The organism is Candidatus Halobonum tyrrellensis G22, assembly GCF_000495475.1.
GTDB classification, from domain to species: domain Archaea; phylum Halobacteriota; class Halobacteria; order Halobacteriales; family Haloferacaceae; genus Halobonum; species Halobonum tyrrellense.
Window position 1 is genome coordinate 57,232 of record NZ_ASGZ01000005.1, and the last position, 115,343, is coordinate 172,574.

Genomic DNA, 115,343 nt, shown 5'->3' on the forward strand with positions numbered 1-115,343 from the left:
TGACCGCGAGAAAGGGGAGGCCGTCCGCGCCGAGTATCCATGATTCAGGTATCGCCGTTGATGATATCAGCGACCTCCTCGGCGTCGTCCTCGCTCCAGTCGTTGGCCAGGATGCCGAGCCAGTTGGGATCGATCAGGTGAACGTCACAGTCCAGTTCGTAGAGGATCTCCTTGTCGAACTCGCCGCCCTCGGCGATGGGCGTGACATCGTCGAACGAGACGTTCACACCCGGAAGCGCGTCGTAGAACGCCGTCGGCATGGTTTCCGGATCCCACAACCCCCTGAGGCCGCCGGCCTGACCCAGAGCGATGCCCATGTCGCCGTACGTGCTGAGGAAGGCCAGCCAGGTCTCCGGTGGCTCGCCGAACTCGACGGTTCCCATCGGCTCCATCGTCACCGAGTAACTGGTGTCCTCGGTCGGGGTCTCCGCCGAGGCTTGCGTCTCTGTCGCCGTCGAATCAGGTGTCGAGCCACCGTCTGAATCGCCCGTACACCCGGCGAGCAGTCCCCCGCCGACGACCGCGCCGCCGTATTTCACGTAGTCACGCCGCGTCGGTGTCTCACCCGTGTCAGTCGTCTCCTCGTTCATGGTTAGATGTCTCCTTTGACGATGTCCGCGACTCGCTGGCGGTCGAACAGCTCCTCGTCACCGGTCACCTCGCCGAAGATGTCGGGGTAGAGTTGCTTTGCGGCCCGTTCGGTCAGGAACAGGTTCTGGATCGGCCCCTGGTTGAGGTAGCCGCCGCGGTAGACGCGTTCGTTCCGAACCGCGGTGAGTTCGCTCCCGACGGAGTGGTCCTGCATGTACCCCAAGACGACGTCGCGGAACTCTTCGGCGCTCTTGCGCTCCTGACCGCGGACCAGGATCACGTCGGGGTCGACTTCCAGCAGGTTCTCGTAGTCGAGTTCCCCACGGTTGGTCGTGCTGAGGTTCTCGATATCGGTCCCCTCTAGAGCGTCCTTCGCGCCGAGGTCACGCCACTGTTTCTTGCTCGTACCCTTGTCTTTGAGCCGGTACGGCGAGAACGTCGATGGTTCGTCGGTCCCCTCGTACGTGAGGAACACGCGCGGGCGTTCCTCCTCTAGGGGTAGTTCGGCCTGAACGCCCGCGATGAACTCGTCGTGTAGCGCGGTGAAGGCCTCGTAGCGGTCTCGGGTCCCGAACATCGCCGCGACCTTCTCGAATGCCTCGTACAGCGTGTAGTAGCGGTAGTCGTGCCACTCGTCGGACCGCCGGAAGATCAGGTTCGCGAAGAAGGGCGCGACGTTCTCGCTGATCTCCTCGACGTCGGACTGGGCCCAGTCGAACCAGTTCACCAGCATCTGCGGGTCGTAGAGGTGGACGTCACAATCGAGTTCGTAGAACTCCTCTTTGGTCCTAACCTCGGGGAACTTCTCCAGCGGTTCCTCCGGAACGTCTACGCCCGGGAGTTCGTCGTAGATGGACCGGTAGTACCGCTTCGCGTAACCGATGCCGGCGAGGCCGTCGGCCCGGCCCAGCGCCACGGCCATATCGGCGTAGCCGCCGTCGTAGGCGGCCCACGTCTCGGGCGGCGATTCGAAGGTCACCTCGCCGACCGGCGCCATCTCTACCGAATAGGAACTGTCCTCTGCCGTCGTTTCGGCCTCGGTGTCAGTCGCTGTGGCACTGTCGGTGGCCGTAGCGCTGTCGGTCGTCGGCCTCGACTCCGAGCCGCCGTCTCCGGCACATCCGGCGAAGAGTCCGCCACCGATGACCGCCCCTCCGTACTTCACGTAGTCGCGCCGCGTCGATGCCTCGTGTTCGCCGAGATCGTCCGCCATACGATTTAGGCCCGCCTAATCACGCAAAAGCGTTCCGAACTTTAGGCCAGCCAAATCAATCAGCGAGGCACACCGCAGCGTGGACACATCGGTGATCCGCTCGCGGAGAGATCGAGCCCGCAGTGGGGGCACTCGCCGTCGGCGGGCGCGTTCATCTCTTCGACCACGTCGTCGGTTCCATCTCGGATCGATTCGATGTGGCGACCCCGTCCGGGGACGCCCCGGACCCCTCGTCGGTCACTCGTCGCCGACAGAACTGTACTCGGTCGGATAGGAACGACGGCGAGTCGCCGTCTGTGATGTCGAGCGCAGCAAGCACAGATCGGACTTGACTCCCTCGTCCGTTCCCGCGAGCAGACCGAGGGCCTCGGCCGCCCGTCCCTGCACGTAGGGGTTCTCATCACCCAGCCGCTCCCGAAGCGCTTCCGGTGCGCTGGTCAGCTTCGCCGCATGCTCACAGCCGACGACTACCAGCGTCGTACAGAGGTGATAGCGGACGAGTTCGCTATCGTCGTCCAGGTGCTCGGCCAGCGACGACACCTGGTGGCGGAGTCGACTCGCGTCACCGAGTGCGACGTACGCCAGTGCTTTCGCCAGCTTCTCTTTGACCTCAGGTTCATCGAACTCCAGTCCGATGCGGAGGTCGGCTAGCGTGTCCGGATCGGTGACCGTTTCGGGCGCTTTGACAGCGACGTAACCGAGTGCTTCGGGGCATCGCGCCCGGACGTAGTAGAACTCGTCCTCGTCCGCCAGTCGGCCAGCAAGGTCGTCGACGGCAGGGAGGACGACCAGGGGTTCCGACTGCGCCAGCGTGACGAACAGTTTCGCGGTCATCAGCCTGACGGCCCGGTCCTCGTCGGAAGAACGTCAAAACCGGATCGATGAGTTTCTCGACGGAACGCGACCGCTCGGCAGCTACGTCCCGAACCGCCCGCAACGCACGCTTGCGAGTCTCAGTCTCAGCCGCATTGAGGCGGTCGAGACACGCCAGTGTCTCCTCGCGGGTACCCTCACGGAGGAGTTCGGCGAAACGGTCTGGCGGTAGCGGCTGGTCTGAGTCACTCATCGGCGCGATCGGTGTGTGACTGGCTTTCACGACTAGTCGCTTCAATCCGGTGGTTCGGCGCCGACCTCAAACCCTCTACTGAGCACCTCTATAGACGGCTGCTGATGGTATAGACGGTGGCCACTTCTAACCCGCCGATACACTCAGAATCGACGTCGGAGACGCTCTCGGACCGTGCCTGCCGGATAACCCACGCCTACAAGACCGGAATCGATCTCAGAGAGACGCTAGGAAATGGAGCGGGCCTCCGAGCCGCGGTTAGCGAGGTCATGCTCTACACGGATCAATTTGAGGACAGCTATCCGGAGTGGCACCCAGCACCCGATTTGTTCCCGGGAACGCTCCGGCTGTTCATCTATCGGGAGATTACGGGCGACAGTTAGGGCTCCAAAATTCGGTATCGCGGCATATAATTTATAGAAGAAGATTCTAGCCGTGTAGGGCTTGTGGTCTACGAAATCGTCGGGTTCGGAGATTGCATTGGCCACTGTGGATTATACCAGCTGTACACAGTGGATTTACGGAGGTCCACGCTGTCGGGTGAGCTTACTCGCTGCCGCCGTCTCACGTCTGCTCGATACAACGGATGGGAAGAGGAGACTCCTTTCCAGCAGTGGGTTTACCGCTCTCCACCCGGATACAGGGTTGCTGTCGCTAGCCGTTTTGGTTGGCCGAGTGATTCTCCCGTCGGCTCGAGTCGAGTCTCAGCCTCGGAGAACACGTGAATCGTCCCTTCCTCGCGTAGCAACACCTGCTCACTCCCGCTCTCACACAGATCGGCGTGCGCGGCGTGACCGTCTATCGGAAACGAGACCACGGGGTCGATCGACCCGTCGTAGAGAGCCGGGTTCGTCCCACCACCGCGTCGCCACGCGAGAAGGTGATCGCGCTCCCCCCTAGTCCACCCAGTCATCGGCTCGACAATAGTGAGCCACCCGCCCGGGTCCCGATTCTCCTCCGCGAAAAGTTCCCCGGTAGCGTTCACGAGGAAGATACCATCACGTCCATCATTCCGGCCCGACCCGCGAACGATGCGGTCGAGACCGGCGATATCGAGGCCCTCGCCGTCCTCGCGGTAGTCACCGGGCGCAACGTGTTGGACCTCCCTCGGTTTCTTGTTTCGCCACAGTTCCTCGCCCTCCGCGGTGTACGCGTAGAGTCCTCCCTCGCCGATCAGGATCTCGGACTGTCCGTCCCCGTTCACGTCGGCCACCCAGATACAGTCGGCGTGTTCCTCCTCGATGTCGGCGTGCCAACGCGGAGTGCCATCGGCGTCGAGGAAATCGTATCCCGCCATCACCTCGTCGCGGCCGTCGCCGTCGAAGTCGTGCGGCCAGGGGTAGTGGCCGACGTTCCCCTCGTGCGTCCAGTGTACCTCGAAGTCCGCATCTAGATCGATAGCCCACACGCGCCGGTACCGGTCCTTGAGCAGGACGTCACCTGCGTACTCGCGCCCACTCACGTTCGCCGGCACGATGCAGTCGTGCGCATCCGGGTCCGGGAGGTCGTAGGATCGGCTGATCTTACCGGTCTCGCCTGCGATCACGAGGAAGCGGTCGTCCATCACACAGCAGACTTCGTTCTCGCCGTCGCCGTCGACGTCCCAGACCTGAACCGGGTAGTCCGCGCCGTGGCTTCCGCCTCGAGGGTCGACGTCGCCAACCTGCCACAGCACCTCGCCGTCGAGGTCGATGGCGGTGAGCGCCGTCACCTCGTGGGGCGTGTGTCGGGCGTCGATGTCGTCACCCTGTGCCAGTAGCACGTCCATCCGCCCATCGCCGCTCAAGTCTCCGAGACGTAGCTGTGGTCGTCCACCAGCGGGTCCGATGTCGACGGTTCGTAGTTCGACGGGCTCGTCCGTACTCACGGGTTAGTTCGGTCCCGGGGGGAGAATTACTCTCGCGTTCACGCGAAGGCCGCCGGTTTCGAATGGCGGAGGCGATCCACTCTCGTCCAGCAATCCGACGAATTCGTCGTTGTACGGCGATTTCATACGGAAGAGGAGCGGGGAGATGGATCGATAGCGACCACCGCTACCCTCGGGAAATCGGGTTCGAACCCGAACTAACCGAGTGAGAGGGAGGGTTCCGAACGGGGACGGCGTGTCACGACCGAAGCGCTGTGAGTACGGCCAGACACCGCCCGAGGGGTGACACGCGGGCTGGTCGGGGTGAGCCGACGACTGTAGACAGTACGCAGACTGAAGGGGAGTTCCTTTCCGAGTCGGAGGCGGCAGCGACCAGCGACGTCAGCGACGCGGTCCGTACCGTCGAACGTCATCACTAGGTTCGTATATTTCCATGAGTCTATCAAATATATTATATACGGTGGCTACGTGCGAGCGGATGCAGTCGAGGATCCCCCCGCGGCTTCGAGTAGAAGTCCCGTGTGGATCACGGGTCGTCAGGGGGGCGAGACGTCGTCAGTCCCACGAGGACGACCCCGTCGAGGGCGGCGTCACTCACGTCCCCGTCGTCTCGTGCAGTCGCCCGCCCGTAGGCGGACGGCGTCGAGGTGGACGCCGACGCTGGAAACACGTCGTGGAACTGGCCGATCGGTAGGACCCGTCACTCGGCGTCGAAGTCGTCGCAAGCGTGTTCGAACGGGCCGTCGACCGGGTCCTGAGCCGTGCCCAACCGGCACGGATCCGCGGGGAAGATCGAAGCGTGCCATCGTCTTCACGACTCGTTCACTCGTACGACACGTATAACTAGATATCGAACATTTCTGATCCGACGAGAGCGAAAACCGCATCGGCTCCGAAGTGGCCTCTGGCGGAGCCGGGGTTCTCATGACTCGGAACCCACGCGTACCGTGTCGGTCAGCGGATATAGTAGTATCGTTCGTGACGTTCGTACCGGTGAACGACCGGGAGACGGAGCGAAGACCGTCAACTCCTCCCGACCGTCGTATTTCCCCCTCGGCCCGGCAACCGAACGGCGGACGGGCCTTCGGCGCTCCGACTCTCCACTACAGCCGGTTCGTCGGACCTCGCTTTGCCGCTTGCGGGAGGAGAGGGCAATCGACGACGGACTCGTCTGTCGGGGCACGTCGAATCTCGTTCACCCGTCGGCGGCGACCCACTCCACCGCGTTCGCGAGCGCCCGCCGGACCTCGTCGTGGTCGCGGTAGATCGGGAACTCCTCGTGGCCCGGACGGAGGTAGAAGCCGGCGCCCGCCCCGAACCGGAACGCGACGCCCGAGCGGAACCACCCGCCCTCGGAGAACTCGCTCTCGAAGACCACCGTCTCCGGGTCGGGGATGTCGTACGGTTCGCCGAACATCTCCACCCCGTCGATCACGAAGTCGTCGACCCCGTCGGCGACCGGGTGGTCGGGCGCTTCGACGCCGACCCGTTCGCGCTCCCCGTCGACGAGTCGCACCTCGCCGAGGTCGCCCGAGGTTCCGATCAGTCGCTTGTAGGGCCGGGCGTAGTGCGCAGAGTGGAGGCTGACGAATCCGACGCCCTCCTCGGTGACGGCCTCCTCGATGCGGTCGACCGTCCGGTCGGTCACGTCGTCGTGGCGGAGGTGCCCCCACCAGACCACGGCGTCCGCCCAGTCGAGGTCGGCGGCGCTCGCGCCTTGCCCCTCGTCGTCGAGCGACCGCGTCCGAGTTTCGATGCCGCCGCGGTCGGCGAGCGCCGAGGCGACGGCTCCGCGGATCCCGTCGGGGTAGATCTCTTCCGGTTCGGTGCCCTCCGACCACACGAGGGCGTTGATATCACTGGTTACCACGCCCGTCACCACGGATCCCTCCACCTTGAATCCGATCGATTCTCCCTACGAGGGGAGTCCCGACCGCGTCACGCCCAACGCCGGTCGAACGGCACGGTGATAGGCGTCACTCGAAGTCGCCGAGGTCGATGTCGACGCGCCGTCCGGTCGTCGCTGACTCGTAGGCCGCCTCGGTGACCGCGGTCACCTTGAGCGCGTCCCGAGGTTTCGCCGGCGGTTCGGCGTCGTCGCGGACGACCCGGACGAACGCCGCCGCCTTGGTGGGCGCGTCGTACGCGTCGAGTGGGGGCTCGGACTCCTCGCCGTCGGCGTCGATGTACGTGAGGTCTCGCGTGGACCAGTCGTCACCCTCGACGTAGAACCCGCCCTCCGGCCCCCACACGTGGAAGTGCTCGCGGACCGTGGGTACGTCCCCGGAGACGGCGACGGTCGCGACCGCCCCGTTGTCGAACTGGATGTCGAGCGCCGCCTGTTTGTCGACGCGTCGCTCGTCGTCGGCGAACAGCATCTGCGCGTTGACCGACACGGGCACGAGGTTCGTGGTCCACAACACTACGTCGAGGAGGTGACTCCCGGTGTCGTACAGTTGCCCGCCTCCGGAGAGGTCGGGGTTCGACCGCCAACTCCCGCGCTGGTTGGCGATCCAGTCTTGGGTGACCTCGGCGGTGATGAACTGCGGGTCGCCGGTCTGGATTTCGAGTTCGTCGCGCGCGCGACGGTAGGCGGGCATGAGGTGGCGCTGGTACCCGACCATCAGGGTGGCGTCCGCCTCGTCGCTCCGCCGAACGAGGTCCCTCGCGCGGTCGAGATCGATACACAGCGGCTTCTCACACAGCGTGTCAACCCCGCGGTCGAGCGCCGCGACCGTCTGCTCGTAGTGGAGCGCGTGCGGCGTCGCGATCACCACCCCGTCGAGGTCCTCGGCGTCGAGCATCGCGACGTGGTCGTCGTAACAGTGGTCGTCGGCGACGCCGAACGTCTCGGCGGCGCGCGAGAGACTCTCGCGGCTGATGTCGGCCAGTGCGGCGATCTCGGCGCCGTCCACCTCGTCGAGTTCGCGCAGAACGTGCGTTCCGAGCCCACCGGTACCCGTCACACCGATCCGTACGGTTTCGACCATACGAGACGGCATGGCTCCGGTTACATATAACTTACCTCTCCTCCCACCGTCCACGTCGGCCGGTCGATTTCGTGCCACCACGCGACCTGGAACGACCTATTCCGTTGCTCGGTGGTGGCTCGTCTACAGCCACAGCGTCCCGAGCGATAGATATATCGTTCCGTTGGAAATCTGGACTGTATGGTCTCGACTGTGCGATGGCGTACCAGATGGAGCCTCGATTCGGCGCCACGACCGGGAGGCCGTCGATGACGAACGGCACGCCGGAGACCGCGGACCAGACGTCGTCGCGCCCGTCGACCGGTGGCCGCGAACGACCGAACGTCCTCCTCGTACTCGTCGACGACCTCGGCTACAGCGACCTCGGCTGTTACGGCGGCGAGATCGCGACGCCGAACGTGGACCGACTGGCCGAGTCGGGGGCTCGGTTCGACGAGTTCCACGTCCAGCCCCGGTGTTCACCCACGCGGGCCTCGTTACTGACGGGACACACGAACCACCGGCTGGGGTTCGATGTGCTGACGGGCGACGACGAACTGCGGCGGAACCACGTCTTCCTGCCCGAACTCCTCGGGGAGAACGGGTATCGAACCTATCTCTCCGGGAAGTGGCACCTGGGGAGTACGGCGAACTTCGGCGCGTCCGACGTACCGCGCGACCCGCGCGTCCGCGGGTTCGACCACGCGTACCGGTTCACGGGGTACGCCGAGTCGCCCTGGGACCCCGATACCCGGCTCCTGTCTCACACCCCGGACACCTACCGCCTCCTCTCGGACGCCGTCGAGGAACGGACGTACGAACGCGCCTCCGACCCGGGGGAGTACGAACCCGGCGAGACGTTCTACCAGACCGACGCCATCACCGACTACGCGCTGGACTTCCTCGAACACGACCGGAACCGCGACGAGGCGGAGGGGCGACGGCCGTTCTTCATGTACCTCGCCTACGGGGCGCCGCACTTCCCGCTGGCGGCGCCGCAGTCGCTGGTCGACGAGTACGTCTCGGAGTACGAGGCGGGGTGGGACGCGGTACGCTCGGAACGCCTCCGACGGATGATCGAACGAGGGATCGTTCCCTCGGACGTGGTGTTGCCCCCGCGGAGCGACGTTCCCGCCCGCGAGGGGTGGGAGTGGGAGAGCCACCGGATACGGGCGTGGGACTCCCTCTCCGAGGAGCGTCAGACCGACCTGGTTCGGCGCATGGCGGTGTTCGCGGCGATGGTCGAGATGGTCGACAGGAACGTGGGGCGCGTACTCGACGAGTTGGAGGAGCACGACCGGTTGGAGAACACCCTCGTGTTGTTCATGTCCGACAACGGCGCCTGCTACGAGTGGCACGAGTTCGGCCACTCCGCCGACGACGGGCCGCGGTCCGGCGACGCCCTGCGGAACATGGGAACCCCCGCGTCCGATCGGGGTCTCAAGTACGGTGCCGGGTGGGCCAACGTGGGCAGTACGCCGTACCGCCTCTACAAACACTTCGGCCACGAGGGCGGGATCCGGTCGCCGCTGGTCGTCCACTGGGAGGGGCTCGACGACGACCTCCGGGAGGGAACCGTCGGCGGGGTGGGGTGTTCCCGCGACGTCACGCCGACGATACTGGACCTGCTCGACGTCGACCTGCCCGACACGTGGACGGCCGAGAACGGCGAGACGTACGCCGTCGACGGGTTCGACGAGACGACCGAGAGCCTCCGCGACCTGCTGGTGGACGGCGACTCGCCCGGCGACCGCGACGTCGCCTGGGAACACGAGGGGAACGTCGCCTACCGAAGCGGGTCGTGGAAACTGGTCGGGAAGAACTTCGAGGGGACGGACGGGAAGCCCGCTCACGAGTGGGAACTGTACGATCTCTCGTCGGACCCGACCGAGTCGGACGACCTGGCGGACGCTCGCCCAGACAGGGTGCGCGAACTCGCCGGTCGGTGGACGGCCTGGGCCGACCGCAACGACGTTCCGGTCCCCGACGCGGTCACCGTTCCGTCGGGCTCCGACGACGGCGTGGAGTAGGGGAGCGCGTTCGCGCTCCCCGCGTGAGGGGTCCGGACGCGCCGCTCAGCGGGCGTCCGCGAACCGTCCGCTCGCGGTACTCTGCGACCGGATGCGCCAGTCGCGGAGGACGTCGAGGAGTTCGCGCTTCCGGTCGGCCACCTCGGGGTCGTCCCACCGGTTGTCGGTCTCGCCGGGGTCGGACGCCAGGTCGAACAGTTGCCCCTCGTCGCTGTCTACGAAGTGAACGAGTTTCCAGCGTTCGCCCCGCACCATGGTCATGAACGCCGTCTCGTCGAGGATACCGTCACGACGCTGCTCGGCGAACACGTGGTCACGCCCCTCCCACTCGCGGCCGGCTATCGCCGGGAGGAGCGACTCGGCTTGCATCCACTCCGGGCGTTCGACGCCCGCGAGTTCGAGTATCGTCGGCCCGAGGTCCATCAGCGAACAGAGCCCGTCGACCCGGCGTCCGGTGCCGAACCGTTCCCCGTCGGACGCCCAGACGAGTGCGGGAACCCGCGTCACCTCCTCGTACATCGTCCACTTCTGGCTGTGCCCGTGCTCGCAGAGCGCGTCGCCGTGGTCGGAGGTGAACACGACGATACAGTCGTCGAGGTAGCCGTTTCGGTCGAGCGCGTCGAGGAGCTTCCCTACCTGTTCGTCGATCATCGCCACGTTCGCCGTGTAGTACGCGCGCTGGCGGTGGAGCTGTTCGTCCGTCGGGTCCCGCTGGTGGACGACCGAGTCGTGGTCGACGTTCACGTGGTGTTGCCGGAGGGCGTCGAAGACGGACGGCTGGCCGGCGAGGTCCGCGTCGTCGATGTCGGGGAGGGGGAACTCCCGGTCCGCGTACTCCTCGGCGTATCGAGGAATTGGGTCGTACGGGGGGTGCGGCCCCGGAAACCCCACCTGGAGGAACAGCGGCTGGTCGGTGTTCGGCTTGTCGTCGAGCCACCACTCGGCGGTGTCGCCCACGAACACGTCGGAGTGAGTCCGTTCGGGTAGCTCCCACTCGAACGCCCCGAGTCGGTCCTCGTAGTCGTCGTACTGCCGGTAGAGCTCCCGCTGTTGTTTCGTGATCCCCTGCGCTTTCAGCGCCTTGTCCCACTCGTCGAAGTAGTAGCGGTCGGAGAGATAGCGGTCCTTGTTCTCGACGACGTACCGTTCGTCGAACCCCATCGGCGTCTCGTACGGTTGGGTGTGCATCTTTCCGACGTTGATACAGTCGTACCCGCTCTCGGAGAGGTCCTCCACCCACGAGTGGCGCCACTCGTCGCCGTTCCTGTAGATCCCAGTCGTGTGCGGATAGAGGCCGGTGAACAGACTCGCGCGCGCGGGGGCGCACGACGGTGCCGTGACGTGGCAGTTCGTGAACGCCGTTCCCTCGTTGGCGAGTCGGTCGAGGTTCGGCGTGTCCATATACGATGCCCCGAGGGCGTCGATCGTATCGAACCGCTGCTGGTCGGTCACGACGAAGACGATGTTCGGGCGGTCTGCTGGCATACGAACGATCGGCCGCTTCGAACGGGGAGAGTATAACTCATGGTGGGCGCGCCGACCATCTCTCGACGGTACCTCACCCGCTCCCCGCTGAGAGGGCTGCTCCCGCACTACCGACGAACCGAGACGCGGGTACCGATCTACGAAGCGCGTCTCGGACGCCTCACGCTCGGCGTCGGTCGCGGCCGACTCACTCGAGTGGGACCGTCACACGGACCATCGAGTAGGGGTCGAGGGAGAGTTCGATCCCCCCGTCTTCGACGGGTATCGACGACGACTCGGGGACGACCCGGGTGGGGTCGTCGCGCGTGTTCTCGTCGGCCATCGACTCGCCCGACAGCACGGTCACCGTCCCCTCGGACCCCGTGTCGAACGCGCCGAGGTCGACCGCGAGGTCGGTCGACTCCGTGCGGCTCGCGCGATTGACGACGACGACGGCGAGTTCGTCGTCGCCGACCGCGGCCATCGCGTCGAGCGCCGGGACGCTATCGACGGGGTCGATCTCGCGGAACGTCGTCTCGGTCCCGATCGTATCGCAGGTCACCTCGACACCGAGGGGGGTCTTGCCCGCGAGTTCCGACCCGATCGACCGCCCGTAGTGACACGGGTTCGCCCAGACGCGCTCCCCCTCCTTCCACAGCCCCCCACCGTGGTTGACCGTCGCGGAGTGGGTCAGCATCTCCACGAATCCGCCCATTCGAATGAAGGTGTGACGGACGACTGCGTCGTACAGCGCCTCGCTGATGGTCGTCGGCGTGGGCATCGTCTCGGGCGAGAGAGCGCCTCCTCGGCCGTCAGCTTCGGTATCGGAGGCGTGACGGCTCTCCCGTCCCGTTCCCTCGGCGTCCGGCTGGAAGCTGGCGAACAGTTGGAGTTCGGTCACGTCGAGTTTGGGGTCGTCGACGCCCGCGTCCTCCATCCGCCCGCGCAGGTCGTCGAACCGGGTGCGGAGTTGGTCGGGGAACCCCATGAACGCGTGGAACAGTTCGTCGGGGTCGGTGGTCGCGTCGACCTCGCCGCCCGCGAGGACGTGTTCGGAGACCGCGCGTACGTCCTCGCCGCACTCCTCGAGTAGCGTGTCGTTCCACCGCCCGTCGCCGTTCACCTCCAACCCACAGGCCGTGACCGCGATGTCGGGGTCGGCGTCGAGCATCGCCTCACGGAAGCGGGCGTAGCGGTCGGCGTTACCCGCCGGCGTGGTCCAGTTGACCTGCCACGGGCCGTAGAGTTCGTTGCCGATCTCCCAGTAGGTGACGTCGAACGGCTCCTCGTAACCGTGTTCGGCGCGGAGCGCGCCCATCTCCGTCTCCTCGGGGTCGCCGTTGCAGTACTCAACCCACGCCGCCGCCTCCGCGGGCATGCCGTCGCCGGCGTTGACGCAGATCGACGGTTCACAGCCGACGTTCTCGCAGAACTCGACGAACTCAGCGGTGCCGAACAGGTTGTACTCCAGTCCGCCCCACGCGGGGTTGATCCGCGTCGGTCGGTCGTCGACCGGCCCGACGCCGTCGCGCCAGTCGTACCCCGAGACGAAGTTGCCGCCCGGCCACCGGAGGAGGGGGAGGTCCGACTCGCGGAGGAGTCCGACCACGTCCGGGTCCGCGCCGTCGACGTGGTCGTCGGGGTAGAGGAGCACCCGGTCGACCACGACGTTCGCGGGGTCGGCCGCCGTCAGGCGCACCTCGTACACCCCGTCGGGGTCGGCGTCCGACGGGAGCGCGAGCGTCCCCTCCGCCGTCGTCCACGCGCCGTCGACATCGGTCGACGCCTCGGCGACGGCCGCGCCACCTGTAGGCCCCACCGACAGGTCGAGCGTCGTCTCGTCGGACGCGCGCGCCCTGATGCGGAACTCGTAGCCGTCCGTCCGGTGGAGCGGCAGACGCGTCTCTTGGAACACCCCCTCGTCGTACGTGTCAGTCTCGATCCGCTGTGCGCGGGTCCCCGACGGGCCCGTGTCGGGGCTGGCGGTCACCGCGTCCGCGTCGGTGGGCTGCCACCCGAACGCGAGGCCGTCGCGGTACGCCTCTAAGAGCGCGTCGGAGTCCGTCTCCTCGGGGTACGCCAGCGGCCGGCCGTGCGCCTCCACCGTCTCGCGGACCCGACCTGGGTCGGTCTCGGCGTCGTACCCACCACTCTGGCGAACCTCGGGCGCGCGGAAGTGCCACTCGCCGAGTACCGGGTTGAACAGCACCTGCGCGTCCATCCCGTGGTAGATGTTGTTACCCAGGTGCTCGCAGAACTTCCCGAACAGCATCGGCTCGACCGGGTCCCCACGCGAGTCCGGGTCGATCCGCACGCTGGCTTCGCTCGGGTCACCGCTATCGACGTGTCTGAACAGTCGGTCGTCGGCCATCGGCAGGTGTTCAGCGGCATCCGCATTAGGGTTTGCGTGGGCCGGCGTGGCCGGCGGACACGGATGCGACCGTCGGCTGTGTCCCGTTCCCAGCCGCGCGTGCCGGCGGCCGGTTACGCCGCTGTCCTTTCCGCCCGCTCCGTTCGGTCCGGGCGGTCACGCTCGTCGCGCGCGAGCATCCGGTCGACCAAGAGGACGTGAAGCGAGAACGCGACGGTGGGGAACAGCAGGACGAACCCGGCGGTCAGCGCCGCGGTGCCGACCAGGAGGACCAGCGTGACCAGCACCGCCATCAGCACCATCGTCACGTGGGTCACCGTCCAGAGGTACGCCGTCTTGAGGCTCTCGACGAGCGGCCGGTCCCGCGCGAGAAGCGCGAGCGTCAGGGCGGAGACGATGGCGAGGTGAGTCGCGAGATACCCGCCCACGAGGCCGAACACGAGCGGGAAGCCGACCGTCGACGACGCGGCCCGTTGGACGTAGAGGAACGCCCCGCCCCCGAAGAGCACCGGGAGGAACCCCACCAGCGTGGCCTCGATGCCGTGGCGGCGAAGCACCCCGAGGAGGTACCCGCGGTCGATCCGTCCCTCGTCGTACAGCGAGTAGATGGCGGCGTACGCGCCGAGCGTCGTCACGCCGAGCGTGACCACCGGGAGCGACGCGAAGAACCACGCGACGCTGATCACGACCAGCCGTAACAGGCGCTCGTAGACGAACGATTTCGCGTCGCGGAGCGTGACGCGGAACACCTCGACGTCGCCCGGTCGCGCCTCTCCGCTCTCGGTCGTCTCACCGGTCATACCCCTACTCGGACTGCCGGGTACTTGAACGTACCTCCGTACCCAGCGACCGTCCGCGTCCGCACCACGGACACCACAAGCACCACGACCGGCGCGCCCGCGGTTACGAATCTGCCCGCGGGGCGCAAAGCAGGGGGTGAGAGCGCCTGCTCCGCTACTTCACTCCACCGTCCCTTGCAGCTCGACCGCCCTGATCAGATGCTTCTGGAGCGCCAAGAACAGAACCAACAGCGGGATCGACGCGGTGAGCGCCGACGCCATCACTAGCCCGGGCTGGCTCGTCGTCGCGTAGGCGTCGCGCACGGTGACGAGTCCGATGGGGAGGGTGTACATCGACTCGCTCTGGAGCAAGACGAGCGGTAACACGAACTGGTTCCACGTGCTGATGAACGTGAACAGCGCCAGCGCGGTCATCGCGGGCTTCATCATCGGCAGGATGAGCTTGGCGTATATCTGCACCGTCGAGAACCCGTCGAGTTGGGCGGCCTCCTCGAGTTCCTTCGGGAAGTCCTTGAAGAACTGCACCAGGAGGAAGACGCCGAGCGCGCCGCCCGACAGCGGGAGGATGACCCCGATGTACGTGTTGAGCAGCCCCAAACTCGAGATGATGGTGTAGATGGGGATCAGGTTGACGACCGCCGGGATCATGAAGCTAGCGAGGATCGTCACGAACACCAGTCGGCGGCCTGGCCACTTTAGCCGCGTGAGCGCGAACGCGATCATCGAGTCGATGACGAGGACGACCACCGTCACCCCGCCCGCGAGGATGATCGTGTTGATGATCCACTGGACCATCGGGGCGGCGGCGAACAGTTGTTCGTACCAGGTCGTCGTCACCGCCGGCGGGATCAGGTGGGGGTTGCGGTCGAAGATCAGGTTCCGCGGGAGGATCGACTGGGTCGCCATGTACCAGTAGGGGAGGAAGAACAGGATGCCCGCGCCGTACATGGCGACGTACACCCCGAACTTCCGTAGCCGCGTCTCGTCGATGCCGATGGTCTCGTTGAGCGTCGAGCGGACGGTGCTCACGCGCTCGTCCCCCCGTCGTCCTGCAGGACGAAGTAGTTGACGAGCGAGACGGCCACCATCACCAAGAAGAGGACGTACCCGACCGCGGCGGCGTAACCGAACTCCCGGGCGGAGAACCCAGTGCGGTAGAGGTACATCACGATGGTCTCCGTCGCTCCGGCGGGACCGCCGTCGGTCATGATGTACGGTTGCCCGAACACCTGGAACGACGAGAGGAACGACGTGATGACCACGAACATCATCGGGTTACGCATCTGCGGGATGGTGATGTCGACCATCGCGCGCCAACTGGTCGCGCCGTCGAGACGCGCCGCCTCGTACAACTGTTCGCCGACGTTCTGTCGGGCGGCGAGCAGGATGATGAAGTTGAACGCGATGGTCCACCAGATGGTCGCGATGGCCACGGCGGGCATCGCCAAGAGGGGGTCGATCAACCAGTTGACCGGTTCGGCGACGAAGCCGGTGAAGTACGCGATGAGGCCGTTCGTCTCGAAGACGTCCTGCCAGAGCAGGCCGACAACCGAGACGGTGAGTACGTACGGACTGAAGAACAGCGTCCGCAGGACTCTCCGCCCCTTGATGCTCCGATTGACGCCCAACGCGAGCAGGAGCGAGAGGACGACCAAGAACGGGACCGTCAACACGACGAAGTAGACGGTGTTACCCAGCGCGTTCCAGAACTGCGGGTCGGCGAGCAACGTCTGGTAGTTCGCCAGCCCGACGAACTCGGTCCGGTCCGGGAACAGCGCGTTCCAGTCGTGGAGGCTCATCCAGAACCCGTACGCGAGCGGGTAGACGAGGAAGGCGGCGAAGACCAGGAGGTACGGCACTGAGAACCCGTACCCCTCCAGCGTCTCCCGGAGCGAGTACTCCTCGCGTACGGCTCGGATGCGCTGTTGGGGGGTAGAGATGCTCACGGGTTACTTCCAGACGGAATTGAGGTTCTGTTTGATCTTGTCGAGTGCCTGTTGCGGCTCCATGTTCCCCGTGCGGACGGCGGTGACCGGGTCGTAGATGGCCTGGTGGTACTGACCGTTCTTCCGCGTCCGGGGGACGTACATGAACTCGTCGTTTTCGAGCATCTCGAACCACGTCTCCATCGTCTTATTCCAGACGGGCGCCTCCCTGAGCTCCTGGCTCTCGCGCGCTTGAACCGCGTTGGGGATGTGACCCGCGCTCGTCCCCCACAGCAGCCCGTAGTCCTGCGTGATCGTCTTGGCGGCCTGCTTGGCCGCGTCCGTCTTCTCCTTACTCCGGTTTTTACTCGTCGGCACGGCGATCGAGTGGCTGTTACTCCACGTCTTGTTCTCGTCGAGACCCATCCCGGGGGCCGGCGGGGCTTTCATGAAGCCCCACTCCAAGTCGAGTTCCTTGTACGCGTTGTACGTCCACGTGCCGTTGTTGAGCGCCGCGGTGCCGTTGTTCTGGAACTGCTCGAACGCGACCGCGGTGTCTTTCGGGAACCACTCCCAGTTCGCGCGCATGTCGTTGACCGTCTGGAGCACCTTCAGGCCGTCCTCGTTGTCGAACCCCATCTCCCACCCGTTGTCGGTCTCTTCGAGGATCACGTTCCCCATCTGGCGGAGCCACGGGTAGTAGACGCGGTTGCCGTGGAGAGCCCCGCCGGGGTCGTACCCCATCTTGTCGGTCTCGGAGACGACGGTATCGATCTTCTCTTTGAACTCGCTCCACGACCCCATCGTCTGTTCGGGGTCGAGCCCCGCCTCCTCGAAGATCCCCTTGTTGTAGTACGTCCCCGTCCCGAGGATGTCGAGCGGCGCGCTCCGCAGGTCGCCCGCGACGACCCCCTCGCCGTACGACGTGCTGTAGTAACTGCTCTCGTCGAGCGTGTCGGTCAGTGGCTCGAACGCCTCGCCGAAGCGTTTGATCCGACTCAGGTGACAGATACACATGTCCGGCGGATTCCCGCCGCTGAGTGAGGTGTACAGTTTGGTGTAGTACTGGTCCCACGGGATGCGCTGTCGCCTGATCTGGATGTTGCTGTTCTCCTCGTTGAACGTGTCGACGATCTCTTTCATCGTCGCTCCGTCGCCGCCGGCGAACAGCGTCCAGTAGTCGAGCGTGATCTGGTCGGGTGCCGCGGTCGCGGTGGGGGTTCCGGTCGGCGTCGACGACCCGGTGCCGGTCTCCGAGTCGGTCGGGGCGTCGCCCCCGCCACCCCCGCCGCTGGCACACCCTGCGAGCGCGATAAACCCGGACCCGCCGAGCGCCGACAGCACCTGTCGCCTCCGCGCGGTACGGGCTCCCGTATCCGTGTCTGTGGCTATCTTTCGGGACACACCCCGGAGTTGATCGACCCGGTAATTAAGTGTTGTGCCGAGACGCGGCGCTCGGCAACGAGGTCGAGCCAGCCCTCAGAGCGCACAGTTACGGAGTCGAATCCCCGCACAACCGTTTCTTCGGAGGAAACGAATCCGTCGCCGATCTCCGCCTCGCCGCGTTCGACCACTCCGACCCACCGAATTTCGTCGTGGGATTACAGCGGTACTGTTGTAACTGCTATCGACGTTCATGGCGATTATTCGCCGTATCGAGCGTGAAGTCGAACGGGGATCCGACTGGATCGGGTATCGCGGGGGTTCGGCTCTCGGACCACAGCCGTTTCCCAGTGAGAAACATTCACACGCAGGGTGCGGCGTGGGACCGGCGTCACAACGGAGGTCGGCCTCGCTTCTGCGGACGAGCCCACCCGTACACGACCGTGTAACGATGGCCCCACGACGAGTCCGTACCGCGGAGCCCACCGACTCCGAACCGTTCGCGGTACCGCCGCGGTCGCTGTTCGTGAAGTTGGAGACGTCGGACGGCGCCGTCGGTTGGGGGGACCGGCCGTCGAGGGACGCGCGAACACGCCGTCGTAGTAGAGCGCGTTAGGAATCGACCGTAACCCGTTCGCCCGACTCGGCCGACCGGTGGATCGCTTCGAGCGCCCGCATATCCACGAGGCCGTGCCGCCCGTCGGGGCCCGGGTCGCGGTCGGTGAGGACGGCCTCCGCGAAGTAGTCGAACAGGTCGACCATCTGGTTCGCGTCGGGCGTCTCGACGTCGAGGCTCCGGTCGCCGACCGTCAGCCGGAGTCGAGTGTCCATGTGGTAGGCGGGGTCGAGTCGGAGGCTCCCCTCGGTCCCGACGACCTGGAGGTACGTCCGTTCGGCGGCGTTCTGACTCGCCACGCACGTCGAGTGAACGCCGCCCTCGAACTCAAGGAGGACCGACGCGAGTTCGTCGGGAACCCGGTCGAACGCCTCGTGGTCCGACCGCATCGACGCCTGAGCGGCGACGGGGTCGGCGTCGAGGAGGAACCGGGCCGTGTTGAGGTGGTAGATTCCCAGGTCCACGACCGAGGTTCCGTAGCCGGTCAGGTCGGGGTCGAGACGCCACTGGTCGTGGTCGGCGAACATGTCGAGCAGGCGCTGGCTGTTGACGCCGGTCACGAACCGGGGTTCGCCGATCACACCCTCGCGGACCAGTTCACGGGCGCGTCGGACGGCCGGAACGGTCTGCATCCGGTAGCCGACGATCAACTCGACGCCCGCCTCCTCGCATACGTCGACCAGCCGCTCCGCGCGGCCGACGGTGGCCTCCATCGGCTTTTCACACAGGACAGCCTTCCCCAGACCGGCCGCCGTCTCGGCGTAATCGAGGTGATAGGCGTTGGGCGTACAGACGTACACCGCGTCGTACCCCTCCCGTCCGACCCCGTCGTGGAACTCGTCGTAGTCGAGCACCCGTGACACCGTCTCGACGTCCGCGGCGACACGCTCGCCCTTCGCCCGCGACCCCGTCACGAGCGTCGTCGTCTCACACCGGTCCACCGCCTCGATGGCGGGCAGGACCCGCTCGGTCGTCCACCAGCCGAGACCGACGAGTGCCAATCGTACGGTGCCCTCGGCCCCCGTCCGCCAGTCGCGCTCGGCGAACTCGCCGAGACAGTTCGACAGTGACATCGAAGGGGGAATCGACGACCGAGTACAAAAATCGAGCGGGTGGGTGCCGGGGGTGACGAACCGACATGTAGTATCACGTACGGAAAGAACTATGAAAAACAGTGACAATTTCGGGGCGGAGATGAATCGGAGAAGCCTCCTTCAGCGGATAGCGCTCGGAGCGGGCGCGCTCTCGACTGCGGCCACCGGAACGGCCGAGACGCCCGCGGGCCCGGTCGACCGGTCGACGTATCGCAACCCGGTGTTCGAGCCGGTGTTCGCGGACCCGAGTACGGTCCGAACCGACGACGGGTGGTACTACGCGTACGGCACCATGGACAGGTGGGGCGACGGCGAGGGGTTCCGGATCGTCCCGATCGTCCGGTCGACCAACCTCGTGGACTGGGAGTACGTGGGCGACGTGTTCGAGTCGGTTCCCGAGTGGCTCGAACGCGGCGACGCGGACTTCGTGTGGGCGCCCGACGTCGCGCAGTACCGCGGGAAGTACCACCTCTACTACTCGCTGGTCGACGCCGCGCCCGAGTACAACGACGACGCACAGGGGGTCGGCCTCGCCGTCGCCGACTCGCCCGCGGGACCGTTCACGGACCGCGGGAAGGTGTTACAGGGGTTCGAGGTCGGGGTACTCAACTCGATCGACCCGATGTTCTACGTCGACGACGGCACCCCTCACTTGATCTGGGGGAGTTTCAACGGCATCTACCTGGTCGAGTTGACGCCCGACGGCACCGCACCCGCGGGCGACCCCGTCCAGATCGCCAGCGCCCGGTTCGAGGGGCCCTACGTGGAGGAGCGCGACGGAACGTACTACCTGTTCGTCTCGAGCGGGACGTGCTGTGACGGGCCGAGCAGTTCCTACCGGGTCGAGGTCGGTCGCGCCGACTCGCTCGACGGGCCGTACCTGAACCGGGACGGCGAGTCGCTCCTCGACGCACCGGGGTCGGTCGTGGTCGACGACAGCGAGCAGTTCGGCGCGCCCGGTCACAACGGGCTCGCGTACGACGACGCCGATCGGGCGTGGCTGGTGTACCACGGCTACGAGCGCGACGAACCGGGGTTCATCGCCGACGGCGCGGCGCCCCGCCGACCGCTGTTCGTCGACCCTCTCCAGTGGGAGAGCGGGTGGCCCGCCGTCGAGGGCCGCGTCCCCAGCGTCACCCAGCGCCGCCCGTCGATCGAGACGGGCGAGCAGCCGCGGGTCGCCGTCCCGAACGTGTCGGCGTCCGTGACGAGCGTCACGCCGGACGAGCGGTTCTCGGTCACCGCGACGATACGGAACGAGGGGGCCGACGGGACGGCGTACGTCAACCTCTACGACGGGTCGACCGTCGTCGACTCCGCGCCCGCGGTGCTGTCGGCGGGCGAGACCCAGGAGGTGTCGTTCGAGACCCGGCTGTACACCGGCGGCGACCACGCCCTCTCGGTCGGCACGTCGGTGGATCGGGCCTCCGAGCCCGTCACCGTCACCGTCGACCCGCGGCCGGCGGAACTCGCGTTCGACGACGTCGAGATGCCCGACGTGTTGAGCGCGGCCGAGGCCGGCGAGTTCTCGGCGACCGTCCGGAACGTCGGGAGCTACGAGGCGTCGGAGTCGGTCGACTTGGTCGTCGACGGGTCGGCCGTGATGTCGTCGCCGGTGGACCTCGACCCCGGCGAGTCGACCGCGCTCACCTTCCGGCGGGCGTTCACGGTCGCCGACGACGGCTACCAGGTGGACCTCGTCGCCGGGAACGTCGAGGAGCGCCTCGGCGAGAGCGACGACGACTTCTACGGCCGTCAGGACCGACTGATCCAGTACGCGCACACCGACGGCGACGAGGTGACCGACCGTGACACGTGGATCAACTCGCTCGCACCCGAGACGCGGGCGCACGTCGACGCGGACCCGGTCGAGGTGGGCGACGGCACCGCCTCGGTCGACGTCACCGTGACCGGCGAGACGGACCGCCCGCTCTCGCTGGCGGGGTACACGCTCCCCGGCGGGGAGTTCTCGTTCGACACCGCCGACGAGCAGGACCTAGTCGCGGCCACGAGCCGGACACTCGACCCCGGCGAGCACACACTCGAGATCCCGCTGCCGGGCGAGGGGTCGCTCTCGACGCCCGAGTCGTACGGCACCCACGAGGTGACGTTCGACGGCGACGACTCGACGGCCGCCACGCTCACCGTGCTCGCGCCGCCGCCGGCGTCGTTCTCCACGTTCGCCAACACGACCGCCGACTTCGGCCAACTCGACGGCGACTACGCGGTCAACGCCGCCGGGACGGACACGTGGACGTTCGCGGACGAGTACGGCACCCTCTACCGGTCCGACGCCGCGGGCGAGCGGGTCGACGTCGAAGTGCGGGTGACGGGCCAAGAGGAGACCGACGCGTACGCCAAGGCCGGGATCATGGTCCGCAACGACCTGGCCGCGCCGGGCGAGTCGCTGGGCTACGTCCTGCTGACCGCGCTCGCGGGCACGGGCTACCAACTGTCGTGGGACGCTACCGACGACGGCTTCATCGACAGCGGACCGGTCGCGGGGAGCGAACCCGACTACCCGGTCCGCCTCCGGCTGGAGAAGCGGGGGAGTACGTTCCGCGGCTACTACAGCCCCGACGACGGCGCGACGTGGGCGCAGGTCGGCTCCGCGGTGAGTGTCCCGTCAGCCGACGCCGTCCAGGACGCCGGGATGTTCGTCTGCGCGCTCGACGCCGACCCGTCGCTGGTCACGTTCGACGAGTTCGCGATCCGGCCGCGGTAAACCGAAGGGGGAGCCGCCGACCGGCACGGAACGGGCGCGGTGTCGTCGTCGACGACCGAACCGGGGGCCGGGCGGCTCAGGCGCGGGAAGGCTGTGAGTCGGCCGCGACCCGCGACCGACCCTCGACGAGGACGTTTTCCTCCGTCTGCCCGTCGAAGAGGTGGACGTCCTCCTCGTCGAACGTGATGGACAGATGCTCCGACTCGGTGGGCTTGACGTCGGCCGAAACCCGGACAGTACACTCCTCGTCGCCGACGAGCACGTAGAGGTAGTTGTCGCTCCCCACCGGTTCGACGACGTCGACCGTCGCTCGGACGCTCTGGTCGCCCTCCTCACCGATCCGCATGTTCTCCGGGCGGATCCCGAGCACGCCCGTCTCGCCCGTCATCCGCTCGCGGATGCGCTCGGCCAACTCCCGCGAGAGCGGGTAGTCGAACGCCCCGCCCGAGAGGACGGTTCCATCCAGTTGGACGTCGAAGAAGTTCATCGACGGCGAGCCGATGAAGTCGGCGACGAACTGGTTGGCGGGCCGGTGGTATATCTCGTCGGGCGCGCCGATCTGCTGGATCTCGCCGTGGTTGAGTATCACGACCCGGTCGGACATCGTGAGCGCCTCCTCCTGGTCGTGGGTGACGTACATCGTCGTCGTGTCGAGGTCCTCCTGGATCCGCTGGAGTTCCGTCCGCATGTGGAGGCGGAGTTTGGCGTCGAGGTTCGACAGCGGCTCGTCGAACAGGAACACCTCGGGCTCGCGGACGATCGCACGCCCCGTCGCCACCCGCTGCTGCTGGCCACCCGACAGCTGTGCGGGCTTCTGGTCGAGCAGGCCCTCGATCCCCATCATCTCCGCCGCTTCGACCACCCGGCCGTCTATCTCGTCGTCCGAGAGGCTCGTGGTCTGTTTGAGCCCGTAGGACATGTTCTGGCGGACGCTCATGTGGGGGTAGAGCGCGTAGTTCTGAAACACCATCGCCACGCCGCGGTCTTGGGGCTGGACGTCGTTTATCTCCCGTCGGCCGATCTCGACCGTCCCCTCGGTGATGTCTTCGAGTCCCGCGACCATCCGGAGGAGGGTCGACTTCCCCGACCCCGAGGGGCCGACGATCGTCGTGAACTCGCCGTCCTCGATCCGGAAGTCCACATCGTCCACCGCCAAGATTTCCTCGTCGTACACCTTCGAAACGTGGTCGAAGTTCACTTCGCTCATAATCGATTATCCAGTTACCGTTGGCCCACGTTACTACAAGAAGGTTTTGCCGCCCGGGTGACGCGAACGCGGCCGGCCGTTCGGGACCGCGTTGACCACCGGCGGTCGGTGGGATCGGGCGCCGTCAGTCGTTTCGCTCGACCGCCGCGGGCTGTCGCATGATATCGCGGAGTTCACGCTCGCGTTCGGGGTCGAACTTCGACTCGCGGTCGTAGGTGAACAGGCCGTTAGCCTCCTGCTCGATGTCGTACAGTTGGGTGTAACAGAGGAGCCCGATGGCCTCGTTGTCCAACAGCGCCTCGGTCAACCCGCGGTACCGGTCGACGAACTCGTCGACGCTCTCCGGGCGGTCGCCGTACCCCCACCCCTCCTCCGCACCGGGATTCCACCAGATGCCGCCGTACTCGCTGACGTAGCTGAGTTCGGGGCCGTACTCGCCGTCGCCGTAGTCGAGGGTGACCGACTCGCCGGCTTCGAGCGCGTCGTACCGCTCGCGGAACTCGTCGACGTCCTGCGTGTAGTCGTGAACGTCGAGGAGGTCGGTCTCGACGTGGACGTAGCCGCTGGTGTCGACGACCGGCCGGGTGGGGTCGAGCGCTTTCGTGGTCCGGTAGACCGTCCGGAGCAGGTTGTCGTCCTGGTCAGACGTGGTCTCGTTGAACGGCGTCCACCCGACGAGCGAGGGGTGGTTGTAGTCGCGTTCGACCACCTCGATCCACTCTTGGAGGAACGGGGCGAGGTTCGACGGGTCGGAGTGGTCGAGCCCCCAGTTGGCGTGTTCACCCCAGACGAGGTAGCCCAACCGATCGGCGTGATAGAGGTACCGCGGCTCGAACACCTTCTCGTGGAGGCGGGCACCGTCGAACCCCATCTCCATCCCGAGTTCGATGTCGCGTCTGAGCGCGTCGTCGGACGGGGCCGTGTACAGTCCCTCGGGGTAGTACCCCTGGTCGAGGATCAGCCGCTGGAACCGCGGCTCGCCGTTGAGGAGGACCACGCCGTCCTCGACGGACACCGACCGGAGCCCGGTGTAGCTCTCCACCTCGTCCACTACCTCCCCGTCCCGGCGGAGAGTGACCGCGAGGTCGTACAGGTCGGGCGACTCGGGGGTCCACGGGTGGACCTCGTCGACGTCGACGACGCACCTGGCCGTCTCCCCCGCGACGGGCGTCGACACTTCGCCGACGGTGTCGCCGTCGAACGTCGCGGTGACCGTCAGTTCGGTCCCGCGGGGGTCGCCGCGGAGCGACGCCGTGAGGTGAACCGTTCCGTCGGGGAGGTTCGGGTCGATACGGAGGTCCTCGACGGACGTTTCGGGAACCGGTTCGAGCCAGACGGGTTGCCAAATGCCGGTGATTCGGGTGTAGACCGCCCCGTGAGAGTCGTACCGCTTGCTCTGTTTGCCCGCGGGCTGTGTCTCGGTGCGGACCTCGTCGCGCGCACAGACCGTGAGGACGTTGCTCCCCGTCTCGACGTGGTCGGTCACGTCGAAGGTGAACGGTGTGTACCCGCCGCGGTGAGTGCCGACCGACTCCCCGTTCAGCCACACCTCGGCCTCGTAGTCGACCGCACCGAAGTGGAGGAGGAGACGTCCCGCCAGGTCCTCCTCGGTCACCTCTACCTCGCGTCGGTACCACACCGCGTCCATGAAGTCGCGATGGTCGACGCCCGACAGTTCGCTCTCGGGGGGAAACGGGACAGTGATCGTGCGTTCGAGGTCGGCGGCCGTCGGGAGCCCTCGCGCGCGTCCCGTCCTCCCGTGGTCGATCTCGAACTCCCACTCGCCGTTGAGCGATCGCCAGTCGTCGCGCCGTAGCTGCGGCCGTGGATACTCCTGTCGCGGAGCGTCGTCGGTCACCATGCTCGGTCGTACTACCCCTCCCCGCCACCTAAATCTACCTGACGGGGAGCGGAACCCCCTCCTCCGGAGTGCGCTCGCTGGATATCCGACCGTTTCGGTCGGCGGATCACGCTCCGGTGTTTCTCGTCGGGAAACACCGGGATCGAGTGTCGACGAAAAGGGGAACCGGACGGAGTGCGTCGTTCGGCCCTGTCGACTGGTACCAAGCGGGGAACCCCCTGTCAGTAACGCGCACGGGCAGAGAAATTACACTGGTACTTCTGTAACGATTCGCGGTCGAAGGGTGAAGTAGAGGGGGACGGCCCGAACCACGAACTGGCGTTCGTTTCCTGTGAAGAAACGTCGACAGTCGACCGACGGACACGTCTCGGCGCCGGCGCGGCTGCTGTCGAGTAGTGGAGGACGGAACGGACGAGAAACGCACGGAGGGGATCGGAGCCGAAGCCGGCGGCGGTCGGAGGCGGGCTCAGTCGGACAAGCGGAGCAGGTTCGTCTCGACGGACTTCCCCGTCTCGACGAGGAGTCCCGCGATCTCCTCTTGGAGGCGGCGGCCGTAGAGGCTCGACTCCGCCCCGCTGACTTCGATCGCGGCGACGGCGTAGTTGTTCGCGTCGCGAATGGGGACGGCCACGCCGTTGAGGTCGTGGTACGGTTCGCCGTGGCCGACGACGTGTCGGTGTCCCTCGAACGAGCCGGCGCTGAACACGCGCTCTTGGGGGTTCGAGCGCCCGACCACCAGCCGCTGGTCCCGGAGGGTGCGTAGCTCGGAGAGGAGTTTCTCCGTGTCGGTGTCGTCGTCGGTGTCGAGCGTCTCCAACAGCGCTCGTACCTCCTCGGTCGGTCTGTACGATAAGAGCGCCTTGCCACCGACCGAGATAGGCGCCGGGATGCGCTCGCCCTCCTCGACCGGGGACAACGCCGGTTCGCGCTCGCTGCTCTGGAGGATGTACACCGCGTCCCCCGCCTCCTCGACCACCAGCGATACCGTCTCACCGGTCCGCCGCGCGAGGCTCTCCACTTCGTCCTTGGCGGCCTGAAACACCGGTCGGCGCTCGCGCACCCGCCTGCCGGCACCGAGCCACCGCATCGACAGCGAGTACCGGGTCCCCTCTTTGCTCACGTATCCGAGTTCGAGGAGCGTGCTCAGGTGCTTGTGAACCGAACTCTTCACGATCCCCGTCTCCTGTGCGATCTCGGTGACGCCCATCTCTCCCCCCTGGTTCAACGCCTCGATGATCGTGAACGCGGTGACGTCGGACTTCACGCGGTGGGAGGTGGTTGCCATCGTCCCCGTGGGTAACCGGGCGATCAATAAAACTATTTTCCCGGATCGATACCGCCGGGACGAGCGCACAGAACAGTTAACACGCTGGAGACGAGGGGAGAGTCCGAAACCAGTATGACAGATCAGTCCCCGCGTTCGAGCAGTTCCGGTGTCCTCACCGGTAAGTACGCCCGTTCGACTGCCCGGTCGGAACTACCCGACCGAGCGCCGGCGAACGAGGCGCTCGGGAGTAGCGGACGTGAGTGAACGCGGATCGGACCACGTAGCCGGAGGGCCTGTCCCCGCCAGCGAGTCCCCTCGCCGGTCGGTCAGTCTCGACGGCCGGTGGTCGTTCGTTACCGACCCGGCCGGGGACGGCATCGACGCCGGGTGGTACGCCGCAGCCGCCGAGTGGCCGGTGAGATCCCGGATAGTGTCGGTTCCACACACATGGCAGAATATGGACTCGTGTCACAACTACGTCGGGACCGTCTGGTACCGCCGGACCGTCGACGTCGATGCAGCCGACCTCCGTGGACGCGACGCCCTCCTTCGGTTCGGGGCAGTCGACTACGAGACGACCGTGTGGGTCAACGGGGTGGAGGTGGGGTACAACCGGGACGGCTACCTCCCGTTCGAATTCGACGCAAGCGAGGCGATCGAACCGGGCGAGAACACCGTCGTCGTCCGGGTCACCGACCCCGAGAACCTCGAAGAGATACCGCACGGGAAGCAGGGCGACCCGTGGTACACGCGGGTGAGCGGGATCTGGCAGTCCGTCGCGTTGGCGTTCGTCCCGCCCACCCGGACCGAGTCGGTCCGGGTGACGCCCGACCTCGATCGCGACGAGGCCTCGGTCGAAGTGACGACGCGCCTCGGTCCGGCCGCCGAGGCGGATCTGACGTGCGTGGTTCGCGCGACGCCGCGGGAGTCGCGGTCGGACGCGGGCAGGAACGACGGTGACGGGAGCGCTGATCGAACCGCTGTGACGGCCGAAACGACCGTCTCGGCCGCCGAAACCACCGACGTCGTTCTCCCGTTCGACGATCCGGCGTACTGGCGGCCGGAGTCGCCCGCACTGTACGACGTGACGGTCGAACTGGTCGACGACGGGGACGTCGTCGACCGATACGCGGACTACTTCGGGATGCGGAGCTTCGGGTACGCGGACGGCCAGTTCCTGCTCAACGGCGAGGAGATCGAACTCCGGGGCGTCCTCGACCAGGGGTACTACCCGGAGACGCAGTACCGCCCTCCCACCGACGACGCGTTCGCCCGGGAGGTGACGGCCGCCAAGGGGTTGGGGTTCAACCTCATCAGGAAGCACGTCAAACCCGCACATCCCGAGTTCCTCCGGGAGGCCGACAAGCAGGGGATCTTAGTGTGGGAGGAACCGGCGAACCCGACCCGGTACACCGCACGCTCGCAGTCGGAGACCACCGCGCAGTTGGCTGGACTGGTCGAACGGGACTACAACCGACCGAGCGTCGTCGTCTGGTCGCTCTACAACGAGGAGTGGGGGGTCGGCCACCACGACGACGACGAGACGCTGTGGACTGACGCGGAGAAACAGCAGTTTCTCGCCGACGCGTACCGGTCGGTCCGGGAGCGCGACGCCACCCGCTTGGTGTGTGACAACTCCGGGTGGGCGCACGTCACCACCGACGTCAACGACTTTCACCGGTACTTCGCCAGTCCCGACCGTGCGGAGACGTGGGAGGACGAACTCGACCACATGCGGTACTACGCCGCCGACAACTACGCGACGACGCGGTTCGTCGACGGCGACGTCTGCGACGTCCCGGTCGTCGCCTCGGAGCTCGGGACGTGGGGGATGGGCGACCTCTCACGCCTGCGCGACCGGTACGGCGGCGACCCCGAGTGGTTCTCACACGAGTTCCTGACGGAACCGCTCAAGCGTCCGGAGGGCGTCGACGAGCGGTTCGAGACGACCGAACTGTCCGAAGTGTTCGACGACTTCGCCGACCTGGAAGCGGCGTGGCAGCGCCGCGAGTTCGTCTCGATCAAACACCTCGTCGAACAGATCCGCGTTCGCGACGGGGTCGCCGGATACGTTCTCACGCAACTGTCCGACATCGAGTGGGAGTTCAACGGGCTGTTCGACTACCTCCGCGAGGAGAAGTCGTTCTGCGACGAGTTCGCGCGGGTGAACGCCCCGCTGTCGGTCGTCGCCGAACCCGACGTACACGCCGTGTCGGCGGGTGACTCCCTGTCGTTCGACCTGACCGTCGTCAACAGCACACGCGAGCCGGTGACCGGGACGCTCGGCTGGTCGTTCCTCGGCGAGTCAGGTCGAGAGACGGTGACCGTCGGGCCGAACGCGACCCACCGGGTCGGGCGGCGCGTCCCCGAGGTTTCGGGGACGAATCGAACGGTCGGAACCGACGACCTCAGCGCGGTCTTCGAACACTCGGGTGACGACGCCACGACGACGGAGCCGGTGACCGTCGTGGACTGCGGGCGGGACATGTCGTCGACCGGCGTCGTCTACGCCGGTGGGGCGTTCGCGTCGCGGCTGGCGAGCGAGGGGGTCGACGTCACCCACGAACTCACGGACGGGACGGATCTCGCGTTCGTGACTCGGATCGACGCCGCCGTCGAGCGGTACGCGGCGGAGGGAGGTACCGTCGTCCACCTCCCGACGAGCGACGGAACCATGACCGGCGGCGGCCCGTTCGTCTACCGTTCGCTCCCCAAGGAGGCGAGTTGGCTGGGCGCGACATCCTTCTTCTATCAGAACTCGCCGCTGTTGGCGGGCGTCTGCGACGGCCCGCGTCTCGGGTGGGAGTTCGAGGGACTCTACCCGTACGCCGTCGCGACCGATCTCGACTCGGCAACCGACGACGTTCACGTCGGTTGCGTCGAAGGGTGGCTCGCGAACCCCGGGAGCCCGCTGGTCGTTCGGTCCCGCGACGGCGGCGGACCGTTCGTCGCACTGACGTTCCGTGTGCAGAACGCCTACGGCTCTCACCCGATCGCGACGCTCCTCTGCGACCGGCTGATCGAAGAGTTCACCGCCCAAACTCGACCGAGAGGCTGAGTGACGCCGGGTTTCTATTTCACTGATATCTACACTATCGTATAAATTTAATTATTATATCGTACCTGCGAGCGCGCCTTCCGCGACCGCACCGTCGTCTACCTCCTCGGCCTCTCCGGCGTCAGTGGCGCGGAAGTGTTCGCGGGCTACGCCGTCGAGGACTGTGGCGTGACCGGCATCGCCGTCGTCAACGAAGGCCCCGACGAAGAGCCGGTCGTCGTCCCCATCGCGCGCTTCTCGCTCGGCGAGGACGTCGAGACGCCCGACACCGACCTTGTGTGGGATCTAGTCGGCGAGTGCAATACAGGGACTGTTCGACGACGTGTTCGTGCGTCACTACGACATCCAATTCACGTTCGACGTTCGAAAATCGCAGAGTGATTTTCGAGCCAGTCAGAAACCTCTGATTTCTGACGGCGGCGACGAACTGTTCGAGGCCGAGGAGTACCGGCGCGTCCTGCTGACTGACGAGTTGGTCGACCGTTTCGCGACCGACGCTGGGTTCTCGCTCGCGGACCGCCGCGAGGCGGTCTTCGAGGCGGACGACATCGACGACGCGAGCGCGCCGGTCGCGTGGGGAGAGTGCCAAGGCTACAGTCGGACCGACGACGCGGCGATGGTGATGGGCGGGACGGCGGCCGCCGCCACAGCGAGTGTGGGCGCAGCCAGTTGTGCGGGTGCCGGGGCGGCGGCCGGAGGTGGCGGCGCCTGTTAGAGCACTCAAGTGGCGGCTAACTACATCAACTGATCTGCTGACGGACCCTCCTCTCGGAGGAGACCGATTTTCTGGCAGAGAACGTTGGAGTCACCCCTAAGTGAGAGACGCATCACGTATCGACACGAATGGCACAGCGAACATCCCGGCTCCGTGAGAACGAGGGATTCCGTACACTCCTCTTGGCGGCTGCTGGCATGGGGGCGATGGTGTGGCTGTTCGACTTTCCTCTCAGGGCGGCGGGGGCGATATTCGTGCTGGCTGGGACGAGCGCCTTCCACGACCTACTCGACGAGCGCTACGGGCTTCCCGAGGGGGCCAACTGGTTGTTCTACGGTGTCAGTATGATCGTCGTCGGCATCGGCGGTGTCGTCATCCATGGGTCGTGGTTCGTTCCGTTCGTGCTCGCTGGACTCTGGTTCGTCCTCGACGGCGCGGCGACAGTGCAGGCGGGTCCCGCCCAGAAGCCGCACAAGTACGTCGTAGGGCTGGATGACGAGGATAGCAGTGAGGTGATGCTCCGGATGCAGGTCCTCAGTTCGATTCACGAGGAACTGCGAGAGGCGGAGCAGCCGCGGACACCGGGCGAGGTAGCGGATGCAGTTGGACTGACAGAGGAGCGCACTCTGGACGCGCTGGACTATCTCGTCAGCCGCGATCAGGTCGAACGAGTCGACGGCGACCGCTATCGAGCGGTCCCCTCCCGGTGGGGGAAGGCAACGCCGGCCGTACGCTTCGCTCGATGGCTCCCGGGACGTCTCCTGCGGCCGTTCCAGGTACTGCTCAGCGGGGTCTAACAGAGGGGATGCGAGGATCCACTTATTTACTGCATTCGAGTGATCCCCGGGTTAGCCGAGACGTGACTGCTGGTTCTTCCAGAAGCGAGTAATGTACGTATTAGATCCCTCGCTCGAAACTGGCCTGAGAGGTTCTCCGGCGGCTCGCTATCGTTCTCCGATAATCGCTGGTGGATCTTTTTAATGTTCACGTTCGGTAGAGCCGATATGAGCTGCCGTCCGCTGAGCCAAAGACCGGATTTCCGCGCCCTCTTTGACCGTCTCGACGGTGTCGCGCTCTGGACGGCCTCGAGACCCGGTGAGTTCGACTACGTAAGTGACGGGGTGGAAGACATCTGGGGGGTCGACGCCGACGCCCTTCGGTCGGACGTCTCGCGGTTGATGGACGGGGTCCACTCCGAAGACCGTGACCGGGTTCTGCAAGCGATCGGAGGAGCCGCCGAGGATCGCACCGACGCGTCGGTCGAACACCGGGTCGTCCGGCCCGACGGCGCGATACGGTGGGTGCACGCGCGGATCGTCTCGATGAGCGACGACGGGGACCAGATCGACCTGGTTGGCGTCACCACCGACATCACCGATCAGAAGCGGCGCCAACAGGAGTGGGAGGTGCTCAACAGAATCGTTCGACACGATATCCGCAACGACATGGCGGTCATCTTGGGGTGGGCGGAGATGCTCGACGGGTACGTCACCCCGGAGGGCGAGGAGTACCTCCGGAAGATCCTAACCAGTGGGGAGCACGTCGTCGAACTCACTGCAATCGCCCGTGACTACGTCGAGACGCTGAGTACGGACGGTGCGGTCGCGGTCGAACCTACGTCGCTCCGTTCGGTCGTAGAGACCGAACTCTCGCTTCAGGAGGAGTCGTTCCCCAGAGCCGAGTTCCAGTGGGACGACCTCCCGGACGTCGCCGTCGCCGCGAATGGAATGCTGGGGTCGGTGTTTCGGAACCTCCTCGCCAACGCGGTCCGGCACAACGACCACGATACCCCTACCGTGAGGGTGAGATGCGACGTGAGCGACGATGACGTAGTGGTTCGTGTTGCCGACAACGGGCCTGGCGTCCCTGATAGCAGAACGGAGGAAGTATTCGGCCGGGGACAACACGGTCTCGATAGTTCGGGCACCGGCATCGGCCTGTACCTCGTCGAAACGCTGGTCGACCAGTACGGCGGCGAGGTTTGGATCGAGAACAACGACCTCGGGGGCGCGACGTTCGCCGTCCGCCTCCAGCGAGCGGACTGACCGCTCGCAGCAACTGCTCAGGCTGTCTCCGTAATTGTCGTACCCCTGTATCCCTTCGGCGACCACTCGAACTGGGAACGGAGAGTATCCGCCGTGGAGCAGTCGGTGGAGCGCCCGTGATTCCACGTGTACAACCTCCCGTCCGCTACCCGTGTTTGCTTCAACACTTGGTCCCCGTCTCCTCCGTACGCCCGCGCTCACCCGCATCTACGCTCGCATCTGTCGGACCGAACCCAGTATTATCGGTACGTACGTCAACGAGCCGAATATTTCGGGGCGGCGTGTGACCGCGTTCGGAAACCCGTATCGTCGGCGTGATCGAGAGGACCCGCGACCGATGCCCCTCACGAGACCTGTGGAGTGTTCGTCGGACCTCCTGGGGTTCGAACTCCTAGTCGAGTCGGAACTCGTCTTCTTCACGCACGTCAGCCGCGCTTCGAGCGGCTCATCCAACCGGACGGCAACGACCTGACCGTGGGAGTTCACGAATACGCTCAGTGGGCCAGTCCATCGAAATCGACGTCACTCGCAACCTCGATCTCCGAGTTCCCTTCATAGAGCGCGTAGACGGGAACGAGTAGCCCACGAGTTTCGTCGGATGCGCTCGATCGCCTCCGTATAGTGTCCGGGGTCCTCCTACGCACCGCGAGTCGAGGGTTGGACGATGTACAGTGAATAGCGGTACAACTGCTCGTTGTACCACAGTAGCTGACCGTTCTTCGCCTGTTCTACATCGTGTAGCCCGAGTGCTCCGAGTGTCGCTTCGTAGGCGTCCGAGAGTGGTGGTGTCTCGGCGTACATCTCCGCGGAGACTGCCTCCTCGATGATCGATCGAACGTCGGCCGAGAGGCTGTCTGCTGTCAGTTCTGCGTCGACCCGGGAGCCGAGGACGACTTCTCGGAAGACATCACGTGAGCCTGCTACCTCGGCCGCGAACGCCGTGTATGCGGGCTCGACGATCCGTTCGGTCGTCACAGTGACTCGGTAGGCCCACGCCCCACTCTCGGTCATCGTGACGACCCGGTTGTCGAGATCGCCCGTCCCGAGACGGCTCTCCAACTCGGCAGGTCGACGCAGTACGTACGCGTCGTCGCGAAGGAGATCCGCCGCCGAACTCTTGCCCTCCGACTGTGTGTAGGTGTGGAGGATCTTCAGAGTCCGCGCACTGGGTCGCTCGAGATTGTCGACGAGAAGGGCGCTATCGGGCACCTCGTCGTCGGCAACAGTGTCGACACGAACGAGTGAGCGTTCCGTTCGCTCGCGTCCCGTGACGATATGTTTCGTCTGATAGTACGCCCCCTCGTATCCGACGTAGGCATCGGTCGGGAGCGGTTTGTACCCGTACGTCGTGTACCGGCCCTCGGGGAGAATCGCATCGAGTGCGGTCCGTGCAGGCGCACCAAACAACGCCCCGTCGTCGGGTTCGTACAGCGCATGTTCGGTTAGTGATGTCTCGACCGGTTCGATACGGAGTCGATACTCGGGTTCTGACGACTCGGAGCCGAGGGAGTTCAACTCCGAACAGCCTGCTAATGCGGCGACGCTAGCCGTGCCAACTGTGTGGAGGAGACGCCGACGGGGAAGGACCATACGCTATCCTCGATAGTAGCCTGGCAAATATCTTGTCGTAGCGACCGCACCTCTCGCCGCCGGTCTCCGGGGCACAGAACAGGTATGACTCGATAGAGGGTCCTCGGGATGGTCGCGCGGACCGCACTCTATCAGTACGCGACCGACGACCGCCGTGTCGGCCCCTTCGCCGAGCGTAATCCGGAGACCGGTTTCCCGTCGGACTGAGCCGTTTCTCGTTCGAGAAACCTGCTTCTGCTCGAAATGGTCCCTGTCTCACCCGCTAAATACGGACGTTTTCTCTCCCCTTCAGCTGAACGTACGCGCGGGCCATGATCCCGATTACGACGACGGTGACGACGGTCGTTTCGAGAAGCGACACTACTTGAGCGGCGAGCGGCGGCAAGAGGGCGAACATCCCGTACGAGACTATCGCCTGCGGCACCATCGGAATCAAGACGAGCAGGAGCAACGGCAGTCGATTTCCACGCACCAAGCGCCAGCTCTCGGCGAACGCGCCGAGGAAACTCTTGTCTTGGACGGCGATCTCCTGGCCGGCGAATAGAAGATTGATCCCGAGGAACACGCTTGGGAGGAACAGTACGAGCCCGAGGACGCCCAACAGAACCCACCCGATCTGGCTACTTGCGAGAAAGGCGCTCGTCTCGGAATCGATCACGCGAAAGAGCCCCCAAAAGCCGGCTCCAACGAAGAGAAGTGAGACGAGGAGGAAGGAGAGACTCAGTACCCAACTTCCGACGAACGAGTTGAGACTCGCCCAGCCGAGTCGGTGGAAGACGAACTCGTCCGGAATACGCTCCGTCCGGTCGCTCACGAGGACTCGCTGGACGATGACTCGAACCGGGACCGTGAGAACCCCACCAGCGACGCTTGCGAGAAACGCTGCCTGTAACGACACGAGTGCCGGCAGTTGCGATCCGGGAGACGGCCCGGTCGCCGCAGGAGCTCCGGGCGTGGCGACGGGTCCGAGCGGAACGACCGTCGTCGTTACCGCGTAGACGAGACCTGCCTGAAAGACGGTCACGAGCAGGAAGACGCCCATCAACACGATCCCGTTACGCGTGAAAGCGCGTCGGGTTCCATCGCCGAGTGCCGTTCGTATCTGGAGGGTCATCGTCTACGGCCTGCCACTCGTGAAGCCGTCTTAATCGTCATGGTATCGATAAGATGAGTCATCTCGTCCTTTGAAGAAAGCGTGCCGGGAGTGGAGGGCCGCAGCCAGCGGGGGTGCTGACGGCACCCGAGGTGATGGGACCACTCACCGTATAGTGGGACGCCGTTTTTCCGACTCGGAAAGTCGAGCGTGTATTTTACCGGATAGAGAAGAGACGGATACCCGTGGGTGGGGATGAGTCTCCGACCGAACTGTTCGCGCTGCTCGACGACGCGTATGCGCGGGCGATCCTCACTGCAACGAGTTCCCAACCGATGTCCGCAAAAACACTCAGCGAGGAATGTGACGCCTCCCTCCCGACGGTCTACCGACGTGTCGACCGCCTCATCGACTGCGGACTCCTCGCCGAACAGACCGAGGTCGCCGAGGACGGCCACCACTACAGCGTCTACAGTGCTCGGCTCGAACGTCTCACCGTCGAACTCGAAGACGGCGACCTTCAGGTCACCCTCGAACAGGCTCCCGCCGACGACGTCGCGGACCGGTTCACCGACCTCTGGGAGGGGATCTGATCGATGGCTCCGCTTCAGTTCGCCGTCGAACAGGCGTACACCGACTATCTGATCCATCTCGCGGTCACGCTAGTCGCGATGGTCTTGGGACTGTACATCGTGTTTCAGGCGTTCCGCGGCTACCGGCGCAACGAGAGCCGACGGATGTTGTTCCTCGCGCTCGGCCTCGCGTTGGTCACGGTCGCCCCATTCGCGCTGTCGATCGCCGCAGCCTCACTCGGGAACGCGCTCGCTCTCGGCTCCCGCCTCTACTCGTTCTACCTGCCGGTGACGAGCCGGTTGATCGAGGTCTGTGGACTCCTCTGTATCCTCTACTCGCTGTTCACCCGCCGCTGACACCCACTCCAGACACACCATGACCGCAATCGAGACGACCGCGCTGACGAAACGCTACGGAGACACCCTGGCGGTAGACGACCTCGCCCTCTCGATTTCCGAGGGGGTCGTCTACGGCTTCCTCGGTCCCAACGGGGCCGGAAAGACGACGACGATGCGTATGTTGACCGGTCTCGTTCGCCCGACGAGCGGGTCGGGCACGGTCGTCGGTGCCGACATCACCGACCGCGATGGGCTTCGCCCGCACATCGGCTACCTGCCCGAGGAGCCGCCGCTGTACGATCACGCGACGGCCTACGAACAGTTGGAGTACGCCGCTGGGTTGCGTGACCTTCCGTCGGCGCCCGCTCGCGAGCGCATCGACTCCCTACTCGATCGGCTCGGTCTCTCGTCCGACGACGCCGCAACTCGGATCGAGGACTACTCGAAGGGGATGCGTCAGAAGGTCGCGTTCGTGCAAGCGGTCCTCCACGAACCGGACGTGATCTTCCTCGACGAGCCCACCTCCGGACTCGACCCGCGTGCCGCCCGGACGCTCCGGGAACTCGTCGTCGAACTCGCGACCGAGGGAACGACCGTCTTCCTCTCGACACATATCCTCCCAGTCGTCGAGGAGGTCGCCGATACGGTGGGCATCCTCTACGATGGGGAACTCGTCGCGGAAGGAACGCCCACTGACCTTCAACAGCGTGCGGAGACCGGCGAGACGCGCTCGCTGGAAGACGCGTTCCTCGAACTCACAACCGACACTGACGAGCAGTCGACGAATTCCACCGACTCCGCTATCGGTGAGGAGAAGACCGATGGCTGAGGCCGGGTGGCTTGGCCACGCCGCTCGGATGGGGTGGTTCGACTACCGACGGTCGGTCCGAGCGATTCGTGACGATACAGGTCGATTCCTCCTCTTGGCCGGCGGAGTGCTCGTCCCGACGCTACTCGTGACGGGATTCGCATTCCTGTTCGCCCCCGAGGTTCGGGGAGCTGACTTGGACGTCTCGATGAACGCAACGATACGCGGGTTCGTCGCGATGTTCTGGTTCTTCGCGGTGTTCATGCTCGCTCAGCGAACGACGGCGGCTCACAGCGAACCCGTCGCCGAATCGTTCGCGCTGACGACGGTGTCGGCTCGAACTGCCGTCGTCGGGGGCATCATCGCCGAGAGCCTGCGGGTGTTCTCCTACGCCCTTCCGATCGGACTCCTCGGTACGCTCGGTACTGCCTACGCGTTCAACTCGGTAGTGAGCCTCCTTCTGATACCTCTAATCGGGGGCCTGTACGTCGTCAGTGCAGTCGTCGCTGGCCGCGTGGTCGGGTACGTCGCCGCGTGGCTCGTCGCCCGAGTCCCGTTTTTCGCCCGTCACGAGACTGCCTTAGGGGTCATCATCGTCGCGTTGTTCTTCGGCGTCTACTTCCTGTTTCAGATGCCGATGCTCCCGATTTCGCTCAGTACCGCTCTACTCGGAGTCGTTCCACTCGGCTGGGTTGCGGACCTCCTCGTGATAGGGACGCCTATCGAGTGGTCGGTCACGTACGCTACCGGGGGCCTGATCGCGGCTGTCGCCGTGGTGGTCGGTGGAGGATGGTTCGCCGAGCGCATCGCTACCTCGCTGTGGTTCGACGAGCCGGTTGATGTCTCGACGGATAGTGACGAGCGGAAGTCGGTGCGCGCGGAAGGCCGAGGTGCGCTTGCGGGCGCTATCAGCCCCCTCGGGGTGCCAGTCGTAACCGGCCCGACACGAACCGTCGCGGAATGGGCCTTGCTTCGGGCGCGACGAGAGCCACAGCGGCTCAACTTCCTGCTGATCCCGGTCTTCGGGATCGGATCTGCAGTGGTGAATCTGGTGTTGCAGGGTGACGGGTCGGTAGCGGTGGTCGGTCCTGCTGTCGCTGTGGCCGGGGGCTGGATCGCCTCGGCAGCGTTCGGTCTCAACCCGCTCGGTGACGAGGGCTCCGTCTTGCCGATCACACTGACGACCGTTTCCGGCCGCGCGTTCGTCCGGGGCCTGATCACGCCGAGTCTGCTCTTCCTCCCGGTCGTCGCGACCGTGACACTCGGGGCAGCTATCGGCGGTGGATATGCCTGGCTTCCGGCGGTCGGGGTAGCGCTGGCTAGCTGTTTCCTCTCGATAGTTGGGGCGGTGGTAGCACCGCTGATAGGGATGCGATTTCCCCGGTTCAGTGCGATCCGAATCGGGAATAGTGACGAGGTACGACCGCCCGGACTACTCGCTGGAATTCTCCACGTCCTGTTGGTCTGGGTCCCCGGAGTCGCGTTGGTTGGACTCATCGCGGCACCACAACTGGTTCAGCTAGCCGTTTCGGGAGCGGGCTATGTCCCTGGGTTCGCGATCAGTCTCGTCGCGAGTGGCGGGGGGCTTGCGGATCTCGCCGAACTGCTGAGCGATGGGGGTGCCGCGATTCAAGCGATACCTCTCGCTACGTTCCGCCTCGGATTTGGGGGGCTACTGATCGGTGGCGGTGTCTTGGTTGCTTGGAGCGCCTATCGTCGTGCCGTTCACCAATTCGACGCCTACGAGCCCTATTGAGGGGGATGCCATCTGTGGACTGTACCGATCCGATACGCACGCACAGGGCATCGGAGGGGTTTTGTAGCCACAGCGGGGAGTAGGAGACGGACGGCACGGTCGGACAGTCACCTTTCAACTCACGTGGTTTCCACGTGTAGTTGCCGCTGCCCGACCTACCCCGTCACTCTACCACCGACGAGCGACGGCTACTGTCCGAGCGCCACGGTGACCACGACCGCCAACTCCGGTCGTTCGAGGCGCGCGAAGCGCTGTTCTCGTTCGTCGACAACCCCGCCCACGACGCGCTCTACGGGTCGACGAGGATGGCGATGCTTCACGGGCCTCTTTTCGGCCGCTAGGGGGAGACCAACATCCGAGTCGGCCACCACTCGCGTCGACACACGAACGGCCAGCGCCGACGAACAGGTACGGATGAGCGGCGCAGTGAAGACGAAACTCGACCGCCGTCGGCGTGAGCGAGAGTTACGACGCCATCCTCCGACGGGTTCTCGACGACGACCGCGACCCCCTCGCCGGGTTCGGCCGCTGGTCCGGCGACCACGCGGATCGCATTCGCGAGGCTCGTCAATCGGTGTAGTACTCGCCGTATCGCGTGGAGATGAGTGGCCTCGTCGAAACCCTCTGTCGATGATGGGTTTGTGTGAGTCTGCTGAAAAACACGGTGCGTATCGGCTACACCATTCGCTTTACTCTATCGATCCGTACAAGCGTCGTAGGTACTGTCAAGAGCAGGTATTTACGCGTATCGTGGAACAGTTATCCGCCTGATGGATAACGGAGGACTCAGCATCTGTACCTGTGGCAGTTTGCTGATACTCTCGAATCCAGCCGTTTCAGAGTCTGTAGCTACGGTTCAACTCCAGACAGTGGTACTGTTGATAGGTGGTTCACTATCCGTAGTTGGGTCTTCGATTATGCTTTCGGCCTATTTCGGCGACTGAGGCCGTCGATACTAGTGGCTGACTGCGGACGGTCGCACGCTGTGAGTACGCACATTCGTGAGAGCGTGCGAGATTCGTCGCGGACTCGAATCGCCACCCAGTCGGGACGACCCGACGCCGTCCCCTCGTCGACCGATCGCCGTTCGGTATGTTCCAACCGAGCGTTCATACCCGTTGGCGCCCGACGAGGAGGGAATGCGCGAGTTCGAGTTCGTCGTCACGTACGACGAGGGCGCGGACGACCTGATGGACGTCTACATCGACAACCCGAGTCTCTCGTCGCACACGCGTTCGTGTCACGTCACCGGGAACACGATGTGGCGAGTCGACGAGGTTACCGGACCCCGTGAGGCGCTCGGGGCGTACGACCGGGCGCTGGAGGGGCTCTCGCGGTGTTCGAGCCTCCGAGGGATGGGCGGCTGCGAGGTCGACTGGGAGTACGAGGTGCTCGGGTCGTACCCGACCGGCCGGGTAGTGTACTCGCGGCAGTCGGAGGGCCGGGGCTGTCGGTCCATCCCGTACCTCGCGGCGGAATACCTCGGCGACGGCCTGCTCCTCCGGGCGCGACAGCGGCACGGGGAGTACCGGTGGCAGATTCTCGCGGCCGACGACGCGGCGATGAGCGACGTGTACGACGAACTCGACCGCAACCTCCGCGAGGGGCTCACGCTGGAGTTCGACCGCGTCGAACACGCGTCCGACTGGCACGATCGCCGGCCGGCGGCGCCGGCGCTGTCGGTCGAACAGCGCGAGGCGATCGAACTCGCGGTCGCGTACGGCTACTACGAACGGCCCCGGCGCGCCTCGCTCCAAGAGATCGCGGACTCCGAGGGGCTCCCGACGTCGACACTCCAGTACCGGGTCACGCGGGCGGAAGCGGGGCTCGCACGGGCGTTTCTCGCCGACGAGGCGGGCGCCCCCGCCCGGTCGCCGGCGGCCACGGGATCCGACTGACGCCGCCGGTCGTAACCCGATCGTGCATCGCACGCTTCGTCCCCGCACTCGTGTTATTTCTACTATACGTCGGTTGGAACATTCCGAACGCGGATGTACCTCCGTCCACCCCCGAGGGCCGACTGCAATGACAGAGGACGAAGCCGCAGGCGGAACCGGATCGGACGTCTCCCGACGGGACTATGTCAAACTCGGCGGCGCTGCGCTCGCGGGCCTCTCGTTCGCGTCGCTCGGCGGCGCGGTGTCCGGCGACGACGGCGGCGCCGACGCGGGGGCCGGGGAGGGTGACGGCTCGGGGAACCCACTCCTGATCGAGGACGGCACTGTCGTCACGGTCGACCCCGACTACGGGATCCTCCACGACGCCGACGTGTTCGTTCGCGATGGCCGGATCGAACTGATCGGCGAGAGCGTCGACGCCCCGGCGGCGGACGTCGTTGACGCGAGCGACTCGATCGTCGTCCCGGGGTTCGTCAACGCCCACCTCCACACGTGGGAGTCGAGCGTCCGCGGGATCGCCGGTGACTGGACGTTCCAAGAGTACCTCGTGAAGATGCTCGGTGAGATCAGTAGCCACTACCGGCCCGAGGACGCGTACCTCGGCAACCTCTTCGGCGCCGTCCAGCAGCTCAATGCCGGCACGACGACGGTGCTCGACTGGTTCCACATCGCCAACACGCCCGAACACACCGACCGCGCCATCGACGGACTCCGCGATGCCGGCATCCGGTCGCTGTTCGCACACGGCCCGCCCGGCGACGATAGCGCGCGGTGGTGGGAGAACAGTAGCGTCACCCACCCCGACGACGTCCGGCGGCTCGCGACGGAGCGCTTCCCGAGCGACGACGGCCTGCGCACGCTCGCGATGGGGATCCGCGGGCCCGACTACTCGACCGACGAGGTGGTCGCGTCGGACATCGAACTCGCGCGCGAACTCGGCGTCCCGGCGTCGATGCACGTCGGCTCGCTAGGCTCCGGCGGCGTCGCGAAACTGGACGAACTCGGCCTGCTCGGTGACGACCTCAACTACGTCCACGGCAACCGGCTGACGGACGAGGAGTTCCGGCTCATCGGCGAGTCGGGCGGGTCGGTGTCGACGACCCCGGAGGTCGAACTCCAGATGGGGATGGGGATGCCGGCGCTCGGTGACGCACTCGAGGCGGGCGCGGTCCCGTCGGTCGGCGTCGACGTCGTTTCGAACGTGAGCGACGATATGTTCACGCAGACGCGGATGGCGCTGCAGGTCCAGCGCGGGCTCGCCAACCAGCCGGTCGTCGAGCGTGGCGAGCAGATCCAGTCGGTGTCACCGACCGTCCACCGCGCGCTGGAGTTCGCGACCATCGAAGGCGCGCGCGCGCTGGGGCTCGCGGACGAGATCGGGTCACTGACGCCCGGCAAGCGCGCCGACATCACCCTGATCGACACGGACGACCTCAACACCGCACCGGTCCACGACCCCGTCGAGACGGTCGTCCTCCAGTCCGGCATCGGCAACGTCGACACCGTCATCGTCGACGGGACCGTCGTCAAGCGGAACGGGCTGATCCACAACCCGACTGCGGCGAACCACCTCGACCGGCTGGAGGCGTCCGGCCGGCGGATCCTCCGCCGGAGCGACCTGTAGGGCGGCCCCGGGACGAGCCGGTCCACCGCTCCGCCCCGCCGATCCGAACGGCCGGTCGCCTCGAATCCGAACGGTCCGTTCACGACTCCACTACGAGGGCGGCAGGCAGGCCGCCGGGGCGAACACGAGCGGCAGGTACAACCCGGCGCCCGCGCTGTCGCTGCCGGCTACGGTCGGCAAGTGGGAGGAGAAGGAACGGCATCCGATCCCGGTTACCCGTCGACGACGACACCGTCACGTTCTGCCTCCTTGCTGATCTGCACACGCGTGTTTCGACGAAACGGCCCACTCGGCGGCGTACTTGCCGAGAGGAGTGTGGTGATGTCGTATCCCGAAATCGAATGAAGGACGGCGCCGACCGGGTCCCGGTCGTACAACACGTTCGCTTGTGCCCGAGTCGTGGCGTTTCGGCCTCTTCAAGTACACGTCACGAGTGCGTGATCGTCGTTACGAGAGATGCCGGCATAGCGCCTCACTAACCTCGTCACGTTCGTGATGTACCCAATGGGACGCGTCAGGGAACGTCCGTAGCCGGCCGTCTTCGCAGTAGTCGACGCTTCGTTCGGCCATCGAGGGACGGAGCGCTATGTCGTCTTCACCCCAACAGATCAGCGTCGGCCGAGTAACGGTGTCGCGCGGTGGACCGTCCGACCGACGGAATCCGCGATACCAGTTGATTCTCGGTGTGACTCCAGTGTGGCGCCAAGCGGCCTTGTAGCAGGCGATCGTCTCGTCGTCGAACGTTCCGGGGTTGGACGTTATCTCGAGCGAATCGACCAGATTGGCCATATCGTTCCGAGCCAACAGCCACTCGGGGAGCCTCGGCACCTGGTAGAACCAGACGTACCAACTCCGTGCGATCTGCTCGGGACTGAACCGTAACGTCTCCCGATACACGGTCGGATGTGGGACGTTGAGTATCCCGAGTCGATCGACCACGGAGGGGTGTCGGAGTGCGACGTTCCACGCGACGAACCCACCGAAGTCGTGGCCGACGACGTGAGCCGACTCGCGTCCCTCACTCCGGATCAGTTCGCGCACGTCAGCGACGAGTTCCGACTGTCGATAGGCGTCGATCCCGTCGGGTGCGTCGCTCAGGTTACAGCCCCGCTGGTCGGGGACGACCACGCGGAAATCGGCCTCGACGAGCGAACGGATCTGATCGCGCCAGCCGTACCAGAAATCGGGATGTCCGTGCAGGAGGACGACCAGTGGCGCGTCGGGGTCGCCGGCGGCGACGACGTGTAACTGCACGTCGTTGATGTCGCGATAGGTGGACTCGACGCCCTGGTCGGTGAGTAGCGATGCATCCGTGTCCGGAACCGTCTCCGTGGTCGTGGGTGGTTTCGTTGTCGACATCGTGGTAGCCGTGGGTGAAGATGCGAGACGGAGTTGAATACGAGAACTGCCACATCGGTGTGGCTCCTTTTGAATCCTCGATCGCAACCGCGGTCTGGTGGGGTCAGTGCGTCGCCACGGCAGGTGAGAAGCGGGAGTCAGTGAACGAGTTCGGTGAACACGCGTTCTTCGGCTTTCCGAAGGTGTTCCCCGACCGTTCCGGGGGAGATACCGATAGCCTCGCCGATCTCTTCGAGAGACGATTGGCGGGGGTCACTGTAGTACCCCAGATCGACTGCCGTCTCGAGCACCTCCTCTTGTCTCGATGTGATCACCCTGTTGACCGACGATGCGTCGGCTTCGTAATCACCCATCTTGAGAACGTCGAACGTGAGTTGGTCCATCTCGTCGGCGTACTCGTACAGTTTGCTGAACGTCTCGTCGGTTCCGATGTACGTGACTTTAAGCTGGTTATCGGACGTGAAGCGAATAGGAGTCTCGACCACCAGAAGCGTCTCCCGTTGTAGTTCGAGCGACCGGCGAACCGCGTCCGTCGGTTCGAACTGACTCACGGCCATCCACCGGGTATCGCCGGCGGTGAGATAGCTGACGACGTGCGGAGACCCCTCCATGATCTGTTCGTATCGGTCCTTACTGCCGCTCGCCTCGGCAAACAGGAGGACGGTGTCGTCATCGAGCAGTTCGATATGGTGAATGGCTCTTCGATTAATAGACGGGTCGTCCGCCAGTTCTCTCCCGAGCGGATGGAACGCCCTCCCTCCATCTGGTTTGACCAGCACTGTGAGATATCGCATACAGCGACCAGGTGTGCGCGGAGGTAAACAGCTACGGCTTCTACCACATAAACGACACCACGGATGAGGCAGCGTGCCTACTGAGCCACGCCGGAAACCGATACCCGTCGACAATGCAACGGCAGAGACGCTCGACCACCGACCAGTTCGTAAACGAGGTGGTCACAGCCCTCCCGGACGACGCCATCGTCAGCCGTGAGTCCCACGGGAACGCTCCCGCACTCGTGATTCGGGCCGACCACGTTCGGAAGGTCCTCTCGACAGTTCGCTCCGAGGCAGGACTCGACCACTGCTCGTGTGTGACCGCCCAGGAGTACGACGACCGCTTCGAGACGGTGTATCACCTCACCAGCTACGACGACCGGACGCGCGAGCTGTCGGTCGTCGTCCCGACGACAAACGACGATCCGGTCAGCGAGTCGGCCGCCCCGGTGTACCGGACGGCCGAGTGGCACGAACGGGAGGCGTACGACCTCGTGGGCATCGAGTACGAGGACCACCCCGACCTCCGGCGCATTCTGCTTCCGGAGACGTGGCAGGGCCACCCGCTCCGGACGGAGTACGACCAGGACCAGCCTCAGGTCGTGACGCTCCGCGAGCACGCCAACCCCGTCCGGAACGACAGTCGGCAAGGCGATACGATGTTCCTCAACATCGGGCCGCACCATCCGTCGACCCACGGTGTGCTCCACCTGGAGGCGGTCCTCGACGGCGAACGGGTGGCGGACGTCGAACCGGACATCGGCTACATCCACCGGTGTGAGGAACAGATGTGCCAGCGGGGCACCTACCGCCACCAGATCATGCCCTATCCCGACCGCTGGGATTGGGGTGGCGCGGGGCTGCTCAACGAGTGGGCCTACGCCCGCGTCATCGAGGACCTCGCGGATATCGACGTTCCGGAGTACGCCAAGGTCATCCGGACGATGAGCGCCGAACTGTCGCGCATCCTCTCGCACCTGCTAGCCACTGCCATGTACGCTCTGGACGTCAGCGGCGAGTTCACTGCCGCCTTCATGTACGGTTTCCGGGACCGGGAGGTCGTCCAAGACCTCCTAGAGGATCTGACCGGCCAGCGGATGATGTTTAACTACTTCCGGGTCGGCGGCGTCGTCTGGGACCTCCCCGAACCTCGCGAGGAGTTCTTCGAGGACGTGCGTGCGTTCACGGACGTCCTCCCACGGAAGCTAGAGGAGTATCACAACTTGCTTACGAGCAACGAAGTCTTCCAGGTTCGCTGTGTCGACACCGGTGAACTGCCGCCGGAAGTCGCCAAACAGTACGGCTGTACGGGGCCGGTCGCCCGCGGCTCCGGCATCGACTACGACCTCCGGCGGGACGACTCCTACGGCTACTACGACCGCTTGGAGTGGGATGTCGTCACCGAAGACGGATGTGACAACTTCGCCCGCGTACTCGTCCGCTTACGGGAGATCGAGGAGTCGGCAGCCATCGTGGAACAGTGCGTAGACCTGCTCGAAGACTGGCCGACCGAGGAGCGGGTCTGTCAGGCCAACGTCCCGCGGACGCTGAAGCCCTCGGGCGAGTGTTACAGAGCCGTCGAGGGTGCCAAGGGCGAACTCGGGATCTACATCCGTGCCGACGGCACCGAGACCCCCGCCCGGTTCAAGATCCGCGGGCCGTCGTTCTCGAATCTGTCGGCGCTGCCGGCGATGGCGGAGGGGGAGTACGTCCCCGACCTCGTCGCGACCCTCGGGAGCCTCGACACCATCATGGGGGAGGTGGACCGGTGACGACGCCCTCCTCGACGCTGCGGGGGAGCGACGCCGGCCAGCGGGTGACCTGCATCGCCTGCGGCGAGACGCTCGACCGCGGGGACGCCCGCGAGTACGACAAACACGGTGATCGCTGGGACCGCGAGGGCAAGCAGTTCGAGTACCTCTGTAAGCCCTGTCACCGCGAGTGCTGTCATCGGAACCGCGAGGGACTCGAGGAGGCGCTCGTGGCGGCCGGCGCCGGCCGAACCGACCGTAAGACGTTCCTCGAACGGTTCTGCGAGGTATCGACCGACGACGAGACCATCGACTGAGAAACCCGATCAGATGAACCCCAACCACGACCGAAACGATGCCGACGCGGCCGCGAACCGGCCGATGTCGGTTTCGGAGATCAAGGACTCGTACGCCGAATACGCGGACCGGATGCGCCGCTTCGAATGGATCGACCGTATCGTCGTAGGTCGCTATCGTCGGGATCGATTCGGAGACGTCGAAGGGAGAGTGTTGGACGTCGCCTGTGGGACGGGAACGAACTTTCGGTATCTCCCCGACACGGTCGACCTCGTCGGTATCGACGTCAGTCCGGAGATGCTGGCGAACGCCGAGGACCACCTCGCCGAGCTAGCGATCGAAGGGTCCCTCCGGGAGATGGACGCACAGGAACTCGAATTCGCCGACGACAGCTTCGACGCGGTGATATCCGCGCTGTCGACCTGTACGTTCCCCGATCCCGTCGCTGCGCTGCGTGAGATGGGCCGTGTCTGCAAGCCCGAGGGAACGATTCGCTTGGTCGAACACGGACACAGTGACGTGAGACCGATCGCGAGGTACCAGGAGTGGCGTGCCGACGCCCACTACGCCGAGACCGGCTGTCGGTGGACCCAAGAACCGCGCGAACTCGTCTCCGAGGCGGGCCTCGAAGTGCGGGACACCACCACCGCGCTGTTCGGCACGATCACCACGTTCGAGCTAGCCCCGAACCGGTGTGAGCGACGATGATCGAACCGACGTCGGGGTCGCTGGAGTGGCTGGCCGTCGGGTGCCTCCTGACGATCGCGGGAGCGCTGATCAGGTTCCGCGGGTGGACGTTCCTCCTCGCGGGCTACGACGAGACTGCGCCCGTTCCGGAGAGCGTGGTGCAGAACGTGGCGGGGAACACCGTCCTCCGTGTCGGCATCGCCGTCCTCGTGGTCGGCGTACTCGAAACCGTGACGACTCCGCCGTCGTCTCTCGGCGTCCTGGTCGGAGCCGCGATCGGACTGGACGTGCTGCGACTCATCTACCGACTGAACACGTGGTCGTCACGGACGACCTGAAGCGATGCTGACGACCGCACCGACGGCCAGGTCTCCGCGCTACCCGTCCGTCGAGGATCCCCCTCCCGAACTGCTTTCACAGTTCGACCGGTGTGCGTCGAACGATGACTGACCTCCTGATTCACGATGCGGTCGTCGTTACGCTGAATCGAGAGGATCAGATCCTGAAAGACGGCTCCGTTCGAGTCACGGATGGAACCATCTCGTCGGTCGCACCGACCGAGCCTGGTGACCGAGACTCGACCGCGGAGCACGTGATCGACGCCAGCGGCAAGGTCGTGATTCCCGGCCTCATCGACGCCCATCGCCACACGGATTTCACGCTCGTCCAAGGCCTCTTCAGCGAACTCGGCGGCGGTGAGTTGCTCGAAGAAGCCCTCGCGTTGTACCACACCGCCGAATCGACCCTGGGTGACTCGTTCTTCGAAGCGGCGTGGCAACTCGCCTGCCTGCGGCAACTCACGCACGGGGTCACGACCGTCAACGCGATGGATTTCACCCCGGCACTCGGGGCGGAAGCGATCGGCGAGTCCGGGTTACGCGGCGTGATCGGACCGGAGCTCGCGGACTTTCTCACGCCCGCATCCGCGGACGACCAACTCACGGCCGCCCGTCGATTCATCGAAACCCACCACGACACCTACGAGGGACGTGTCACCGCGAGTATCGCGCCGGGCGGTGAAGCCGGCTGTTCACGGCGACTCTGGGAGGGGGTGGCCGAGCTTCGAGCCGACTACCCCGAACTGCGGCTTCACACGCACCTGTACGACTCCGCCGAAGCCGATACGATGGCCGCGGGGAGCGGCGCTGACGACCCACTCGACTTGCTCGACCGGTACGGCCTCCTCGACGAGCGGACGCTGCTCACCCACCTGTTGCACGCGGACCGGGACGATGCGCGGCGGATCGCCGACGCGGGTGCACACGTGCTTCACTGCCCGACCGTCTACAGTTACTTCCAAGCCGGAGAGCGAACCTGGTTCCCGCTCCCGGCGCTCCAACGGTTCGGTGCGAACGTCGTTATCGGCCTCGACGACCCGTTCTGGTTCGACTCCTGGGACCTCGTGCAGGAAGCCAAACACGCCCGGCTGTTGTCGAACTTCGAGTACGGAGCCCAGCGATGGTCCTCGTACGATCTGCTCAGAATGCTCACCATCGACGCCGCACGCGCACTCGGACTCGACGACCGGGTCGGCAGCGTCGAACCCGGAAAACGCGCCGACCTCGTCGTTATCGACGTCGATACCCCACGCCACCAGCCGTACAGCAATCTTCCATCGGTACTGACGAACACGGTAACGGCGGGGGATATCGAGACGGTCGTCGTCGACGGTGAGGTCCTCGTGGAGGACCGCGCGGTCGAATCGATGGACGTAGAGCGCGTGCGCGAAGCCGCGACGCGACAGCGCGAACGACTCCAGGCGCACACCGGTTGGGAGACGTCACTCGGCGGCAGTACACCGCCGGACGGATCGATACTCCGGCGTGTCTCCGCACGACCCCTGCTGAGAGCGATGAAGCAGTACGGCCGCGGAGTCGTCACCCGACACACGTGGTGACCGGAACCGCGTACGAACGGAGGGGCTCACCCCGACGGCGAAACCCGCGGTCCGTCGAGAGCAGGTCCCCATTCCGACATCGCGGTAGGTACGGCGGAGGCGTCGCGACGCTCCCACTCCGGAGTTCGTGAGCGCGTAGAGGTGGGAACGATTTCCCGCTCATTCTATATTATACCGTAGTTGATACGATCGGTTCAGAGGCAAGCTCCAGGAGACTGTCGGGAACGCGGCCCGAACGAGACTCGTCGAAACGTAGCACGCGGGCGTCACCGTCCCGTGTGACCCGGATCGGGGTCTCTCTCCGCGACAGCGGGGACGGAGTAGACCCAGCCGATCGAGCGATCCCCGACGAAGCCGTGCCGATCGTAGAGCGCGTCGGTCACGTCGCCTTCCCCGTGTTCTCCCTAGACCGGGCGACGGTCGTGAGATCCACGAAACGCCTACTCGAGCGTACAGACCTATCTCGGACTACGTGAGAACGTGATCGGTAACGAGGGTGTTCGTAGAGTTATTCACAACTTGATACGAATCGAGATGTAACTATGTGTCCCGAGTTGGTCTACTAACTGGAACGGGTGTTCCGACCCATTCGGCGAGCGGGTCGAGTTCGGTCGGTCGGCCGAAATCGTCCGTCCCGGCGGCTCTCTAGCCCGTGTAGCCGTCCCTTACTCACGCCGACGACCGAGCCGCTCACGGCCTAGCGACGCGGAGGCGCCAGCGACCCGAACTCGCTCGTCCGGTTTCGGACCGCGGCCGCCGGACCGAAGCGGGACGGGTCCGCCCGTCACCGGTGGGTGAGACGGCGGGCGTGTCGACCGGTCACCGGTCTCTTTATCTCGGGCGCCGGCGACGGTTGGAAGAGATGGCAGAACGGTGGCCGAGCCCCATCGCGACGGCGACGACGGTACTCCGCATCACGTACGCGGAACTCGTCACGGTCGTCGTCACGAGCCTCCTGGCGACAGTCGCCTCGCTCCCGCTCGTGACCGTCGGCCCGGCGATACTGGCCGCCGTCGACGTGGTGACGACCGTCGTCACCCGTCGCGATACCGGCGCTCCACCGACGGAGCGCGAGCGCGCGCGCCTGTTCGCTCGGGCCTTCCGTCGGAACGTTCGGGCCGGCCTCCCGTTCGGCCTGCTCGTGGTTGCCGTCGGCGGGCTGACGGCGTTCTACTACGTCGTCGGTGTGACTCGCGAACGGGGCGGGGTCCTGCTGCTCTCGCTCGTCGGCGGGTACGGCGTGGTGTGTGCGCTCGCGGTGACGTACCGGGTCGGGAGCGTCCGGGCGCGCGTCTCCCCGCCGCCGTCGACGGTGGACGCGCTCCGGATGGCCGGGCGGTCGTTCACCGCGTACACGTCGTACACGATACTGTGGCTCTGTGCCGTCGCCGCGCTTCTCGTCACGGCGAGCGTCGTTCCGGTGGCGAGTCCCGCCTTGTTCGGCGTGCTCGCGGTCGGAGAGGTGGTGACGTTCGAGGCGGTGATGGGCGACGGCGCGGCGGCCGTCGCGCCGTCGACGGGGGTGGACGGGGAGCCGTAACGGCCTACCCCTTCATGCCGCTGAGGGTCATCCCCCGGATGAAGTACCGCTGAGCGGATATGAACACGACGATGACGGGCACGACGATGACCGCCGCCGCAGCCATCACCAGTCCCCACTCGGTGAAGTACTGGTTCCGAACGGCGAACAGCGCCACCGGAAGCGTGTACATCGACTTGTCGCTCGCGATGATCAGCGGCCACTCGAAGTTCTTCCACGTCATCACGAACGTGTAGATACCGAGCGTCGCAAGCGCCGGCTTGGCCAGCGGGAGGTACACCTTGTAGAACGTCTGGAACTCGTTGCAGCCGTCGATCTTCGCCGCGTCGCCGAGCGCCGACGGGAGGTTCCTGAAGTGCTGTCGGAGGAGGAAGATCCCGATGGGGTTCGCGATCATGGGTGCGATCAGCCCCTGGTACGTGTTCACCCACCCGAGGTTCGACAGGAGGATGTACACCGGGATCAGCGTCACCATCGCGGGGACCATGATCGTCGCGACGAACAGCAAGAACAGTTCGTCGCGACCGACGAACTCGATCTTGGCCAGCGCGTAGCCCGCGAGGCTGTCGAAGACGAGGTTGAACGCGGTGACGCTGCCCGCGAACACGAGGGTGTTGAAGAACCACCGCCCGACGGGCTGGGTCGCGAACAGTTCCTCGAAGTTGGCGAGCGTCACCTGCTGGGGGATGAGCGACACGCCGCCGGCCGTCGGGTCCGCGCTCAGCGCCGTCGAGAGCATCCACCAGAACGGGAGCGACCACAGCAGCGCGCCGAACGTGATGCCAGCGTACATGAGCGTGGTCTTCGACCAGTAGCGGGCGCCCGACCGTTCGTATCCGGGGTAGTCGTAGTTCGACTTGGGCATCAGTATCCGACCTCCTCCTGTTGTTCGATCCGGTAGCGGTAGTAACTGAACACGAACACGACGGCGAACAGGAGGAACGCCATCGCGGTGGCTCGACCGAAACTGCTCCGGGCGAACGCCGTCTCGTAGATGAGGACGACGATGGTGGTGGTGGCGCGGGCGGGACCGCCCTCGGCGAACGCGAGGGCGATCCCGAACACCTGGAAGGTGCCGATGATGGCGAGCACCGTGACGAAGAAGTGCGTGTTGCGCAGGTTCGGCCACGTCACGTGCCGGATGCGGTTCAGCCCGTCCGCGCCGTCGATCCGGGCCGCCTCGTACAGTTCGTCCGGGATGTTCTGGAGACCGGCGAGATAGAGGATCATGTTGAAGCCGATACCGCCCCACAGCCCGATGAGCATCAGCGCGCCGAGGGCGGTATCGGGGCTGTTGGCCCAGCCGTACGCCAGCCCAACCGGGCGGAGGAACTCGTTGAGGACGCCGTTCTTCGAGAGCACCCACCGCCAGATGACGCCGCTTGCGGCGGCCGACAGCATGACCGGGAGGAAGTAGGCGGCGCGGTACACCTTCTTGCCGCGGATGCGACCGTCGAGCGCGAGCGCGACGAGGAACCCGCCGACGATCTGAACCGGGACCACGACCGCCGTGTACAGGACCGTGTTCCGCACGGCGAACCACCAGAGGTTGAACGAGGGGCTCCGCAGCGACGCCCAGTTGTTCTCCCACGGCCACGGTTGGAGGATGTCGACGTAGTTGGCGACCGGGAGCGAGACCCCGAACAGCTCCGTCCAGGCCGGCTCGCCGGTTCCGAGGAACAGGTTCCACTCCTGAAACGAGAGGACGAACGCGTACAGTATCGGACCGAGCAGGAACACGGAGAACACGACGACGTTGGGGACGACGAAGAGGATTCCGGCGAGGTTGTTCTCCTCGCTGGGCCTGTCGACGACGCGGCTCGCCGTCGACCGGAGCGCCGACCCGGCTCGTCGGAACGACGCCCGGACGGATCCGTCCGGCGTGCTCACGGCCGATCACCGGGGTCCGACCCGCCGGCGAGCGTGTCGCCGTCCCGGCCGGCCGACGTCCCGACGACGCCCGTGGCCGGCTCGTCGGTCCGGGTCCGGTTGAACACCGCCTCGCCCGTCTCGCCGTCGAACGCGTGGACGTGGTCGGCCGGGAACCGCGCGCGGACGCGGTCGCCCTCGCGGACGCGCTGACCGCCCGCGACGGTCGCGACGACCTCACCCAACTCGTGGCGGAGGTGGAGGACGTTCTCGCCTCCCATCGGTTCGACGATGGTGGCGACGAACTCCGTGGTTCGCGGCCCGGGTTCGTCGGCGAGAACGACGTCCTCGGGGCGGATACCCACCGTCACCGAGTCGCCACCGAGGCCGTCGGCCAGCGCGTCACGCTGGGCGGCGGTCGGCTCGTAGGTGAACCCCGGGAACAGCACGTCGTCGCCGTCGAACGTCGCCGCGAGCGTGTTCATCGACGGGGAGCCGATGAACGTCGCCACGAACTCGTTGGCGGGCTCGTAGTACATCTCCATCGGCGTGCCGACCTGCTGGAGGCGGCCGTCGTCGAGCACGGCGATGCGGTCGCCCATCGTCATCGCCTCCGTCTGGTCGTGCGTGACGTAGACGGTGGTCGCCCCGAGTTCGTCGTGGAGCTGCTGCAACTCGGTCCGCATCTGCGTGCGGAGTTTGGCGTCGAGGTTACTCAGCGGCTCGTCCATCAGGAACACCGCCGGATCGCGAACGATGGCGCGGCCGAGCGCGACGCGCTGCTGTTGGCCGCCCGAGAGTGCCCGCGGCCGGCGGTCGAGCAGTTCGGTAATGTCGAGGAGTCGGGCCGCGTCCTCGACCCGACCGGCGATAGCCGACTCGTCGAGGTCGGTCGTCATCTCCAGCCCGAAGCGCATGTTCCCCGCGACCGTCTTCTGGGGGTACAGCGCGTAGTTCTGGAACACCATCGCGATGTCGCGGTCCTTCGGCTTCACGTCGGTGACGTCCCGGTCGCCGATGCGGATCGTCCCCTCGCTCACGGTTTCGAGTCCGGCGATGGCGCGGAGCGTCGTCGACTTCCCACAGCCCGACGGCCCGACGAGCACGAGGAACTCGCCGTCCCGGATGTCGAGCGAGAGGTCGTCGACCGCGAGGACGTCGCCGTCGTCGCTCTCGTAGCGCTTCGTCATCTCGTCGATGCTCATCCGTGCCATCGCTACAGTTCCGAGTTGATCTGGCGCTCGGCGTTGGTCATGGCGGTCTCCGGCGACTTGCTGCCGGTCAGGACGGCCTCCGCCTCGTTCATGATGATGTCGAGGATGGTCGACGTCTGCGGGCCGAACACCATCGGGTGGGCGACTTCCGCGAGATCACCCAGCCCGGAGAGCAGCGGGCGGTCGTCGTAGAAGTCGCGCTCCAACAGCGACTGCCGCGCGGGGAGCGCGGTCCCGGTGCTGACCCACTCCCACATCCCCTCGGCGTTCGTCAGCGACTGGATCAGTTCGACCGACGCGTCCGGGGCGTCCGTGTTCGCGGATGCGGCCCACGCCGTGGTGAACGAGATGGTCGCCTCCTCGCCGCCCTCCGGGATCGGCAACCCGACCTCGGTCGCCTCGTAGACGTCGGCGTAGTCCTGTTCGAGCGTGGAGACCGACCACGCACCCGTCATCGACATGCTGATCGTCCCCGGCCCCATCGCCGGCGGGGCCCACGTCGCGTCGATGTCGTTGCCGTAGATGCCCGCGAGGTCGTCCTCGACGAGTCCGTCGAGGAACTCCATCGCCTCGACCGCCTCGGGCGAGCCGATCACCGCCTCGCTCCCGTCCTCCGAGAGCACGTCGCCGCCGTTCTGCCAGACCAACGCCAGCAGCGTGTTCCGCGGCTGACTTCCGACGGCCATCGGGTAGTCGACGTCGGTCGACTCGGCTATCGCCTCGAGGACGCTCCGGAGTTCGCTCCACGTCGTGGGGGCGGAGACGCCGGCGGCGTCGAGGTGGTCGCTGTTGTAGAAGAGCCCGACCGGCGTGAAGTCCTTCGGGACGCCGTAGACGGTCCCCTCGTAGGTGAACGGTTCGACCAGGTTGTCGAGGAGGTCCTCGAAGTCGTACTCCTCGGCGTCCCGCAGGTCGGAGCCGATGCCGAGGAGCGCGCTGTTTCGCATGAACGTGGGCGCCTCGTCGGCGATCAGGTAGAAGACGTCCGGCTCCTCGCCGCCGGCGAACTGCGTCTGGAGGTTCTGCGAGTACTGCTCGTTGGGGGTGTTCTGATAGTCGACTTCGACGCCCTGCTTCGAACTCTCGTAGTTGGTCAGAATCTCCTCGACGATCTCCCGTTCGAGCCCCTCGCCCCAACTCGCGACGTTCAGCGTCGTCGTCTCCCCGGACCCGCTGTCGGTGCCGGACGAACCGTCGGCGGCGGTGGACTCGCCACCGGCGGTGGTGTCAGTGTCGGCTCCCTCGCTACTGCCGCCACCGCCGCCGCTACAGCCGGCGAGTCCGAGGGCGGTGCCGACGCCGAGTGACTTCACGAGCGCACGTCTGCTGGGACCGGACCGATTTGTGTCTACCATGGATCGAGCCTTGGTGTGGGATCGATCGTTCCCCATTTATAATTTACTCTACTGCGACGCGGACCGCGGGTCGACACGGGTTTTATTAGGAGTTCCGTCCGACAGGAGAGCGAATGGCGAAGATCACCTTCATCGGAGCGGGGAGTATGGTGTTTTCCGTGAAACTCGTCGGCGACATCCTGTCGTTCCCGGCGCTTGACGACAGCACCGTCGCGCTGATGGACATCGACGAGTCGCGGCTGGAGAAGACGACGCGGGTGGCCGAGGCGATGGTGGACAACGAGGGGCTCGACGCGACGATCCAGTCGACGACCGATCGGCGGGAGGCGCTCGACGGTGCCGACTACGTCCTGAACATGATCAACGTCGGCGGCACGGAGCCGTTCGAAAACGAGATCCGGATCCCCGAGCGGTACGGTGTCGAGCAGGCCATCGGCGACACCATCGGTCCGGGCGGCATCTTCCGGGGGCTCCGAACCATCCCGACGATGCTCGACATCGCGAGCGACATCGCGGAGGTCTGCTCCGACGCGCTCCTGCTCAACTACACCAACCCGATGTCCATCCTCTGTCAGACGATGTTCGAGGCGACGGACGTCGAGACGGTCGGACTCTGTCACAGCGTCCCCCACACCGCGGCGGCCATCGCCGACTACGTCGGCGTCCCCGAGGAGGAACTCGACTACTGGGTCGCCGGGATCAACCACGTCGCGTGGTTCCTCGAAGCCAGCCACGACGGCGAGAGCGTCTACCCGGCGCTCCACGACGCGATGGACGACCCCGAGACGTACGAACGCGACACGGTCCGGTTCGAGATGATGCGGCACTTCGGCTACTTCCCGACCGAGTCCTCCCACCACATGTCGGAGTACGTCCCGTACTTCCGGACCGACGAGGCGACTATCGAGGAGATGACGGGGACGGACTACGCCGAACGCATGCCCACGGCGACCTACCTCGAAGGCTGGCGGGAACGCTCCGACAGCCGCGACGACCCGGAACTCGACGTCGACCTCGGCGAGGTGACGGTCGACCGCTCCGAGGAGTACGCCTCCCGGCTCATCCACTCCGTCGAGACGGACACGCGCCGGCGACTCAACCTCAACGTCAGCAACGAGACGGACGCCATCACCAGCCTCCCGTCGGACGCGTGCGTCGAGGTTCCCGTCCTCGTCGACGGCGCGGGCCTACACCCGTGTTCGGTCGGCGAGTTGCCGTCGTCCATCGGCACGTTCCCACAGCAGCACGCCGCCGTCAACCGACTCGTCGTCGAGGGTGCCCTCGAGAACGACCGGGCGAAGGTCCACCGCGCGGTCAAGCAGGACCCGCTCACGGCCGCCGCGCTCGAACTCGACGAGATACACGAGATGACGGAGGAGTTGCTCGACGCGAACGCGGCGTACCTGCCGGATCTGAACTGACCCCGTCGGGACCGACGGGACCGCCGTTCGCCGCGAAGCGGTGGTGCCGTCCGGTCGTTCACGTATCGTGAACACTCTCGGCGCCACCCACCCGGTCGACTCCTCCTCGGCTAGCCTGCTCAGTCGACCGAACGGTCCCGCTCGATCGTACGACTCCCCATCGGTCGATAGGGGCCCCCGTCCGTCGGTCAGTCGGACGGACGCCGTCGCCGAAACGGTCCGCCGGTCTGTTCACGATGTATGAACGGTCGGCAGGTGCCCCACTACGACTACGAGAGGCGACGTCGTTTCGCTCCGACCGTATTGGAACCCGCGGTATCTGCGTATCGGTCAGTCCCCGTTGGTGATACTGGACACTGACCACCGTTCGCGTTCGTTCGTGAAATATTTGTACAGTTCATCCGCGGTTCGCCGCTCCCGGCGGAGTCGGTGGGACCGTTGCGGCCAGTTCGGAGTCGAGTCGGACGGGGGAGTCGTCGGATCCCGTTCACGATACGTGAACAGTTATGTGGATTGCCGGCACAGGAGGCGTATGGACGACCGCCCGCTCCCGCCGGCCGAGGCGTTCGACAGTCGCGTCGCGCGGACGACGGTGACGAGCTTCCGGATGATCGAGGCGCTCGAGGGCGGCGGATACGCGGGCGTCAGCCAACTCGCGGCGGACCTGTCGCTCAGCAAGGGGACGGTCCACAAACACCTCACCACGCTCCGCGAACTCGGCTACGTGGTTCGCGAGGACGGTCAGTACCGGCTGAGCCTCGCGTTCCTCGGACTCGGGACGAGCGTCCGGGGGCGGACCGAACTGTACGAGGTGTCGCGGGACCACCTCGCGAACCTCGCGGAGGCGACCGAGGAGGTGGCGAGCGTGATGGTTCCCGAACGACACTGGGGGGTGTACCTGTCCCACACCCGCAGCGCGGGGGTCGAGTCGGCCACTCGCCGCGAGGGCGAGCGGGTGCCGCTGACGGCCACCGCGGGCGGCAAAGTGATCCTCGCACACCTCCCGGACGACGAGCGCGACCGCATCCTCGACGAGCGAGGGCTGCCGGCGCTGACCGAGAACACGGTGACCGACCGCGACGAACTGCTGGCGGAGCTCCGTACCGCGCGCGACAACCGGTTCGCCCACGACCGGGGCGAACTCGAACCCGACCGGCACTGCGTGGCCGCACCGATCACCGGTCCGGACGGGACTGCCGTCGCGGCAGTGACGGTGTCCGGTCCGGCCGAGCGGATGACGGAGAAGGCGACTCGTCTCGACTTCCCGAGCATCGTCGGGAGCACGGCGACCGCCATCCAGAACCGACTCGGGCGCGAGCGGTCCGACGACGGCCCAGCCGACTCCGGCGAAGGACAGCTATAAACGAACCTACCGAGACGATCCCACTGTGACCCCGAACCCAACGTCGCCGAACGTGCTGGTCGTGACGACGGATCAGCAGCGGTGGGACACGGTCGGGGCGTACGGCAACCCGATGGGGCTCACGCCGACGCTCGACTCGCTGGCGCGCTGCGGGACCCGCGTCGACCGGGCGATCACACCGCAACCCGGCTGTGCGCCGTTCCGGGCCGCCTTCCAGACGGGCCGGTTCGCGACGGAGACGGGCGTGTGGCGCGAGTCGTTCGCGCTCGACGAGTCGACGACCACGCTCGCACACCGGTTCGCCGACGCCGGCTACGACGTCGGCTTCGTCGGGAACTGGCACGTCGGCGGGACGTTCGACGAACCGGTTCCCGAACGCTTGCGCGGCGGGTACGACGACTTCTGGCTCGCCGCGGACGTCCCGGAGTTCACCTCCAAACCCGACCACGGCCACCTGTTCGACGAGTCGGGCGCCGAAGTCGCCTTCGACGAGTACCGCGCGGACGCGTTCACCCGGTTCGGCGAACGGGCGCTCGACTCGCTCTCGGAGCCGTTCTTCCTGGTCGTCTCCTACCTCGAACCCCACCACCAGAACGACATGTGGACGTTCGTCGCCCCCGACGGGTACGCCGAACGGTACCGGACCGACCCGTACGTCCCGGCGGACCTGGTCGACGGGTTCGGCGACTGGTACGGCGAACTGCCCGACTACTACGGCATGGTCGAGCGACTCGACGAGTGCGTCGACGACCTGCTGTCGACTCTCACCCGGCGGGGCGTCCGCGACGACACCCTCGTCGCGTACACCGCCGACCACGGCTGTCACTTCCGGACCCGCCCCGGCGAGTACAAACGGACGCCACACGACGCCGCGGTCCGCGTGCCGCTGATCCTCGCCGGTCCGGGGTTCGACGACGGCCGGAACGTCGAACGCGTGACGAGCGTCATCGACCTGCCGCCGACGCTCCTCGACGTCGCCGGCATCGAGATCCCCGACGAGATGCACGGCGAGAGCCTGCTCCCGGTCGTCCGGGGAGAGCGCCCGGACGAGGACGGCGACGCGTTCATCCAGATCAGCGAGTCCCAGGTCGGGCGGGCGATCCGGACGGCGGACTGGAAGTACGCCGTCGCGGCGCCGAAACTCACCGGCTGGCGGGGCGGCAACGGCCAGCCTTCGAGCGACCGCTACCTCGAACGGTACCTCTACGACCTCCGGCGCGACCCGAACGAACGGGTGAACCTCGCCGGTCGCTCCAACTACCGGGACGTCGCGGACGACCTCCGCGACCGACTGCTGGAGTACATCTCCGCGGTCGAGGGTGAGACCCCGGACGTCAAGCCCATCGAGAAAGGGTACAAGGAGTACTGAGGTGGATCGCGGCGGAGGCCCAGTTCGGACTGTACTCGTCGGTTCCCTCCGGTGGACTACCGGAGTGAGACCCGTTCGAGACGCCTACCCGAACGGTGAGATCGGGGAGTGACCAGTACGAACGGTACGGATAGAACGCGTTCCTGCTCATGAGGTCATTACACCAGTACCGCTGTAATCCTCAGCGCCGACCGCTCTGGCTTCACTTCCGGCGTGGCCGGGAAGTACGGGGGGGACCGTGGCGGAACCGACAGTCGTCGACCCGTTCGATCGCTATCGGAGTGCCACCGGCCGGTAGCCTCAGGCGAAACCGTGGATAACTCGGGAGCGCTCCGCTCGCGGACTCGTGAGTTCCCCCGACAGACGTCACGGGCTAGCCCGTGCTGGTCCATCAGGTGCTCCCTGTCCGTCGACGGTCAGCACGTGCCCCACGTAGCCGGTTTACGGAGCGGTCATCTCTCCGATCGGTCTAATCTATCAAATGTGACTTTTCCTTCTTTGATTCTCTTTCCGCCTTTGGCCTCCTTAGTATATTTTCTGTCTTTGCCATCATTGCTCGATGATCCGCCTAACTGATCTAATTCGTATTTGACGGTCGGGACAGCAGTACCGCGTCTGATCGCTCGACGCTCGGGATTTCGTTGGCCCCCGCTTGTCGGTGCCGTCTACCGGACTATTCTCGCCAGCCTGACGGAGTCACACGGACGCGGTCGCAGGGTGGCGAACGCACCACGGCGACGATTCGAGACCACAGATAGTGGCCGAGACGGACACCATCGCTGCTGACGCAGGTATCGGTGAAGTCGGAGGAACAGTACACACAACCGGAAGTATCGACGGCCAGTACGGATCAATCCGGTTGGGATACTACTCGACGGTCCCTGTTCTCGGTAGACGCAGGACTGAATCTCTGGTGGTGGTACCGAGTGGACGTGACCCCTAGTGGCGAAGCGATGGTGGCTCATCGCGGTACTGGGCCGCTCGCACTCCTATGGACGATCCACGGCGCGCGGACGGGCACGACGGCACCATTCGTGGGCGAGCGTGAGGAGCAGACTCACTCGGGGAACGGGACGAAAGTCGCTACTAGGATGGCTCTACCTCCGACCTCACGGGGCATCGTCTACAAGGAGGGCGAGTGACGCCTCGTACTCTCGGTGCCGAATCGTACCCCGATGGGGCTGTCACATCTCGGAGGCGACCGTGGACTCCCGTTCGAGTTGGGAATAACAGCTGTGAGACATTACCGCAGTTCCCAGTTACTGTACCCGTAGTTTTCGATCCCGTCGAGTCGTTCGCGTTCCGCGTCGGTGAACGTCACCGCCGACGCCGCGAGGTTCGCCTCGAGTTGCTCGGGCGTACTACAGCCCACGATGGGGACCGTCGGGTACTCCCGGTCGAGCATCCACGCCAGGACGATCGCGTTCCCGTCGACGTCGTGCCGTTCGGCGAGTTCCTCGACCACCTCCATCTTGAGCCCGTTCTCCGTCCGAACGTAACTCTCGGGGATCGGCCGGTCGTCTCGACCGTAACACCCGCCGAGTGTCGGCGAGAACGGGAGTACCGTCAGGTCGGCTTCGGTGCAGTAGTCGACCAGTTCGTCGGTCATCGGCAACTGTGCAGCCGCGTCGAACTCCGGATTACGCTCCGGGATGAGATAGGAGAATCGCGGTTGGACGCACTCGAACCGGGACCAGTCGCGCTCTTCGGAGATGCGGTTCGCCCGGGCGACCCGCCACGCCGGCACGTTACTCGCACCGAGGTAGTCGACGTTTCCCGCCGTGACCACCTCGTCGAGGGCCCGCATCGTGTCGACCTGTGGCGTCTCCGGGTCGTCGACGTGGACGTACAGCAGGTCGACCGTGTCGATTCCGAGTCGGTCGAGGCTCCTGTCCACTTCCCGTGATATCACCTCGGGGTCGAGACTGCGGGGCACGTCGCCGTACCCGAAGCCGACTTTCGTCGCGATGGTCATCTCCTCCCGGACGCCCCGTTCTTCGAGCCACTCACCGAGCAGTGGCTCGCTCTCGGGCGTCTCGTGGCCGTCGACCCACGTCGCGTAGATGTTCGCGGTGTCGATGAACCGCCCCCCGGCGTCGTAGTAGCGGTCCAGCAGTTCGTACGACGTGTCTCGGTCGATCCGGCTTCCGAAGTACATCGCCCCGAGACAGAGTTCGCTCACGGATTCTCCCGTCGTGCCGAGAGTCGTCGTCTCCATGGCCGGGGCTAGTGGACCGTCGGCTTAACGATTCTGTCACCCCTACGCTCACCGCCGACCGACGCGTCGGTCGTGTTCGTGACGGGACTCCCCGCGGGTATCGCCCGCTCGACCGACACCCCCGAACTCGGCACGGATCTCCCTAGCTCTCCGGCATCGACTCCGGAGTGGGGGCTACTGAGCCGCCTCGATGGCGCGTTCCAGATCCGCGATGATGTTCGCGGGGTCTTCGATCCCGACGGACAGGCGGACCAGATCGTCGGTGACGCCGGACGCCTCCTTCTCCGCGTCAGTCAACTGCTGGTGTGTCGTGCTCGCGGGGTGGATGATGAGCGTCTTCGCGTCGCCGACGTTGGCGAGCATACTCGCGAGTTCGGTCGACTCGACGGTCTTCCTCGCCGCCTCGTAGCCGCCTTCGAGCCCGAACGTGATCATCCCGCCGTAGCCGCCGTCGAGATACTCACTGGCGGTCTCGTGGGTCGGGTGCGATTCGAGCCCGGGGTACGTGATCCACGAGACCGCCTCGTGGTCTTCGAGGTACTCCGCGACGGCCATCGCGTTCTCACAGTGGCGGTCCATCCGGAGCGGGAGCGTCTCGAGCCCCTGAATCGTCTGCCACGCGTCGAACGGCGACTGCTGGTTGCCGAGGTCGCGTAGACCGCGGGCGATCGCGGCGTACGTGAACGCCGCCTCGCCGAACGTCTCGGCGAAGTTCACGCCGTGATACGCCGGGTTGTCCCGTGCGATCTCGGAGTACTTCTCGGCGTGGTCCGCCCACGGGAACGACCCGCCGTCGACGACGACGCCGCCGACGGTCGTCCCCGAGCCGTGGAGCCACTTCGTCGTGGAGTTCCAGACCAAGTCCGCACCGTGTTCGAGGGGACGGCAGAGGTACGGCGTCGCGAACGTGTTGTCGACGAACAACGGCACCCCGTTGTCGTGGGCGATGTCCGCCACCCGCTGAATATCGGGCGTGTCGAGAGCCGGATTGCCGATCGTCTCGAGGTGGACGTACGCCGTGTCGTCGTCGATGGCCTCCTCGTACGCGTCGTAGTTCAGCGTCTCGACGAAACGCGTCGAGATGCCCCGGCGCTCGACCGAGTGCGTGAGATACGTGTAGGTTCCTCCGTAGAGCGAGGACGCCGAGACGATGTTGTCACCGGCCTCGGCGAGGACGAACGTCGTGAGGTCCAGCGCGGCCATTCCGGAGCCGGTAGCGACCGCACCGACGCCGCCTTCGAGCGTCGCCATGCGCTCTTGAAGCGTCTCTACCGTCGGGTTCATCAGTCGCGAGTAGATGTACCCCGGCTCCTCGAGTGCGAACTGTGCGGCCGCGTCCTCCGAATCCTCGAACACGTACGAGGTAGTCTGGTACAGGGGCGGCGCACGTGCGCCGGTAGCCGGGTCCGGCTCCTGTCCAGCGTGAAGCGAGTCGGTTGCGATCGAACGGTCGGTCGGATCGTCGCTCATAGTTGTCCGTACCAATTCCTCCGTATTACCGTATGGTTCGTGACTGAATCTTGCCTGTGGGGGAGACGTCGGGTACGGGGTGACGAACGCGGCGAACGAGCGTTCGAACCACGGCGCCAACCGACCGACCGCCGCGCCGACCCGGAACGGCCGCGCGCGGACGGACGCTCGTCAACGGGGGCACCTTCCGTCGTCGACCCAGACACGCACTACGCCGGAATGTGGGGTCGGGGTTCCGGGTGCGTGGACGGTCAGTTCCCGTTCGACGGCGGTGAAGAGTCGGTCTGGGACCGTGACGAGGTCGGAGGGAGCGAGCTCTTGTACACAGTAGATTTAGGTGCCCGCTCGCGGTCTGACGTACACGAGCCATGGGACCCGTCGACAACAACGCTCCGATCACGGTCGAGACAGCCATCGAACAGTATATCGACAGCGTCGAGGCCGGCAACTCCCGGAAGAACTTCCGGTCGGCGCTCGCGCGGTGGCGCGCCTGGCTCGAGGACGAACGCGGCGTGACCGCGCTCGACGACCTCGAGGTTCTCGACTGTCGGCGGTACGCCCGTCACCTCAAGCGACGCACTCGCGACGGCGAACTCAAAGCCGGCACCGCGACCACCTACTACGCGTACGTCCGCGCGTTCCTCACCTTCTGTGTCGCAGACGAGTTCCTCGACGCCAACCCCGCGAAGGCGAAGCGCGCGACCGACGAACTCCCCGAGGACCTCGGCGACGCCGACCGGCAGTTCTGGCGTGAAGAGGAGCGCCGGGCGATCCTCCGGTTCGTCGACGACCGCGCCGACCGAGCCCTCGATGGGGAGGCGGACGTCGACCGCGAGCGAGCGTTCCGCGACCGCGCCGTCGTCTACCTCCTCGGTCTCTCCGGCGTTCGCGGCGCGGAGGTGTTCGCGGCGCCGGCCGACGACAAGCGGACCGGCATCGCGTGGGGCGACGTTCGACTCGACGACGGCGCGGTCCGCGTCCTCGGGAAGTCCCGGGAGTACGAGTACGCCCAACTTCCAGCGCGTGCTGGGACGGCGCTCGAACGGTACAAGCGCGTCCTCGACCCGCCGACCGACGAGTGGCCTGTGTTCCCCAGCGCCCACGCGCCGTCGAAGTACCGCGCCGTCCGCGAGCAACTGGCGGAGCGAGACGTGCCGGACGACGAGGTCGAGGCTATACTCGACGGCCACGCGATCGACGCCGTGCTTCGCGAGTACGAGGTCGTTCCGCCGGCGCTCTCGACGAACGGCGCCCGCAACCTCATGAAGCGGCTGTGCGAGGAGGCCGACGTCGGCGTCGACGGGGACTACCTGAAGCCGCACGGCGCCCGTCGCGGCCTCGGGCACGAACTCTACGCGAACGGTCACGCCGAACTCGCTCAGTCGGCGCTCAGACACGCGAGCATCGAAACGACGCACAAGTCCTACTCGGACATCCAAGCGGCGGAGACGGCCAAGCAGGTCGACGATATACTCGACGAGTAGCCGACGTCACCGACCGGATGACTCCCGACGGTGGGTCGGACGGGTACGGAGCGCCGAGCAGTCTGAGCGACTCCAAGGACGGGTCACTCCTCGGACGCCGGGGCGACAGCCCGGAAAGTCGGGCTAGGTCGGCACCTCGGAGCGATACCCGCGGCTGACCTCCTTCCACTTGTCGGTGCTGAACCGATAGTAGTTGAGCACGGCCGGAACGGTGGTCTCGGCGAGGAACGCGAGGTACAGCCCGTAGAGGCCGAGACCGGTCGTCGCGCCGAGGTACGCCAGCGGGATCGCGACGCCGAAGACGCCGAGCGCCTGGCTGTAGAACGGCCACCGCGTGTCGCCGCTCGCGTCGAGCGGCCCGGTCGCACCGCCCGCGACGCCCTGGAGGACGATGGCGACGCACGCCGCCGAGACGAGCGACACCGCGACCGGGACAGTAGAGCCGGACGCGTCACCGACGAACGCGGCGACGATCGGGTCGGCGAACAGGAACACGATCCCCGCCGACACGACGTACACGGCGACGGCGAACCGGACGATCTCACGGCCGTACGCCTCGGCGGTCTCCTCGTCGCCGCTCCCCAACTCGCGACCCACGAGACTGCTCGACGCCAGTCCGAAGCCCCAGCCGGGGGTGTTCATCAGCCCCCAGATCCGACGGGCGATGACGTAGGCGGCGACGACCTCGCGGCCGAACAGCGCGACGATCGCGAGCATCGGGAACTCCGCGACCGTCCAGACGAGGTTGCGTCCGATCACGGGGACGCCGATACTGACGAGCTGTCGAACGTCGGAGTCGACGTACGCTCCACGCAGGTCGATCTGCACCGGAAGCGCGCCGAGTCCGGGGAGCCGACCGGCGACGAGTGCGACCGCGAAGACGCCCGTGACGAGCGCGTTCGAGAGGACGGTGCCGAGAGCGGCGCCGGCGACCCCCCAATCGAGACCGAAGACGAACACGGCGTTGAGGACCATGTTCCCGACCGCGCCGCCGCTCCGGAGGACCATCGGTGTCGACGCGTCGTCGACGCCGACGAACACGCGGCTCCCGATGAGGTTCAGCGCGGCGAAGGGAACGCCGAGGGCGACGACGCGGAGATACGACGCCCCGAGCGCGACCGCCTCGGCGTCGCTGCTGAGAACGGACACGAGCGGCGTCGCGAACAGCCAGAAGACGGCGACGAGCGGGAGCGTCCCGACGACCACGAGCGCTGCGCTCGACCGGACGGCCTGGTCGACGGCACCGAACCGCTCGGCGCCGTACCGCTGAGAGACGAGCGCGATCGTACCGGCGGCGATCCCGCCGCCGACGGAGAACGCGAGCCCCCAGTAGGGACTCGCGAAGCCGACGCCCGCGATCGCGGCGGGACCGACGGCGAGACCGACCATCGCGATGTCGACGGCGCTCTTGGACATGCGTGCGATGCCGGTGATGATACGGGGCCAGGCGAGATTCGTCGTCCGACGGGCGCGTTCAGAGTCGACGAGACCGACGCGAACCAGCGCGAGACCGATATACAGGACGAGTAACCGAACGGGGTTTGGAAGGCGAGTTGACAACGGAATGTGTTCGTCGTCGACGAGTAAATACTTTCTTTTCTGACTCTCAAGATTGATGCTAACGACCGTGAGGAACCGTTCGCTCGAACCACGCCGACGTACGGCGGGTTCACCGAAGGGGAGCGGAACGGCGCGTCGGTTCGCCGAGAGCGACTTCGAGTCCGCTCCCGATCTGTCGTCACATCCGTCCCCCTCTCGCGGGAGCGGTCCCCCGCCACCGTTTCGGGAACTCGTCCACCCGTCACGAGTTAGTCACGGGGCTCGGCGGGCGCGTACGATCTACGGGGACCGGCATCGCTTGCCTCCCCCCGGGCGGCCCGCAGTGCGGTAAAATCTAGTTCAGTCTTCTAACCGCTCCAATCTATCTTTGACCTCTTTGCTATCTAAGTCGTCCAACTGTTCTAAGCCGAGTTCGACGATCAGGGGGTAGTAGTGGCGCGTCTTCTTGATCGACAGCCCGTACTCCTCGTCGAGATCCAAGTCGAGACGCTTGTAGCTTCGACTCAGCGACGAGGCCAGGTCGTCGCTCAGGTACACCGAGTGGTTGGTCCAATCGTTCTTCGGGCTGATCTCCGTCCGATCCGTCTTTGAAGTGTTTTCCGTCTTTGAACTCTGATCTCGGTTCTCGGTCGTCTCCCGTTCGGCGCTCTGCTCCGTCTCGTCTTCGAACCGTTTCGCGAACCGGTCTTTGACGGAGTCGCCGGTTTCGTTCGCCATCAGGGCGTCACCTCGGCTGGTTCCTCGAGATCGGTGGCGAGTCGCAGGTAGTTCTCGGTCATGTCGGTCTCCTCGGCGTCTTCGCCGAAGATGGAGCCGCCGGCGCTGAGGCTGCGCTTGATAGCCGCTCGGTGTCGGATCTCGTGGACGGGACAGCGGCCGTCGAAGGTGTCGTGGAAGAACTGGATGTTCTCCTTCTGGTCGTTGTCGAGGGGGTAGTGAACGTTCGAGATCACGACCGCGGACTGTTCGATTTCGACGCCGTATCGCTCCTCTAGGGTCTCGATCTGGTTGAGGAGGATGTCGAGCGCGTGGATGCTGGAGTCCATCGGTTCGACCGGGATCACCATGTTCTGGCAGGCCAGCAGGACGTTGTCGTTGATGACGCCGAGCGACGGCGGGGCGTCGACGACGATGTAGTCGTACTCCCCCTCGAACTGTTCGAACAGCATCGAGAGCCGTTCGCGCGGCTTCCAGCCGGCGGCGATCAGGTCCTGTTGCAGCGAGAACATCGCCACGTTCGAGGGGAGGATATCGAACTCGGCGTGTCGCAGGATGATGTCGGCGAGGTCGTACTCCGTCGGTTCGTTGAACGCATCCGCGAGGTTCGGCGACTGGGTGTTGTACTGGTCGGTGAACCCGAGCGTCCGAGTGCTGTACCCCTGGGGGTCGGCATCCACCAACAGGACGTCGTAGCCTCTGGACGCGAACGCCCCCGCGAGGTTCACCGAGTTCGACGACTTCCCGACGCCGCCCTTCTGGTTCGTCGAAGCTATCTTGACTGTCATCTCTCTATTTGACGCAGTACTCTTCTTTTCATGTAAACCTGCGTCAGACATCTTTGCTCTCAAAGAGGACAAATATATTGGGCCGGTGTGCTGAGACGATAGCGAGTCGACGGTGACCACGAACACAACCCCCTCCGCGTCCCTCGACGGAGAAGCCTCCCCACCGGCGGAACGTTCGACCGGGGCCGACCGAACCATTCGCTCGGCCTCACGGGTGCTGTCGGCTTTTCGACGCACCAACAGACCGCTCTCCGGGCGAGGGGTCGTTTGGGGTCCGCGGTACGGAGCCGATTCGCGCTCTCACCGACACGGACTGTCCGACCACCGAATCACAACCGAACGCACACCTCGTAAATCCCATGACGCGATATACCACGTTTACACCAAGGGGGATGAGACGCCAGTAGGGGGGTAGATCGTGCTGCGTCGATTCGGGCGAGTCGACGAGTGGAACCCGCTTCGGATCGCTCTCCACACGGGCTAACTCGGTGTACTGTCGACGGTATAGCCGAATGTGGCGACGTCTAAGGACACGCTTTCAACCGACTCGTGCCGGCCGTCTCCGAGCCAGGTCCGCGGGCTTGAACTAAGTCTGCGAGACGGGCCGGATATCGGACACCGACCCTCGTGCGACTTCGGTCGTACGAGGGTGGTACGTACACACTGGTCAGTCAGCGTGTGGTCGGTGAGCTATCTCCCGAAAGACCGTTTGGCGATGTTCACGAGTCGAAACCACTCGGACGCCGAACTCGACAGGGCGAAGAACTCGGGGTCGTCGCGATACACGGACGATGTCGCCTCCCCGCGTCGGTGTTCGGACCGTCCCGCGTGGGTCGATTCGACACCCGTTATCGGGGCTTGGGGGCATTTTTGTATACACTGTGCATACCAGAGTCAATGGAAGACAGTGGGACTCCCGAGAGGGATGATAAAAGGGGAGCTGACTGGTATCGGACGCTCGTCGAGGGAGTCAACGATCTTGTAACGGTCATCGACGCCGACGGGACGATAACCTACGTTAGCCCGGCCGTCACGCGCGTTCTTGGCTACGACCCCGAGGAGTTGATTGGCCAGGAGGGATACGAGTTCGTCCACCCCGACGACCGACACCGAAACGCCGAGGCGGTGGAGGCCGTCCTCTCGAACCCCTCCGAATCCGAGACTGTCGCCGTCCGGTTCCGGCACGCTGACGGGTCGTGGTACTGGCTCGAGGCCACGATGCGGAATCGACTCGACGACGACATCGTCGACGGGATCCTCCTGAGCAGTCGAGACGTCACCGAGCGAAAGGAGTACGAGGTCGAAACGCGCAGACTCGCCGAGGAGTACGAAGCCCTTTTGAACAACGTGGAGGACGCGATCTTTCTCATCGACGTCGAAGGGGTGGACGACGACGCCAGATTCGAGTTCGAACGGCTCAGTCCGTCCTACGAGCGACAGACCGGCATCACGACCGAAGAAGTGCGGGGACGGACACCGCGAGACGTGTTCGGCGACGAGGAGGGCGCCGAACTCGACGCGAACTACCACCGCTGTCTCAACGCCGGTGAACCGATTTCGTATCAAGAGGAGTTGTGGGTCAGAGAGGACGCCTGGATCTGGGAGACCAAGCTAGCGCCGGTCGTCAGCGGCGGTGAGATAACTCGCCTCGTCGGGATCACCCGGAACGTGACTGAACGTGTCGAACAGGAGCGACGGTTACGTCAGCAGAACGAGCGCCTCGACGAGTTCGCGAGTGTCATCTCACACGACTTGCGCAACCCGCTCAACGTCGCACAGGGCCGTGCGGCACTCCTCGCCGAGCAAACAGAGAGCGAACACCTCGAGCCGCTCGTGCGAGCGCTCGACCGGATGGGAGCGATCGTCGAGGACACGTTGACGCTCGCTCGCCAGGGCGACATGATAAGCGAAACGGAGTCGATCAGTTTGACTGACCTCGTCGGGAACTGCTGGGCGACAGTAGACACCGGCGAGGCGACGATCGAAGTCGTCGACGAGATGAGCTTCCAAGGCGACCCCGACCGATTACGGCACGTCTTCGAGAACCTGTTCCGGAACGCGGTCGAACACGGCGGGTCCGACGTGACCGTCCGTGTCGGATGTCACGACGAACGAGGGATCTACGTCGAGGACGACGGACCGGGAATCCCGGCGGACGAGCGGGAAGCGGTGTTCGAACCGGGGCACTCGTCGGCGCGCGGCGGCACCGGCTTCGGGCTGACCATCGTAAAACGAATCGTGGAAGCCCACGGCTGGGAACTGTCTCTGACCGAGGGGACAGACGGTGGAGCACGGTTCGAGTTCGAGATGGGGGAATAGGGGGACCGACCACGAGTGCTCGGACACCGCTGTCGTCCACGTATCGAGTACACGGGTCTCGACTCGGGCGGCTCGCCACCGGATCGTGTCTTCCCAGTCCCCTCCACGTACGTCGCCGCCCGTCCAACCCCACTCCGGATCGCCGAGGAGAACGGCTCGGGGAAGACAGGCGGGGCACACATCCACCACACGCCGACAAGGACCTGGAGTACGGCACCATCGTCCAGTCCATCGTCGACCAGAGCGACGAGAAGCGCTACATCCTGAAAACACTCGCTCACCTGGACGACGCTCGACTCACGCCGGCGCGCACACGGACCACTCACGACACGTACGTGTGGGTGGTCCGCGCCTACGGAGCCGAGCGAGAGCGTGACCCGTTGACGGAGCGAGGCACGTTCAATCACCTCTCGAAGCTCGTGATGGTCGGGGTCGTGAACACGACCGACCACGACAGGGCGTCGCGGCGGGCAGTGGAACGAACACGAGTTCAGCGACGGCCGGTTCTCGTCGACCCGCGAGCGGCAGGCGTTCGACGGCCGCCGGACCACGCCGGCGACTGTCCCCCCGTCGCGGAGTTCCACCGGTCCACGTCGAACGTCCCCGACGCGCGGTTCGGAGCGACCCCGAACGGAGGAGTCACCGGCGGCGGTACCACCAGTACCCGAGTCCCGCCGCGATGGCGAGACCGAGCCCCCCGATCGCGACCAGCGCGGTCGTCCCCGTCGACTCGGGGTCCTCGACGACCCGGACCAGCAGCCGGTAGGACTCGCGCGTCGAAGCGCCGCCGTCGGCCGACTCCGACGTGACGTTCACCCCGAGCGCGTGGGTGCTCTCGACGGCGTCCTCGTCCACCGTCAGTTCGAACGCGACGGGCCGGGACTCGCCGGGAGCCAACTCCGGGACGTACGCCTCGGGCGCGGCGCTCGTGAACGGGGGCGCGGGCGCGAGCGAGACGGTGACGTTCCGCCGCGTCGTCTCGCCGGCGTTCGTCACGTCGACGACGACCCGACCCGACTCGTCGGGCGCGAGCGTGTCGTTCCGGAGTTCGAGCCGGAAGCGGTCGCGGTCGGGTTCGACGCGCACGCGGACCGGATCGGGGTCGCTCGCGCGCGTCTCCCCCCCGCGAGTCCGGTACTCGAAGCGGACGTCGAACTGGTGGGGGCCGGCCTCCGCCCGGTCGGTGACCCGTATCGGGAACTCGGCGCGCGCAGACGCACCCGGTTCGAGCGTTCCGACCGCGTACTCCGAGCGGAGGGGGACGACCGCCTCCTCCGCCGCATCGAGTCGAACGACCGCGTCCCGCGCCGTCTCCGGCCCGGTGTTGACGACCGTGACGGTCACGCGTCCCCGCTCGCCGACGTACAGCGAGTCGGCGGCGGCTTCCACCCGGAACCGCTGTTCGGGCGACGGAACGACGCCCGTTATCAGAGGGGCGGACCGAGACTGGGACTGGGACTGGCTCGTCGTCGCGCCGTCGCCGTACTCCACCCGCGTCACGAGCGTGTGGTTCTGCCGTCGCGCGTCCGCGTCGACGGTCGCGGGAACCGCGACCGTCCGGTTCCCGCCGACCGGCCACGACCCGACGAACCGCGACTCCGACCCCGCCGACCCGACGTGGACCGCAGACGACCGCGACTCGACGGTCACGTGGGCGTCGCGCGCGGTCTCGGAGCCGACGTTTCGGAGCGTCAGCGTGACGTTGCCGGACCCGCCGACCGGGGCGTCCGTCTCCGCGCCGACGAGACGGAAGCGGGGTTCGGGCTCGACTCGGACCGAGACGTACAGCGTGTCTCGAACCGGGCCGTCGTCGTGGACGCCGGAGTACTCGTCGATACGGTCGGTGTGTTCGTATCGGACCGAGACCGGGAGCCGGTACGTTCCGGGTTCCGCGTCGTCGTCGACGCTGACGGTCACCCCCATCGCGCCGACCCCGCCGTCCGGGATCGACCCGAGCGATACCCGTCCCGTCTCGACCGTGAGGGGTGCGCCGTCGGCTTCGAGTCGCGCCCGGACGCTCCGAGCCGTCGTCACCCGCTGTGCGTTCTGGGGGTTCGCTCCGGTCCCCTCGATCGATGCCGTGTTCGCGATCTGGACCCGCAGTTCGGTCGTCTCCCCCGGTACCACCCGCCCGTCCGGGAGCGTCGCCGACAGTTCGACGTCGCCCCTGACCGCGAGTGCGCCGACCGGCACGACCAGGAGGACGACGAGCAGACACGCGGCGACCGTTCGGGTCGTCATCGGGAGCGCCCCCGCGGTATCACGGAGTCGGCCGCCCGGTCGGGCCGTCCGGGGGTGGGTCTCGGTCGATGCGTCGCGTCGGCTTCGTGGCCGTCTGTCATATGTCCCTCCGTTGGAATCGAAGCGCGCTGGCGATCACCAGCAGTATCGCGGCCTCGAGGAGGATCACCCCTCCCGCGAGGTCGTACGTTCCCTCGACCAGGATCTCCGTCGGGTCGTAGTACCGCGTCGGGCTGAGCGCCCCGAGCCACTCGAAGTCGGTGTCCGTGACGACGGACTCGACCATGAACAGCCCGAAGACGAGGCCGATCCCGCCGCGTTGGGCCAGGCTACCCGAACTGACGAGGACGGAGACGAACAGTCCCAACCCAGCACACACCAGCAGGTACGGCACCGACAGGAGATGCGCCATCGCGACGTCGGCGAACGCGAACGGTTCGTCGACGAGAGCCGACCCGACGTAGACGACCGACCCGACGACGACGTTCACGAGCAGCATCGGCGCCAGCAGCGAGAGGAACTTCCCGAGGAGGACCGACGTCCGCGAGACGGGACTCGCCAACAGCAGGTCGAGTCGACCGTGCTCGACGTTCCCCGCGACGAGCGCTCCGGCGCTGTACGCGAAGTAGAGACCCAACAGGAGGATCCAGCCGAACTGGTAGAGTTCGGTCGCGAACAACCCCTCGAGCGACCCGATCGCGTCGATGCCGAACGCGGACTGGAACGCGGGCGGGAACGCCTCGGCGTACGCCGCCAGGTCCACCTCGTCGACGATCGACGGCCCGATCGCGAAGAACAGCCCCGCGAACGCCGACAGACCCGCTGAGACCGCGATCGCGGCCGGGAGGCGGCGCTCGGTCTCGTACCGGACGATCTCACGCATCGGACCCCTCGTGTTCGGCGTCGGTCGGTGACGCCGGGTCGCCGTAGAAGCGCAGGAACACCTCCTCCAACGGTGCCTCCTCGATCTCGACGTCGACGACGTCGTACCGGTTCAACTGGGCGAGCAGCGCGTTGTACTCGCCCGTAAACGCGAACGAGAGCACGGTGCCGGCGCGGTCGCCGTCGGAGCGTCCGACCCCGGTCCGGTCGGCGTCGACGCTCAGGTCGTGTACGCCGGACAGGGAGAACTCCTCGACGGTGACGCGGTCGGCCGTCCGGACCCTGACGATCTTCCCCGAGCGAGCCAGCAGGGTCTCGACGTCCTCCAGTTCGACCAGGCGCCCGTTGCGGATGATGCCGACCCGCTCGCAGACCTTCTGAACCTCGCTCAGGACGTGCGACGAGAAGAAGACGGTCTTCCCGCGGTCGCGTTCGTCGACGAGGAACTCGAGGAACCGCTCCTGTTTGAGCGGGTCCAGCCCGCTCGTCGGCTCGTCCATGACCAACAGGGCCGGGTCGTGCATGAACGCGACCACGATCGCGAGCATCTGCTTGTTCCCCCGGGAGTAGCCGCCGATCTTCCGGTCGAGCGGCGGGTCGAACAGGTCGAGCAGGTGGTCGCTCCGTTCGTCCCCCCGCAGGGCGCCGTAGTAGTCGAGCGCTCGCTCGCCCGTCGTGTCCTCGTCGAAGACGGGTTCCGCGGGGAGGTAGCCCACGTCCCGGCGCGCCTCGATCAGTTCCCGCTCGTCGGTGACGTCGGCGCCGAGTACCTCGGCGGTGCCCGCGGTCGGCGACTGGAACCCGAGGAGCGTCCGGATCGCCGTCGTCTTCCCGGCGCCGTTCGGCCCGAGGAAGCCGAACACCTCGCCGTCGTCGACGGCGAACGTGAGGTCGTCGATACCCCGCGTCTCGCCGTAGTACTTGCTGAGCCCCTCGGTTCGGATCGCACTCATCTACGTCGTCACCGACTACCGCACGGGTTATCAATGCATGGTCGTACCGTTTTTACAGTCCCCCTATCCGGGGTGCCCCCGGTCGCGTGCTCGCGTAGCCGTCTCACTCCCGACTCGCGTGCGGACCACTCGTCGTACGAACCCGTCCAATCCCGAATAGGGTACGTCGGGAGCTCCGAGCCGGTACCGTCGCCCACCGGGACCGTCGCCGGACGGAGGGGACGAGCCGACCTCCTACCGCTTCGTCGAGCCGTCGACTCCGATCCGCTCGAATCCGCCGACGATCCCACCGGGATCGACCGGGTCAGTAGCCGACGTTCGAGCACGCCGGCGTTCGAGTACGCCGACTTCATCTCAGGAGTGTACCATCGAGCGAGCGCCGCCCCTCACGAGTGAACGCGACGGGTTCGACCGGAAGTGTAGGTCGGCCGGAACTGCGGGTCGACCGAGCGGTGACACCGGAGACGAGGCGGCCGAGATCGGGGGTCACTGCTCGGTGTCGTACGGCTCCCCGACCGCCGCGGGGACGCGCGTGTAGCCGACGAGCGTCAACACGACGAGGACGGCGACGTACGGGAACAGGCCGACGATGCTCCCGGGCAGCGAGACGCCGATCGTCTGGAACTGGATCTGGAGCATGTCCATCGCGCCGAACAGCAGCGAGGCGCCGAACGCGCCCAGCGGGTTGTAGTTGCCGAACAGGTACGCCACGATCGCGATCCACCCGCGGCCGTCGACCATCGTCACACCCGTACCCGTGAAGCCGCTCCCGATGCCGACCGACAGCACCGCGCCGCCGAGACCCGCGAGCGCTCCCGACACGACCACGGCGGCGTACCGGACGCGGTTCACGTCGACGCCCGCGGTGTCGAGTGCCTCGGGGTTCTCGCCCGCCGCCTGCACCCAGTAGCCGTAGCGGGTCCGGTAGAGGACGACCCACGCGACGACGACGACGAGCACCGTGATCCACAGCAGCGGCGACGTGTCGAAGAGGAGTTCTCCGACGACCGGCAGGTCCGCGAGCAGGGGAACGGTCACGTCGTCGACGTTCGGCAACGACGGACTGGAGACGCCGCCCCAGATCACCGTCGCCGTGAACGGCCCGAAGCCGAGTCCGAGGAACCAGACGGCGAGTCCGGCGACGATCTGGTCGGCCTCGAACGTGACCGTCAGGACGGCGAACCCGACGGTCAACAGCGTGCAGACGACCACCGCGGCGAGGATGCCGACCCAGAGGTCGGCCTGTCCCACCGAGTCGCCGCCGGAGGCGAGCCACGCGCCCGCCGCGCCCGTGAGCGCGCCGAAGATCATGAACCCCTCCAGCCCGATGTTGAACACGCCGCTCTTCTCGGCGTAGAGGCCGCCGACGGCCGCGAGCGCGATCGGCATCGCGGCCCGTAGCGACCGCTGGAGCGTCCCGACGGTCAGGAGGTCCGCGAGCGGAACGTCGAACGCGACGACGAACGCCGCGGCGACGACGACGAGGAGCGCGGCGCCGCCGACGGTGAGCGGGTTCCGCCGGGCGTAGTCGGCGGCGCTCGAACTCGCGCTCACTCGCGACCACCCCCGAGACCGCCGAACCGGCCGGCTATCCTGAACAGTTCCGGCGTCGCGACGAACAGGACGACGATGCCGACGATGCCGTCGATCAACTCGGCGGGCACGTCGAGCGTGAAGCCGATGTACTGCCCGCCGGCGTCGAGTCCGCCGAACAGCAGCCCCGCCGGTACGACGCCGAGCGGGTTGTTCGCCGCGAGCAGGCTGACCGCGATGGCGTCGAAGCCGAACCGGGGGAACGTCGCCGGGTCGGTGTAGTAGCCGAGGATCATGATCGCGAACAGCGCGCCGCAGACCCCCGCGATCATCCCCGAGAACGTCATCGTCGCCACGACCATCCGTTTCGGGTCGACCCCCGAGTAGGCGGCCGCCGACTCCTGGTAGCCGCTCGTGACGAGGTCGTATCCGAACCCCGTCCGGGCCACGACGACGTACACGACGGCGACGGCGAGGAGCGCGACGCCGAGACCGATAACCGAGAAGGAACTGCTGCCGAACGCGAACGGCGGCAGCCCGACGTAGTCGGGGAACGACGGCGTGTTCGGCGACGACGTGCCCGGCGGGCGGAGGCTGCCGTCGATGAGGTAGAAGACGACGCCGTTGGCGATGAAGTTGAGCATGATCGTCGTGATGACCTCGTTCGCGTCGGCGTACGCCTTCATCACGCCCGGGACCGCCGCGTACGCCCCGCCCGCGATCACGGCCGCGACGGTCCCGAACAGCATCAGGAGGACGCCACCGACGGTCCCGCGGGGGAGGTGCGGCGCGAGAAACAGTATCGTGAGCGTCGTGGCGAACCCGCCGACGACGAACTGCCCCTGCACGCCGATGTTGAACACGCCCGCGCGGAACGCGACGGCGACGGCCACGCCCGCGAGCACGAGCATCGTCGACTGCCTGAGCGTGAACGCGACGTTCTGGAGGTTGCCGACCGCGCCGTACAGCAGCGCGCTCATGAACTCGACGGCGTCGTACCCCGACACCGCCACGACGACCGCCCCGAACGCCAGCGCGAGCGCCGTCGACGCGACCGCGATGACGAACCGTTCGACCGCCGTCGCGTCGACCATCCGGTCGGCCGCGCGGTCGAGGGCCGCGCGCGCGCCGCCGGCGGTGCCGCTCACGGCTCGCCCTCCCCGTCGGTCTCGACCGCCCCGGGTTCGGTGTCCGACTCCGCTTCGGTCCCGCCGGACCCGGACGTCTCGCCGGCCATCATCAGCCCGAGTTGCTCCTCGGTCACGTCGTCGGGGTCGACCACGTCGACGAACTCCCCTTCGAACATCACCGCGGTGCGGTCCGAGAGCAGTTGGACCTCGTCGAGTTTCGACGAGACGAGCAGCACCGCCACCCCGGCGTCGCGCATCTCGCGGAGGCGGTCGTGGATGAACTCGATCGACCCGATGTCGACCCCGCGGGTCGGGTGGGAGGCGACGAGCAGCCGCGGCGCGCGTTCGAGTTCCCGCCCGACGATGAACTTCTGCTGGTTCCCCCCCGACAGCGACCGCGCCTCGGCCTCGCTATCGGCGGGTTGGACGTCGTACTCGTCGATGATCGCGTCGGCGTGCTCGCGGATGGCGCCCCAGTCGAGGAACCAGCCGTCCGCGTACGGTTCGATCGTCTGGTTACCCAGCGCGGCGTTGCGCACGAGGTCGTACTCGCCGACGATCCCGCGTTCCTGTCTGTCCTCGGGGACGTACGCGACCCCCGTCTCGATGCGCTCGCGCCGGCTCAGCCCGGCGATGTCGTCGCCGTCGAACTCGATGCCGCCGGACTCGGCCGCACGGAGCCCGGTGACCGCCTCGACGAGTTCCGACTGGCCGTTGCCCTCGACGCCGGCGACGCCGAACACCTCGCCCTCGCGGACGGTGAAGTCGACGCCGCGGACCTGTTCGAGCCCGCGGTCGTCGCGCACCCGGAGCGCCGAGACGCGGAGCGCCGGGTGGCCGGGCGCCGTCTCGCGCGGCCGGCGCTCGAACAGTACGTCGCGGCCGACCATCATCCGCGCCAGTTCGCCCCGCGTGGTCGCGTCCGCCTCGACGGTCCCGACCACCGCCCCGTCGCGGAGCACGGTCACGCGGTCTGCGACCTCCAGGGCCTCTTCGAGTTTGTGCGTGATGAACACGAGCGAGCGGCCCTGTTCGGTCAACTGGTTCATCACGTCGAACAGCGCCGTCACCTCGTTCGGCGTCAACACGGCGGTCGGTTCGTCCAAGATCAGCACGTCCGCGCCGCGGTAGAGGCTCTTGATGATCTCGACGCGCTGTTGGACGCCGACGCCGAGTTGCTCGACGCGCGTGTCGAGGTAGCGGTCGACGTCGAACCCGTACGTCGAACAGATCGACTCGATGTCAGCGCGGGCGCTCGCCTCGTCCACGAGGCCGCTCGCCGTCGGCTCGTGGCCGAGGACGACGTTCTGGGTGACGGTCATCGGGTCGACCAACTGGAAGTGCTGGTGGATCATCCCGACGCCGGCGTCGATAGCGTCGCGGGGGGAGCCGAACCGGACGGGGTCGCCGTCGATCCTGACCTCGCCCTCGTCGGGCCGGTACAGCCCGTAGAGGACGCTCATCAGGGTCGTCTTGCCCGCGCCGTTCTCGCCGACGAGCGCGTGGACCGTGCCGCGTTCGACCGCCATGTCGACCCCGTCGTTGGCGACCACGTCGCCGAACCGCTTGGTGATCCCGTCGAGTTCGACCGCGTACTCGGCGGCGTCTGTCGCGCCCTCGGACTCCCCGGGTGCGTCCGCGTTCGTCTCGGACGAGTTCGCCTTCGTCTCGGACGAGTTCGCGTTCGTCTCCGCCGCGTCCGCGTTCGTCTCGGTCGGCGGACTCATCGGCGCGCACCCGTCGCGGGGGACCAGCGTGCGCTCACGGGGTCAGTCCTGACAGCCGGAGGCGGTACACGGGACCGTGATCTCGCCGTCGATGATCGCCTCCTTGGTCTCCTGGAGGTTCTGCGTCACCTCGTCCGGTAGCTCCGGCCCGATGGCCTGCCCGAGGACGACGCTGACCGCGTCCTCCTCTAAGCCGACGACGTTCTGGCCCTGGACGCTCGACCAGTCGTCCTCGGCGACGGCGAGCGCCACCTCCCGGGTCCCCTCGTTGATGAGCTTCACCGCCGACGCCATGATCACGTCCTGGTAGTCGGGGAGCGTCGTCGACTGGTCGGCGTCGACGCCGATGGCGAACCGGTCGGCGTTCTGGGCCGCCTGGAAGACGCCCTGTCCGGCCGCCGCCGCGGCCTGATAGACGATGTCGGCGCCCGCGTCGTACTGGGAGCTCGCGATGTTGTTCGCCGTCTGGGTGTCGGTGTAGTTGCCGATGTACCCGACCCGTACGTCGACGTCCTCGTTGACGTACTCCGCACCCGCGACGTACGCGCGCTCGAACGCGTTGATCAGCGCGCCGTCGACGCCGCCGACGAAGCCGACGGTCGCCGAGTCGGGCTCGGTCGCGTTGCCCTCGTGGCTGAACTCGCGGCTCGTCATGGTGCCGGCGACGACGCCCGCCTGGTAGGACATCTCGTGGTTCGCCCACGTGTAGCCGGCGACGTTGGGCTGGTCGACGTAGTCGTTGATCAGCATCCAGTACTGGTCGGGGTAGTCGGCGGCGTTGCTCTCCAGCGCCTGGGTGTGCTGGTACCCGACCATCACGATCAGGTCGTAGTCGGGGTTCCCGCTCTCGGCCAGTCGCGACTGGACGGTCCCGTAGTTGGACTGGTTGGTCTCCTCGACCTCCTGAATCCGGACGTCGTACTCCTCGGCGGCGGTTTCGAGTCCCTCGAGCGCGAGGTCGTTGAACGCGCCGTCGCCGAACCCCGCGGGGCTGGAGACGATGGCGACGTCGACCGTCTCGTCGCTCGCGGACCCCGTCGTCCCGTCGGTCTCCGTCGACTCGCCGTCGGTCGTGTCCGTCCCGTCTCCCTCGGTCGTCGTGTCCGTCCCGCCGCCGTCCGTCGTCGCTACGTCCCCGTCGTCGTCGCCGGTCAGACAGCCGGCTAGCGACCCGCCCGTCGCGAGGACGAGTCCGGACCGGAGGACGGCCCGTCGGTCGACGGCGGTCGTCCGGCCGTCAGTCCCGTCGCCACGGGCGTCGGTGTCTCGTGTCATGCCGTCCCTACTTGGCACCCAGTTCTATGTAAACATTTGTGAAGAATACGCGCCGTCGGCGGGAGAACTGACCCACCCGTGGTTACGTGTTCGTACTGTTGTATTAATTATTATATTCTTTGCCCGAGTAGTTGGCGGTGTGTCGTGTCCTCGAACCGGACGGACGCGGGAGTCCGGCGGCGGGACGCGGCGGCGACTACCCGCTCCGTCCCGTCGACGGGACGGTGCGGACGGACGGCGAACGGGTACGTCTCGGGCCGACCGGCGGTCGGTGCTAGGCTAGGTGTCGCTCCCCGGAAGGGCCGCGGTAGCAGCGGTGTGACGGTGTTGGCGGGCAGGGGTGCGGGCGGGCGGTGATGTTGGCGGGGCGGTGGTGCTGGCGGGGCGGTGGTGCTGGCGGGTGGGGTGCGGGCGGGCAGGGGTGCGGGCGGGCAGGGGTGCGGGCGGACGGTGATGTTGGCGGGGCGGTGATATTGGCGGGACGGTGGTGCTGGCGGGATGGTGGCGGTTGCGGTGCCGATGGCGGTAACGGCGACGGTGGATCCAACCATGAGTGACCGACAGAGAGCGGACGACGGGAGAACCGGCAGTCGAACGCGGTCGTTGAACCGGCGGGGCGTCCTCGCGGGTCTCGGCACCCTCGGACTCGGAGCGGCGTTCGCCGGGTCCGGCCGAGCGACCCCGGGACGCGCCGACCCCGAGGGCGGAGCGGTCAGCGCAGAGGTGGCGGACGAGTCGGAGTTCGTCTCGCTGTTCGACGGCGGGTCGCTCGCGGACTCGTACTGGCACCAGGTCAACGGCCAGGCGAACTACTCCGCGGAGGACGGCGTCATCGTCGGGTCGTCGGTGCCGGAGAGCCCGAACAGCTTCCTCACCCACTACAAGGTGTTCGACGACTTCGAGGTCCGGATGGAGGTCCACCTCGACCAGGCGATGAACTCCGGGGTCCAGGTTCGCAGCAACCTGAGTCGGGAGAAGCCGGAGGTTCACGGCCCGCAAGTCGAGATCGAACTGTCGGGCGAGGGAACCCAGCAGTTCCCCCCCGCGGAGTCGGGGTACGTCTACGGCGAGTCGCTAGACACCGGGTGGCTGAGCCAGGAGCGTCCCCCAACCGACGCGTTCGACAACGACGGGTGGAACGACTATCGGATCCGGGTCGAGGGCGACACGATCCGGACGTGGATCAACGGTCGGGAGATCGAGACCCTCGACCTCGGCCAGTACGCCGACGTGCCGCACCTGGTCCCGATGGGCGTCCTCGGCTTACAGGTCCACGCCATCGACGCGGAGGGGTACACGGTCCGCTGGCGAAACGTCCGGATCAACGAACTCGACGCCGACGAGTGGACGCCGCTGTTCGACGGTCGGGGTACCGAAGGGTGGACGGGTCTCGCGGGCGAGGGCGACGTCGGCGTGTCGGACGACGTTCTCGAACTGCGCGGCGGCGAGTCGTTCTCGCTCCGTACCGAGGAGCGCTACGACGACTTCGTCTTCGAGACGTGGGTCGACGCCGACGCCGAGGGCGGAGTCCTGTTCCGGAACCCCGGCGAGGGCCGAGTCGACGGCTATCGAGTCGACGTCGACCCGACGGACGGGATGACCGGGAGTCTCTCCGACGCCGCCTCCGGAGAGTACCTGAAGGACACGTCGGGTGAAGCGGTGTCGGAGATGGCGTTCCACCCCGACCAGTGGAACTACCTGCGCGTTCTGGCCAACGGCGAGACGCTCCGAGTCTGGGTCAACGGGGTCACGACGGCGTGGCTCACCGACGGCGCCCACTCGTCGGGCTACCTCGGACTCCAGCATCTCGGCGGCGACGGCGCCCTCCGCTTCAGGGAGTTGTCGGTCAACCCGCTCGCGGGCGACGAGAGTCCCGTCGGCCCGCCGCCGGCGGTGCTCCCGTACCAGGTGGACCTCGTCGCCGGCGAACCGAACGAGGTCCTCGGCGAGAGCGAGGACGACTTCTACGGTCGGCAGGGGCGGCTGATCCAGTACGCCCACGGGAACGCCGACGGGGTGACGACCCGGGACACGTGGATCAACTCCCTCGACGCGGGGACGCGCGGCTGTGTCGACGCGGACCCGATCCAGGTGGACGACCGGACGGCGTCGGTGTCGGTCACGGTCGCCGACGGCTGTGAGCCAACCCTCTCGCTCGTCTCGTACACGCTCCCGGGCGGGGCGTTCTCCTTCGAGACGGCCGACGACCAGGAGTTGGTCGACGACGAGAGCGAGACGTTCGGTCCCGGCGACCACACCCTCGAAGTCGAACTCCCGGTCGGTCGGCCCGAGGAGTAACTCCCTCGGCGACGCGTCGGACCCTCTCGGCGACGCGACGGGTGCTCTCGACTGCCGACGGTTCCGGGGGCCCCCGGGGATGTCCGCAACTCGACCGCGCTATCGTGCGTCACGATTCCGTGGTAGCCGATCACGTGGGTGAAGTCTCGTGTGGCGTATTCTCGTGTGACTGGCTACTGCCGGAAGTGCGTCGGACGGGTTCCCCTCGTCCGGGTAACTCGCCCGTCACGACGGCGGGTAGGTCACCGTCGGACCCCCGTGACCCGCCCCCCCGGGTGTGTCCGCAATTCTGCCGATCACGTGGGGGGAGGGTAGGGGATGTCCAGCGCGTGAGACAGCGGGATGAAACAGCAGACGGTCGGAGTAGAGCGACTAACGAGCCGATTTACGCCCGTTCCGAACCGATCGTGTCGTCCGTGCGACTGTCCTGTGTCGGCTCACGACCCGCGTTCGACGGGTGAGAGGCGAGTGGTTTCGGGGTATATAAGACGCGAAATTTCTACAGCGTGAGATGAGAATTCTGCATCTCGTATCGATCTACTCCTACCCTTACTACTACTAGTGGAAACAGTTTTGTTAGTAGTTAGTACGGTGTCCGCAATCCGGGGTGATTCCCCGAGTTCGAACGGAACCGACCGGGAGGACTCGTCTCGCCCCCACCCTCGGTTCGGGAATAATTGCGGACGCCCCCGGGCCCCCGGGTGGGGAGGTGCCCGACACGCCGTTCGGGTAGATACCCGGAATTACGGACGTCCCGGGGGGTGAAGAAGACGTGCCGGACGAGCCGGACATTCCGGACACGGGGGTTTATACGAGTGGAGGTCACGAACACGGGTAATGGGGTCACCGTACTCGACCACCTCCGAGGTCTTCGCCGCGGGCGGGGAGGGGTATCTCAAGGAGGACCACACGCCGACGACCTTGCCCGAACGGCGCGAGGAGATCCTCAAACTCCGCCGGGCGCTCAAGCCGGCAGCGCGCGGGGTCGGCGCGGAGAACGCGTTCCTCTCGGGGAAGGCGGGCCAGGGGAAGACCGCCGCAGCAAAGGCGGAACTGGGCGAACTGGAGTCGTTCGCGGCCGCCGAGGACCTCGAACTCACGGCCGTCCACTTCTCGTGTGAGGGTATCTCGTCGAGTTACACGCTGGCGTGCGGGCTGTGCGAGCGACTGTGTGACACCAACCCGAACGGCCACTCGATGCAGAAGGTGCTCGACCACCTCTGGCGGGCGATGAACGAGGTCGGCGGGACGATCATCGTCGTCCTCGATGAGATCGACAACCTCGGAACCGACGACAAGATCCTCTACTCGCTCCCGCGGGCGCGCGATAAGGACTACGTCAACGACGACGTCTACCCGTCGATCATCGGCATCAGCAACGATCTCCAGTGGCGGGACAACCTCGACCCGGCCGCCAAGGACAGCCTCTACGACGACTCCATCTTCTTCGCGCCCTACGACGCCAACGACCTCCGGGACATCCTCTCTCGGCGCGCCAGCAAGGCGTTCCGCGACACGAACCTCGTGTACGAGGACGCCGAGGGGGAGGTCTTTACGGTTACCGTCGACCTTGACGGCGACGAGAACGACTCGCTCGACGCCGCGTTCGAATCGCGTTCCGTCGACCGAACAGCCTGCTCGCTCGTCGGAATCGACTCCGCGGTCATCTCCGACGACGTGATCCCGATGTGTGCGGCGTACGCGGCCCAGGACAAGGGGAGCGCGCGACAGGCGATCAAGTACCTCCGCAAAGCCGCGGCGATCGCGGAATCCGAGGACAGCGCCACCGTCGAGGGGAGACACGTCCGGCAGGCCAAAGACGAGTCCGAGCGGGAACTCATCATCGAGGGGATGGAGCAGTTGACCACGCAGGGGCACCTCGCGCTGGCCGCGGTCACGATCCTCGAGATGGCGAACGAGCCCGACCTGCGAACGCGGAAGGTGTACAACGTGTACAGGTCGCTCACGAACGACATCGACGCCGACCAACTCGCCCAGCGACGGATGCGGGACCACCTGGTCGAACTGGACATGCTGAGCATCATCCGGGCGCGCAAGTCCGCCTCGGGATCCGTCGGCGGGGAGGCGTACACGTTCGAACTCCGCGTTGAGCCGTCGATGGCACTCGACGTGCTGGAGGCAGTCTCCCGGTTCGACGGCGTGGACTTCAACACGATGACGAAGAACTGGCTCCGCGACCAGTAGCCGGAGGACGCCGTCCACCGTTCCGCCACTCGGCAGCGGGAGGTCCGATCCCGCTCCGTCTCCCCCTCGTTCGTCGTATTGTGTTACTGAGTTATTTCGAGTCGTATCAGTATACGTATCTGTTCCCTACCCCCGGGGGCGTCCGCAATTCTTCGGCCGAACCGTGGCGTCGAGTGAACGACCCGTACCGGCCCGAAACGCCGGTAACAACCCCGTTCCGCCGGGATAACTTCCGTTTAGGGGGCACCTCACCTCCACCCGACGTGTTCCGCCGAACCGCACAGGCGATCGTACCGTCCCGTTCGCCCGAACCGACGGCGTCACCCACGCCCGTCCGACGAATCCTCTCCCGAGTGGGCCGCTAGCGATATTCAGTACGATGATACGTACTAGCGACTGTAAAACCCGTCACACGGAACGATCGACCCACGGTTTCGTGTGTATTATCAACACGTTCCGCAATTGGAGCGGATTCTGCCTCCGCGGTAGCAGGGGTAGTACGATAAGGGGGAGGTGCCGATCTCGTACGCCGTGTCACAGTTCACTTAACTTCGGGACGACCGGTCGTCCCGAAGTCGAGACTGCCACCCTCGGTGCACGAACCGAGGAACGGGTCTTCGGGAGCAGGTGGCCGAAGCACATCGTATCGCTAAACTAGTAGTAATGCGATATATGACACATTGGAAATGTACGGGGAGGGGTACGTCTCGTCTGTCCAGAGCCGGGAGTCGGAGTCCAGTTAGATGATCTGGCGGGTGACGAACAGCAACACGCCGACGATGAGGAAGCCGATTCCCCAGTAGAAGGATGGATACGGCGCGTACGTAAGCGCGAGCGTCAGAACACCTGAAGTGATCAGCGACCAGCCGGCGGTTGTACGATAGCTCACGTGCGTACACGGTGGCTGAAGTATAAAGGTGGTACGGCAGTTCCGCTCCGAGTGTTTGTCATCCTATCACAACGTCCTGTAGCATTTCTGAGTGTTCTACCCAGGACTAGTACGGGACAGTGTGAGCGTCCGTGATCCCAACTGGACCTGTCCGCCGTAGTCGAACCCCCACTTCCGGTCTGGAGTTATGATATTATATACGACAGTAACTGAGGATTATCTCTCAACTGTACGTTCTTGCGTCCTACTCTCTCCCCGAGCCGAGGACCGAAGAGCTATCTGATGAACCAGCGAGCGGGCGGCTCGTCAATTGGTCGTTGGTTATGCCGAATATCGGCAGAAGAGCGGTTGATATACCTCCTATCGTGCCATTCATCCGGATCGAATATCGACGGGTACGTGGATGAAGTTCACGAACCGAGTTCGAATCTCACTACATCCCGCTCGCGAGAGTCGACCGAGGGGGGGCCGGTAGTATGCCCGCCGTCGTTTTTCTCGTCGCTATCGCACTCGTAGCCGCGTTGTTCATGTCGTTCACCGTCGGGGCGAATAGCAACTCCGCTCCCGTCGCTCCCGCCGTCGGCGCGAACGCACTGTCGGTCCTTCGAGCGGCGCTGCTCGTCGGCGTCGTCGCCGGCCTCGGAGCGATTCTACAGGGAGGGAGCATCTCCGAGACGATCGGTAAAGACCTCATCACGGGCGTCTCTATCACGCCGCTCGCCGCCGCCACGGCGCTTCTCACCGCGGCGACGCTCATCACGGTCGGTAACTCGTACGGCTACCCGATCCCGTCCGCGTTCACGGTTACCGGAGCGATGATCGGTGCTGGCATCGCCCTCGGCGGCGGATTCGCGACCCACGAGTATCTGGTCATCTTGGGGTTCTGGTTCGCGATTCCGGTCGTCGAGGCGGTGCTCGCGTACGGCCTCGCGCGGGGACTCCGGAGCGACTCGATTCCGGAGACGCTCGGCGTCCCACTGCTCGCCGGTACGGTCGGGTACGCGCTCGCAAACATCCAGTTGACTGTCATTCCGACGGAGACGGAGGGCCAGGGGTCGATCGCCGCGTTCGCCGCCCACTCGTCGCATCTACTCTCGATCGACCTCGTCGGCTCGTACACCGTCGGCATGGTGCTGGTGAGTGCCGCCGTCGGGCTCGCGGCGTTCGGGGTGACACGCCTCCTGCTCGAACGAGACGAGTCCGCCGGGATCGATCAGTTCCTGATCGCGCTCGGTCTCGTCGTCGTGTTCACCAGCGGCGGGACGCAGGTCGGCTTGGCGACCGGACCGTTGGAAGCGATCTTCGAGTCCGAACTCCACCTCGCGTCGATCTACTTGCTCGCACTCGGCGGGGTCGGGATTCTCGCGGGTGCCTGGATACGGGCGCCGCGGCTGATTCAAGCGGTCTCGAACGAGTACGCCTCGCTCGGTCCCCGTCGGTCGATCGCCGCGCTGGTTCCGGCGTTCCTCGTCGCACAGGCGGCGATCGTGTTCGGGATCCCGATCTCGTTCAACAAAGTGATGATCGCGAGTATCGTCGGGAGCGGACTCGCCGCTGGGGGCTCCGGGGATGGAGTGTCGGCGCGGAAAGCCGGCTACACGGTCGGGTCGTGGGTCGCGTCGATGGTCGGCGCAGGGGTCGTCAGCTTCGGGCTCTACTCCGCCCTCCACGCGATCCCCGGGCTGGCCTGAGCGACGATCTCCTCGCCGGCGGCTCGGGTGTCTATCCCTCTCGACGTATATATATCGGGAGATTATATATTATATATTTGGCTGGATTTTCTGGACGGTATCGATACACAGACGTACCGAACCGTCTGACTGCCCTTCCACCCTAGTCGACTTCGTCTCTCAAAGCGGCCCGTCCACATCTAGTGATTACACCAGTACGGCTGTAACGATACTCGCTCGGCGTACGAGCGTTCGACGTTCTCGGTTCGATAGCTGAGTCTCCTGTGGGCTGGAACGGGAACTCGAAGTTACTCTCACCGGGTGTGACCTCGCCACCGACTAGCCTACTCGTTCGAACTCCTCGAACGCTCGCGTAGCTATCGACCCGCGGGGTGGTATTCTGCCCGTCCGAAGACACGTAGCTCGACCAGGACGCTCGGCACGCAGGCGGAGCGTCTTCTCGACTGCCCGCGAGGCGGACCACGGTGGGTGAGCCCCGTCGATCCCCCGCCGGCCCTGCCCTGATCGCTTCACCGCCGGCAAGCCACCGGTCGGGAGTCCTACGCGCCGAGCGCCGCCCCGTCGACTCACCCGTCCCGATCCCGGCTCGACCGACCGGGATCGTACTCCGGTCGTTTCGGGACACGTAGTGATTTCCGCCGACGGCATCCATCCCCGTCTCTACTGTGCGGCTCGAACGCCACTCGGTAAGTATCGAGCCAGTACACTCGGTCGAACACTGGCAGTAGATCGTCTCTGTACCCGGCGTGTGACTCGTGAACTCTCCGTCACTATACGGAGTCGAACGTATAGCGGCCGGGAGTTTCGAGGGATCGGCTACTGGCTGGCAGGTGAGTGACCGAGCCATATATCAATTAAATCTAAATATTTGATATCTTGAGTATTCAGTAGAATAGATATGATCCGGGATACCGCGCTGAGTAGCCGTCGTCGAGCGTTCCGATTTGAAGCCGAAGATCGGTGAATACAGTACAGAAGTCCGTCCAGTCACGGAGGCGTTTGGGAAATTCGAGAAACAACGAATATATCGGCCGATCAATGTTCATACCGTTCCATCAGTCGATCTACCACCAAATGAAGAACGGCAGTGAGGATCCTTCCCCTCGATCACTTTGCTATATAGGGAGGAAATATTCACCTGAATATGGTACGATGAATAGCCTTATCACCGTTCTTTTCTTTCGGATACGCTATGGTCTCCCGTGAAAATCAGGTGATCGTCGCGTTCGGGGTGGTGGCCATCGTCCTCCTCTACGTACTGACAGCTCTTACGGACCTGCCAACGTGGGTGAACATAGCTGTCGTTATCGTCGTCGGCGTCATTATCCCGCAACTCGTCAACGGTTCGGTTGGTGAGTAGGGAGGTACCTCCGTACCGATCACCGTGTACGTCCTACCGATCGGCTGATTCCCCGAGAAGCGGTGAAAAGAAGTGCCCGTGAGGAGGTGTACTACGACACTCGGTGGTACACGAGCGGCGACGTCGAGATCCACCATCGAGAGAACTACACCGGGAGCCGCGAGTGGCCGCGGCGGTGGGACAACCATTCCCGCGCACAACGCCCCACCGAACGGCCCGACTCGATCGGGATGCCAGCCGGTCGATTCGACGAACTCCTCGACGTACCCAGCCGGGTTCGGAGACCAAACACTCTTGTTTAGGCCGGCCAAATCGGCGTACAGCCGATGGAACTGGACCGTCGCGACCTGCTCACGGCGCTGGCCGCTACCGGAGCAGGTTCGACAGCCGGCTGCTCCAGTACTCGGAGACAGGCGACCGATGGAGGGGACGTTTCCGACCACGACGCCGACACGCTCGTCGCACTCGCCGAGGTCCTCTACCCGTCGTCGGTGAGCAACGTCGGGGAGTTCGTCCGCGAGTACTCGCTCGAACGGGTCGCTGCCGACGCGGAGTACGCCGCCGGGGTCGCGGAGGCGGTGGGGAGTCTCGACGAGTACGTCTCGGAGTGGCACGACGTTCCGTACGCCGAACTCCCGACCGTCGAACGCGGGGAGATCCTCCGTCACATGACGGTCGACACCGCCGACCCCGACCCCGACGGGGTCGCGCGCGAGCGGATCCGATACTACCTCGTGAACGAACTGCTCTACGCCTTCTACACGACGCCCACGGGGGCGGGGCTCGTCGGACTGGAGAACCCGCCCGGCCACCCCGGCGGGACACGGTCGTACCGTCGGGGGCCGGACTCGTGAACGGGGGGGTCGACCGAACCCCCTCGGGCCGGGTCGACGCCTGCGTCGTCGGCGCCGGGCCCGCGGGTGCGCTCGTCGCCGCCGAACTCGCGTCGGCAGGGTACGACGTAGTCGTCCTCGACGCCGGGCCTCGGTTCGACCCCGCGGACCGCGAGGCACGGATGGAACGGCACCTCCGGCCCGGCGACCGCGAACCGGTGTGGGACATGGGCGGCGAACGCGACGCGTACAGCGCGACCGGCGCGCGGGAGTATCCGCTCAACGCCGCGCGCGTGAAGGGGGTGGGCGGGAGCACGCTCCACTGGCAGGGCATGGTGATGCGCCTCCACGAGCAGGACTTCCGGCTCGACTCGGAGCTCGGGGTGGCGACCGACTGGCCGCTCTCGTACGACGACCTCAGACCGTACTACGCGGCCGCAGAGGAGGAGCTGTCGGTGGCGGGCGCGTCCGACAACCCGTTCGCGCCGCCGCGAGAGACCCCCCATCCGCTGCCGGCGTTCCCGCCCTCCTACAGCGACTCGCTGTTCGCCGAGGCGTGCGAGGAACTCGGGATCGCGACCCACTCGGTGCCGAACGCGCGCAACTCGGAGCCGACCGACGAGGGGGGAGCGTGCGTCGGCTACGGCACCTGCAAGCCGGTGTGTCCCTCCGGCGCGAAGTACGACGCCACCCGTCACGTCGCCCGCGCGGAGGCCGACGGCGCGCGCGTGGTCGACCGCGCGCCGGTTCAGCGACTCGTCCACGACGACGCCGGCGACCGAGTCACCGCCGCGGTGTACGCGACTCCCGACGGGACCGAACACCGCCAGGAGGCCCGGGAGTTCGTCGTCGCGGCCGGCGGGGTGGAGACGCCGCGGCTCCTGCTGCTCTCGAAGTCGGAGCGCTATCCCGACGGCCTCGCCAACTCCTCGGGGCTCGTGGGGCGGTACTTCACCGACCACCTGTTCGCCGGCGTCGGCGGCACACTCGACGAGCCGACCCGGCAGAAACACGTCGGATTCAACACGACCGAGAGCCACCAGTTCTACGACCGTTCGGACGGCGCCCGGGGAGCGATCAAACTCGAGTTCCTCAACTACGCCGGCCCGGCTCCCGCGGACGTCGCAACGGGAGCGGAGACGTTCGGAGACGACCTGCTCGCGGAGATACGCGGGGCGTACGGGAACCGGATCGCGGTCGGGGGGTTGGTCGAACAGTACCCCCGCGCGGAGAACCGGGTCCGACTCGACCCGTCCCGGACCGACGCCCACGGCAACCCCGTCCCGGACGTGGTGTGGAGCCTCGACCGGCGAACGAGAGCGACGATCGAACGCGCGAACGAGATCCAGCGGTCGATCCTCGAGGAGATGGGCACCGACGTCGACTGGACCGTCGGGCCGGAGAACACGGGGCCGGCGTTCCACCACATGGGGACGACCCGGATGGGGACCGACCCCGACGAGAGCGTCGTCGCGCCGACCCTCCGGACGCACGACCTGGCGAACCTCTCCGTGGTGGGTAGCTCCGCGTTCGTCACGGGCGGCGCGATGAACCCCACGCTCACGATCGCGGCGCTCGCGCTGAAGGCGTCCGACCACGTCGCCGAACGCCTCTGACGCGTTTTGGCTGTCCGAAAACCGTCAGGCTTTAGGATAGCCTAAACGCAGACCGGCCAACGCATGAACGCTCGCGCCAGTCACGATATCTGCGTCGTGGTCCCGACGGTTCGGAACCACGAGTGCGTCCGCGAGTACGTCGACAACGCCCGCGAACACGGGTTCGACGTCGACCGACTCTTCGTCGTCCTCGTCACCGAGGACTTCTGTGACGCCGACGCGATGGAGGGAACGCTCGCCGAGGCGGGGGTCGCCGGCGCCGTCTTCGACGCGAGCGCACGGCGGCGGTGGTTCGACGCACACGGCCTCTCGGCGTACGACCACCTCGTCCCCGCGGCGAGTCACGCACAGACCTCGTTCGGCCTGCTCTACCTCTGGGCGAACGAGCGGTTCGAGTACGGCGTCTTCCTCGACGACGACACCCGACCGCACCCCGGGACGGACTTCTTCGGGACCCACCTGTCGAACCTCCACCACGACGGCCCCGTCGAGACGGTCCGGACCGACAGTTCGTGGGTGAACGTGCTCTACCAGACCGACGACGACCTCTACCCCCGAGGGTACCCGTACGGGGCGATGGACGAGACGGTCGAGACGACGACCGAACGCGTCGACTCCGTCGTCGCCTCCCAGGGGCTGTGGACCAACGTGCCCGACCTCGACGCGGTTCGAATCCTGATGGACGGCGACCTGCGGGGGCAGTCGCGAACGCGGACCGACGCCGACGACTTCGGCCGCGACTTCGTCGCCGCCGAGGGGGAGTACCTCACCGTCTGTTCGATGAACCTCGCGTTCCGCCGGGAGGTCGTCCCGGCGTTCTACCAGTTGCCGATGGACGACAACGAGTGGGACGTCGGCCGGTTCGACGACATCTGGTCGGGGGTGTTCCTCAAGCGGGCGTGCGACGTGCTCGGCAAACGGGTGTACACCGGCGCGCCGCTGTGTCGACACGACAAGGCGCCACGGTCGACGTTCGACGACCTGACGAACGAGGTGGCGGGACTCGAACTCAACGAACACCTCTGGGAGGTCGTCGACGACACCGCCGGGGACGCCGACTCGTTCCGCGAGGCGTTCGCCGCCATGGCCGACACGCTTGCGGAGGGTGAGTTCGACGAGTTGAACAACGGCGGATTCCTCAACCACTGCGGGGAGTACATGCGCGACTGGCTCGACTGCCTCGCCGACATCGACGCCGCGGAGATGGGGGCCGAGGCGGTGGTCGCGGATGACTGACCCGACCGGCGACCGGCGGCGGTTCCTCGCGGCCGTCGGCGCCGCCGGGGCGGCGGGGCTGGCCGGCTGTAGTGGGTTCGGGGGCCTCGACGGCTCGGACGCCGGCACCGACGCTGCGGCGAACGCGAGCGGGTCGACCGCCGGGTTCACCGAGTTCCGCGGCTCCGGCCCGCTCGCGGAGGGGCGCGGCGAGTTCGGCGGGACCCGGATCGCGGATCTGCCCGACCTGTCGGGCGAGTTGACGGTCTACCTCGGCGGCGGCGAGGGCGGACTCTACCGCGACCTCGTGTCGATCCTCCAGGAGATCTACCCCGACTTCCGGGTCAACCTCCGCGAGTCGGGCACCGCCGACGCGGCGAACACGATCATCGGCGAGGGGGAGGCGACGCCCGCCGACGTGTTCTGGTCGGTCGACGCCGGGTCGCTCGCGGCGGTCGCGAACGAGGGGCTGACCGCGACGCTCCCCGCGGCGGTGGTCGACCCAGTGCCCCAGACGTTCCACCCGGACGACGAGTGGGTCGGTGTCGCGGGGCGCGCGCGGTCGATCCCGTACAACACGGACGCGCTGTCGGCCGAGGGCGTCCCCGAGAGCGTGATGACGATCCCCGACCGGCCGGACCTCGCGGGGTCGATGGGGTGGGCGCCGACGTACGGCGCGTTCCAGGCGTTCGTCACGGCGATGCGCATCCTCGAAGGCGAGGGGACAACCCGTGAGTGGCTCTCCGCGATGGTCGAAGCGGGCGTCACCGAGTACAGCAACGAGTTCCTCGTCTCGAACGCGGTGGCCGACGGCGAGATCGACGCCGGGTTCGCCAACCACTACTACGCGCTCCGCGTGCAGGCGTCCCGGCCCGACGCACCGGTCGACCTGGCGTTCACGAGCGGCGACGCGGGCGGGCTGATAAACGCCGCGGGCGCGGCCGTCCTCGCGCCGACCGACGCCCAGCAACTGGCCAACACGTTCGTCCGCCACCTGCTGTCGGCGGAGGCGCAGGAGTTCTTCGCCACCCGGACGTACGCGTACCCGATGGTCGAGGGGATCCCGCCGGTCGGCGGACTGCCCTCCATCGACGAGTTGAACCCGCCGGATATCGACCTCGGGCGACTGTCGAATCTCCAGCCGACGCTCGAACTCATGCGCGAGGTGGGCGTGCTCTGATGTCCGCCGAGGAACCCGGCCGGGTGCGCGCCGCGGTCGGACTCGGCGGCGACGACGGCGACGAGGTCGGCCCCGGCGTCGCCGCCCTCGCCGGCGCGGTGGCCGCCGCCGTGCTCTCGCCGCTCGCGTGGCTGCTGTTGCGTGCCACGGAGATCGACCCCGCGGCGGCGCTGTCGCTCGTCACCTCGCCGACGGCGACCGAGGTGCTCGCAAACAGCCTGCTGCTCGTCGGCGTGGTCACGTCGGCGTCCGTCCTCCTCGGCGTCCCGCTGGCGGTGTTGACCGTCCAGACCGACCTCCCCTTCCGTCGGCTGTGGACGGTGCTCGTCGCCCTGCCGTTGGTCGTCCCGAGCTACATCGGGGCGTTCGCGTACGTCTCCGCGTTCGGACCCAACGGCGAACTCGCCGACCTCCTCGGGCCGTTCGGGGTGTCGGTGCCGACGGTGTACGGCCTCCCGGGAACCGCGCTCGTGTTGACGCTGTTCGTCTACCCGTACGTGTTCCTCACGACGCGCGCGTCGCTGCTGTCGTTCGACGACAGCCAGTTGGAGGCCGCAAGAACCCTGAACGACGGCTACCTCGCCGCCTTCCGGCGGGTGATCCTCCCGCAGATAACCTCGGGCGTCACGGCGGGCGCGCTGTTGGTCGCACTCTACGTGCTCTCGGACTTCGGGACGCCGGCGATCATGCGCTTCGACGTGTTCACGCGGGTCATCTACGTCGAACTCAACAGCTTCGGCGTCGGGCGGGCGAACGCCACGCTCCTGTCGCTGGAACTCCTCGCGGTGACGGCGGTCGTGCTCGCGCTCGAGTCGCGGGTCGGCGGCGATGAGACCGCCGGGTACGGCACGCCCGCCTCCGCGACGCCCGTGGTCTCGCTCGGGCGGTACCGGTGGGTCGCGGCGGCACTCCCCGCGCTCGTGACGCTGTTCACGCTCGCGCTCCCGGTCGGCGTGCTCGCGATGTGGCTCGTCCGCTCGGGGCCGGGGTACGCCGGCGGCGGCCTCGCGTTCCGTCCGGCGTTCGCCGCCAACTCGGTGTACGTCGCCGCGGTCGCGGCGGGAGCGACGGTCGTGTTGGCGCTCCCGGTGGCGTACTACGCCGGCCGGTCGGACTCGTGGTTCGCTCGGGCGACCGAACGGGCGACGTACCTCGGCTACGCGATGCCGGGCGTCGTCCTCGGGTTGGCGCTGGTCTTCTTCGGCATCCGGTACGCGCCGGCGCTCTACCAGACGCTCCCGCTGCTCGTCTTCGCGTACGTCGTCCGCTTTCTCCCGCAGGCGGTCGGCTCGACCCGCTCGTCGGTGCTCGGGGTCGACCGGCAACTCCTCGGCGCGGCGCGCGTCCTCGGGGCGTCCCGCCGGCGGACGTTCCGACGGGTGACGCTCCCGCTGGTCGCGCCGGGACTACTCGCGGGCGCGGCGCTCGTCTTCCTCACGACGATGAAGGAACTCGACACGACGCTGATCCTCCATCCCACAGGGTTCACGACGCTCGTGACGTACATCTGGCGTGTACAGGAGGCCGGCTACTACGGGCGGGCGGCGCTCCCCGCGCTCGTGTTGGTCGTCGTGTCGGGGCTGTCGATGATCCCGCTGTTGCGTCAGGGGGGTGACGATGCGTAACGCGGGGTCCGAGGAGGCGACGCGGTCGCCCCCGCGGACCGACGACGACACCGGCGCCGAGACGGTGCTCGAACTCTCGGGGGTCCGGAAGGCGTACCGCTCGGAGACGGCGGTCTCGGGGGTCGACCTGGCGGTCGAGCGGGGCGAACTACTCACCCTGCTCGGGCCGTCGGGCTGCGGGAAGACGACGACTCTCCGGCTGATCGCGGGGCTCGACGCGCCGACCGAGGGGACGGTGACCGTCGGCGGCGAGACGGTCGCGGGCGACGGGGCGGTCACCCCGCCGGAGGAGCGCGACGTGGGGATGGTGTTCCAGGAGTTCGCGCTGTTCCCTCACCTCACCGTAGCCGAGAACGTCGCGTTCGGACTCGACGACCTCGACGACGCGGCCACGGACGCGCGCGTGGACGAACTGCTCGACTTGGTCGGCCTCGCGGCGTACGGCGACCGGGCGCCGGGCGACCTCTCGGGCGGCCAGCGTCAGCGGGTCGCGCTCGCCCGCTCGCTCGCGCCCGAACCCGACGTGCTCCTCCTCGACGAACCGTTCTCGAACCTCGACGTCCGCCTCCGCGTCGAGATGCGCGAGGAGGTCAAGCGGATCCTCGACGAGGCGGGCGTCACCGCCGTCTCCGTCACCCACGACCAGGAGGAGGCGCTCTCCATCTCCGACCGGGTGGCGGTGATGCACGACGGCCGGATCGAACAGGTCGGCGCGCCCGGCGACGTGTTCGAACACCCCGAGTCGCGGTTCGTCGCCTCCTTCCTCGGGCAGGCCGACTTCCTGCCCGCCCGGGTCGGCGAGTCGGCCGTCGAGACGCCGCTCGGGTCGTACGCCCGCGCCCGGCTGAAGGGGGTCACCGACGACTACCGCGGCGCCACGGTGGACGCGCTCGTCCGCCCGGACGACCTCCGGGCGACGCCGACGGCCGACGCGGACGCCGACGGCCGCGTCGTCGGTCGACGGTACGCCGGCCCCTCGTTCGTCTACCGGGTCGAACTTGCCGACGGAACCGTCGTGAGCTGCCTTCACAACCACACCGAGGAGTTCGCGGTCGGCACCCCCGTCACGGTCGAACTCGTCGCGGACCACCCGCTCGCGTGGTACCCCGACCGATAGATGCGCCGCGGCTGGTCGTCCCGACTCGACGCCCCGCGGACGGCGACGCTCGCGCTCTGTGCGCTCGCCGGGGCCGTCGCGCTCGCCGTCGCGACGCTCGTCTTCCCGTACCGGTCGATCAACCACGACGAGGCGGTCTACCTCCAGCAGGCGGCGCTCCTCCTCGACGGGCGACTGTTCCTCCGCCCGCCGGTCGAGGACGCGTTCCGGCCGTGGTTCTTCGTCGGGGAGGGCGACCGCCTGTACCCGAAGTACGCCCCGATTCCCGCCGCGGTGTTCGCGCTCGGACGGCTCGCCGGCGGCTACCCGCTCGCGCTCGCGGCCGTCGCCGCGACGACCGTCGGCCTGACGGCGGCGCTTGGGCGGGAACTGTTCGACGCCCGCGTCGGACTCCTCGCCGGCGTCATGCTCGTCGCGTCGCCGCTGTTCCTCGTCCAGTCGGGGGTGTTCCTCCCGTACGCGACGACGACGGCGCTGAACCTCGGGTTCGCGCTCGCGTACCTCCGCGCCGAGCGCCGGGGGAGTCTCGCGGCCGCCGCGGCCGCAGGCGCCGTGGTCGGTCTCGCCTTCTTCGCACGGCCGTACACCGCCCTGTTGTTCGCGCTCCCGTTCGTCGCGCACGCCTGCTGGACGCTCGGCCGGTCGGGGGCGCACCGCGCCGTCCTCCCGCGTACGGACGACGCCTCCGGGACGCCCGACCGGGCACTCGTCGTGCGCCGACTCGCCACCGCGGGGCTCGGAACCGCGGGCGTGGCGACGGCGCTCGGCTACAACCTGCTCGTCACCGGCGATCCGCTCGTGTTCCCCTACCAGGCGTTCGCCCCGCGCGACGGCGTCGGCTTCGGCGCCCGCGAGATACTAGGCCACCAGGTGGAGTACACCGTCCGGCTGGCGCTCCGCTCGAACGTGCTGGTCCTGCGGCGGCTGTTCGCCGACTGGGTCGTCGCCGGGCCGGTCGGGACGGCCCTGGCCGTCGTCGGCGTCGCCGCGTCGGCCCGGCGGACCCGCGAGCGCCCCCGCCGCGCGCTCCTCGCGGCGCTGTTCCTCACGGTCCCGCTCGGCAACGTCGCCTTCTGGGGCAACTTCAACCTCCTCGGGAGCCTCGCCTCACCGACCGACGGGCTGATACACTACCTCGGCCCGTACTACCACTACGACCTGCTCGTCCCGGTCGCCGTCTTCGGCGCTAACGGGGCACTCCTCGTCGGCGGCCGGGTCCGGCACGCGGTCGGCAGTCGGGCACCGCCGGCTCACGCCCGGCGGGTCGCGCTCGCCGCCCTGGTCGTGAGCGCGACAGCCTTCGGCGCCGTCGCGGCGACGACCGCCGCGGAACCGCTCGCGCGCAACGACCGCGCGAGCGACGAACTCGCCGCGGCCTACGCGCCCGTCGCCGACGGCGGGTCCGACGACGCGGTGGTGTTCCTCCCCACGCCGTACGGCCCGTGGCTCAACCACCCGTTCCAGGCGCTCCGGAACGACCCCGGGTTCGACGGCCCGACGGTGTACGCGCTCGGGGGGACGAACGAACTCGCCGTCGCCGAGGCGTACCCGTCCCGGTCGCTCTTCCGCTACGTCTACGCCGGGACGTGGGCGCCGACCGACGACTCGACCGTCGAGGCCGCCGTCGTCCCCGTCGACCGGGTCGCCGGCGAGCGTCTCGAACTCGACGCGACCGTCCCGGTTCCGTCGGGCGCGCGCGACGTGACGCTCCGCGTGGCGACCGACGGCGGCGCCGCCTACTACGTGGCGTCCCCGGAGGCGGGCGCCCTCCCGGTGACGCTCGTCGTCGACGACGGTGCGGTCCGGGCGTCGGGCGCCGGCGTCTCCCCCGTCGCGAACGGGACCGACCGACTCACCGTCGGCGGACGCGACGAGGTGACCGTCGAGATACACGTCACCACCGGGGCGAGCGCGGGCGTCACGTACCGGCTGGCGCTCCCCGTCGAACGCGAGGGGGGGACGCTCCGCGCGCTCTCGCCGACACGCGAGCGCTGTGCGGTCCCGACGCGGTGCGTCCCGGTCGGCGTCGGCGGAGGAGCGGGCGGCTTCGAGGCGACTCTCTCGAACGGGACTGCCTGAGGCGCGCCGGCCGCTCACCCGCGCCGGAACCGCTCGTCGAGACAGACGCGGACTATCGACCCCGCGATGGCCGCACCCCCCGACAACGGGTCGAGCGTCGTCTCGCCGAGGCGCTCGTCGTAGTCGATGGGTTCCTCGCGGACGCGGTAGCCGCGCATCGACGGGCGGAGGAGCAGTTCGGCCGACAGGCCGGTGTTCTCCGTCCACTCGATCCCCTCGATCAGGTCGGCCCGGTACGCCCGCATCCCGGTCGTCACGTCGTGGAGTCGTCGGCCCGCAAGCGCGCTCGCGAGGCCCGCGAACGCGCGGTTCCCGTGGCGGTTCAGCGTCGGCATCGTCGCGGCGCCGCGGTAGAGGCGGTCGCCGCTCACCACGTCGTACCCCTCGTTGATCAGGTCGAGGAAGTCCGGGATGCGTTCGAGCGGGTAGGTGCCGTCGCAGTCGGTCGTCACCCGGACCGGACGGGACGCCGACAGCAGTGCCTCGCGGACGGCGACGCCGTACCCCCGCGGCGGCTGGCTGATCACCTTCACGCCGCGCTCTCGGGCGATCGCGGGCGTCCCGTCGGTCGACCCGTCCACGACGACGACCTCCGCCCGCCCGTCGGTCGCGGCGTCGATCCCGTCGAGGACCGGGCCGATCGCCTCCTCCTCGTTGTACGTCCCCATGACGACGCTCACGTCGTCGAGAGTGAACGGCTCCGGTTGAGCGGACATCGGCCGAGGGGTCGGGTCGGGTGCACTTGAGGGTTACAGACCGCACTCGCCATCGGCGGAGCTACTTCGCTCCCCCTCGCGGTGGGAACGGGACCGTCACGCTCGCCGGATCCGGTGAACGGACCGAAGCCCGTTCTCGTGGCTGTGGCCGCGACGGGCGTCGACTCGCTCACGAGGCTCCGCTCCGTTCGGAAGTCACCGGGTCACGCCCCCGAGACGGGTCGTGTCGGTCCCACCAGCGGTCGTTCGACAGCGGAGCCCGGTTCAACGAGACGGGGACGGTCGACCCGTCAGTCGGGGTGTCTCGGCGAACACCAGATCGTCCGGGTCCGTACCGAACGGTTTCGTTTCGGTCACCACACCGCTGACTGAACAACTTTATACACCACGGGCTGTCAGATCGAGGGAGCCGACGGCTTTGGCCGACCTAAAATCGGAACTGTTATGGATATTTAGGCTGGCCTAAAGACAGATGCAGCAAACCAGACGCAACCTGCTGTCGACGAGTGCAGCGGCCATCGCGGCCGGTCTCGCCGGTTGCAACGCGGTGGGCGAAGACAGTGGCACCGACGGCAACGCCAGCACGGGGTCCGGGGAGTCGACCGGGACACCGACTGCGGACCCGACTGATACGGAGCCCGCTTCCGTCGACGTCTCCGCGGAGACGGCTCTCGCCGCCGAGTGGAACGTCATGCGGGCACGACTCCACGACGCGGTGACCCTCGGTCGGATCGGTCAGAACGCCGCGGCGGCGTCGCTGGTCGGAGACGTCTTCGCACGCTTCGAACGGGCCACGGGGGAGTTCGGCGCCCACGAAGGGCTCGAAGCCACCAGCGAGGAACTGTACGAATCCTTCGAAGGGAACCTCGAAACGGCGCGTTCGGCGTTCGAGGAGGGAGCAACCGACGAAGCGATCGGGGCCATCGACGGTGCAGGGGACGACCTACTGGCCGCCCAGCAGGAGCGAACCTCCGACGCCGTCGCGGACGCGTTCACGCTGTTCGTCGTCGGCTCGCGGGTGCGGAATATCGACGCCGTTGCGGCCGCCGGCGCGACGGACGCGGCGGCGACCGTCGGCGAGCGCGTCGTCGCCGATTTCGAGCGGATTCCCGCCCACGACACGCTCGAATCCGCGGGTGAGGAGAACTACGAAGCGTTCGAAGGGGCGCTCGGCGACGCCGTCGAGGCGGCGAACTCCGGCGACGCCGCCGCCGTGCACGAGGCGGCGCTCTCCTCGAGTTCGGCGATCGTGGGTGCCGCCTACGAACTCGTCCCCGAGGCGGTCGCGGGCGTCGGTCACCTCTCGCTGATGGGGGCCGTCGGCTTCGACGCGGAGATGGCCGGCAACGTGGGTGGACCCGGTCTCGGCCTCGCACACGCGGCCGGTCTCGACGGCTACCGGGCTCGCGTTCGGGACGCCGCGTGGCTCTACGAAGCCGGAGATACCGAGGCCGCGAAAGCTGCCGCGCAGTCGATCTTCCAGCACTTCGAGGGCGCTCGGGCCCACGAAGCCCTCGAAGAGGCCGACCACGACGCCTACGAAACCTTCGAGCACGAGGGGCTGGAGTCGCTCGTCTCGGCCATCGAGAACGGGGACGACGCGGCCGTCGACGACGCGGTGACGGCCGTCCACGACGGTCTCACCTCGGGGATCGACACCCTGGCTGGCGAGGACGCGCCCGTCCTCGAATCGGGGTTCTTCCGCGCCCGTCTCGGCGACGCCCGCGAGCGCTACGGTCGGGGCGAGCGCGAGGTGGCCGCGACGACAGCGGAGAGCCTCTTCGCTCGCTTCGAGCAGAACGAGGCGGAGTTCCACGAGACGCTCGAATCGACGAGCGAGGACCTCTATCACTCCTTCGAGGAGGAACACCTGACCGCTCTCCCCGACGCCTTCCGGGCGGGCGACGACGAAGCCGTCGACACGCATCTCACCGGCGCGATGGACACCCTCGTCGAGTTCGAGGCGACCGCCGGGTCGACGCCGGTCGCGAGCGCCGCGGCGGCGACCTACATGACCGGTCGGGCCTGCGACGCGGGCGTCCTCGCGACGCTCGGTTCGACCGACCGGGCCGAGACGGTCGCGAGTGATGCCTTCGCCTACTTCGAAGCCGGTGCCAACGGCTTCCACGAGGCGGTCGAATCCGCCAGCGAGGACCGGTATCACGCCTTCGAGGAGGCGCTCGGGAGCGTGCGCACCGCCGCGACGGGCGACGCCGACGCCTACGACGCCGCGACGACGTTCGCGGACGAGGCGACCGCCGCGGTCTACGCTGTCGTCGAGAGTGGGGGGTCCGCCGGTACCAACTCCGGCGACGCCGGCATCGGCCTCTCGACGCTCGTGAGCGACGTGTTCGCCACCTTCGAGAACGCGCGTGTCCACGAGATACTCGAAGAGGGGGACCACGAGGCCTACGAGACGTTCGAGAGCGCGCTCTCGGACTACGTCTCCGCGCTCGACGGTGGCGAGGGCGTCGACACCGCGACGGAGCGGTTCGCCCAAGCGACCCGGAACGCGGCGTTCGCGGTCGCCGGGGCCATCGACGAGGCCCCCGAAATCTCCGGCGGCGAGAGTGGGGGCGAGAACGGTGGCGGCGGGGAGAGCGACCTACAGGGTGGCCCGAACGTGGTCGAAGGCGTGCCGGAGGACGCCGACCACGTCGTCACCATGAACGCCGTCTCGTACGACCCCGTCGAACTGACTGTCTCGGCCGGGGACACGGTCGCCTGGGAGTGGGCCGCCGGCGAGGGGCACACTGTCACCGCCTACGAGGCGGAGATGCCGGACGGAGCGACCTACTGGGCCTCCGGTGGCTTCGAATCCGAGGAGGCGGCCAGAAGCGGCTGGGAGAACGGCGAGGGTGTCGTCCAGTCGGGACAGTCGTACGTTCACACGTTCGAGACGACCGGCACACACGAGTACTTCTGCGTCCCTCACGAGGCCGCTGGAATGACCGGAACTGTGACCGTCGAATAGCGGTGATATCGTAGGCCAGATACTGCTGTCGTGAGGTCGCCGTCTACGGCCTTCTCGGTCCAGACGGCGTCGACAAGACGACCACGAGGCGCCTCCCGACCATCGGGCGGATCCGGACCGGCGCGAGCCTCCCCCTCCCGCTCGGCATCCTGCTCCTGTTACCAGTCGCTCAGTGGCGAGCGAACGACCCGTACTGGTGATTACGATTCGCGTACGAAATACGACCGCTTATGTGGTGAGAACCGGAGCGTCGGATGACCGATGTCCCTCTCGAACTCGTCGCTCCGTTCGGTCGCACTCGTCGGCCTCCTCGTGGTCGGCGTCGTCTGTAGTTTCGCGTTTCACGCTGCACTGACCAGCATGGACATCACGTACACCGCGACTGCCGTCCAGCCCGGCGAGAACCCGGATCGAGTGGCTCGCGCATCTTCGGACGTGGTCGATCTCGACGAGCGCCTGTCCGGGACACCAGAGGCGGCGCGTCGGCCCGTCGAACGTGCGGCGGTGAACGGCTCGTTCGCCGGGAACGTCGCGCCGGAACTCAGTATCACGCTCGACGACCTCGAGGCACCGAGCTACGCCGTGTACGACGGGCAGTACTACGACTGGAACCTCACCGCGAGCGAGGAGACGACCTACGTCCGTATCGAGATGGTTCCGGTCGACGCAGAAACGGTCGTCGCGAACATCTCCTCGTCGTACGACGGCGCTTCGCCCGAGGTCCAGACAGCCGTCGACTCCGGATCCGTGGCTGGCTGGTCGGTCGGGAAGGGAGTCTATCGACGGGGAGGCACTTACTACGCCGTCGCGCCCGAGAGCGATACGGCTCTGGCCGAACGACTCCTCGGCGGGTTCGTCGGCTTCGTCCTCACCCCGGTCGGCCGCGGGTACATCGCCGTCGCACTCGGAGTACTCGGACTCCGATACCGTGGCCCGCTCGCGGACCGACCGCTCACCGTCCGCCGGGCGATCGGCGTCGCCGCACTCGCCGTTCCGGTCTCGCTCGTCGGCACGCTGTTGTTCGAGAGCGGGTCCGCGAGTCGGTTCGTCACTGGGCCGGCGAGCGCGACGCTCGTCGCTTCGGGCGTCGTCGCTGGTGTCCTCGCCCACCAGCGGCGGTGGCTCGCACTCGTCGGGTTCACCGTGCTGATAGCGGTCCTCACCGTCGTCGCGATCTCGATCGCACTCGGACTCGTCGGGGTCCTCCTCGGCGGAGTGATGCTGTTCGTCGGTTTCGGGGCTGGACTGGTTCCGTTCGCATACGGCGCGGGTTTCGGGCGGGACCGGTCGACACGGTCCGCGTAGAGATCACACGACGTTCCCTCTCGATTCAGAACAACGATGCTCTCGACGTACTTCACCGCCGGTGAGAGGCGACGGTTGAAGCTGCTCGCAGTGGCGATGCTCAATGCGACCCCGCTCGTCGGCGTCCTCGTCCTCGACTGGTCGCTGGTGGCGCTCCTGCTGGTCTACTGGATGGAACTCGGTGCGCGTCTCGGATTCGCCGCCCTCGAGGGACTGTTCGCGGAGGGTAAACCCGAGTACGACGCCGCCGGCTTTTCGTGGCTGGTGGTCGGTGCCCTCTCGGAGAAACGCGGGCGAACTCCTCTCCCTCGCCTCCCGCTGTCGATCCAACTCGCGAACCTTCCAGCGATCGTGGTGACGATCGTCGTTGGGAGTGTCGTGTGGCTCCTACTCGGTGGGTTCGGCGTTGGGAGTGTCGGTGAGACCACGGGAGCGACCGCGAGCGAGTCCGCCTCCGTCTCGGCCGGACTGGGGGTCGTTGCGGTCGTCGTCGGCCGAGCCGTCGAAGCCGGCAGCTACTTCCTCACCGGGGAGTACGAGTCCGTGTCGGTCCAGCAGCCGCTCCGGGCGGCACTCATGTCCGCGGTGGGTACCGGTTCGGCGCTGTTCTTCGGCGGCAGTTTGGTCATCGCCGGCGCTCCGACTTCGTCCGTCTTGGTCGCCGTGTTCGTCGTGAAACTTCTCGCGGATATCGTCGACGTCTATCGCGACCGATTGGAGGCGTTCGACGAGGGCACCTCGGTCGAACTCGGATTTACCCTCGGGGGTTCCCAGTGGGAGTCGATCGACACGGAGTTGGATGGCTCTTCGGACACCGAGTACCCGAACCGGCTCGCGGTTCTCGTGGGTGGTGTAGTCCGCGGCGCTCGATCGCCGGTAGTGCTGCTAGGGGGAGCACTGTTGGGTCTGGTTGGACTTCTCGACGTCGCGAGTACCGGCGGAGTACCGCTCGAACTCCTCGGTGGTGGGGCGGTGGTGGCTGGGATGTTCGTCGGGTTCGGCGTGATCGATCGGGCGTACCGTTATCTCTGGATGGAGTATCGAATCGCCGACGACCTCGTGGGGTACGACCGACTGTTCGGTCCACAGTGGCGGCTCTCCGGCGACCAACTCGCGGAGGCAGAGCGCGTACGGACGGTCACCGATCGGCTCTTCGGAACCGAGACGGTGCTGGTCGATTACGGTGACCGGACGATCAGACTCCCCCACCTCTCACCGGACGCACTCACCAGTCGAGAGCGACAGTAATCAGATACGACTCGCTCGGATGGGTTTCGTCGAGAGGGAGACGTCCCCCGCGATTCGCCCGCTCGACCCCTCGTTCAGAGCGGAGCGCGCACCCGCTCTGTCGACGCGTTGGCCGTCGTACCCGTCGTACTCCCCGACCCGTTCGGGTTGGTCTCGATCCGGACGGACTCGTTGCCGTAGATCTCCATCGTTTCGATCACGGTCCCGTTTTCGCCGACACGCTGGACGACGACGGTCGGTGTCTCTTCGCCGCCTCCACCCGACTGGTCGGGTGACTCGGTCGGTGTCTCGCCGGCGAGGAACCGTTCGATCGCCTCGGTCTCCTCGAACTCCTCGACGTCACTCGTCCGGGCGTCGACGAACGCGACGTACGCGATACCGCTGTTGTCCTCCGGGACGATGCGCACCTGCCAGTACTCGCGGTCGTCGATCACCGTCAGGATCGGTTCGGCGGGCGAGAACCGGTTCCAGTCGGTCTGCGGGGCGGACTGTCTGACCAGGTCGGCCGCCTTCTGGGGGCCGAACAGCGACTCGGTCGGGCGATACACTTCGAACGCGCCGGTCTGGCCGTCGATCGTCCACACTTCACGGAGGCCCTGTGCCTCGCCGTACGGTTCGACCGCGACCACGTACTGCGGCCCCGACTCCGAGAGGACGAAGAACGGCTGGTCGTTGTCGTCGCCGGGTACCGGCGCGATCTCGATCTCGTCCTCGTGGCTGGTGTACGTGTTGAGGATGCCGTTGCGGTACTTCGTCGACGCGACCTTTCGCCGCGCGAGGTCCTCCGGATACAGCTGCTGGTTCGCGAGTGTCGGGCTCTGAGCGGCTTCCTCCGGCGAGAGCATCTCGACCGTCCCCGACGAGTCGATGACCGCCACGCCGCCCCACTCGGGTGTCGAGTGGGGAAGTGGCGTGAGGTGGAACGTCGGCGTCGAGTACGGCACGACGATGTACTGTGCGCCGTCGTTCACCACCATCTTCGGGTCGCCGTAGTCGACGAGGTACTCGTGGTTCTTCAGCAGGTGCCAGCGGTAGCTCTCGAAGAAGACCGTCCCGATTCCTTTGTTCAGTTCGCCGTCGACGACCCGAACGTTCGCCTGCTGGGTGGTCATGTCGACGAGGACCGTCCCCGCTTGGCGTTTCGTGAGCCTGTTGAACAGGCCGTCGGGCGAGAGGGGAGCCGCCCAGTAGGGCGTCCCGTTGGCGACGCTGATGTCGGTCTCGCCCACGCGGTACTGCGGCCGGTTGAGCGTGTTCGAGGCGTATCGGCCCGCCACAGCCCGTGTGACGATCCGTGGTTTCTCCGCGTCGGCGTTGTCGAGTCGCTCGACAGCTGTTGTGTCGGCCATCGTCCGGTCGCTGAGCGTCGCCCCGGCGACGGTGTTGACGACCGGCGTGAGCGCGACTAATCCGACGATAAAGACGACCGCCGCAACCCGCAGTGGGGTGAGTTCCCGTTCCTCGCCGTCACCGACCGAGTACGTCGTCGATGCGTCGGTTTGCTCGTACCGGTAGTACATCCATCCAGCGACGAGACCGGCGACGAGCGCGACGAGGAAGAGCGGTGTCGTGTACAGGGCGTAGACGAGCCCCTGGAGCCACGGTCGGACGAACCACCCAACGAGAGCGACGACTACGACTCCGACTAGGGGTATCTTCCACGGAAGCCCGCCGCCTCGACTGTCCGACCCGTCGGGGGGCCAGTCGGTCGTGGTCTCGCTGTTCGCCTGGTCGTCCGTGTTATCGGAGGGAGGTGCTGACATTGAGCGTACGCGTGAGGGTGCTGATTCGCGTCATCGCGACGCGTGTGATTTCCGGGGCAGATGGCGCATCGTGAGTGGGTTCATCGAGCGGCACTGGGCGGTTGGCGTGGACCGGTCGACTCCGCCACCCACGCGCCGACTCTCGCACCGACAGCGCCGACGAGGGCGGCGAGTCCCAGTCCGAGTATCGCGAAGGCGATACCCGCCACGACGGCGAAGACGGTCCCCGCCGCGATGAACCACGCTGGACCGCCCAAGCCGGACGTCGCCGCGACGACGTCGGCGAGCAGCCAGAGAGCCGGTAGTCCACCGACCACTCCCGCTCTGGCTCCGACTCCAGTAGCGGACCCCGTCTTTCGTTTGGCGAGGTAGCCCGCGAGGAGACTCCCGAAGAGGACGGGTGAGAGCGAGAGCTCGGAGCCCGTCTGCCAGTAGCTCGCCGTCGTGAACGGGACCGATAGGAGGCCGCCGACGAGCGCGTACCGCCATCTGTCACCTAGACTGCCGAGGGAGGGACCAATTCGCGACACACCGTGGACTGGTCGGCCTCGTTGGATAACTGTTACTCTCTGCCGGGCACCGAGTCGTTCGCTCCGTTTCGCCGTCCACATCGAGCGCTAGCCGCCGTTCTCCCTCAGCAGTACGATTTCGTTCGGAATCACGCAGTAGTGACCACTACGAAGTCCGTGCCCCCGAGAACTCGATTCGACGTGAACACGTCGAACGCCCTTCGTAGCTATCCCTTGTGACCAGAACTACTTAAACGGCGAAGCGACAGAGCCGGCTACCGAGGACTCACGACCAGGTTGGGAGAGAGACGTGAAACGTGATTCGACACGCTGGCCCACTTCCGGCTATTCAACGGCTGTCGCAACGATCGTCTTGTCGGTCGAACTGACCCGCTTCAGCCGATCCTGGGCCGTCTCTGCGTCGTCGCCTGCCAGGCGGCGAGGTAGACGCAGAGCCGTTCGTATCGGGCCCGAAGTAGCGTGTCACTCCGGGCCGATCGTCGCCGCCGAACTCGGCTCTCGCGGGTCGGTTGTGCCGTGAGTCGCGCTCGCGATGGTCGACGTGGGCACCGAACTCTTCGAGCGAGGGTTCGAGAGACAGGCGTCGTCCGCCGGTTCACGCTCGACAACGACGCGCCCGTCGAGTTCGACGTGACGCTGCTGTCGGACGCGGCCTAGTCGCCGACGCTCGGCGAGGCGGCGTTCGCGCTCACGTGCGTCCAGTGTGGCAACGCGGTCGACAGCGAGGGGACCGCCACCCGCCGATGGAATAGATCGCTACCGGGGTTTGGATCCCACAGTATCCCCCGCGCTGTCGCTGTGGTATCTAAAGGACAAGTCGGGTGAATAGGGAGCGCGTACGGTACAGTGATGAGTCAGCACCGAAGCCGCATCGACATCCCGGGGATGAGCTGCGCGAACTGCTCGCAGACGGTCAGTGAGGCCGCAGAACCCCTCGACGGCGTCTCGGAGGCGAACGTCGACCTCGCCACCGACGAAGGAACCGTCGAGTACGACCCGAACGTCGTCTCGCCGGGTGAGATCTACGCCGCGATCGAGGCGGCGGACGTGACGCTGATGCGTGACGACCCCGTCGACGTGGTGAAAGCGATCCGGATCAGCGAGGGGACGCTCGCGAAGTCCAAGCAGAACCCGTTCTGGGCGCTCGGCTACGACACCGCTCGCGTCGCTCGGGCTGCTCCAGCCGGTACTCGCGGCGAGTTCGATGGCGTCCTCCAGCGGCTCGGTGCTCACGAACAGCCTGCTGTTCCGGCGGTACGCGCTCGACCACGGCTACGAACTGCTCGGCCGACTCCGTTGAGCCTCTTTCCCTCATGAGTTCCATTACACGCCAAGACGTTCGGCGACATCTCGTCGCGGTAGCGAACAGCGAGCCGACCTACCTCGGGGGACACGAGATCGCGGACGAACGCGGTGGGTCGCCGAAGCCGGTCGGTCACCACCGCCGGCAGTTGGAAGCCGACCTCACCGACCGCTCGGTCGAGCGGTGGGGCCGTTCGAAGAGTACGACTTGGTGTGTCGAGGTGACCGACTCGTGAACGCGACCGACGCGACTACCCGCCAGTACGGGGCGGCGATCGCGCTCGTGTCGGGTCTCTACTCGCTCGTCTCGGCGACCGGGGGCGGTGGAATGATGGGAGTGGGATCGAGCGGTGGACTCCTCATGGCCCTGCTCGGTGTCGTCGTCGTCGCCCACGGCGTCGTCCTGTTGACGCCGTACGCCGACCGACTCGGGGGCGCGAGCGGCCCGCTGATGGTCGGGTACGCGCTACTGATGCTCCTCAACCAGGCGCTCGTCGGTGCCACGGGGAGCACGAACTGGGGGATGGGCGGCGGTATGGGGCCCGGAATGGACGGCGGAATGGGTTCCGGCATGACCGCCGGGATGGGCTGGGACCTCGGAATGGTCGCGCTCGCCATCCTGATGCTGATCAGCGGTATCATCATGACGAACCGGCAGGGTGAGGAGGGCGGGATATGAGGCCGTCCTGTCCTCGCGCGAAGGCTGTCACGGGAACCCAGGTGTGTCGCATCCGGGTTCCGATCGGCGAGCGCCCGGGTTCGCGGGTGGAGAGACCACGGCGGGAACGGGGTACTCGGGCGGGCAGGACTCCGGGTGGCACATTCAAGCAGGCGAGTAAAGACACCCCCCACTGTCTTTCGGGAGTACCATCTCGATCCAGGAGCCGGCCGGGCTACCACCGTCCGACGGCGTCTCGGGGACCGCATCAGGTGTTCCGAGCAAGCATGATACGTACACACCCTCGCACCATCCGTCGTCAGCACCCACGATGAGCCTCCGGAAGAACCTCGCCGTCGTCGTCGCCGGCCTACTCGTCGTCGTCGTCGCGGCACAACCCCTCTACGTGGTCGCGTTGACCCTGTTCGACTACGGGCACCAGCCGGGGGGAGCCTACGCGACGATGCAGACCAAGGACACGACCCGATTTCCCGCGAGCGATCCCGACGAGTTGAGCGCCGCCACCGCTCGGGCCGCCAGACCCCCGAACGCGAACGTCTCGTACGACACCGTCGTCCGCGTGCCCGAGGGCGACTGGCGGACGGCGCTCGCGGCGTCCGGGCTTCGCGCGGCGGCCGACGCCATCGTCCTCTACGGCGACGCGCCCGTGCCGGGAGCGGGGAACGGGAGTTCCGCGGCGCGAACCGCGTCGACGGTCGAATTGTCGGGCGGAAACTCGGCAGCGATCGCGGCCCGGATCGCCACCAGGGGGAACACGAGCGACGAGGTGAGTCCGAACAACGTCGTCCTCGTCGGTAACGAATCACCGGAGTGGGCGCTCCCCGCCGCCGCGTGGAGCGCGTACAGCGGCGACCCGATCCTCTACGTCGACCGCAACGGCGTTCCCGACGCGACGCGGCAGGCTATCGCCGAACTGAACGCGACGCACGCGTACGTCCTCGCCCCGCCGCGACTCGTCGGGCGGGACGCCCTCTCCGCGTTGGACACCGAGTGGACGCGCGTCGCCGGGTCGACGCCGCAGGACCACGCCGTCGAGATCGCGAAGTTCCGCGACGAGTCCCGCGACTTCGGCTGGGGCATCGACGACCGCGACAAGGTCGGCTACTACAACACGATGCTCGTCAACCCCGACCGACCCGAACACGCCGTCGCCAGTACGAACCTCCAGTGGGGCAAGGCCGGACCGGTGCTCCTCGTCCACGACGACGGGACGCTCCCCGCTATCACCGAGAACTTCCTCTGGCGGACACAGTCCGGTTGGTTCTCGACGCCAGCCGAGGGACCGTTCAACCACGTGTTCGTACTAGGGTCGCTCGACGACGTCTCGTGGGTGTCACAGACCCGGAGCGACTACGCCGTCGAGGTCACCCCGTATCGACTCCAGGGCGCGGGCATGAGCCCGCTCGACGCGCTCTCGGCGGTCTGGGCGGCGTTCAGCCTGCTCGGGGCGACGTTCGTGTACACCCACTCGCGACACCGGATCCCGGAGATGGGCGACTGGACGAAACTGGTGTGGCCACTGTTCACCTTACTGCTCGGACCGATCGGATTGGGGTTCTACTGGTTCGCCTATCGGAGCAGGGAGACGGTCGAACGCGACGGGCGGAAGCACGTGGTCCGGCCGTACTGGCTCCAGGCGGCGTCGGCCACGGCGATGGGCGTCGGCTTCGCCGCGAGTACGATGGTCGCGGTCGCGTTCCTGCTCACCTACTTCGGGATGCCGCTCGTCGTCTTCGATGGGCCGCTGTTCGCCCTCGGGAGTTCGATGGTTCTCACCATGGCCATCGTCTACGTCGTCGCCCTGCTCGTCTCCTGGCAGGTGTTCCACGTCCCGATGTTCGAGGAGTCGATGGGTCTCGACCGAGGGGCGGCGACCCGACAGAGCCTTCTGGCTGTCGTGGTCAGCATGACGAGCGTCTCGGTCGGGATGATGACGATGATGTGGGTGCTGATGATGCTCAACCTACCGATGATGCCCGGCGACGACAACGTCCTCTGGTTCGGCGTGATGGTGTTCTCGACCCTGGTCGGGTTCCTGATCGCGTGGCCGGTGAACGGACTGCTGGTTCGGCGAAACGTCAAGCCGGGAGGTGCGCTATGACCGATCAGAGTCGCCGGGAGTTCCTGCGGGACCTGGCGACGGTACCCGCCCTCGCGGGTCTCGGCGGCGCGGCGCTCTCGGTCGACAGCAACCTCTTCGCGGGCGGCGGCGGAGAGGAGTCGGGAGGGCCGGCGACCGCCGACGTCGACGAGTGGACGGCCACGACGATGACGACCCGTCTCGCCGGCGAGAACGTGTACGAGACGGCCGCCGCCTACTGCCAGAGCGTCTACACCGCGATCAACGAACACACCCGTCCCGGCGCCGTGACCCTCGTCAACGACAGCGTCCTCGAGGCGGCGCTCCCGGGCGTCGGCATGATCCACCACCCCATCGACGGTGCGGTGCTGCTCACACGGCAGGACGAACTCCCACGGGCCACCCGCGACGAGATCGAACGCGCCCACCCCGAGGGCGTCGGCATGGACGGCAACGTCCAAGTCTACCTGATCGGGGGGGAGCGGTACATCGGGGAGAGCGTTCGACGGGAGGTCGAGTCGATGGGGATGAGCGTCCGTCGTATCCCCGGGGACGACCCCGTGCGCGTCGCGGCCAACGTCGACCAGTACGTGAGTTCGATGCACGGTAACCACGAGGACGAGGTGATCGTCGCCAGCCTCGACGCGCCACGGCGTGCCGTTCCGATTCAGTCGTGGAACGCCCACGGCGGCGACGGCTTCCTCTGGGTCGACGGCGACTCCATCCCGGCGGAGACCGCCGAACAACTCGAAGCGCGATACGACTACGCGTACATGTACCTCCTCGGCGACGAGGACGCAATCAGTTCCGAGGTGTCACGCGATCTCGGGGCCTACGGCCACGTCACGCGCGTCCCCGACGCCGGCGATCCCTACAGTATCAGCGCCGCGTGGGCGGGGTACAAGGACATCGGGCGCAACCAGGGCTGGTGGTTCGGCGAGTGGGCACGGAACATCGGCTGGGGGCTCGCCGACCCCGGCCACAACTTCATCTTCGCCAACCCGGACGACTGGCGGACCGCGATCCCCGCGAGCGTCGAGAGCCACCGCGGGAAGCACGGCCCGATGCTCGCCGTCCGACGTGACGAACTCCCGACGCCCGTCGAGAACTACCTCCGGAAGTTCTTCGACCCGACCGACGCGGCACCGTACGACCGCAAGTACAACCACGGGTGGATCGCGGGGCCGCCCGAGACGATCAGCCGGGACGTCCAAGCGGAGGTCCACGGGATCCTCGAAGGGGGTGGGCCGCCGTGAGACGCGTCGTCGCTCGGTACGACGACGAGGGTGACGCGGCCGACGCCGAGGCCGACCTCCGCCAAGCCGGCCTCGACCCCGAGCGCCCCGACATCGAGAACCCCTTCTTCGACCCCTCGGCGCGGCCGCCGGAAGCGCGTGGACTGCTGTGGGGTGGGCTCGTCGGTGGAGTCGTCGGCGCGGCGATCCTGTTGGCGATGGCCGTGGACGTGCTCTGGGTCCCGCGGTTGAGCCCGATCATGTCCGCCGGCCGTCTCGCACTCGTCACCTTCGGATTCGGTCTCGGCGCTGCCGTCGGCGGGTTCGTCGGCGGTATCTGGGGAACTCTCGGGGAACTTTCCGACCCGGAAGGCCCCCGAGTTGCCGTCAGAGTGTCCGACGCCGAAGTCGGCGACGTGAAAGAACGTCTCCGCACTCACGACGCCGTCGTCGTCGACGACGGGGCCACGTCGTACGAGACGCGTTGAGAGGGGTTTCGACGGGCACGGCACAGATAGAGACGGCGCGACGGGAGGCCGTATTCCGGGGGCTCAATCCATCGCGTGACCGTGTTCCCCGTGGCCCCCCTCGCCCTCACCCTCGGCGGCACCCGAGCGGTGGAGCCAGTAGAGGAACAGGAACACCCCCGTCGCGAGTACGTTCAGCACCATCTTGTAGTTCAACTCGATCGAGATCTCGGTGATCGTGACGCTCGACGGGTCGGGAATGAACCCCAACCCCAGGAAGACGAAGTGGATGATAAAGCCCGTCACGACCGCCGAGACGAAGATCATCCCCGAGAGGATCGCCGCGAACGTCGTCCCGTAGTACTCCCGATAGGCGTCCATGATCGGCGGGACGATCAGGTCGGCGTAGATGTACGAGAGGACGGATCCGAACGGGAGACCGTTCGAGAACAACACCGCCGCGAACGGGACGTTCCCGACCGAACAGACGAACGTCGCGATCCCGATCACCGCGCCGAGGACGGCCGTCCAGAAGACGTACACCGGGAGGCCGAACGTCTGTCCCGAGAACACCGAGGTCCACACCTGCTCGGGAATGAACCCCGCGATCAGCCCCGCGAAGACGAACCCGATCGCGATCTCGTCCCAGAGCATCCCCCACTCCTTCCACTGCTTGTCCGCGAGCGCGCGCCACCCCGACATCGAGGTGGCCTGTTCGGTGATGGTCGTGTCCGCCTCCTCGGGGTCGAAGCTGTTCTGACACGACTCCGAGCAGAAGTAGTAGGTCTGCCCGTCCACCTCGGTCGAGAAGTCGGTCTCGTCGGGGTCGACCTCCATCCCGCAGACGGGGTCTTGGACCACATCCGACCCTTCGTCTTCGATGTTCTCTCTGGCCTGTTCGACCACCTCGTCGGGGACGACGTAGGTGAGCCCCACCGCCATCATCCCGATGAGGATGAACCCGCCGACGATATCGGCCAGAAGGAACTCCCAGCCCAACAGGATCCACATGACGGCGCCGATCTCGATGACGAGGTTGGTGGAGGCGAACATGAACGCGCCGAGGGTCGCCGCCGCCGACCCGCCCTTCTTGAAGAGGTTCTTCGCCGTGGCGATCGCCGAGTAGGAACACGACGAGGAGACGAACCCGAACAGCGAGCCGTACCCGATCTCGCGGAGGCCGTGGCCCTCCAGCAGGTCGGCGACCTGTTCGTCGGAGGTCCACGCCTCCACCCCGCCCGCGATGGCGAACCCGACGACGAGCGCCCACCACGTGATCCACGCCATCGCGGCGGTGGTCGTCACGAACTGCCGGGTGCTCTCGACGAAGAACTGTCCGAGCGGCTGGGTGGTCGTGAACACGCCGATCCCGACCGTGATCGCCGCGATGACCGACAGGATCGCGTACTCCGTTTTCTCCATGGGGTCGGGGAGTACGCGCTCCTCGCCTAACGTGGTTGTGACTAGGGTCTCGGGGCTTCGGCGGCCGTCGTCCTTTCGAACGTTAACCCTCGCTCCTCGCTCCGGCGCTCTACCGCTCCGGGTGTGGCGTCATCGGCGTCGTCGACCCCGGTGTCCGCGACACCCGTCCGGACGAGCGTTTTGTGATCGTAGCCACAAACGGGGAAAACCGGGCGTCCCAACTAGGGGCGCAGTGTCCCTCGAAGACACGCTGTCGACCATCGAGCACTTGGACGAAGCGAGCCGCGAGTGCGCCGAGCGCTGTCGGAACACGATCTGAGCGGTCAGAGGGCGTTCCTCTCCGCCGGCTTCCGGAGGCTAGTGCCAGGTACCCGTGTTTCACTCCGGTGGCCAGGAATCGGAGAGGAAGCGGCCATAGCACAGACGTTCGACCAGTTCCTCCGGGAACACGGACACGAGACCACCGATGACAGGACTACCGAGGATACTCGACATCAGAGACGATCTTCGGCGGGCGCAGGACGCATCGGAGATGGACATCAGCGACGAGCGAGCGACCGTCCTCCGGTTGCTCGGCGAGTACGACGCCCACGACGTAGACAGTGCCGCGGACGGCGACGAAGGCAAACTCGACGAGGCCGACGAGGAACTCCTCCGCCTCCAAGAGCAGGGAGGCGACGAAGCGGAGGAGTACTTCCAGTCGGCGCGGAACCGGATCCGTCTCTTCCGGGAGGCGCTCGACGGCGAGCGCGAGGGGTTCGTCGTCGTCACCACGCGTCCCGGCTCCGACGGCGACGAGACGCTCGACGTCACCGTCGTCAACAACACCGGCGAGCCCACGAGCGGACGCGTGACGGTCACGTTCTACGACGCCGACGGGAACGAACTCGAGACGACGGCGTCGGAGACGGCCGCGTTCGACCCGGACGAACAGCGGACGGTTTCGGTGCCGATCGAACGTCTCGAAGCGGGTGAGCGGTACGTGGCGTCCGCCGAGCGAGCCTCCTGAGTTCCGGCTCCCAAGGGAGGATCTCCCTGCTAGGGAACCCGTGCGCCGCCCGTTGTACTATCGGGTGGAATCGCTCGGAGCGGTCGGAGCAAGGTTCTAAATCCCGGTCGATCCCACCACTCGCGATGTTCGGTGAGCGTCGAGCGCGTACTGGTTCGACGCGGTACGTCGGGCCGTGGACCGTTCCCGTCTCCGCGAGGTCGCTCCATCCACCAGTATCGACGATTTCGAACAGTTTGTGCCAGTTCTCGTCGTCCTCGCTCTCGGGGAGTGAGCCACGCAGTTGCCGGAAGTCCGACTCCGGGACCAGCGTGTGGACCAGGTCGACGATGACGCGCGCGTGGTAGGCTACGTCGGCCGGGTCGGCCTCCTCGGTCTCGCTGACGCGTGAGACGAACTCCTGCCAGTCGAAGCGCCGACCGTGTTCGTGAACCGCCCCAGTCAGGACCACTCGGCCCCCATCGGAAGCGAGGCGGCACGATCCTCGGCGTTGCCCTCGGGGAGACGCTGGCCCAACGTCGGCAGTGTCGCCCGGATCGCTCGTACCGTCTCGCCGGTACCGGGCAGTTCGAGTCGGTACTGGACTTCGCCGCTGAATTCGTCGAACTGCATCCGATCCGCGTTGGTCGGGACCGACATCGATCGAACTGTCCTTTCTCACCGCTCGAAACGGGCGAACACTCTTTTATCCCACGATCGTGAACCACACGGTATGAGCGTCGGTCACGAAGAGCGTTGGAACGTCATCCAAGAGCGGTGTGCGACCCTGGAACCGGGAACCGAACTGGTGACCCCGCTCTCGAACCGACCGTTTCGAGTCAGGGAAATTTCGACCGACCGGCTCCAGATCCGCTTCGACGACAGTAGCGAGAAGCGTCCGCTCTGGCGCGAGCAGTTCGAGGTTCTCACCGACCGCCTGGCGGAGCAACGACTCGCCGTGGCCGAACTCCCGCCCGGAGTCGAACCGTACGCGACGATCCTGACACTGTTGGCCGACTTCGGCGTCGAGGACGGCGAACTCGCCTACGTCTCCGACCCGGAGATGGGCGGGGGGAGTCCGTATCTAGTCTCGCCGGCGGACGCTCGTACTCGCCCGGAGCGTCTTCACGACGACGCGATCCTGTTGGCCGATCTGCTCGACACGAGCGAGCCCGTCGACCCGGAGACGCTCGATACAGGCACGCTGACCGATCTGTACGTCCTCCTCTCGGACGTGCAACACGAGGCGGACCGTCTCCGACAGACCGCTCGCGAGTCGCTGTTGAGCCGTCTCGGTGCGGACCAGGAACTCCACGGTCGGTTCGGGACCGTACGCCGGACGACCCGCGAGCGCCGGCGACCGAAGGACGACGAGACGATCTTC

Annotated in this window: 86 protein-coding genes and 5 pseudogenes (1 of these 91 running past the window's edge); 49 read left to right on the forward strand and 42 right to left on the reverse strand. The window is 66.6% G+C overall.

Translation table 11 applies throughout. The annotated features are described in order from the left end of the window. Positions 1-44: 44 nt before the first annotated feature. From K933_RS18225 to K933_RS18905, 3 genes are all read right to left on the reverse strand, one after another. The gene (locus K933_RS18225) at positions 45-590 is read right to left on the reverse strand and encodes a hypothetical protein (RefSeq protein ID WP_023393016.1); all 546 of its coding nucleotides are present in this window, start codon (positions 588-590) and stop codon (positions 45-47) included. A 2-nt stretch (positions 591-592) separates the two neighbouring features. Further along, on the reverse strand, positions 593-1,804 hold the full coding sequence (locus K933_RS02060; protein WP_023393017.1) for an ABC transporter substrate-binding protein: 1,212 nt from the start codon (positions 1,802-1,804) through the stop codon (positions 593-595). Positions 1,805-2,041: 237 nt separating this feature from the next. Further along, positions 2,042-2,638, reverse strand: a complete 597-nt coding sequence (locus tag K933_RS18905) for a HEAT repeat domain-containing protein (protein WP_023393018.1) — start codon at positions 2,636-2,638, stop codon at positions 2,042-2,044. A 348-nt stretch (positions 2,639-2,986) separates the two neighbouring features. Between K933_RS18905 and K933_RS17355 the strand changes: the two genes are divergently transcribed. Further along, on the forward strand, positions 2,987-3,253 hold the full coding sequence (locus K933_RS17355) for a hypothetical protein (protein ID WP_235063409.1): 267 nt from the start codon (positions 2,987-2,989) through the stop codon (positions 3,251-3,253). 236 nt (positions 3,254-3,489) lie between these two features. Here the strand turns inward: K933_RS17355 and K933_RS02070 are convergent, their stop codons facing one another. The 3 genes from K933_RS02070 to K933_RS02080 form a co-directional block, all read right to left on the reverse strand. Continuing rightward, positions 3,490-4,737, reverse strand: coding sequence for a hypothetical protein (locus K933_RS02070; RefSeq protein WP_049947494.1), 1,248 nt, complete (start codon positions 4,735-4,737; stop codon positions 3,490-3,492). Between the two features lie 1,195 nt (positions 4,738-5,932). Continuing rightward, entirely contained in the window at positions 5,933-6,607 is a 675-nt protein-coding gene (locus K933_RS02075) for a ThuA domain-containing protein (protein ID WP_049947495.1), read from the reverse strand. A gap of 106 nt (positions 6,608-6,713) precedes the next feature. Beyond that, on the reverse strand, positions 6,714-7,727 hold the full coding sequence (locus K933_RS02080; RefSeq protein WP_023393021.1) for a Gfo/Idh/MocA family protein: 1,014 nt from the start codon (positions 7,725-7,727) through the stop codon (positions 6,714-6,716). A gap of 248 nt (positions 7,728-7,975) precedes the next feature. Here K933_RS02080 and K933_RS02085 point away from each other — a divergent pair, with 248 nt between their 5' ends. Then, positions 7,976-9,736 carry an arylsulfatase gene (locus K933_RS02085; protein WP_023393022.1) on the forward strand — a complete coding sequence of 587 codons (1,761 nt, stop codon included), beginning with the start codon at positions 7,976-7,978 and terminating at the stop codon, positions 9,734-9,736. A 45-nt stretch (positions 9,737-9,781) separates the two neighbouring features. Here K933_RS02085 and K933_RS02090 read toward each other — a convergent pair whose 3' ends face one another. The 7 genes from K933_RS02090 to gfo6 all read right to left on the reverse strand — a co-directional run bounded on the left by K933_RS02090 (position 9,782) and on the right by gfo6 (position 19,368). Then, positions 9,782-11,221, reverse strand: a complete 1,440-nt coding sequence (locus tag K933_RS02090; protein WP_023393023.1) for a sulfatase family protein — start codon at positions 11,219-11,221, stop codon at positions 9,782-9,784. Positions 11,222-11,408: 187 nt separating this feature from the next. After that, the gene (locus tag K933_RS02095) at positions 11,409-13,571 is read right to left on the reverse strand and encodes an alpha-L-arabinofuranosidase C-terminal domain-containing protein (protein WP_023393024.1); all 2,163 of its coding nucleotides are present in this window, start codon (positions 13,569-13,571) and stop codon (positions 11,409-11,411) included. Between the two features lie 113 nt (positions 13,572-13,684). Beyond that, positions 13,685-14,371 (reverse strand): hypothetical protein, encoded by a 687-nt coding sequence (locus K933_RS02100; RefSeq protein WP_023393025.1) that lies wholly within the window; start codon positions 14,369-14,371, stop codon positions 13,685-13,687. A 159-nt stretch (positions 14,372-14,530) separates the two neighbouring features. After that, positions 14,531-15,400 carry a carbohydrate ABC transporter permease gene (locus tag K933_RS02105; RefSeq protein WP_023393026.1) on the reverse strand — a complete coding sequence of 290 codons (870 nt, stop codon included), beginning with the start codon at positions 15,398-15,400 and terminating at the stop codon, positions 14,531-14,533. Beyond that, entirely contained in the window at positions 15,397-16,317 is a 921-nt protein-coding gene (locus K933_RS02110) for a carbohydrate ABC transporter permease (protein WP_049947497.1), read from the reverse strand. The genes K933_RS02105 and K933_RS02110 overlap by 4 nt, the downstream gene beginning before the upstream one ends. Before the next feature lie 3 nt (positions 16,318-16,320). Next, positions 16,321-17,640 carry an extracellular solute-binding protein gene (locus tag K933_RS02115; protein ID WP_023393028.1) on the reverse strand — a complete coding sequence of 440 codons (1,320 nt, stop codon included), beginning with the start codon at positions 17,638-17,640 and terminating at the stop codon, positions 16,321-16,323. Positions 17,641-18,291: 651 nt separating this feature from the next. Further along, a complete protein-coding gene (gene gfo6, locus K933_RS02120) occupies positions 18,292-19,368 on the reverse strand; it encodes a D-xylose 1-dehydrogenase Gfo6 (protein WP_023393029.1) in 1,077 nt (358 codons plus the stop codon). A gap of 121 nt (positions 19,369-19,489) precedes the next feature. Between gfo6 and K933_RS02125 the strand changes: the two genes are divergently transcribed. Next, a complete protein-coding gene (locus K933_RS02125) occupies positions 19,490-22,114 on the forward strand; it encodes a family 43 glycosylhydrolase (protein ID WP_049947498.1) in 2,625 nt (874 codons plus the stop codon). Between the two features lie 76 nt (positions 22,115-22,190). Here the strand turns inward: K933_RS02125 and K933_RS02130 are convergent, their stop codons facing one another. From K933_RS02130 to K933_RS02140, 3 genes are all read right to left on the reverse strand, one after another. Then, positions 22,191-23,321 carry an ABC transporter ATP-binding protein gene (locus K933_RS02130; RefSeq protein WP_023393031.1) on the reverse strand — a complete coding sequence of 377 codons (1,131 nt, stop codon included), beginning with the start codon at positions 23,319-23,321 and terminating at the stop codon, positions 22,191-22,193. A 124-nt stretch (positions 23,322-23,445) separates the two neighbouring features. Next, positions 23,446-25,182 (reverse strand): glycoside hydrolase family 2 protein, encoded by a 1,737-nt coding sequence (locus K933_RS02135; RefSeq protein ID WP_023393032.1) that lies wholly within the window; start codon positions 25,180-25,182, stop codon positions 23,446-23,448. Positions 25,183-25,648: 466 nt separating this feature from the next. Next, positions 25,649-26,467, reverse strand: a complete 819-nt coding sequence (locus K933_RS02140; RefSeq protein WP_049947499.1) for an IclR family transcriptional regulator — start codon at positions 26,465-26,467, stop codon at positions 25,649-25,651. A gap of 238 nt (positions 26,468-26,705) precedes the next feature. Between K933_RS02140 and K933_RS02145 the strand changes: the two genes are divergently transcribed. The 5 genes and pseudogenes from K933_RS02145 (at position 26,706) to K933_RS19155 (ending at position 32,739) form a co-directional block, all read left to right on the forward strand. Further along, positions 26,706-29,507, forward strand: a complete 2,802-nt coding sequence (locus K933_RS02145) for a glycoside hydrolase family 2 protein (RefSeq protein ID WP_080509168.1) — start codon at positions 26,706-26,708, stop codon at positions 29,505-29,507. A 144-nt stretch (positions 29,508-29,651) separates the two neighbouring features. After that, positions 29,652-30,222: pseudogene (locus K933_RS02150) on the forward strand (hypothetical protein); the annotation flags it as partial. Positions 30,223-30,350: 128 nt separating this feature from the next. Further along, positions 30,351-31,019 carry a hypothetical protein gene (locus tag K933_RS02155; RefSeq protein ID WP_152529735.1) on the forward strand — a complete coding sequence of 223 codons (669 nt, stop codon included), beginning with the start codon at positions 30,351-30,353 and terminating at the stop codon, positions 31,017-31,019. Positions 31,020-31,202: 183 nt separating this feature from the next. Continuing rightward, positions 31,203-32,267, forward strand: coding sequence for a sensor histidine kinase (locus K933_RS02160; RefSeq protein WP_235063412.1), 1,065 nt, complete (start codon positions 31,203-31,205; stop codon positions 32,265-32,267). Positions 32,268-32,604: 337 nt separating this feature from the next. Then, positions 32,605-32,739, forward strand: coding sequence for a hypothetical protein (locus tag K933_RS19155; RefSeq protein WP_268744614.1), 135 nt, complete (start codon positions 32,605-32,607; stop codon positions 32,737-32,739). Between the two features lie 164 nt (positions 32,740-32,903). On the opposite strand, the gene K933_RS02165 is transcribed toward K933_RS19155, so the two are convergent. Both K933_RS02165 and K933_RS02170 read right to left on the reverse strand, forming a co-directional pair. Further along, positions 32,904-33,857, reverse strand: coding sequence for a hypothetical protein (locus tag K933_RS02165; protein WP_049947502.1), 954 nt, complete (start codon positions 33,855-33,857; stop codon positions 32,904-32,906). 262 nt (positions 33,858-34,119) lie between these two features. Continuing rightward, positions 34,120-34,971, reverse strand: coding sequence for a hypothetical protein (locus K933_RS02170; RefSeq protein WP_049947503.1), 852 nt, complete (start codon positions 34,969-34,971; stop codon positions 34,120-34,122). 224 nt (positions 34,972-35,195) lie between these two features. Between K933_RS02170 and K933_RS02175 the strand changes: the two genes are divergently transcribed. From K933_RS02175 to K933_RS02205, 7 genes are all read left to right on the forward strand, one after another. Continuing rightward, positions 35,196-35,543, forward strand: a complete 348-nt coding sequence (locus K933_RS02175) for a winged helix-turn-helix domain-containing protein (RefSeq protein WP_049947504.1) — start codon at positions 35,196-35,198, stop codon at positions 35,541-35,543. Positions 35,544-35,546: 3 nt separating this feature from the next. Then, positions 35,547-35,879, forward strand: a complete 333-nt coding sequence (locus tag K933_RS02180) for a DUF7521 family protein (protein ID WP_023393040.1) — start codon at positions 35,547-35,549, stop codon at positions 35,877-35,879. Positions 35,880-35,898: 19 nt separating this feature from the next. Next, positions 35,899-36,690, forward strand: a complete 792-nt coding sequence (locus tag K933_RS02185; protein WP_023393041.1) for an ABC transporter ATP-binding protein — start codon at positions 35,899-35,901, stop codon at positions 36,688-36,690. Continuing rightward, positions 36,683-38,425 (forward strand): hypothetical protein, encoded by a 1,743-nt coding sequence (locus K933_RS02190; protein WP_200862273.1) that lies wholly within the window; start codon positions 36,683-36,685, stop codon positions 38,423-38,425. Before K933_RS02185 ends, K933_RS02190 begins: the two co-directional genes overlap by 8 nt. A gap of 140 nt (positions 38,426-38,565) precedes the next feature. Next, entirely contained in the window at positions 38,566-38,766 is a 201-nt protein-coding gene (locus K933_RS02195) for a hypothetical protein (RefSeq protein WP_049947505.1), read from the forward strand. 798 nt (positions 38,767-39,564) lie between these two features. Then, a complete protein-coding gene (locus K933_RS02200; RefSeq protein WP_023393043.1) occupies positions 39,565-40,323 on the forward strand; it encodes a helix-turn-helix domain-containing protein in 759 nt (252 codons plus the stop codon). Between the two features lie 127 nt (positions 40,324-40,450). Beyond that, entirely contained in the window at positions 40,451-41,947 is a 1,497-nt protein-coding gene (locus K933_RS02205) for an amidohydrolase family protein (RefSeq protein ID WP_023393044.1), read from the forward strand. A 447-nt stretch (positions 41,948-42,394) separates the two neighbouring features. On the opposite strand, the gene K933_RS17360 is transcribed toward K933_RS02205, so the two are convergent. After that, on the reverse strand, positions 42,395-43,306 hold the full coding sequence (locus K933_RS17360; RefSeq protein WP_023393045.1) for an alpha/beta fold hydrolase: 912 nt from the start codon (positions 43,304-43,306) through the stop codon (positions 42,395-42,397). 137 nt (positions 43,307-43,443) lie between these two features. Further along, positions 43,444-44,100, reverse strand: coding sequence for a helix-turn-helix domain-containing protein (locus tag K933_RS02215; protein ID WP_049947507.1), 657 nt, complete (start codon positions 44,098-44,100; stop codon positions 43,444-43,446). 113 nt (positions 44,101-44,213) lie between these two features. On the opposite strand from K933_RS02215, the gene K933_RS02220 reads away from it, so the two are divergent. From K933_RS02220 to K933_RS02245, 6 genes are all read left to right on the forward strand, one after another. Next, the gene (locus K933_RS02220; RefSeq protein WP_023393047.1) at positions 44,214-45,854 is read left to right on the forward strand and encodes an NADH-quinone oxidoreductase subunit D; all 1,641 of its coding nucleotides are present in this window, start codon (positions 44,214-44,216) and stop codon (positions 45,852-45,854) included. Next, positions 45,851-46,150 carry a DUF7562 family protein gene (locus K933_RS02225; protein WP_023393048.1) on the forward strand — a complete coding sequence of 100 codons (300 nt, stop codon included), beginning with the start codon at positions 45,851-45,853 and terminating at the stop codon, positions 46,148-46,150. Before K933_RS02220 ends, K933_RS02225 begins: the two co-directional genes overlap by 4 nt. Positions 46,151-46,163: 13 nt before the next feature. Then, entirely contained in the window at positions 46,164-46,838 is a 675-nt protein-coding gene (locus K933_RS02230; protein ID WP_023393049.1) for a class I SAM-dependent methyltransferase, read from the forward strand. After that, positions 46,835-47,155, forward strand: a complete 321-nt coding sequence (locus K933_RS02235) for a hypothetical protein (protein ID WP_023393050.1) — start codon at positions 46,835-46,837, stop codon at positions 47,153-47,155. The genes K933_RS02230 and K933_RS02235 overlap by 4 nt, the downstream gene beginning before the upstream one ends. 104 nt (positions 47,156-47,259) lie before the next feature. Then, a complete protein-coding gene (locus K933_RS02240; RefSeq protein WP_049947508.1) occupies positions 47,260-48,714 on the forward strand; it encodes an amidohydrolase family protein in 1,455 nt (484 codons plus the stop codon). An 862-nt stretch (positions 48,715-49,576) separates the two neighbouring features. Then, the gene (locus K933_RS02245) at positions 49,577-50,254 is read left to right on the forward strand and encodes a DUF624 domain-containing protein (protein WP_023393052.1); all 678 of its coding nucleotides are present in this window, start codon (positions 49,577-49,579) and stop codon (positions 50,252-50,254) included. A gap of 4 nt (positions 50,255-50,258) precedes the next feature. Here the strand turns inward: K933_RS02245 and K933_RS02250 are convergent, their stop codons facing one another. The 4 genes from K933_RS02250 to K933_RS02265 are packed head-to-tail and all read right to left on the reverse strand — an operon-like array spanning position 50,259 to position 54,650. Next, on the reverse strand, positions 50,259-51,119 hold the full coding sequence (locus K933_RS02250; protein ID WP_023393053.1) for a carbohydrate ABC transporter permease: 861 nt from the start codon (positions 51,117-51,119) through the stop codon (positions 50,259-50,261). Then, the gene (locus tag K933_RS02255) at positions 51,119-52,144 is read right to left on the reverse strand and encodes a carbohydrate ABC transporter permease (RefSeq protein WP_023393054.1); all 1,026 of its coding nucleotides are present in this window, start codon (positions 52,142-52,144) and stop codon (positions 51,119-51,121) included. Before K933_RS02255 ends, K933_RS02250 begins: the two co-directional genes overlap by 1 nt. Further along, complete coding sequence (locus K933_RS02260) at positions 52,141-53,337, reverse strand: ABC transporter ATP-binding protein (protein ID WP_080509169.1); 1,197 nt, start codon at positions 53,335-53,337, stop codon at positions 52,141-52,143. Before K933_RS02260 ends, K933_RS02255 begins: the two co-directional genes overlap by 4 nt. 2 nt (positions 53,338-53,339) lie before the next feature. Beyond that, positions 53,340-54,650: an ABC transporter substrate-binding protein gene (locus K933_RS02265; protein WP_023393056.1), complete on the reverse strand. Its 1,311-nt coding sequence runs from the start codon at positions 54,648-54,650 to the stop codon at positions 53,340-53,342. Positions 54,651-54,805: 155 nt separating this feature from the next. On the opposite strand from K933_RS02265, the gene melA reads away from it, so the two are divergent. From melA to K933_RS02280, 3 genes are all read left to right on the forward strand, one after another. Beyond that, positions 54,806-56,113: an alpha-galactosidase gene (gene melA, locus K933_RS02270; protein WP_023393057.1), complete on the forward strand. Its 1,308-nt coding sequence runs from the start codon at positions 54,806-54,808 to the stop codon at positions 56,111-56,113. A gap of 532 nt (positions 56,114-56,645) precedes the next feature. Continuing rightward, positions 56,646-57,476: an IclR family transcriptional regulator gene (locus K933_RS02275; RefSeq protein ID WP_023393058.1), complete on the forward strand. Its 831-nt coding sequence runs from the start codon at positions 56,646-56,648 to the stop codon at positions 57,474-57,476. Between the two features lie 25 nt (positions 57,477-57,501). Beyond that, complete coding sequence (locus K933_RS02280; RefSeq protein WP_235063413.1) at positions 57,502-58,845, forward strand: sulfatase-like hydrolase/transferase; 1,344 nt, start codon at positions 57,502-57,504, stop codon at positions 58,843-58,845. A gap of 1,243 nt (positions 58,846-60,088) precedes the next feature. On the opposite strand, the gene K933_RS02285 is transcribed toward K933_RS02280, so the two are convergent. Then, complete coding sequence (locus tag K933_RS02285) at positions 60,089-61,063, reverse strand: aldo/keto reductase (RefSeq protein ID WP_023393060.1); 975 nt, start codon at positions 61,061-61,063, stop codon at positions 60,089-60,091. A 174-nt stretch (positions 61,064-61,237) separates the two neighbouring features. After that, positions 61,238-62,533, reverse strand: coding sequence for an O-acetylhomoserine aminocarboxypropyltransferase/cysteine synthase family protein (locus K933_RS02290; protein WP_023393061.1), 1,296 nt, complete (start codon positions 62,531-62,533; stop codon positions 61,238-61,240). 368 nt (positions 62,534-62,901) lie between these two features. On the opposite strand from K933_RS02290, the gene K933_RS02295 reads away from it, so the two are divergent. Next, positions 62,902-64,017: a tyrosine-type recombinase/integrase gene (locus K933_RS02295; RefSeq protein ID WP_023393062.1), complete on the forward strand. Its 1,116-nt coding sequence runs from the start codon at positions 62,902-62,904 to the stop codon at positions 64,015-64,017. 123 nt (positions 64,018-64,140) lie between these two features. On the opposite strand, the gene K933_RS02300 is transcribed toward K933_RS02295, so the two are convergent. From K933_RS02300 to K933_RS02310, 3 genes are all read right to left on the reverse strand, one after another. After that, positions 64,141-65,577 carry an MATE family efflux transporter gene (locus K933_RS02300; protein WP_049947509.1) on the reverse strand — a complete coding sequence of 479 codons (1,437 nt, stop codon included), beginning with the start codon at positions 65,575-65,577 and terminating at the stop codon, positions 64,141-64,143. 339 nt (positions 65,578-65,916) lie between these two features. Next, on the reverse strand, positions 65,917-66,294 hold the full coding sequence (locus K933_RS02305) for a hypothetical protein (protein WP_023393064.1): 378 nt from the start codon (positions 66,292-66,294) through the stop codon (positions 65,917-65,919). Then, on the reverse strand, positions 66,294-67,082 hold the full coding sequence (locus K933_RS02310) for a ParA family protein (RefSeq protein WP_023393065.1): 789 nt from the start codon (positions 67,080-67,082) through the stop codon (positions 66,294-66,296). Before K933_RS02310 ends, K933_RS02305 begins: the two co-directional genes overlap by 1 nt. A gap of 897 nt (positions 67,083-67,979) precedes the next feature. Between K933_RS02310 and K933_RS02315 the strand changes: the two genes are divergently transcribed. Together K933_RS02315 and K933_RS19455 are read left to right on the forward strand one after the other, a co-directional pair. Then, positions 67,980-69,401, forward strand: coding sequence for a PAS domain S-box protein (locus K933_RS02315; protein WP_049947510.1), 1,422 nt, complete (start codon positions 67,980-67,982; stop codon positions 69,399-69,401). A 281-nt stretch (positions 69,402-69,682) separates the two neighbouring features. After that, a pseudogene (locus tag K933_RS19455) lies at positions 69,683-69,832 on the forward strand (Cdc6/Cdc18 family protein); the annotation flags it as partial. 208 nt (positions 69,833-70,040) lie between these two features. On the opposite strand, the gene K933_RS02320 reads toward K933_RS19455, so the two are convergent. The 7 genes from K933_RS02320 to K933_RS02350 all read right to left on the reverse strand — a co-directional run bounded on the left by K933_RS02320 (position 70,041) and on the right by K933_RS02350 (position 79,142). After that, a complete protein-coding gene (locus K933_RS02320; protein ID WP_023393067.1) occupies positions 70,041-71,642 on the reverse strand; it encodes a COG1361 S-layer family protein in 1,602 nt (533 codons plus the stop codon). 97 nt (positions 71,643-71,739) lie between these two features. Next, a complete protein-coding gene (locus K933_RS02325; RefSeq protein WP_023393068.1) occupies positions 71,740-72,525 on the reverse strand; it encodes an ABC transporter permease in 786 nt (261 codons plus the stop codon). Continuing rightward, positions 72,518-73,477, reverse strand: coding sequence for an ABC transporter ATP-binding protein (locus K933_RS02330; protein ID WP_023393069.1), 960 nt, complete (start codon positions 73,475-73,477; stop codon positions 72,518-72,520). The genes K933_RS02325 and K933_RS02330 overlap by 8 nt, the downstream gene beginning before the upstream one ends. Before the next feature lie 486 nt (positions 73,478-73,963). After that, entirely contained in the window at positions 73,964-75,031 is a 1,068-nt protein-coding gene (locus tag K933_RS02335; protein WP_023393070.1) for an ABC transporter permease, read from the reverse strand. After that, on the reverse strand, positions 75,028-76,158 hold the full coding sequence (locus K933_RS02340; RefSeq protein WP_023393071.1) for an ABC transporter permease: 1,131 nt from the start codon (positions 76,156-76,158) through the stop codon (positions 75,028-75,030). The genes K933_RS02335 and K933_RS02340 overlap by 4 nt, the downstream gene beginning before the upstream one ends. Beyond that, on the reverse strand, positions 76,155-77,867 hold the full coding sequence (locus K933_RS02345) for an ABC transporter ATP-binding protein (RefSeq protein ID WP_023393072.1): 1,713 nt from the start codon (positions 77,865-77,867) through the stop codon (positions 76,155-76,157). The genes K933_RS02340 and K933_RS02345 overlap by 4 nt, the downstream gene beginning before the upstream one ends. A 42-nt stretch (positions 77,868-77,909) precedes the next feature. Beyond that, the gene (locus K933_RS02350) at positions 77,910-79,142 is read right to left on the reverse strand and encodes a BMP family lipoprotein (protein ID WP_023393073.1); all 1,233 of its coding nucleotides are present in this window, start codon (positions 79,140-79,142) and stop codon (positions 77,910-77,912) included. 549 nt (positions 79,143-79,691) lie between these two features. Here K933_RS02350 and K933_RS02355 point away from each other — a divergent pair. Continuing rightward, positions 79,692-81,440 carry a 3-keto-disaccharide hydrolase gene (locus tag K933_RS02355; protein ID WP_023393074.1) on the forward strand — a complete coding sequence of 583 codons (1,749 nt, stop codon included), beginning with the start codon at positions 79,692-79,694 and terminating at the stop codon, positions 81,438-81,440. An 837-nt stretch (positions 81,441-82,277) separates the two neighbouring features. Continuing rightward, a complete protein-coding gene (locus tag K933_RS02360) occupies positions 82,278-83,645 on the forward strand; it encodes a Cdc6/Cdc18 family protein (RefSeq protein WP_023393075.1) in 1,368 nt (455 codons plus the stop codon). Positions 83,646-84,384: 739 nt separating this feature from the next. Here the strand turns inward: K933_RS02360 and K933_RS18545 are convergent. Continuing rightward, positions 84,385-84,534 (reverse strand): hypothetical protein, encoded by a 150-nt coding sequence (locus tag K933_RS18545; protein WP_023393076.1) that lies wholly within the window; start codon positions 84,532-84,534, stop codon positions 84,385-84,387. Positions 84,535-85,010: 476 nt separating this feature from the next. Between K933_RS18545 and K933_RS02365 the strand changes: the two genes are divergently transcribed. From K933_RS02365 to K933_RS02400, 9 genes are all read left to right on the forward strand, one after another. Then, entirely contained in the window at positions 85,011-86,225 is a 1,215-nt protein-coding gene (locus K933_RS02365; RefSeq protein WP_023393077.1) for an inorganic phosphate transporter, read from the forward strand. A gap of 1,192 nt (positions 86,226-87,417) precedes the next feature. Then, positions 87,418-87,585, forward strand: coding sequence for a hypothetical protein (locus tag K933_RS18230; protein WP_161631397.1), 168 nt, complete (start codon positions 87,418-87,420; stop codon positions 87,583-87,585). Positions 87,586-87,911: 326 nt separating this feature from the next. Then, positions 87,912-88,439: a gluconate 2-dehydrogenase subunit 3 family protein gene (locus K933_RS02370; protein WP_023393078.1), complete on the forward strand. Its 528-nt coding sequence runs from the start codon at positions 87,912-87,914 to the stop codon at positions 88,437-88,439. After that, positions 88,436-90,034: a GMC family oxidoreductase gene (locus K933_RS02375; protein ID WP_023393079.1), complete on the forward strand. Its 1,599-nt coding sequence runs from the start codon at positions 88,436-88,438 to the stop codon at positions 90,032-90,034. Before K933_RS02370 ends, K933_RS02375 begins: the two co-directional genes overlap by 4 nt. A gap of 63 nt (positions 90,035-90,097) precedes the next feature. Continuing rightward, positions 90,098-91,270 (forward strand): hypothetical protein, encoded by a 1,173-nt coding sequence (locus tag K933_RS02380; RefSeq protein WP_023393080.1) that lies wholly within the window; start codon positions 90,098-90,100, stop codon positions 91,268-91,270. Next, entirely contained in the window at positions 91,263-92,429 is a 1,167-nt protein-coding gene (locus K933_RS02385; RefSeq protein ID WP_023393081.1) for an extracellular solute-binding protein, read from the forward strand. The genes K933_RS02380 and K933_RS02385 overlap by 8 nt, the downstream gene beginning before the upstream one ends. Continuing rightward, positions 92,429-94,054 carry an ABC transporter permease gene (locus tag K933_RS02390; RefSeq protein ID WP_023393082.1) on the forward strand — a complete coding sequence of 542 codons (1,626 nt, stop codon included), beginning with the start codon at positions 92,429-92,431 and terminating at the stop codon, positions 94,052-94,054. The genes K933_RS02385 and K933_RS02390 overlap by 1 nt, the downstream gene beginning before the upstream one ends. Further along, positions 94,047-95,171: an ABC transporter ATP-binding protein gene (locus K933_RS02395; protein ID WP_049947512.1), complete on the forward strand. Its 1,125-nt coding sequence runs from the start codon at positions 94,047-94,049 to the stop codon at positions 95,169-95,171. Before K933_RS02390 ends, K933_RS02395 begins: the two co-directional genes overlap by 8 nt. Continuing rightward, a complete protein-coding gene (locus K933_RS02400) occupies positions 95,172-97,250 on the forward strand; it encodes a DUF7846 domain-containing protein (protein ID WP_023393084.1) in 2,079 nt (692 codons plus the stop codon). It abuts the gene before it with no gap. A 14-nt stretch (positions 97,251-97,264) separates the two neighbouring features. On the opposite strand, the gene K933_RS02405 is transcribed toward K933_RS02400, so the two are convergent. Beyond that, the gene (locus K933_RS02405; RefSeq protein ID WP_023393085.1) at positions 97,265-97,966 is read right to left on the reverse strand and encodes a dolichyl-phosphate hexose transferase; all 702 of its coding nucleotides are present in this window, start codon (positions 97,964-97,966) and stop codon (positions 97,265-97,267) included. A gap of 472 nt (positions 97,967-98,438) precedes the next feature. On the opposite strand from K933_RS02405, the gene K933_RS02410 reads away from it, so the two are divergent. From K933_RS02410 to K933_RS02420, 3 genes are all read left to right on the forward strand, one after another. Then, positions 98,439-100,940, forward strand: a complete 2,502-nt coding sequence (locus K933_RS02410; protein ID WP_049947513.1) for a DUF5059 domain-containing protein — start codon at positions 98,439-98,441, stop codon at positions 100,938-100,940. A 261-nt stretch (positions 100,941-101,201) separates the two neighbouring features. Next, positions 101,202-102,245 carry a hypothetical protein gene (locus K933_RS02415; protein WP_023393087.1) on the forward strand — a complete coding sequence of 348 codons (1,044 nt, stop codon included), beginning with the start codon at positions 101,202-101,204 and terminating at the stop codon, positions 102,243-102,245. A gap of 36 nt (positions 102,246-102,281) precedes the next feature. Further along, entirely contained in the window at positions 102,282-103,493 is a 1,212-nt protein-coding gene (locus K933_RS02420) for a DUF6498-containing protein (protein WP_268744615.1), read from the forward strand. A gap of 74 nt (positions 103,494-103,567) precedes the next feature. Here the strand turns inward: K933_RS02420 and K933_RS02425 are convergent, their stop codons facing one another. Both K933_RS02425 and K933_RS02430 read right to left on the reverse strand, forming a co-directional pair. Beyond that, positions 103,568-105,256, reverse strand: a complete 1,689-nt coding sequence (locus tag K933_RS02425; protein WP_023393089.1) for a hypothetical protein — start codon at positions 105,254-105,256, stop codon at positions 103,568-103,570. A gap of 80 nt (positions 105,257-105,336) precedes the next feature. Further along, complete coding sequence (locus K933_RS02430; protein WP_235063414.1) at positions 105,337-105,786, reverse strand: DUF5518 domain-containing protein; 450 nt, start codon at positions 105,784-105,786, stop codon at positions 105,337-105,339. Positions 105,787-106,470: 684 nt separating this feature from the next. Here K933_RS02430 and K933_RS19540 point away from each other — a divergent pair. The 6 genes and pseudogenes from K933_RS19540 to K933_RS02455 form a co-directional block, all read left to right on the forward strand. Further along, a pseudogene (locus K933_RS19540) lies at positions 106,471-106,611 on the forward strand (hypothetical protein); the annotation flags it as partial. A 24-nt stretch (positions 106,612-106,635) separates the two neighbouring features. Continuing rightward, a pseudogene (locus tag K933_RS18915) lies at positions 106,636-107,086 on the forward strand (cation transporter). Between the two features lie 363 nt (positions 107,087-107,449). Then, positions 107,450-107,767 carry a hypothetical protein gene (locus tag K933_RS02440; RefSeq protein ID WP_235063415.1) on the forward strand — a complete coding sequence of 106 codons (318 nt, stop codon included), beginning with the start codon at positions 107,450-107,452 and terminating at the stop codon, positions 107,765-107,767. A gap of 310 nt (positions 107,768-108,077) precedes the next feature. Then, positions 108,078-109,868 carry a DUF4396 domain-containing protein gene (locus K933_RS02445; RefSeq protein ID WP_023393092.1) on the forward strand — a complete coding sequence of 597 codons (1,791 nt, stop codon included), beginning with the start codon at positions 108,078-108,080 and terminating at the stop codon, positions 109,866-109,868. After that, entirely contained in the window at positions 109,865-111,103 is a 1,239-nt protein-coding gene (locus K933_RS02450) for a cell wall-binding repeat-containing protein (protein ID WP_023393093.1), read from the forward strand. The genes K933_RS02445 and K933_RS02450 overlap by 4 nt, the downstream gene beginning before the upstream one ends. Further along, complete coding sequence (locus K933_RS02455; protein ID WP_023393094.1) at positions 111,100-111,570, forward strand: hypothetical protein; 471 nt, start codon at positions 111,100-111,102, stop codon at positions 111,568-111,570. Before K933_RS02450 ends, K933_RS02455 begins: the two co-directional genes overlap by 4 nt. A 63-nt stretch (positions 111,571-111,633) precedes the next feature. On the opposite strand, the gene K933_RS02460 is transcribed toward K933_RS02455, so the two are convergent. Further along, a complete protein-coding gene (locus K933_RS02460; protein WP_023393095.1) occupies positions 111,634-112,971 on the reverse strand; it encodes a permease in 1,338 nt (445 codons plus the stop codon). Positions 112,972-113,437: 466 nt separating this feature from the next. Here K933_RS02460 and K933_RS18920 point away from each other — a divergent pair, with 466 nt between their 5' ends. Then, positions 113,438-113,980 (forward strand): FxLYD domain-containing protein, encoded by a 543-nt coding sequence (locus K933_RS18920; RefSeq protein ID WP_235063416.1) that lies wholly within the window; start codon positions 113,438-113,440, stop codon positions 113,978-113,980. Positions 113,981-114,149: 169 nt separating this feature from the next. Here K933_RS18920 and K933_RS19385 read toward each other — a convergent pair. Then, positions 114,150-114,592 (reverse strand): annotated as a pseudogene (locus tag K933_RS19385) (DUF2267 domain-containing protein); the annotation flags it as partial. 100 nt (positions 114,593-114,692) lie between these two features. On the opposite strand from K933_RS19385, the gene K933_RS02475 reads away from it, so the two are divergent. Beyond that, a protein-coding gene (locus tag K933_RS02475; protein ID WP_023393098.1) for a hypothetical protein crosses the window boundary here: on the forward strand, positions 114,693-115,343 show its 5' portion. It continues 282 nt past the right edge of the window; only the first 651 of its 933 coding nucleotides appear in the window; its start codon is at positions 114,693-114,695; its stop codon lies off the right edge, out of view.

Excerpts from the sequence above, each read along its gene's own strand:
- K933_RS18905 (WP_023393018.1), bottom strand. The coding sequence starts at position 2,638 with ATGACCGCGAAACTGTTCGTCACGCTGGCGCAGTCGGAACCCCTGGTC.
- K933_RS02155 (WP_152529735.1), top strand. The coding sequence starts at position 30,351 with ATGGCACAGCGAACATCCCGGCTCCGTGAGAACGAGGGATTCCGTACA.
- K933_RS02185 (WP_023393041.1), top strand. The coding sequence starts at position 35,899 with ATGACCGCAATCGAGACGACCGCGCTGACGAAACGCTACGGAGACACC.
- K933_RS02285 (WP_023393060.1), bottom strand. The coding sequence starts at position 61,063 with ATGGAGACGACGACTCTCGGCACGACGGGAGAATCCGTGAGCGAACTC.
- K933_RS02180 (WP_023393040.1), top strand. The coding sequence starts at position 35,547 with ATGGCTCCGCTTCAGTTCGCCGTCGAACAGGCGTACACCGACTATCTG.
- K933_RS02290 (WP_023393061.1), bottom strand. The coding sequence starts at position 62,533 with ATGAGCGACGATCCGACCGACCGTTCGATCGCAACCGACTCGCTTCAC.
- K933_RS18225 (WP_023393016.1), bottom strand. The coding sequence starts at position 590 with ATGAACGAGGAGACGACTGACACGGGTGAGACACCGACGCGGCGTGAC.
- K933_RS02415 (WP_023393087.1), top strand. The coding sequence starts at position 101,202 with ATGTCCCTCTCGAACTCGTCGCTCCGTTCGGTCGCACTCGTCGGCCTC.
- K933_RS02100 (WP_023393025.1), bottom strand. The coding sequence starts at position 14,371 with ATGACCGGTGAGACGACCGAGAGCGGAGAGGCGCGACCGGGCGACGTC.
- K933_RS02095 (WP_023393024.1), bottom strand. The coding sequence starts at position 13,571 with ATGGCCGACGACCGACTGTTCAGACACGTCGATAGCGGTGACCCGAGC.
- K933_RS02320 (WP_023393067.1), bottom strand. The coding sequence starts at position 71,642 with ATGACGACCCGAACGGTCGCCGCGTGTCTGCTCGTCGTCCTCCTGGTC.
- K933_RS02235 (WP_023393050.1), top strand. The coding sequence starts at position 46,835 with ATGATCGAACCGACGTCGGGGTCGCTGGAGTGGCTGGCCGTCGGGTGC.
- K933_RS02390 (WP_023393082.1), top strand. The coding sequence starts at position 92,429 with ATGTCCGCCGAGGAACCCGGCCGGGTGCGCGCCGCGGTCGGACTCGGC.
- K933_RS02395 (WP_049947512.1), top strand. The coding sequence starts at position 94,047 with ATGCGTAACGCGGGGTCCGAGGAGGCGACGCGGTCGCCCCCGCGGACC.
- K933_RS02425 (WP_023393089.1), bottom strand. The coding sequence starts at position 105,256 with ATGTCAGCACCTCCCTCCGATAACACGGACGACCAGGCGAACAGCGAG.
- K933_RS02365 (WP_023393077.1), top strand. The coding sequence starts at position 85,011 with ATGCCCGCCGTCGTTTTTCTCGTCGCTATCGCACTCGTAGCCGCGTTG.
- K933_RS02370 (WP_023393078.1), top strand. The coding sequence starts at position 87,912 with ATGGAACTGGACCGTCGCGACCTGCTCACGGCGCTGGCCGCTACCGGA.
- K933_RS02420 (WP_268744615.1), top strand. The coding sequence starts at position 102,282 with ATGCTCTCGACGTACTTCACCGCCGGTGAGAGGCGACGGTTGAAGCTG.
- K933_RS02165 (WP_049947502.1), bottom strand. The coding sequence starts at position 33,857 with ATGGTCCTTCCCCGTCGGCGTCTCCTCCACACAGTTGGCACGGCTAGC.
- K933_RS02355 (WP_023393074.1), top strand. The coding sequence starts at position 79,692 with ATGAGTGACCGACAGAGAGCGGACGACGGGAGAACCGGCAGTCGAACG.
- K933_RS02130 (WP_023393031.1), bottom strand. The coding sequence starts at position 23,321 with ATGAGCGAAGTGAACTTCGACCACGTTTCGAAGGTGTACGACGAGGAA.
- K933_RS02380 (WP_023393080.1), top strand. The coding sequence starts at position 90,098 with ATGAACGCTCGCGCCAGTCACGATATCTGCGTCGTGGTCCCGACGGTT.
- K933_RS18230 (WP_161631397.1), top strand. The coding sequence starts at position 87,418 with ATGGTCTCCCGTGAAAATCAGGTGATCGTCGCGTTCGGGGTGGTGGCC.
- K933_RS02170 (WP_049947503.1), bottom strand. The coding sequence starts at position 34,971 with ATGACCCTCCAGATACGAACGGCACTCGGCGATGGAACCCGACGCGCT.
- K933_RS02405 (WP_023393085.1), bottom strand. The coding sequence starts at position 97,966 with ATGTCCGCTCAACCGGAGCCGTTCACTCTCGACGACGTGAGCGTCGTC.
- K933_RS02240 (WP_049947508.1), top strand. The coding sequence starts at position 47,260 with ATGACTGACCTCCTGATTCACGATGCGGTCGTCGTTACGCTGAATCGA.
- K933_RS02445 (WP_023393092.1), top strand. The coding sequence starts at position 108,078 with ATGAGCCTCCGGAAGAACCTCGCCGTCGTCGTCGCCGGCCTACTCGTC.
- K933_RS02440 (WP_235063415.1), top strand. The coding sequence starts at position 107,450 with ATGGCCCTGCTCGGTGTCGTCGTCGTCGCCCACGGCGTCGTCCTGTTG.
- K933_RS02125 (WP_049947498.1), top strand. The coding sequence starts at position 19,490 with ATGAATCGGAGAAGCCTCCTTCAGCGGATAGCGCTCGGAGCGGGCGCG.
- K933_RS02215 (WP_049947507.1), bottom strand. The coding sequence starts at position 44,100 with ATGCGATATCTCACAGTGCTGGTCAAACCAGATGGAGGGAGGGCGTTC.
- K933_RS02160 (WP_235063412.1), top strand. The coding sequence starts at position 31,203 with ATGTTCACGTTCGGTAGAGCCGATATGAGCTGCCGTCCGCTGAGCCAA.
- K933_RS02135 (WP_023393032.1), bottom strand. The coding sequence starts at position 25,182 with ATGGTGACCGACGACGCTCCGCGACAGGAGTATCCACGGCCGCAGCTA.
- K933_RS17360 (WP_023393045.1), bottom strand. The coding sequence starts at position 43,306 with ATGTCGACAACGAAACCACCCACGACCACGGAGACGGTTCCGGACACG.
- K933_RS02385 (WP_023393081.1), top strand. The coding sequence starts at position 91,263 with ATGACTGACCCGACCGGCGACCGGCGGCGGTTCCTCGCGGCCGTCGGC.
- K933_RS02330 (WP_023393069.1), bottom strand. The coding sequence starts at position 73,477 with ATGAGTGCGATCCGAACCGAGGGGCTCAGCAAGTACTACGGCGAGACG.
- K933_RS02060 (WP_023393017.1), bottom strand. The coding sequence starts at position 1,804 with ATGGCGGACGATCTCGGCGAACACGAGGCATCGACGCGGCGCGACTAC.
- K933_RS19155 (WP_268744614.1), top strand. The coding sequence starts at position 32,605 with ATGCCCCTCACGAGACCTGTGGAGTGTTCGTCGGACCTCCTGGGGTTC.
- K933_RS02245 (WP_023393052.1), top strand. The coding sequence starts at position 49,577 with ATGGCAGAACGGTGGCCGAGCCCCATCGCGACGGCGACGACGGTACTC.
- K933_RS02325 (WP_023393068.1), bottom strand. The coding sequence starts at position 72,525 with ATGCGTGAGATCGTCCGGTACGAGACCGAGCGCCGCCTCCCGGCCGCG.
- K933_RS02190 (WP_200862273.1), top strand. The coding sequence starts at position 36,683 with ATGGCTGAGGCCGGGTGGCTTGGCCACGCCGCTCGGATGGGGTGGTTC.
- K933_RS02250 (WP_023393053.1), bottom strand. The coding sequence starts at position 51,119 with ATGCCCAAGTCGAACTACGACTACCCCGGATACGAACGGTCGGGCGCC.
- K933_RS18920 (WP_235063416.1), top strand. The coding sequence starts at position 113,438 with ATGACAGGACTACCGAGGATACTCGACATCAGAGACGATCTTCGGCGG.
- K933_RS02410 (WP_049947513.1), top strand. The coding sequence starts at position 98,439 with ATGCAGCAAACCAGACGCAACCTGCTGTCGACGAGTGCAGCGGCCATC.
- K933_RS02460 (WP_023393095.1), bottom strand. The coding sequence starts at position 112,971 with ATGGAGAAAACGGAGTACGCGATCCTGTCGGTCATCGCGGCGATCACG.
- K933_RS02220 (WP_023393047.1), top strand. The coding sequence starts at position 44,214 with ATGCAACGGCAGAGACGCTCGACCACCGACCAGTTCGTAAACGAGGTG.
- K933_RS02230 (WP_023393049.1), top strand. The coding sequence starts at position 46,164 with ATGAACCCCAACCACGACCGAAACGATGCCGACGCGGCCGCGAACCGG.
- melA (WP_023393057.1), top strand. The coding sequence starts at position 54,806 with ATGGCGAAGATCACCTTCATCGGAGCGGGGAGTATGGTGTTTTCCGTG.
- K933_RS02260 (WP_080509169.1), bottom strand. The coding sequence starts at position 53,337 with ATGGCACGGATGAGCATCGACGAGATGACGAAGCGCTACGAGAGCGAC.
- K933_RS02450 (WP_023393093.1), top strand. The coding sequence starts at position 109,865 with ATGACCGATCAGAGTCGCCGGGAGTTCCTGCGGGACCTGGCGACGGTA.
- K933_RS02400 (WP_023393084.1), top strand. The coding sequence starts at position 95,172 with ATGCGCCGCGGCTGGTCGTCCCGACTCGACGCCCCGCGGACGGCGACG.
- K933_RS02200 (WP_023393043.1), top strand. The coding sequence starts at position 39,565 with ATGCGCGAGTTCGAGTTCGTCGTCACGTACGACGAGGGCGCGGACGAC.
- K933_RS02205 (WP_023393044.1), top strand. The coding sequence starts at position 40,451 with ATGACAGAGGACGAAGCCGCAGGCGGAACCGGATCGGACGTCTCCCGA.
- K933_RS02080 (WP_023393021.1), bottom strand. The coding sequence starts at position 7,727 with ATGGTCGAAACCGTACGGATCGGTGTGACGGGTACCGGTGGGCTCGGA.
- K933_RS02350 (WP_023393073.1), bottom strand. The coding sequence starts at position 79,142 with ATGACACGAGACACCGACGCCCGTGGCGACGGGACTGACGGCCGGACG.
- gfo6 (WP_023393029.1), bottom strand. The coding sequence starts at position 19,368 with ATGTCACTGTCGAACTGTCTCGGCGAGTTCGCCGAGCGCGACTGGCGG.
- K933_RS02305 (WP_023393064.1), bottom strand. The coding sequence starts at position 66,294 with ATGGCGAACGAAACCGGCGACTCCGTCAAAGACCGGTTCGCGAAACGG.
- K933_RS02345 (WP_023393072.1), bottom strand. The coding sequence starts at position 77,867 with ATGAGTCCGCCGACCGAGACGAACGCGGACGCGGCGGAGACGAACGCG.
- K933_RS02295 (WP_023393062.1), top strand. The coding sequence starts at position 62,902 with ATGGGACCCGTCGACAACAACGCTCCGATCACGGTCGAGACAGCCATC.
- K933_RS02140 (WP_049947499.1), bottom strand. The coding sequence starts at position 26,467 with ATGGCAACCACCTCCCACCGCGTGAAGTCCGACGTCACCGCGTTCACG.
- K933_RS02315 (WP_049947510.1), top strand. The coding sequence starts at position 67,980 with ATGGAAGACAGTGGGACTCCCGAGAGGGATGATAAAAGGGGAGCTGAC.
- K933_RS02360 (WP_023393075.1), top strand. The coding sequence starts at position 82,278 with ATGGGGTCACCGTACTCGACCACCTCCGAGGTCTTCGCCGCGGGCGGG.
- K933_RS02085 (WP_023393022.1), top strand. The coding sequence starts at position 7,976 with ATGACGAACGGCACGCCGGAGACCGCGGACCAGACGTCGTCGCGCCCG.
- K933_RS02090 (WP_023393023.1), bottom strand. The coding sequence starts at position 11,221 with ATGCCAGCAGACCGCCCGAACATCGTCTTCGTCGTGACCGACCAGCAG.
- K933_RS02275 (WP_023393058.1), top strand. The coding sequence starts at position 56,646 with ATGGACGACCGCCCGCTCCCGCCGGCCGAGGCGTTCGACAGTCGCGTC.
- K933_RS02310 (WP_023393065.1), bottom strand. The coding sequence starts at position 67,082 with ATGACAGTCAAGATAGCTTCGACGAACCAGAAGGGCGGCGTCGGGAAG.